The organism is Bacillus sp. 05T21 (genome assembly GCF_056396785.1).
The window spans coordinates 288,358-401,760 of sequence record NZ_JBFTMD010000001.1 but is presented as its reverse complement, the minus strand read 5'-3'; the positions used below and the strand labels follow the sequence as shown (position 1 = coordinate 401,760).

Sequence of the window (113,403 nt, the reverse complement as noted above, 5' to 3'; positions counted from 1 at the left end):
TTTATCATCTTCTCTGCACCATTCCAGTTGGATCGTCTGTGATGGTATAAGGAAACAGCAATTTGAATGAGACCGACTAAGTAATTGTCGCGTTCTCCTCTAGGTTTTAATTTCCAATACTCTTCTAATATTTCATGACATTCAAAATAATCATAGTCTCCGTGAAAATGAATTAAAAATTGTATGTACTCGGTAGGATACATTTTTTTCGCTCCTGTCTAACGGTTATATGTACAGTTTATCATAGAAATATTAACAATAAGCGACTAGGGAAATATCCCTAGTCGCTTTATTGCGTCCTATTAGCAGAAGCAAGCTGCTCCTACAATGATTAGTAAAATGAACAGTACAACAAGTAATGCGAACCCACCGCTAAAACCGCAATCAACGTGACCCATAGTTTTTTGACCTCCTACATTGTTCTTACTACATTGTTATCATATGAAGCGGTGGGCATTATGACATGGGCATAGGTCTATTTTTAATTAAATTTCTTAAAAAGGTTGGATAGAACATGAGTATGCTCTATACTTATGTTGTTATAGAAAAAATGTGGTGGGATGCTTTGTGCAGTATAATTTTAAAGTAGAGGCTTTTGAAGGGCCTTTAGATCTATTGTTACACTTAATACATCGTTACGAAATTGATATATATAATATTCCTGTAGCGGAAATTACAGAGCAATATCTATCTTATGTCCATACGATGAAAGAATTACAATTAGATGTTGCCAGTGAGTATTTAGTAATGGCTGCAACGTTATTGCAAATTAAAAGTAAAATGTTGTTACCGAAACAAGAAGAAGATGTACCTGATAACGGTGAAGACTTTATAGATGACCCTCGTCAAGAATTGATGGAGAGGTTAATTGAATATAAGAAATATAAGCAAGTTGCTACTGAGTTAAAAGAAAGAGAACAAGAAAGAGCACAGCTATATACACGTCCGCCAATTGATTTTACATCATTTCAACAAGAAGAGGAGACAAGCTTACCTCTTGATGTTACGTTATATGATATGTTAGCGGCATTTCAAAAGCTAATGCGTCGTAAAAAAGCAAAGACCCCCGTAACAACGCGAATTACTCGCCAAGAAATACCAATTGCACAGCGAATGACTGATATTCTACAACAGTTAGAAGTAAAAGGCGGTCGTCAAAGCTTTTATGATTTGTTTGCTGATGAAGAACGCGAAATAATGGTTGTAACATTTTTAGCGGTTCTTGAGCTAATGAAAAATCAACAAATCATAATTGAGCAAGAACATAATTTTGATGAAATTTTCGTGTTAAGCTCTAATAAATCCGTATAGAGTTGGTATGTGAAAATGGGATAGAAATATTTTATCTTATGTTAGGTTTTAATGTATCGTTTGGAACGAGAGAAGAAATATTGAACCGAACGCATTTACTGTGATTCGGTTTTTTTATGTGTATTTTTATGGAAAATAGGAGGAAGGAGTTCGTAAAATGGATAGAAAAGAACAAAAAGCGATTATTGAAGGACTTTTATTTGTTGCAGGTGACGAAGGGATTTATCCGGAACAGATAGCTAAAGTTCTGGAAGTTGAAGTGGAAGAAGTAATAAACAGTATAGAGGAAATGCAAAAAGAATGTGAAGGATCGAATCGAGGGCTGCAAATTGTACAATATGCAAAAGTGTATCGTTTTGCAACAAAGAAAGAACATGCTGCATACTATCAAAAATTAATAAATACCCCAACAACGGCTTCACTGTCTCAAGCAGCTCTTGAAACGTTGGCAATCGTTGCGTACCGTCAACCGATTACAAGAACAGAAATGGAAGAGATTCGAGGAGTGAAAACAGATAAGGCATTACAAACGTTAGTTTCACACTTACTTATAAAAGAAACGGGAAGAGCGGAAGGACCAGGGCGCCCTATTTTATACGGAACGACGAAAGAATTTTTAGATACGTTTGGATTGAAAACATTAGATGATTTACCACCTCTTTCGGAAGAAAATGAACAAATGAATGAAGCAGATTTATTCTTTGGTTCTTTACAGGAATTATCAAAATAAAAGCTTAGCATTTTGCTAAGCTTTTTTTGTATATCAATTACAGAGCGTGCCATACTAAATGAAAAAAGGAGACGAGTTATGAAAGGTGTACGGAGTATTCTATTGTTGGTTTCTGTTTTATTATGTTTTTCGTTAAACAGCGCATCGGCTAAAAGATATATGATGTCTATTCATACTGCGTCTTCTATACATATGCATCGGCAACATTTTGGTAAAATGAAAGTGAGTTTTTTAAAAGTTGGACAAGGTGATGCGACACTTATTACATTGCCAAATGGTCAAACGATGTTAATAGATGGGGGCCCTTATGAAGCGGGAGAGGTTATTATTCAAAAACTAATTGAAAAAGGAATTAATCATTTAGATGTGATTGTAAGTACTCATCCTGATATGGACCATATAGGGGGGCTTATTCCAATTGTAGAACAAATGCCGGTTTCACTCGTATTAGATAGTGGAAAAACATATAGTTCATTTACTTATCATACGTATCGGAATAATATTAAAAAAAGGGGCATACCGTTCATTTCAGTGAAGGAAGGACAATATATACCGTTAGATCCACATGTTGCTATACAAGTATTAAACAATGGTAAATCGAAAGACGAGAATAACGAGTCCTCAATTGTGCTAAAGATTCGATATGGAAAAGCGGACTTTTTATTAATGGGTGATGCTGATATACGGACGGAAAATGAAATATTAAAGCAATTTGATGTACATGCAGATGTATTAAAAGTTGGGCATCATGGCTCGTATACTTCAACGAGTGAAACATTCTTAAAAAAAGTAGATCCACAATTCGCTATTCTTTCGTACGGGAGTAGAAATCCGTATGGGCATCCTCATCAAAGTGTAGTAAGACGATTAAAACAGCGTGGTATAATGATATATGGAACAAACAAGCGAACTGTGGAAATAGAAACAGATGGTGAACATATTACTATGGGGGCAAGCGGTCTTATGCCATTACTTAAGTAACTAATTATATAAGAGGTTATTATCCATTTTGGTAAAAATGGATAATATATATTAGAATGAAAAAGAAATCAATTTCCTTTTTTCGCTGAACGAAGAGGAAATTTCATTAGAATGTATAGACAACTACTTGTGTGTATATTAAGATGGAATTAGGCGAATAAGGTAATAATAATAAGTAGGTATTTCATGGGAAAGGGTCGATGAAAATGAAAACGCAAGTTGTCATCAATGCCGAAATTTATACAGGTAAAGAAGTAGTGGAAAACGGATTTATTCGTTACACAGAAACAGTTAAAGAAATTGGTTTGATGGCTCAATATGTATCACAAGAAAATGAAACTGTGTTAGATGTGGTAGGAAAGATTGTGATTCCAGGTATGATTGATGTTCATATTCATGGTGGATACGATATTGATGCGATGGATGCAAATAGCGATGGATTAGTAACTCTTGGTAAAGAAATGTTAAAAGAAGGAGTTACAACTTACTTCCCAACAACAATGACACAAGCTCCAGAAGCGATTGAAGCGGCGCTAAGTGCTGCGAAGGAAGCGAAAGACAAAGGAGCACATTTCGAATATATTCACTTAGAAGGACCATATGTTTCAAAAAAACGTGCGGGTGCACAACCACTTGAACATATTGTTCCTGCGAGTATCGAGCAATTTAAACAATGGCAGGAAGCAAGCGGTAATCTAATTAAATTAGTAACATATGCACCGGAAGAAGAAGGTGCGTTAGAGTTTGAACAGTATCTTGCTGAAACAGGTGTTGTTGGCACAATGGGGCATACAGATGCAATTGATGCACAACTGAAAAACAGAAAAATTACACATGCAACACATTTATACAATCAAATGCGTGGATTACATCATCGTGAACCAGGAGTTGTTGGTCATGTGTTATTAAATCCAGATGTAATGGTTGAAGTAATTACAGATGGTATTCACATTCACCCTGATATGGTGAAATTAGCATATAAATTAAAAGGACCGAAAAAAGTAAGTGTCATTACAGATGCAATGCGTGCAAAAGGTCTTGAAGAAGGATTATATGAGCTTGGCGGACAGCCAGTACATGTAAAAGATGGCAGTGCCCGATTAGAAGATGGAACGTTAGCTGGTAGTATTTTAAAAATGGATCAAGCTTTCCGAAATGTAATTGAATTTACAGGATGTTCAATCGAGGAGGCAGTGTTAATGACATCAGTTAACCAAGCAGAAGAATTTGGATTAAATAATAAAGGCGCGTTAGCGGTAGGTAAAGATGCAGACTTTGTTGTTATGACTGAAGAATTACATGTATATGATACGGTTCGTTTAGGAATTCATATGAAGGAAGGGAAGTAATTAGATGAATATTCTTGTTGTAAAAACTCCAGAAGAATTAGCAGAAGCAGGTTATAAGTTAATTAAAGAGGTTGTAAAATCAAAAGAAAATCCAACTTTAGGAATGGCTACAGGAAGCTCTCCATTAGGTATTTATGCAGAAATGCGAAAAAATAAACTTGATACAAGTCATGCAACCACTGTAAACTTAGATGAGTACGTAAATTTACCACACGAAGATAAAAACAGCTATCATTATTTCATGCAAGAACAGTTGTTTGATCATCTTCCATTTAAACAAACTTATGTACCGAATGGGATGGCAAGTGATTTAGAGGAAGAGTGCAAGCGTTATGAAGGCATTCTAGTAGCTAACCCAGTTGACTTACAGATTCTTGGAATCGGTGAAAACGGTCACATCGGATTTAATGAGCCAGGAACACCATTTAATTCTCCAACTAACATTGTAGAATTAACAGAATCTACACGCCAAGCAAACCTTCGCTTCTTTGAAAATGAAGAAGATGTGCCGACTCATGCGATTACAATGGGAATTGGAAGTATTATGAAAGCGAAACAAATTCTACTTGTTGCTATGGGATCTAAAAAGGCAGAAGCTATTAAAGAATTATTGCAAGGTGAATATAGTGAGGCGTGTCCTGCTACAGTTTTACAACGTCATCCGAATGTAACCGTAATCGCAGATCCAGAAGCTCTATCTTTATGCAGTGAGGCGATTGCTGATGAACATCGACAAGTATTCACCATTTCCGATCTATTATCAGATTCAAGAGTGGGTGAAACAGCTAATTGAGGAAGGCGAATGGAAGCCGGGAGATAAAATTCCATCTGAGAATGAACTTTGTGATAAGTTCGAAGTGAGTCGTATGACAATCAGACAGGCGATTAATAACTTAGTGGAACAAGGTTATTTATACCGGAAACGTGGGATTGGAACGTTCGTCCAACTTCCGAAAGTGGAGCAAAAGTTGCAAGGAATGACGGGATTCACAGAAGATATGATTTCTCGTGGTATGAAACCGAGCAGCCAGTTATTAAGTTTCCGCCTAGTTCCAGCTACTGCTAAAATAGCAGACCGGCTGAGAATACAAGAGGGAGAATCGGTTTATGAAGTGAGGCGTACGCGCTTAGCTGATGACGAACCGATTGCATTTGAGACGACATATTTGTCGCCAACTCTTGTGAAAGATATTAACGAAGAAATATTGCAACAATCTTTATATGAACATTTAGAGAAAAAACTGGGCTTTAAGCTTGTTCGCGCTACTCAATCAATTGAAGCTTCAATTGCAACGGATAATGAAGCTGAACATCTGCATATTCCTAAAAAGGCGCCTGTACTTGTAATGCGCCAATGGTCATATTCAGAAGGTGAGATACCGTTAGAGTATGTGAAATGTATTTATCGTGGGGATCGTTATAAATTTATTACAAACATCGCACGTAACAAATAATATATTTCAGTTTGTAAAGTACAGTGAATTTTAAAGTGTTTAACATGTAAAGAAATAAAAATACGACTCATCCTTATAAGGAGTGAGTCGTATTTTTATTATGAGCAATTACGTGGTTAACAGCATCTTTAACCGTATTTACTACATAGTGAGCGTGCTCTTTTACTGCGTCATCTGCTTGAGACATAGCAAAACTGTGAGGAGTTAAAGAGAACATTGGAATATCATTATAAGAATCCCCTATGCAAGCAATTTCCTCTGGTTGTATTTGAAATTCTTTTAATAAAATAGAAATAGCAGAACCTTTACTAATATTTGGTGGCATTACATCTAAACATTGTTCAGCTGAAATGAAAGTACTAACTTTTCCATGGAATTTTTCATCAATCTTTTTTTGAAGGAGTTGTAAGTTTTCCTTTGTTCCACCGATAGAAATTTTATTTGGAAAAATTGTATCATCGATTTTCTGTAATAAATTTGGTTCTTCAACAGAAGTCATTGCTACTTGTTTTTCGAGTTCATGAATAAAAGGTGTCTTTTCTTCAATATAGTAATTATGCTCATCACTTACATAACGGAAATAAGGGTCTTGATTTGTCATAGCTAGTAAATCAGGAAGAATGCTGGAATCAAAATTTGCGGATAATAGTTGCTTATTTTCATTAGTGTATACAAACACACCGTTTACACTAATACGATGGAAATTTGTATTTACAGCTTTCATTAAGTCTGCGATTTCATTATCAAGTCGTCCAGAAGCGAAGCAAAGAATAACATTTTGCTCAGCAAGACTGCGAAGTGCCGCAACATCCTGTTCATCAATCAGACCTCCATGCTGCATCATTGTACCGTCAATATCACTTACAAACATTTTAATCATGTTGCTATCTCCTTTCTATGTACAGTTGCCCTTACATTATACGCATCATATACAAACATGTCTAAAAAATGAATTTTTATTAAATGGTAGATGTTTTATATTGACGAAAAAGAAGAATGTTCTGTAACATAAAAGTAGGCTATTTAAGTACGAGGGTGGTGTTATATGAGTAATTATCTAGAAATTAAAAAAGTTTTAAATAATAATGTCATCATTGCTAGCCATCCTGAACACGAGGAAGTAGTAGTGATCGGTAAAGGAATCGGATTTGGGAAAAAGGCTGAAGATGTGTTGGAGCAAGAACAAATTGAGAAAATGTTTGTTTTAAAAAATGAACGTGATCGAGAACAATACAAACTTTTAGTACCACATGTGAGTGAAAAGCTAATTGAATTGATGAATGATATTATGTTATACATTCAAGAAAAAGCGGAGTCTCCATTAAATGAACATATTCATATCGCTTTAACAGATCATATTTCTTTTGCAATTAAAAGGCTGAAACAAGGACTTACAATAGATAATCCTTTTTTAGTTGAAACGAAAATGCTATATCCAGAGGAATATAAAATTGCTGAAGGAGTTGTGAAACTTTTAAATTCTCGTTTGCAAATTACATTGCCAGAAGGAGAAGTTGGCTTTATCGCACTCCATATTTATAGCTCGCTTACAAACTCTGATTTATCTTCTGTTAATCAAAATTCTCGTCTTATTGCACAACTTGTGTCTTTAATTGAGACAAGCCTACAAATTACATTAGACCAAGAAAGCATTCATTATTTACGCCTTATTCGCCATTTACAATATGCTATTGAGCGGGTGAAAAAAGGAGAAAAAGTAGAAGAAGCACAGAGTTTTGCTGATTTATTAAAGTTGGAATATCCAGTTTGTTATAATTTGGCGTGGAAACTAGTCAAAGTAATGCAGAAAGAATTACAACTTCCTGTATATGAAGCGGAGAGTATTTATTTAACGATGCATTTACAACGATTAGTGAAAGTAGAACATGTGTAAAAAGACATATATTTTTGTCTAAAATGAAAACGTTAAAAAAAATGATTGAATCGCTTACAATAGTTATGTATAATAACTATTGCAAAGTTATACAAAATTCGACAAACACATTAAGGTAAATAACGAAAACGTTTGCTTTAATTATAGTGAACTTATACGTAATCCTATTTTTGACACGTGTTACTGATTCGATCAGGCATGAGTGGAGAAAAGTTGGGAATGTAAGCTAAAGAAAGGGACATACTACCCTTTGTATAGCTATCGTTCTATCTTTTTTTTCCTCATGCCTTTTTGGCGTTTGTCGAAAAGTATCAATATAGATAAGAGAGGAAGGGTTTCCATGTTTAAGAAGATCTTTGGTGTTCTTCAAAAAGTCGGAAAAGCGCTTATGCTTCCAGTAGCGATTTTACCGGCAGCAGGTATTTTACTTGGATTTGGTAATGCATTTCAAAATCCACAATTAACAAATGTTATCCCTGCTTTAAAAGCAGATTGGTTCGTAATGGTTGCAAAAATTATGGAACAATCTGGCGATATTATTTTCGCTAACCTTGCGCTATTATTCGCAGTTGGGGTAGCGATCGGTTTAGCTGGTGGAGACGGAGTAGCTGGTTTAGCAGCGTTCGTCGGATACTTAATTATGAACAAAACGATGAGTGTGTTCTTAGAAGTAGATAAACTAGTGAAAGTAACAAGCACTGGAACAGACCCAGTAAAAATTGGATTTTCAGATCCAGCATATGCAAACGTATTAGGAATTCCAACGCTGCAAACAGGAGTGTTTGGTGGTATTATCGTCGGGATAGTAGCGGCATATTGTTATAATAAATACTTCAACATTGAATTACCATCATACTTAGGTTTCTTTGCAGGTAAGCGTTTCGTACCAATCGCAACTGCAACATTCTCTTTAGTGGTGGGTATTATCATGTGCTTCATTTGGCCATACATTCAGGGTGGCTTAAATACGTTCTCACATCAAATGATTGATGCAAATAGAACGATAGCAGCATTTATATTCGGTTTAATCGAACGTTCATTAATTCCATTTGGATTACATCATATTTTCTATTCACCGTTCTGGTTCGAATTCGGTCAGTATACAAATGCAGCTGGCGAATTAATCCGTGGTGACCAAAAAATCTTTATGGCACAGTTAAAAGACGGCGTAGAATTAACAGCAGGTACATTTACAACTGGTAAGTATCCGTTCATGATGTTCGGTCTTCCAGCAGCAGCTTTAGCAATGTACCATGAAGCACGTCCAGAAAATAAAAAATTAGCAGCTGGTATTTTAGGATCTGCTGCATTAACATCTTTCTTAACAGGTATTACAGAACCGCTTGAATTTTCATTCTTATTCGTAGCACCAGTATTATTCGGAATTCATGCAGTATTCGCTGGTCTATCATTTATGACAATGCAAATTTTAGGTGTTAAAATTGGTATGACATTCTCTGGTGGTTTAATTGACTTCATATTATTCGGTGTACTACCAGGTCGTACGGCATGGTGGTGGGTAATTATTGTTGGTCTTGTACTAGCAGTTATTTACTACTTCGGATTCCGTTTCGCAATCCGTAAATGGAACTTAAAAACACCTGGTCGTGAAGTAGCGAATGCTAATGAAGGCGCAGGGAAAACAGAAGCAGGAGAACTTCCACGTGAAGTATTAGTAGCACTTGGTGGTAAAGAAAATATTGCTTCGTTAGATGCTTGTATTACTCGTTTACGCGTTCAAGTTAACGAACAAAAAAATGTAAATAAAGACCGCTTAAAAGAGCTTGGAGCAGCCGGTGTACTTGAAGTTGGAAATAACATTCAAGCTATTTTCGGACCGAAATCTGACACATTAAAATCACAAATTCATGATATTATGTCAGGTCGTACACCTCTTGTTGAAAAAGAAGCGCCTGTAAAAGTGGAAGAAGCTCCTCAACAGGTTGATGAAAATGAAACAATCGTTTCACCAATTGAAGGAAAAATCTTACCGATTACAGAAGTACCTGACCAAGTATTCTCAGGGAAAATGATGGGAGATGGATTTGCGATTGAGCCAACAGAAGGAACAGTAGTTTCTCCGGTTAATGGTGAGATTGTAAATGTATTCCCTACAAAACATGCGATTGGTATTCAGTCTGAAGGCGGAAAAGAAATTTTAATCCACTTCGGTATTGATACTGTAAAATTAAATGGTGAAGGCTTTGAAGCGCTTGTAGCACAAGGTGATAAAGTGAAGCAAGGACAACCATTATTAAAAGTAGATCTTGCATTTGTAAAAGAAAATGCACCATCTATTATTACACCAATCGTCTTTACGAATTTACAACAAGGACAACAAGTCGAATTGAAAAAAGATGGAAATGTTAAGAAGGGCGAAAACGCTATTATTGACATTCAGTAGGAATTTGACGCAAAATGTTTATAATTATAATAGGCGATGTGGTTGACCGAACATCGCCTATTATATACAATAGATGATGTAGTACTCACGTCTATACAACTAAAAAAATACTGTATTTGAAGGAGATAAATTATCATGGAAAAAATCTTTAAAGTAACTAGCGACTCAGGAATTCATGCTCGTCCAGCAACTCTACTTGTAAACACTGCAAGCAAATTTGGTTCTGACATTAACTTAGAGTATAACGGAAAAAACGTTAACTTAAAATCAATCATGGGTGTTATGTCTTTAGGAATTCAACAAGGCGCGGAAATTAAGGTCACTGCAAATGGTGATGATGCAGCTCAAGCACTAGCAGCTATCGAAGAAACTATGAAAAACGAAGGATTAGGAGAATAATGACTCTTAACATTCAAGGGATCGCTGCATCAAGTGGGATTGCTATTGCAAAGGCTTTCAGACTTGAGAATCCTGAATTTAACATTGAAAAGAAATCAATTACAGACGAAGCTGCTGAAATTGCACGCTTAGACGCTGCGCTTGAGAAAGCAAAATCTGAACTAGAAGCTATTAAGGACCATGCTTTTGCTGAGCTAGGTGCTGATAAAGCTGCTATCTTTGAAGCACATTTATTAGTATTAAATGATCCAGAATTAGTGAATCCAGTAAAAGATAAAGTAAATGGCGAAAAAGTAAATGCTGAATTTGCAATGGATGAAGTTGCATCAATGTTTATTTCTATGTTTGAAAACATGGATAACGAATATATGAAAGAACGTGCTGCGGATATTCGCGACGTAACAAAACGTGTTCTTGCACATTTACTAGGAATTAACTTCTCAAACCCTGGTACAATTTCTGAAGAAGTAATCATCATTGCTGAAGATTTAACACCATCTGATACAGCTCAGTTAAACCGTAAGTATGCAAAAGGTTTCACAACTGATATCGGTGGACGTACATCTCACTCTGCAATTATGGCTCGTTCTATGGAAATTCCAGCTGTTGTTGGTACGAAAGTTGTTATGGAGAAAATCCAAAACGGCGATATCGTAATCATTGACGGTTTAGATGGAGAAGTAATTGTAAACCCATCTGAAGAAACTCTTCGTTCTTTTGAAGAAAAGAAAGCGAAATTTGAAGAGCAAAAAGTCGTATGGGCAAAATTAAAAGACCAAGCAACTGTAACAAGTGATGGACATCACGTTGAGCTTGTTGCTAATATCGGAACACCAAATGATGTACAAGGTATTATCGATAATGGCGGAGAAGGCGTTGGTTTATACCGTACAGAATTCTTATACATGGGCCGTGACAATCTTCCAACAGAAGAAGAGCAGTTCGAAGCGTATAAAGCAGTTCTTGAAGGTGTAAAAGAAGATCAACCAGTCGTTGTTCGTACACTTGACATCGGTGGAGATAAAGAGCTTCCATACTTACATTTACCAAAAGAAATGAACCCATTCTTAGGATACCGTGCAATTCGCTTATGTCTTGATGAGCAAGATGTGTTCCGTACACAACTTCGTGCATTACTTCGTGCTAGCGTATACGGTAACTTGAAAATTATGTTCCCAATGATTGCAACTCTTGATGAGTTCCGTCAAGCGAAAGCAATCTTATTAGAAGAGAAAGAAAGACTTGTTCAAGCGGGTACAACTGTTTCTGATTCTATTGAAGTTGGTATGATGGTTGAAATTCCAGCTTCAGCGGTATTAGCAGATCAGTTCGCAAAAGAAGTTGATTTCTTCTCTATCGGAACAAATGACTTAATCCAATACACAATGGCTGCAGACCGTATGAACGAACGTGTAGCTTACTTATACCAACCATATAACCCATCTATTTTACGTCTTGTAAAAATGGTTATCGATGCTGCTCATAAAGAAGGCAAATGGGCTGGTATGTGTGGTGAGATGGCGGGAGATTCACTTGCTATCCCATTATTATTAGGCTTAGGTTTAGATGAGTTCAGTATGAGTGCAACATCTATTCTTCCTGCAAGAACACAACTAAGCAAGTTGTCAAAAGCAGAAATGGAAACATTAGCAGAAAAAGCATTAACAATGTCAACTGCTGAAGAAGTTGTTGAATTAGTTAAAAGCATATAATAGTAAAAAAACCTGAGTCGATTCGAAATCGATCTCAGGTTTTTTCTATAAGAAAAGTAAATCTTATTTTGTTACTATAGAGGATAAAGAACAGAATTAGATAGCGACTGCGATAATATCAGTCGGGCATACACGTAAAATGCCAGTAAAAGTATTTTGATTTTGATTGTTCTTATCGTCTTTATTATTATTATTATCTTTGTCGTTATTATTACGAGCTAAAGCAGAGAAAAGAGCAACACCGTTACAGAATCCTTCAAAAATTACATTGCGGAATGATTGATGGCCTCTAATGCTTAAAAGAGAAATTTCTGTTCCAACTGAAATAGTAGCAAGTACGTTACATACAGCAGGTCGGTGTGGTCTAACTTCTTCTCTCTCTTTCTCGCGATGGTCGCGATGGTCACACTCTCTTTCACGATGATGACATTCTCTAAAGTTATCACAGCATCCAAATGATCCAAACATAATCCTCATCACCCCCTTCACACTTATAATCTATGTAAGTTCGGCAGTCGGTGACTGGACAGATAATGGAAATTTTTCTAGGGGATTTTCTCATTTTAAATGACTAGATGGGTATTTAGTATGGAATGATGTTTAAAATAGGGGAAATGTCACAAAAAAATGTAAAGACCACCGAAATGAATGAAATAGGTAGCCTTTACACTTTTTTACTTTTATATAAAACGATGATATATACAGGAAGAGCTAAGAGTAGTGGTGCAATGGATCGTGCAGTATGTTTTTCTGCTTCTAATTGTAACGCTTCTTCTTTAGGGAATTGTAACACTGATATGTTTGCAGCATCGCCAATAAAATATAGCAGTAGTACAGTTACTATGTAACTTAAAAGTGCGATAAAGCTTCCGTATGAACTCAATGAAAATCCCTCTCTTGTTATCTATTTGTTATCATTGTATCACAATTGTAACAAAAATACACGGTTATATTCCGATACTTTAACAAATTTCGACACAAAACGTCATATTTGTTTATGGGGATAGCATGAAAATTACGATTTTTCTATGTATAGGTGTCGCATAATACATTGTAATATTACGGATGTGTGACAGAATATAAAAAAACGAAGGTAATGAAATTACCTTCGTTTTTTTATTATTTTGCCCATTCACTCACTTGTTCTACGCTCATGCGCGGTGCAGGGTGACCTTTTAAAGTTGATTCACCAATTGTAATAAGCATAATTGGTACGTAACGAGATGAAACATTGAATTCTTCCATTAATGCTTGTGGGTTGAAGCCACCAATAGCGCAAGTATCCCAGCCAGTTGCTTTAGCAGCAAGCATAAGTTGCATTGCTGCTAAAGCAGCATTTGAAAAGGCAGCATCTCGTGGGTATTGCTCCCGAGTATATGCAGATTCAATGTTTTTAGCTAAGCGCTCTTTTGCTTCTTCATTCATAAATCCTTGTTCTACAATTGGACCGTAAACAGGTTCAACATTTTTGTAAGCTTCTAAATCACCTAAAATAGCGACTACGGCAGAAGCATCAAGAATTTGTTGTTGGTTATAGGCAATTGGGTGTAATCGTTTTTGTACATCTTTGCCTTGGAAAACAAGGAATTTCCAGTGTTGCAAGTTCCAAGCAGAAGGTGCTTGCGCAGCTGCTTTTAAAATTTCATGTAACTCTGTAGATGAAATTTCTTTTTCAGGGTTGAATGCACGTGTAGATGTGCGTTCATATAAAACGTTAAAAAAGTCATTGTTTGTCATTATATATCCTCCAAATTACATATCAACTTAATATAAAATAAATGTAATATACTCTACTTACATTTTGTAAGTTATTGAATTTAAGAATATAATACCTTTATTTTAATTGTCAAGTTTTAAATAGTAAGGCAGGGCATTCATACAAACGATACAATTCATATAATCATACACTAAAAAAGGAATTTCCAGAGCAGATAAGCGAAGATAACATTCTCAATTAGCTTGTTAATATGAGTTCCTCATAATTCTTTATAAAATGATTGTGAGGAATTCAGTAGAACAAGATATATGAAGTGAGTGAAGACTAGTGATGAACATACTACATTTTTTATTAGAGAATACTGTTTTCCAAAATGTATTACAAGATCTTCAGTTGAATGTCCTTTATATAGAAGATGGATGTACACATCAACAAACGATAGAAAACGTCCATCCAAAATGTATGTTTATAGCAAATAGTTTTGAAGAAGGAGAAATATTGTTTCATAGAACTAGACCACATATTGTAATTATGTATGTAACAGATTTTGCTCAAATAAAATATATAAAGAATATATATGATTCACGGAGTACATTCATTATCATTTGGGATCAACAGATAAACAATGAGTTTGCAGATTTACTACTGTTAGGAATACGTAATATTGTTATAGCACCAGTAACTCCACAAGTGGTACTAGAGGAAGTGAATAAGAGTTTATATCAACTTACTTTAGTGCGGCAAGTAGGTTTACAACAAGAATTGCTTCAAACGATGTTTGATTTTCAAAATGATTTATTATTTATAGTAGAAGATGATGAGATTGTTGATTGTAATACGAATTTTTTACAATTCTTCGGACATGATAATTTATTTACGTATCGTGAACAACATTTAGTGTTTGCAGAACATCTTATTAGAGAGAACGGATATTATTCGACGACTCACGATATAACATGGCTGGATGATACTTTATCAAATGGAAGAAGAATTAAAATGTACAATTATGAAGGAGAAGCATTTACTTTTCTATTACGTGCGACACCATTACCAGAAGACTTATCACGATTTATAGTAAAATGCACAGAGATTACAGAATTAGATGAAATCTATCAAGAGCAAGAAAGATTGGCTATGATAGATTCATTGACAGAAATATATAATCGCTTGAAATTCCAACAAATATTGGAGACAGAGTGGGAGAATGTATTACGTAATGATGAAAAAGTTGCACTTATTTTGTTTGATATAGATAATTTTAAATCAGTAAATGACACATATGGTCATGATTTTGGCGATTTAGCATTAGTACAACTTGCAGATCTTATGAAATCTAAAGTTGAAGATCAACATGTATTTGCAAGATGGGGAGGAGAGGAATTTATAATATTAGTGACAAATACGGTAGAAAAAGAAGCGTTTCAAGTTGCGGAATCATTGCGATTTTTCATTGAAACAAAGCATTTCTCTGGAATTTCGAAATTAACAGCGAGTTTTGGAGTTGCGTTATATGAGCAAGGGATTACAAGAGAAGAGTTAATGCAAAGAGCGGATATTGCGTTATATGAAGCGAAAAAAAATGGAAAAAATCAAGTATGTATATATAGAAAAGAAAAAATGTGATTTTTCGCAACAAATTGTTGCGATTTTTTTTTATTACTTGATAATAGAATATGGGGGACCATTTTAACCGAGAAGCTCCCACTTCAAGTAAGCTCGCAAGAGAGACTAAGTGGTGGGTAGTTCACATGAAGTAATTACGGAGGAACAATATGATAAAAAAAATAATGGTTATGGCTTCACTGTCTGCTGTAGTTTGCGGCGGAGTATACTATTTTCTCTATAGTCCCGATTCAAAGGAACAAGCAGTATTAACAACAAAGGTAACTCCTGCTATTGAGTCAGAGGTACAGGATAATATAGAAGAAGTACAAAAAATTGATTATGCTAGTATATCTCAAAAGTTAGATCAGTATTTAGTAGGAAAGCAATTTAATGGGACAGTTTTGGTGACAGATAAAGAGCATGTTATATTGAATAAAGGATATGGATATGCTGATGTTCAAAATAAAATAGAAAATACGCCTCAAACAAAATATCGTATCGGTTCTATTACGAAAACAGTTGTTGCTACATCCATTCTACAGTTACAAGAACAAGGGAAGTTAAATATCCAAGATAATGTAAATAAATACATTCCTTCATTTCCAGCAGATAAACACATCACGTTATATCACTTATTAACGCATACATCTGGTTTACCGGAAAATGGGAAAGGGAAGGTTAATGTAGCTTCACGTATAAATTTAGTAACTTGGATTGGAAGTCAAAAATTAGAGTTTCCACCAGGAACAGGTTGGAAGTATACGGATTATAATTATATGGTGCTCGCTTATATTATAGAAAATATAACGAAAAAGCCTTTAGGAGACTATGTAAAAGAAAATATATTTACAAAGGCCGAGATGCATGAATCAGGTATGGGAAATATGGTGCCTGGAGATAAAAACTTCACGAAGGGTTATGTGAAGAAAGACCAAGATCTTGTACCAGCACAAAAATTAGGAATGGACTGGTTATATGGATCGGGTGAGATGTATACGACAGTAGGGGATATGAAAAAATTAGATGAAGCGATTATAAATGGGAAGCTTCTTTCTGAACAAAGTATACAAGCGATGTTTACACCTTCACAAGAAAGAAAATATGCATTTAGCTTTTACATATATCCAGATTATTTCCATAACCATGGTGTACTATCTGGTTGGAACACTTTCAATAATTTTAATAAAGAAAAAGGAACTTTTGTTATTTTATTTTCAAATGTGAAAAATAGTATGGATGATGATTTTAATAAAGAGTTCCGAAAGATGGTAAATGATTTATTAGAACAAAGGGGATGAGAAGATGGAGAATAAAAATTTATCAATAGGTTTCATCGGTATTGGTGTAATGGGAAAAAGTATGGTACATCATTTAATGCAAGGCGGTCATAAAGTATATGTATATAATAGAACGAAAGCGAAGGCAGCTTCTTTAGTGCAAGAGGGTGCGACTTGGTGTGATACACCGAAAGCGTTAGTAAAGCAAGTTGATGTTGTTATGACGATGGTTGGTTATCCTCATGATGTAGAAGAAGTGTACTTTGGGGTAGATGGAATTTTAGAACATGCAAATGAAGGTACGATAGCAATTGACTTTACAACATCTACACCAACATTGGCAAAACGTATTAATGAAGTTGCGAAAAGCAAGAATATATATACATTAGATGCACCAGTATCTGGCGGGGACATTGGGGCTAAAGAAGCAAGACTAGCAATTATGGTCGGTGGAGAGAACAGAATATATGATATTTGCTTACCTCTATTTGAAAAACTAGGAACAAATATTCAGTTGCAAGGCCCTGCTGGGAGTGGACAACATACAAAAATGTGCAATCAAATAGCAATTGCTTCTAACATGATAGGAGTATGTGAAGCGGTAGCATATGCGAAAAAGGCTGGACTTAATGCAGATAAAGTATTAGAGAGTATTTCGACAGGAGCAGCAGGTAGCTGGTCATTAAGTAATTTAGCTCCTCGAATGTTAAAAGGAGATTTTGAACCTGGCTTTTATGTAAAGCATTTTATGAAAGATATGAAGATTGCTTTAGATGAAGCTGAAAAATTACAATTACCAGTACCGGGTTTAACCCTAGCGAAGGAATTGTATGAAGAGCTAATCGCAGATGGAAAAGAGAATAGCGGAACACAAGTATTATACAAAAAGTATATAAGGGGGTAAATGGAATGGATCTCCAAAAGTTTGACGAGATGATTGATGCTGTGCAGCGAGCAACTTGTGTACAGATTAATGATAAGCAAAAAGAAGCTTTTAAACAAAAATACGATTTTGGACCAGATTTTGAATATGGAAGAGATGAGAAAGGGCATTATGTTATCCGAAGCTCGAAAAAGATGTTAGAGGAAATGGAGTTTTATTTGGCATTGAAATATGATCGAGATGGAATTGTCCTTTATATGCATGCTGAGATTGAAGGGACATGTCATGTATCCGTTAGCTACAGTGAAGATGCACTTCATTTGCAAGAATTGTTTCAATTTCTAGAAGAAAATAAATAAAAAGTCCTCATTTGAGGACTTTTTATTTATTTAGGCAGGCATAATATTTAAGCTGGATAATTTATAGGCTGGAAGCTCGGCGGCATCGTTCAATTGGGAATGGAATAACTTGTGCAATGTGATTAGGACCAAACTGTTTCGCACGAGCATGGCGTACTATATAAAATGCGCACAGGATAGAAATAGGAATAGCGCCGTACAAACCGAAAAATAAAGCGCTTACACAAGATGCGACAAAACCTAAAACACCAACTTCTAATTCTTCCATAATAGCTCCTAAAATAACAGGAATAGCTCCGCATGAAACCCCTAGTATAAGTGCGATAAGTAAACTCATGATTATCCCCCTCTGCTTGCAATATTCTTTTCCTTCTTATTAGTTGTAGTATATCATACGCAAAACAGAATTTTCAGAAAAAATTCAAAAAAAGTTCAATAAATGTTCAAAAAGTGTTCCGAAATATACTTGATAAAATGGAAGTGTGATTTGAGATATTTGATTTGAATAAACGAAAGGGACAAATTATTTTAGTAAATAAAAAATCAGGCTTACTTCAATGTTATGAAATAAGCCTGTTCCATAGGAGGATGTATATATGTAGAGTGAATAAAAGATTGGAAAAGGGGTTCCAATCTTTTATTCAACTAGCTACCTTAATAAATTGGAATCCAACCTTCTGTTGTAACAAAAATACGAATAGCTACAACTTGGCGATCATCTTGTAAGGTAAAATAATGTCTTGCATTTTCAGGTACAGATATAAGATCACCAGGCTCAAGTTCAACGTCAAAGAATCGATCATCTTTTCCTTCAATAGCGAAGATGCCATGACCGCTGACAATAAAGCGAACTTCATCGTCAGTATGATGGTGTTCTTTTTGGAAATTAATTAATAATTCGTCAAGGTTAGGTGTGCCATTTGAAAGTGAAATTACATCATGAGCTTTATAACCTCGGCGCGCTGAAACATCGGCGATTTCTTTTGAAAACACAGCTAATATTTCAGCCTTGTTTTCATCTGCTAACGAATAATTTTCATTTAAATGAGTAGGAAGCTTAGAGATGTTCCATTTCTCATATAAAACGCCTTCCTCTTGTAGAAATTTAGATACTTCCACTTCATTTTCGATACGAGTATTTACTTCATGAATACGAATTTGCGCCATTAGAAACGCCTCCTTGAATTGATAATAGTTTTATATGAAATTGGAATAAAAACTCATAAGCTTCTAATCTTTTCTTTGCATCAAAGCTATCTCGGCCCCATACGGTAATACCATGGTTACGGATTAATACTGCTCCCGAATCTCCTTGTATATGCTTTCGGAAGTTTTCTCCAAGCGTTGGGATATGGGCATCATTTTCGATAATAGGAATGTTAATCGTTGCACCTTCTTCCCAAATATCGAGAGCTTTAATAATTTCTTGATTTTGAAGGGTGACTGCATCACTATATAAATTTGTGATGACATTATTATCAGTTGTATGAACATGAAGTACACACCCGGCATTCGTAATGTTATAAATATGTGTATGCAATATTGTTTCTGCTGAAGGGCGTAATTCAGTCTCTAATGCGGGAACCCCTAGATGATCTACTAATAGAAAATCATCTGGAGTAGTTTTTGTTTTATCTTTACCACTTGCTGTAATAAGAAAAGTAAGTGGATCATGACTGACTTTTATAGAAATATTTCCACTCGTTGCTGGAAACCAATTCCGAGTTGTTAATTCTTTTTTTATTTCACTTAAGTCATACCATTGACGAAAAAGTTGTTTCATGATTTCACCTCCAACAAATGTTGTAATTCGACTTGAATATCGTGAAATGTGTTAAAGGATGTATAAGCAATATGATTTTCTTCACATTTTGTAATAAGGAAGTCACGGGCGAATACTTTATCTGCTTGTTTTGCTGCTTGTAAGTCAGTAATGGAATCTCCTATCACAATATGAAAATCATCTTTAGAGCTTAGTTTACGAATTAATGATGATTTACAGAGACCGCAACTATGCTGACATTGCTCGTCACAAGGGTGCGGCCATTTAACTTCAACAAATTCTCCTGAAAAGTCAGTTGCATTACAGTAAATTTGCTCTTTTGGAATGATTCCTTGTAAGAGTGGATAGACGAAGAAATCCATTCCACCTGATATAACATAAAAAGAAATGTTATTTTCATTAATAAATTGTATGAATTCATGAAAACCTGTACGGATTTCAGCAGTTTCTTGTAAATACTGAATAATATCATCGTGTAGATTAATAGGTATTAATCGGAATAATTGAGAAACACCTTCTTGAATAGAAAGTTCTTGAGATAAAATTTTTTGCTTTATTTCCTCTGCTTCTGGTGGTGCGAACTTTTCCATAATGGACATAATGTTATCATTATTCGTAATCGTGCCATCGAAATCACAAAACACTTGAATACTCATAATTTCACCTCATGTGAGGGATTTCCCCATATTTGTAATGCGCTATGTAAATTCACTTCATCTACCTCATGGAGTGGTTTATTTTGTAAAGTAGCATCAATTGCAGTACGGAAAGCTTTACCACCGCCCTGCGCCCCATTCGGATGTCCGTGTATCCCACCGCCAGCATTAATAACAACACCTTTGCCAAAATCTCGTAGAATAAAGGGAACGAAACCAGGGTGAATACCAGCAGATGGAACAGCAAAACTTTTCTTGAAAAATGCATCGTCTTCAGTTAAATGTTTTGAAATGTTGAGAGCTTCTTCTTTTTCTAACGCAACACTTCCGTATGGAGATGGGAATAATGAAAAGTCAGCCCCAGCATAGCGAAGTAGCTTTCCAAGTAATAATGGAGACGAGATTCCATATAACTTCGATGCGGAATAAGCACCACTTACAGCAGGGTGTGCCATAATGGGAACTGGGATTTCATCATCTTCTGCAAGTGATTGTAGTACATCTAGTCCGTAAGCAAATACGTTAAATAATAGAATATCAGCCCCAGCTTGCACTGCGCGTTTCGCATTTTCTTTTAAATCAAAAGTTCGTCCTGTTAAATTTACGGCATATAACGTTTTATGTCCGTATGTTTCATATACTGATTGTAAAACTTCTTTTCCAGATACAATGCGTTTCGTAAGTGGTGTTAATGTATTCTCAAATAATATTTCATCATCTTTTACTATATCTACACCACCACTTGCTTGATCGCGTAATTGCGTTTTCAAATACCCAATATTTCGTCCAATCATGCCTTTAAAAATACTCATTAAAAGGGGGCGATCATGCACTTGTAAAAGATTTCGAATACCATCTATCCCGAATTTTGGACCAGGGAAATACTGTTTTAAGTCGTCTGAAAATGTTAAGTCAATTAATTTCACTTCGCCATCAAGTGATAGCTTTCCGAATGTAGTTGTTAAAATCGCTGGTAAATCTGGACTGAAGTTTAATAACGGATATTCGATTTTAATAATCCCGCGCTTTACTTTTTTACGTAAATACAAATTGGTATGTTCTTGTTCAGCTAATTCCTCAACATGGATGACGTTACCTTTATGCTGTTTTAGTTGCTCTTGCAATAAGTGTGGCAAATGAGTCCAAGAGCCAATTGTTAAACCGAGTGCAATTTGCTCGGCCCTTTTTTCTAAGTTATGTGAATCATCATGGATTAAATACGTCGCTATAATTCCGCTCATTGTTATACCCTCCTAGTTAAATAAAAAAACCTCTCAGCTAAGGAGAGGTTTTTTTACAACCAGCTCCTTATCTGTCAGCGTAATGCTGCGAGAATTAGCACCGTGTCTACAATTATGTAGATCGGTTGCCGGGCTTCGTCGGGCTCGTCCCTCCACCTGCTCTTGATAAGAAGTATTTAGAAATGTTTAAATTTTTAAGATAACTGAATTTTGTCAGATATTTTTCATGTTGTCAATGACTTTTTGAAAATTTTTAATTTATCAATTCGATTAATTGCTTCACGTAATCGTTCTTCTGTATGTAAGAGGCCAACACGGACATAGCCTTCACCGTGCTCACCAAATCCAACGCCAGGAGYAACTGCAACGTGTGCTTTTTCTAGTAAAATATTAGAAAATTGCTCAGATGTATAGCCTTCAGGTACAGGGAGCCAAGCAAAGAATGATCCTTTTGGAATATCAACATTCCAACCGATTGCATGACAAGCTTCTATAAGAGCATTTCTGCGAGATTCATAACTATTAACAAGTTCTACTACACAGGATTGCGAACTTAATAGCGCTTCGCGTGCTGCGTCTTGAACTGCACCGAAAATACTAACATACATATGATCTTGCAATAAGTTAATTGTTTCGATGACACTTTCATTCCCTACTGCAAAAGCAATACGCCATCCAGCCATATTGAAAGTTTTTGATAATGTATAAATTTCAATTCCTGCATCTTTGGCGCCATCTGCTTGCAAGAAACTAACAGGCTTTTGACCATCAAATCCGATAGCACCGTAAGCAAAATCATGAACAACTAATATATTATGTTTATTAGCAAAATGAATTGTTGCATCAAAGAAATCTTTTGATGCTGTAGCACCGGTAGGATTATTAGGATAGTTTAAAAACATTAACTTTGCTTTCTTGGCAATAGAGTCATCAATTTTTGTATAATCTGGTAAAAAATTATTTTCTGCAATAAGCGGCATTGTTTCAAAGTGCGCTTTTGCTAAAGCAACTCCGGATAAATAATCTGGATAACCTGGATCTGGAACGAGAATGGTATCGCCAGGGTTTGTAAAACAAAGTGGTAATTCTACTAATCCAGCTTTTCCGCCAAACAAAATAGCAACTTCAGTTTTTGGATTTAATTCTACGCCGTATTCACTTTTATAGAATGTTGCCACGGCTTCTTTTAAGCTTTCATGTCCGCGAAATGGCGGATATTTATGATGAATGGTCTTTTCGGCAGCATCTTGTAAAGCTTTTACGATATGCTGCGGTGTTGGTTGATCTGGATTACCTTGTCCTAGATTAATAACATCGTGACCAGCTGCAACGACTTTGTTAACTTTTGCAACAAGTGAAGCGAAAAATTGTGTTGGCAATGATGTTACTATCTCAGAAGGTTGAAATAATTTCATACTTTCCACCTCTTTTGAAAGTTGTTACAATTCTAGTGACAAATGATATAATCTTTCCAGTATTTTGTAAAGAAAAAATTAAGAATGGGGATGACAAAATGAAAGTCGCATGTATTCAAATGGATATTGCTTTTGGAGATGTAGAAAAAAATATTGAGAGCGCTAAAAATAAAATAAGCGAAGCGATGAAGGAGAAACCAGACGTTGTCGTCTTACCAGAACTATGGACAACGGGATATGATTTAACAAGGCTTTCTGAGATTGCAGATAGGGATGGATTGAAAACGCAAGAAATGTTGAAAGAATGGTCGAAACAATATGGTGTACATATTGTTGGTGGTTCCGTAGCAAAGCAAACAGAGCAAGGTGTTACAAATACGATGTATGTTGTAAGCCGCGAAGGGCAGCAAGTAAATGAATATAGTAAAGTGCATTTATTTCAGCTTATGGATGAACATAAATATTTAGTTGCTGGTAATGAGACAGGTGAATTTACGCTAGATGATGTAAAGTGCGCTGGAACAATTTGTTATGATATTCGTTTTCCGGAGTGGATGCGTGTTCATACAGTTAAAGGTGCAAAAGTTTTATTCGTTGTAGCAGAATGGCCATTAGTTCGTTTGGCACATTGGCGCTTGCTATTACAAGCAAGAGCAGTTGAAAATCAGTGTTACGTTGTAGCATGTAATAGGGCTGGAAAGGATCCGAATAATGAGTTTGCAGGTCATTCTTTAATTGTCGATCCGTGGGGTGAGGTTGTGGTAGAGGCAAATGAAGAGGAATCTATTTTATTTGGAGAGCTTACATTCGAGAAGATTAAAGAGGTACGTAAAGGAATCCCAGTTTTTGCAGATCGCCGTCCAGAATTATATAAATAAAATGTTGACAAGTGATTTTTATTCTTGGTATAGTCTTCATCATAAAGTTAAAAATTCAAAAAAATATGCAACTCTTATCAAGAGCAGGTGGAGGGATTTGGCCCGATGAAGCCCAGCAACCGACCGTAATACCATTGTGAAATGGGGCGTTTATGACGCCAAAAGGCACGGTGCTAATTCCAGCAGAAAGTAAACTTTCTGGCAGATAAGAGGGGAGAAGATAAACTTCAAACCTCTTTCTTTGTGGAAAGGGGTTTTTCTATTTTAGAAAAACCTCTGAATGAAAAGGAGGAGAAGACGATGGGATATTATTCATTAACTGAAACAACAGCTATACAATATGCGAAAGAACACGGTTATTTTGAAAAGAAAGCAAATGTAGTTTGTCATGAAATTGGAGATGGAAATTTAAATTACGTGTTCAAATTAGATGATGGAGAGAAGTCTATTATAATAAAACAAGCACTGCCATATGCGAAAGTAGTTGGTGAGAGCTGGCCACTGTCTATAAAAAGAGCGACGATTGAAAGTAAAGCATTACAAATTTTTGCGAAGTATGTGCCAGATTATGTTCCGGTAGTGTACAGTCATGATGAAGAGTTAGCAGTTACAGTAATAGAAGACTTATCAAGACTAACAATTACAAGAAAAGGATTAATAGATGGAGAAGGATATCCACTTTTATCCCAGCATATCGGTCGTTTTCTAGCACATGTTTTGTTTTATACTTCAGATTTCGGTTTACAGTCAGAAGAGAAAAGGGTACTAGAAGGTACATTTGTAAATCCAGACCTTAGTAAAATTACAGAAGATTTAGTTTTTACGGATCCGTTTGGACATTACGATACGAATGATTATGAGTCAGATTTACAGTCAGTGATTGATGAACTTTGGAGTGACAAAACTTTAAAGCTAAAAGTAGCACAATATAAATATAAGTTTTTAACGAGAAAAGAAGCGCTTATTCATGGTGATTTACATACTGGTAGTATTTTTTCATCACCCTCTGAAACGAAAGTGATTGATCCAGAATTTGCAACGTACGGTCCATTTGGATTTGATATCGGTCAATTTATTGCAAATCTATTATTAAATGCTTTATCTAGAGAAGAAGAAAAGAGAAGTGTACTATTTTTCCATATAGAAAAGACATGGAGTTATTTTGTAGAAAACTTTACGAAGTTATGGATTGGAGAAGGTGTAGAAGCATATACGAAAGAAAAACAATGGTTACCAATTATTTTGCAAAATATCTTTACTGATGCCGTCGGGTTTGCCGGATGTGAACTGATTCGTAGAACAATTGGCTTAGCTCATGCAGCGGATTTAGATGGGATAGCAAATAAAGAAAAAAGAATTCAAGCTAAAAAACAAGCGTTATCCTTAGGTAGAGAACTAATAAAATATGAAGCTAAGTGTGCTGATATTCAACTGTTTCGAACATTATTTCAACAGACAGTTGGAGGCGTAAAAGCATGAGTACAATTATTACTATTCCGAGATCTGTAAGTTGGAAAGGCGATACAATTGCAGTATTAAATCAAACAAAGTTGCCGCATGTCACTGAATACAAAACATTAACGAATGTTGAAGATGTATGGAAAAGTATCATTATGTTAGAAGTACGAGGAGCGCCTGCAATTGGAATTGTAGCTGCGTTTGGTTTGGCGCTTGCGGCAAAGAAATACGATGCTATAAATATCTATGAGTTTCAAAAGAAGTTTAATAGAGATTGTAACTATTTAGGAACATCACGCCCGACAGCAGTCAATTTATTTTGGGCAATCGATCGTATGAGAGAATCTATTCAAGAGATTACTACAATAAAAGAAGCTCAAAAAATATTAGAAGAAGAAGCGCTTCATATTCAGCAAGAGGATGAAATGGTGTGCCGAAGTATTGGAGAACATGCTTTAACATGTTTTAGAGACGGTGATAAAATTTTAACAATTTGTAACGCTGGAAGTATTGCAACTGCTAGATATGGAACAGCATTAGCCCCATTTTATATTGGGAAAGAGAAGGGTGTGCGTTTACATGCGTATGCGTGTGAAACGAGGCCGGTTTTACAAGGTGGTCGTTTAACGACATGGGAATTGAAACAAGCAGACATTGATGTAACGCTTATTACGGATAATACTGCAGCACATGCAATTCGAACGAAAGAAATTAATGCGATTATCGTAGGGGCAGATCGAATCGTTGAAAACGGTGATACTGCTAATAAAATAGGAACATTAAATTTAGCTATATTAGCAAAGTATTTCGGTATCCCATTTTACGTTGCAGCACCGTTATCTACATTTGATACTACGAAACAAACAGGTGCTGAAATTGTCATTGAAGAAAGAGATGAAACAGAAGTTACGAAAATTTTTGGGAAACAAGTGGCGCCACTTGGAACGCCTGTATTTAACCCTGCATTTGATGTAACACCGCATGAATTAATTACGGGGATTATTACTGAGAAAGGTATTTTACGTGGAGATTATAAGCAAGAAATTACATCATTATTTGAAAAAATAAGCTAACTGCTCAGTCGCTATATAAAAAAACGGTGGAAAAGCATGTTTTTAAATGGTCGAGAGGGACTGGCTATGTATAGGAGCGGTAAGTGCCTGTTCCTACCACGCGCAACGTTTTAAAACAAAGAAAGGTAGCAAGGTGTAGGACCACTTATATCTTCATGGTAGCAATCTATATGCTGAAAAATGAAATGTATGGCTGAGTAGTTAAAAAACAAGCTAATAAAAAATAGCTTGTTTTTTATGCCTTAAGTCTTCCTTTCCTCTTATTTATGTAATGAAGGGAGGAGAGAAAGATGGAAGAGTGGATTAGGATGATAGGTAATGTGGGCTTTCCAATTGTTGTAACATTATATTTACTCCATCGGATTGAAAGTAAATTAGACGGAGTGATTGTTGCAATTGAGAAACTCCCTAAACAATTACTAAAGTAGAAAGATCCTCGCGATAAAAAGTAAAATAAAGTTTGCTCGCGAAGAGCAAACTTTATTTTTTTATTGAGCAGTATATCCACCATCGATAACGACAGCTTGACCAGTTATGCCTTTTGCTTTTTCACTTGCTAAAAATATAGCATAATCAGCAATTTCTTGTACTTGTAGCAAACGTTTCTGTGGTATAAGAGGATAAATGACATCTTCTAAAACATTTTCAAGTGGTACATTTCTTGTAGTGGCTAAATCTTGTAATTGATTACGTACAAGGGGAGTATCGACATAACCAGGACAAAGCGCATTAACAGTAATTCCGTGAGTAGCGCCTTCTAAAGCAGCAACTTTTGTTAATCCAATTACGCCATGTTTCGCGCTATTATAGGCAGCTTTTCCAGCGAATCCAACAAGTCCGTTAATCGAAGCAACATTAATAATACGACCATATTTTTGCTTTTTCATAACCGGAAAAGCATGTTTGATGGCGATAAATGGAGCGATTTGCATAATTTTAATAAGAAGCTCGAATTTATCAGTTGGAAAATCTTCAATCGGTGAAACATGTTGCATTCCTGCGTTGTTAATTAATACATCTAATGAGCCGAAGTGAGTAACTGTTTGAGAAATTGCTGCTGTAATTTCTTCTTCAGATGTAACGTCACATTTTAAACCAATGGCTTGATAGCCTTCTTTTTGCAATTGTTCAGCAGCTTCTTTCGCACGTTCTTCAAGACGATCACTAATCACAACTTTAGCACCCTCTTTGGCAAAAGCACTTCCCATTTCATAACCAATACCGCTCGCAGCACCTGTTAAAAAGACAACTCGATTTGTAACCATGATGAAAAACACTCCTTCATAATAAAAGTTCTCTTATTGCTCTATTTAGAGAGGTGATAATAAAATTCCTGCAAACATTTGGAAAAATATTGCTAGCTATCTTGTTTTGCAAAGTAGCGTTTGCTATACTATTTTGTAAAGCAAGATACTTACGCTTATCTATCTTGTAAAACAAGATAGTAGGAGGATTTTAATTATGTCGACAAGTCAAATGCTGAAAGGGATTTTAGAAGGATGCTTACTTGCTATTATTTCTGAAGGTGAAATATACGGTTATGAAATGAGTGAAAGATTAGCGAAGTATGGTTTTACAATGGCGAGTGAGGGAAGTATTTATCCGTTATTAATACGAATGCAAAAGGAAGGATTAATAACAAGTGTAATGAAGGAATCTCCATCTGGCCCAAAGCGAAAATATTATACATTAACAGAAAAAGGCGAGGAAGCACTTAATGAATTTATGGATCGCTGGGAAGCGATGCAAAGTAGTGTAGAGCGTCTACTTGAAGGGAAGGGGAGAAAAAAATAATGTTATCAAATGAAGCGCGAAATTTTTTATTAGATATGAGATTATTTTTAACTGCAAAGAGTGTGAAAGAAAGCGATATTGAAAGCTTTTTAGAAGATGCAGAGTTGCATTTAATAGAAGGTGAGGGTGAAGGGAAAAGTGTAGAAGATATTTTCGGAAGCTCACCGAAAGAATATGCAAATGAACTTGTAAAAGTAATGGAAAGGGATAGACAGGAAAATTGGAAGCAAATTGGGTTTACGGTAATGAATATCGTATCGTTTTGGATTATTGCTTCTATCTTAATAGTGAATAACGGAATTCTACAGATTTCACTTATTCAGTGTATTGGCTATAGTTTTACATTGATCGTAGCTGTAATGGGTCCTAATTTTCTGCTTCGTAAAATGACATTTGTAACAAGTTTTACAAAAACGTGGTTTTCTATGTGGTTTTTAGTCATGATTGCGCCAATGTTTTTATTAGGAGCAGTTACGATATTAGATGTGATATATCCTACAACGATGTTTACGTTGACTCTAGTCCAAAGTTATATATTAGCTGGAGGGATCTTTATCCTCACGGTAGCTATAAATATATATTTTGAAGGATGGTTTAAAAATTTATATTTAATTATTCCGCTTTCTATTATGTTAGTTTTTAAAACGTTCACATCGGAAGATCTCGTGCCAATGTTATTTCAAATTATTTGTTTATACGGAAGTTTGTTTATTTTAATCTTCCTTGAAATTATGATGAAGGCGAATAGAAGAGAAACGGTTAAATAAGGGAGGGATTCTAATGCAAGTTTCTAAAGAAGGGGAAAAGTTTTTAATCGATACGAAAGTGTATTTAATTACGAAGGGAATTAAAGAAGAAGATGTAGATGCTTTTCTAGAGGATGCAGAGCTACATTTAATAGAAGGTGAGAAAAAAGGAAAGACGGTAAGTGATATATTTGGTGATTCGCCAAAAGAATATGCAGAAGAATTAGCGAAAGAGATGGAGAAGGATAAAGGCGGGAGTATAAAGAGTATTCTTGCGATGATAATTGGTATTGGCGGGTATTGGATATTAACTCATATTTTATTTAATAATCCAAATCAGCAATTTACACTAACGAATATACAGTTAATTGGCTATCCTATCGTCTTAATCATTACGATTATTGGAACCATTGTTGCGTTTAGAATGTCTTCTTTTAAAAATAAATTTGTAGAGTTCGGGATTATTTACATAATAGTAATGGTTCCCATTTTATTATTAGTATTATTGATGTTTGTTGATAAATGGTACGGTACACCTATTTTGCAATTGTCGACAATGCAAACATATATATTAGCAGCAAGTATCTTTTTATTACTTTTCGTTGGAGAAGTGTATGTCCTTGGTTGGATGGGTGTTTTGGTGCTAATTGTTCCTTTAGCGATTATGTTTATATTTAAAGGATTAGAAGAAAAAAATGTATTTTGGGGAATTGCAAAGATATTACTTATGTATGGAAGTATATATGGGTTAATGAGATGGTCTTTAAAAATTGAAGAGAGAAAAAGTGTAAACTAGTAGTTTGGAAGGAGGGAATGCGATGCTTTCTCATGAGTCACGAACTTTTTTGGAAAACACAGGAGCCTATTTAAGAGTAAAAGGAATAAGTGAGAAGGATATTAAATTCTTTTTAGAAGATGCAGAACTACATTTAATAGAAGGTGAGAAGAAGGGAAAGACGGTAAGTGATATATTTGGTCATGCTCCAAAAGAATATGCTAATCAACTTGCGGAAGAGATGGATATAGATAGAAAAGGTAATTATAAATTATTACTTTACTTTATTGTAAATTTATTGGCTTTCACGATGATGAAGAGCGTATTCTTTAGTGCAGCCGACCGTCGTTTGTCTTATTCTTTAATTGAGTTAATTGGCTATCCGATTATGATTTTTGTAGGAATTATTGTATTAATATGGGGGATGAGAACGGCATCATTTAAGCGTAAAAGAACTGAATTTTTAATTATGTATATAAGTGGTGCGATATGGTTTTTATTAATTTTTAGTATTGCATTATTAAATAAGTTTTATGGTACAACATTTATTAAGTTTACTAGTACAGAAAGCTTCATTCTTGTTGGTATAGTAGTTCTTTTAGCGGCTGTTACAAATATTAAATTTGGTGGTTGGTTTACTTTGTCGTATTTACTAGTTCCAATTGTATTAGAATATGTATTTGTAATGATAGATGTATCGAGTATTATTGGAATGTATGTACAACAAATAATCCTTTTCATTGTTATTTATATGCTTTTAAAAATTCATATAAAATTAGAAAAAAAAGAAGTATACGAATAAACAAGAGGGGCAGTTATTTATATGTATATGAGGGATTTGATTTCTAGGATCAACTATACTGTTTTCATGAAAAAAATACATGATGACTATTTTAATATTTTATTAGGGGATAAGTCTGAATGTATCTTTTTAAATTAATAGAAAAGTGGCTGCTCTGGATATACAAAAAATTATTTCCAAAGAAATACTATATTTTGATTTTTAGAGGGATTCGTTTTAGGTGTATAGTGTATCCTTTGCAGCCGGTATATCGTTTGTTAATTGGAATAAATTGTTGTAAACAGTAACAAGATCGTTACTGTTTTTTTCTTTGTAATAAAGAACTTTGTAAGGAGAGTTCCTTTTGTTCGTTTGTTAATAAGGAATGAATATGGACGTTTTCAGGACGAGGTACGATAGGATACATAAGATTTGTTGGAGAAGGGTGGTGCTCCGATCCAGTTGGAGAATGAGGATCTGCATGAGTAAGTTTTCCATGAATTCGTCTTGTAAATAAAATATGACCAATTTCGTGAGCGAGGGTGTATATATTTTTCATTGGAGCAGCTGAGTTTGTTAAAACGATGTAACCAGTAAGTTGCTGTTGTTTCGCTAGAGAGTAAGCGCAAGCGATTACTGCGGTTTCTTTGAAATAATCACTACCAATATAACAAATATAAAGGTCGCATTCAGGAGCTTCGTTAACACAAGTTTGAAAAAAGGATGATAATTTTTCCTGACTTTGAATGGAGTTTTTATAACTAATTTCCCGATTAGAAAAACGGAAAAGCTCGTTTAGTACAATTACTTCTTTAATTTGAAATGTAATGGGATGCCAAATTGATTCTGCAACTGCTAAATCTTTTGCAATACGGTCGTCAGAAATATCGGCGCCTGGAGTAATGCAAACACATATATTAACGTATGAATCCATAAGGAACACCTCAAATGAACAAATTCTTCCTATAATATATGTGGGAAAAGATTCTATGTATGGATAAACGCCTTGTTTATCGCACGAATATATATAATACAAGTCGAAAAAATTTCATAGTTCTATAACGTAGTATGGTCTGCTTTTTGATATAGTAAAGAAAAGGGGGAGAATATATGTATACATTAAAAATCGTTTCAGACAGAGAAGCTCTTTATCAATTTGCGAGCTATGTAAGAGTTGTGCAAGGGGTTGAAGATGTATATGTAGAGGTGGGAGAACCTTTATATGAACATCCATTAATGAAGTTTTATGTACATATTACAATTGAAGAAACATATGATCAGCATAAAGCATTGCAAGAAATAGCTAGGTTAGTAGAATTAGGGCGTTTTACATATGTCCATTATCATAATGAGGAAATTGAAGAAGCTTTTGAAGTTGTAAAATACGAAAGCTTTAAGAAATAAAGTGAAACTTTAATCAGTGGGGGTTTTGTTCATCGCCCACTGATTATCAGCCCTCACCAATCGGGCTTTTATGGGCAGCCCGATCCCCACCTAACTTCTTTACTTTCGCTGAATTTTGAGGTAGGGGTCTTACCGCCCGCAAATAACAGGATAACGGTAAAAAAAGGAAGTGGAAGCTTCCTTTTTTATTGAAAATTACAGCAACAAAAGAAAGAGAATTTTGTTATGATAAGGAAGGGTGAGGAAAGGGGAGTTTACATATTGGGGTATATTGAAGAGTTACGCAAAGTAGTTGGTACGAGACCACTTATTTTAGTAGGATCAGCAATTATTATATTAAATGATAATCAAGAAGTATTGCTTCAATATCGTTCAGATACATATGATTGGGGCGTACCTGGTGGGGCAATGGAACTGGGAGAAACGACAGAAGAAACTGCTCGTAGAGAATTATTCGAGGAGACGGGACTAAACGCGAAAATTATGCAATTTCTTGGCGTTCTTTCAGGAAAGGAAGTTTATTTCCGTTATCCAAATGGAGATGAAATTTTTAATGTGATTCATCTGTATCAGGCACATCATGTAAGCGGAGAATTAAAGCTCGATCATGAAGGGTTACAACTTCAATATTTTCCAGTAGATAAGTTACCAAAATTGAATGAAACGACAGAGAAGATATTACAAAAATTCTTATACGCATTGACAGAATAGAAGGTTAATTCCTTCTATTTTTATTATATTAAATATTTTGATTTTTTGGTATGTTTATAGTATGATAATTTTAGACATACAACTTATGGGATTTCACCTAAAAACTTACTAGGGTACATAAGAGAGGGGCAAGTACAAAATGCATAATGTTGTCATTACAGCTGCAGTTCGTTCACCTATTGGAACTTTCGGAGGAGCACTAAAAAATATAACACCAGTAGAATTAGCTGTTCCTGTACTTCAGGAAGCTGTAAAAAGAGGCGGAGTAGAGCCACATGAAGTTGATGAAGTAATTTTAGGTCATTGTATTCAAAGAACTGATGAAGCAAATACAGCAAGAACAGCTGCATTAGCGGCAGGATTTCCTGACACAGTTACTGGTTATACAATTCAACGTCAATGTTCTTCAGGTATGCAAGCAATTATGTCTGCTGCAATGCAAATCCAATTAGGTGTAAGTGATATTGTTGTTGCAGGTGGAGTAGAAGCAATGAGCTCGAGCCCTTATGCATTAAAACAACACCGCTGGGGACAACGTCTACAGCACGGAGAAATTCGTGATACGGTGTGGGAAGTTTTAGAAGATCCGATTCACCATATTATGATGGGTGAAACAGCGGAAAATTTAGTTGAACAATATGAAATTACAAGAGAGGAACAAGATGAAGTTGCGCTTCGTAGTCATACATTAGCGCTGCAAGCGATGGAGTCTGGATACTTTGACGACCAAATTGTTCCTATTACAATAAAAGAACGTAGAAAAGAAGTTGTATTTGCAAAGGATGAACATCCACGTGCAGATATTACAGCTGAAAAATTAGCAGGATTAAAACCAGCTTTCCGTAAAGATGGATCAGTAACTGCAGGGAATTCATCTGGTCTTAATGACGGAAGTGCCGTTTTAGTATTAATGAGTGAAGAAAAGGCGAAAGAAAAAGGCTTACAACCGTTAGCTCGAATTGTTGGATATTCAGTAGCAGGTGTAGATCCGAAAATTATGGGTATTGGACCAGCACCAGCAATTCGCAAAGGGTTAGAAAAAGTAGATTGGTCATTAGAAGATGCAGATTTACTTGAAATTAATGAAGCTTTCGCTGCACAATACCTAGCTGTAGAGAAAGAGTTAGGGTTAGACCGTGAGAAAGTGAATGTAAACGGTAGTGGTGTAGGACTTGGACATCCAATCGGTTGTACAGGAGCTCGTATTACGGTAAGTTTAATTCACGAATTAAAACGACGTGGATTAGAAAAAGGTATTGCCTCTCTATGCGTTGGAGGCGGTATTGGAGTAGCTTTATTTATAGAAGCATTATAAAAAAGAGGCAGCGATTGCTGCCTCTTTTTTTATGACTCAAATAAGTGATGAAATAATCGATCGCGATTTTCAAAGAAAAGTTTCGTCGTTTGGTAATGCTCCGTTTCTTCTAATGTCGATTCGTGAATCCCTTCTTGAGTTAAAGAGTATATAGTAGATTCAGGATAAGCCATTAAAATGGGAGAATGCGTTGCGATAACAAATTGTGAACCTTGTTCAGCTAGTTCGTGCATGCGAATGAGCATTGAAAGTTGTCTCATTGGGGATAAAGCTGCCTCAGGCTCATCTAAAATGTATAAACCTTGTCCTGAAAAACGATTCATAAATAATGAGAAGAAGGATTCGCCGTGTGATTGTTCGTGAAGTGAAACGCCGCCATAAGATTTTATAGCATCTATTTCATCGATATAAGAAGCAACGTTATAAAATGATTCAGCGCGAAGAAAGAAACCGTCTTTTGGTGTATTGAAACTTTTTGAAATTCGAATGTATTCATGTAAAGACGAATGTGAATCGTACGTGTTGAAACGGAAGTTCTTCGTTCCACCTTCTGCATTAAAACCTAAAGCAACTGCAATCGCTTCGAGTAATGTTGATTTACCCGTTCCGTTTTCTCCAATGATGAATGTTACATTCGGATGGAAAAGGAGTGATTGTAATGTTCGTATAGCCGGTAAGCAGTATGGATATGCGGAAAAGCTAGGGATATTTTCTTTTTGTAATGAGACGCTTTTTAAAAAGGGTGTTTCAATCAATATATAAACCTCAATTCATAACGGATTTTGTTTCTAAAAAAGCAGCGAATACAAGTGTAATACAACTTGCTAGTAATATTGTATATTGAAGTGCGCCAAAACCAAGCCCTTCCCAGCTGAAAGTCATTCTCTTCCATATGAAAATGAAAAGAACGCTCATAAAGCCAAAGAGAGCAGGCATATATTTTATAATTTTCAAGTGCTTCCATAGAAAGAAGCCGATGTATGTACTTAAAAACAAGGTAGACAGAACAAGAAAAAATACAAGTGTTAACGACACGTGAACTCCTCCTATTTTCTGAATATTTTATGTGGATTATAACATTTAAACTATCATATTCCAATGTGAAAATAAATATTGCATAGAGATTGTTCATATCGTTATGATAATATGTATTCTATTGGAAATATGAAAAGGAGTTAAAATATGCCGTTTACATTTGCACATCCAGCAGCTGTGCTCCCTTTTGCTAAGAAACATTCTAGTTATATTTCGGTGACGGCTCTTATATTGGGTAGTATGGCACCTGATTTTGAATATTTTTTATATTTTAGGCCATACGGTATTATTGGCCATACATGGGCTGGTTTCTTCTATTTGAATTTACCACTCGTTTTTTTATTAGCATATGCATATCATCGTATTTTAAAAGGACCGTTTATAACACATTTACCTAAGCCTTTTGCTAATTACTATAAATATGTAGTAGATGCGAAGTGGGGGCTATATACTTGGAAGAACTTCTTTGTATTTTGCTATTCTGCTTTATTCGGTATGGTGACGCATGTCGTTTGGGATGCTTTTACTCATAAGACAGGCTATTTTGTTATGAAAATACCGCTGTTACAGCAAGAAGTATATAGTATTCCGATTTATAAATTTTTACAGCATGGGAGTACGTGTTTTGGTCTACTATTACTAATATATGTACTATGGAAATATAGGAGGGAAACTGATCAAGATACTAGTTTAACTTCGGAAAAAAAGAAATATTGGGCTTCATCTATCGTTGTGGCGATCATTATATTTATCGTTCACGCGTTATTAGACCCCTATTTTCATATTTTCCAAATAGGAGGTATAATAGTATCTGGACTGACAAGTTCGTTTTGTGGACTTCTTATTGTTTCTATAGTTTACAAATCAAGGGACTAATTTATATTAATGAATGATAGTGTTAGGAGAAATTAAATGATGAAAGCATGGAAAAGTATTTTTGTTTTATGCAGTTTTCTTCTTATGTTAAGTGGTTGCTTCCAGCAAGAAGAAAAGAAGGCAGAACCTAAAAAGAAAGAATCTATTCCAGAAACAAAAGAGTATGGTGGGCGTGAGCTTAAAAAAGTAGGACAAAAAGTGAAAGAAAAAGGGTGGGGGACATTTGAATTAGAACAGATTCATTCTGTGAATCAGACATTTGAAGTAGCCCCAATGAAAATTCACGTACAAGACGTTAAAGTTATCTCATTATCACAAATGAGCAAAGAGGCAAAAAATACATTGAAAGTGTATACTGCATTAACTCCTGAAGAAGTAAAGCGTAGATTGGGAGATAAAGTGAGTCAAGAAGATGCTGAATTATATGCATCGTTAAGTGGGACAGAGATTAGCGATACGATTCGGTATGTTGAAATTACATATAAGGTAGAGAATAGTGGAGATAAGAACATGCAATTTTTCTCTATGAATGATGTTGCTATAAATGACAAACAACATTTTAATGTAGCGACTCAAAACTTTTTATATGATGAAGATACGCTCGTTGGTACAAAGAGTGTTTCAAGGGAAGATTATAGGCCTGGTGAGACACGAGAAGGAATTATCGGTTTAATACTTGATGATGGAAAAGAAAAAGTAAAGGATATTAAGTTTACGACAGATGATTTAGCAGCAGGAGACACAAATGAAGCTGTTAAAGAACCGCAAACTTTTAATATTTCACTCTCTAAATAAAGTGTCTTTATAATAATTTAAGCAAAAACAGTCAGCATAAAAAGTTATGCTGACTGTTTTTTTAGCTCTTTCACATATGAATCTACACTTTGAAAAGGCACTGTAATTTTAAAAGCATCTTTTTGCTCGTTAAATTGTTTTTCATTATAAGGACCAAATCGTTTATTATGCTTTACATCGATGATCCAATAATGTTCACTTTTTTTATTTGTAATTGCTGCGTCAGGATTATTTGGATCTGATTTTTCCTCAATTTGCTTTGTGATAATGTATTTATCGTCCCAAGCAATTTCTGTAATTTTTGCAGGGATGTATTGTGTAGCATATACAGCATCCTGCGATGGGAAAAGCTCAAATGCATCTCCAGAAGTATGTATGAGTTCATATTCATCGTTAATTGTATAGGTCAAATGGTTTGTATTGCCTGTACAACCTGTTAATAAGAGTGCGGCAAATAGGATTATCCATCTTTTCAATATGGGAACCTCCTTTACAGTGCTGTTGTAACACATTGTACAAGAAAAGTAAGCGAAACGCCAGTTTACAATGTTTTTTAGAAGTGGTACGATGAGACGGGTAAAGAAGGATATGAAGGAGTCGACACAAAATGAAGTTAAAGATGCATCGTCCAGCGCTTGTAATGAATCGCATAGGTGCTTCCCTTATTGACATGTTTTTAATCTCGGTTACGTACGGTGCAGTAGTAGCTATTATTACCGGAAACTATAGTGCTATTTTCAATCGTTTTAATATAAGTTTAGGTGACTATAGATATGACCTTACACTTGTTTTCGTATTAATGGCTATAAATTTTATTGTGTTACCTTTTCTTTGGAACGGTTCTACACTTGGTAAAAAGGTAACAAGAACAAAAATAATCTCGTTAACAAGTGAAAAACTAACGTTACAAACATTAATAATACGATTTTTGGTATTATTATTACCAAGCATATTATTACTTGGAGTTCCATTAATATGCAATGTATATATGATGTTATTCCGCAAAGATAATTGTGGCTTCCATGATTTAATTGCAAAGACGAAAGTGATGAGTCTTGTATAATTAATATTTAGATTATACGTGCTACTAATGAAATAAGACTTTTTATCGTTTGTATATAAAAAGTCTTATTTTTAATTTCGTGAAAAATTTCATCATTATCTTTTTTTTGGAAAATTAGATAAATGGAATTGATATAGGGCGGATATTTCCTATATAATACCCTCCATATTATTGATGGATGTTTAAAGAAGCTGTAGCTAATTCAAACATCCTATTTTCGTTTTAAATAGATTGAAAATTAAGAGAATGGTATAATGGATATAAATAATATCGTTATATAACAAAGGGGGATTTAGAATGACTGGAGGTAGCTTAATATTTTGGGGGATTCTTATTTTTATTGGTTTAACCTTCGATCAATATAATAGTAAGAAAAAAAAGAAACAGAAAAGTAATCGCTTACAAGTTGTGGAGTAAACTTTTCCTGCTTGCGGACTAATATAATAAAAGAGTATACTGAATGACGGTAAGACTTATAGAAGGGGTAATGAAAATGAAGCTTGCAGGGAAAGTTGCTATCGTAACTGGCGGTGGCATCGGTATTGGACGTAATACAGCTCTTTTGTTGGCTAAACAAGGCGCAAAAGTAATTGTGACGGACATTGATCAAGAAAGTGGACAAGCAACAGTGGAGGAAATTACGAATCTAGGCGGAGAAGCACTTTTTGTATCCTATGATATGGAAAAGCAAGGAGATTGGCAACGCGTTATCAGTATTACTTTGAATGCATTTAGTCGCATTGATATGCTTTTTCAAAATGCTGGTTTATATAAAATAGATTCTATTTTTTCTCGCCAACAAGAGAACGATTCCAATGTACTTTGTATTAATGACGTTTGGATAGAGATAAAACAATTAACGTCATCTTTTATGAAACAGCAAGAAGAAGTGGTGCTGAGTGACTTACCGATTTTCGGTATTATTGGCACGAAAGGACAATCATTTCATAAAGTAGAAGCCCTCGTATAATAATGAAAACCGCCCTCAAAATATGTGGACGGTTTTTTTGTGTGTATTTTCAGCCATTCTAATTTCTTATCGTATAAGTAGCAACTATACAGAATACAAGTGATTTCGTACCCACTATTTTTTTGTTTTAATTTGGCACGGGGTAGGAAGAGGATCTGACCGTTTCTATGCATGGCTAGGTTCTCTTTTCTACCTAAAAAAGAAAGTGTTGTATTTGCATGTATACTTAGCGAATACGTTGTTCAGTTTGACTATCAAAGAAATGCGCTTTATTCATATCAAATGCTAGTTTAATTTGATCTCCAGGTGAAAATGCATGTCTTGCATCAACACGTGCTGCAAAATCTTGATCTCCAAGTTTCATATATAAAATGGATTCAGCCCCTAACAACTCTGCAACTTCAATTTTCGTTGTGAAAGTAGTAGATTGTGAAGCTTCTAAAAATAATAGTTCATCATGAATATCTTCTGGACGAATACCTAAAACAATTTCTTTATTTACATAGCCTTGTTCGCGTAATAACTTCATTTTTCCTTCAGATACTTTAAACTTTAGTGAACTGTCTATAACGAAATCGGTTTCAGTTAATTTTCCACGGAAGAAATTCATTGCGGGTGAACCGATAAAACCACCAACGAAAATATTTTCAGGTGTTTCATATACTTCTTTTGGAGTTCCAATTTGTTGGATTTTGCCGTCTTTCATAACAACAAGGCGTGAAGCCATTGTCATTGCCTCAGTTTGATCATGTGTTACATAAATTGTCGTTGTGCCAAGGCGGTGGTGTAATTTAGAAATTTCTGATCGCATTGCAACACGTAGTTTAGCGTCTAAGTTTGATAATGGTTCATCCATTAAGAAGACTTTTGCGTCTCGAACAATTGCTCTACCTAATGCAACACGTTGACGTTGTCCACCTGATAAAGCTTTCGGTTTTCTATCTAAATATTGTTCAAGCCCTAAAATTTGAGCTGCATGTTTCACTCGACGGTCGATTTCATCTTTTGGTATTTTTCGAAGTTTTAATCCAAATGCCATATTATCATACACACTCATATGTGGATAAAGAGCGTAGTTTTGGAAGACCATTGCGATATCTCGATCTTTTGGAGGAACATCGTTCATTAGCTTACCATCAATTGAAAATTCTCCTTTTGAAATATCTTCAAGCCCAGCTACCATTCGTAGTGTTGTAGATTTTCCGCAGCCAGAAGGACCAACGAATACGATAAATTCTTTATCTTGAATGTGTAAATTAAAATCTGTTACGGCTGTTACGTTATTATCATATATTTTATAAATATTTTCTAATTTAAGTTCTGCCATGATATTTCCCCCTAGAAAGTTTATGCAAACGTTTTCTTTGAATTTATTATAAACGAATAGATTCAAAAAAGAAATAAAAACACTATAAAAAAATAAAACGTTTTCATTATTCCTATGAATATATAATAAGTTCCACATGTTTTATTAGAAAAAGAAAATAAATATTGTAAGCGCTATTTTAAATTTGGATAGAATCTGTTATCATTCAGTAATGAAAACGTTTGCGCCTTAAAAAAAGAAAAAAGAATCAATAGTATAGATGAAATGGGGTAGCATAATGGAAAAACAATGGTGGAAAGAAAGTGTAGTATATCAAATTTATCCTCGTAGTTTTATGGATAGTAACGGTGATGGTATAGGTGATCTTCGTGGTATTCTTGCGAAGCTAGATTACTTAAAAGAATTAGGTATTGATGTAATTTGGTTATCACCAGTCTATGAATCTCCAAACGATGATAATGGTTACGATATAAGTGATTATTGTAAAATTATGAATGAGTTCGGAACAATGGAAGATTGGGATGAACTATTACATGAAATGCATAAACGTAATATGAAACTTATGATGGACTTAGTTGTTAATCATACTTCAGATGAACATAATTGGTTTATTGAATCATGTAAATCGAAAGAAAATAAATATAGAGACTATTATATATGGCGTCCTGGAAATGAAGGGAAAGAGCCGAATAACTGGGGAGCAGCATTTAGTGGCTCTGCATGGCAATATGATGAAATGACAGATGAATATTATTTGCATCTGTTTTCTAAAAAACAGCCAGATTTAAACTGGGATAATGAAAAGGTAAGACAAGATGTTTATGACATGATGAAGTTTTGGTTAGAAAAAGGAATTGATGGGTTCCGTATGGATGTTATTAATTTTATTTCTAAAGAAGATGGCCTACCATCTGTTGAAACGGATGAAGAAGGATATGTTTCAGGGCATAAACATTTTATGAACGGTCCGAATATTCATAAGTATTTGCATGAAATGAATGAAGACGTATTGTCTCAGTATGACATTATGACGGTTGGGGAAATGCCTGGTGTAACGACAGAAGAGGCTAAATTGTATACAGGGGAAGCTAGAAAAGAACTGCAAATGGTATTCCAATTTGAACATATGGATTTAGATTCCGGAGAAGGCGGGAAATGGGATGTAAAACCATGCTCACTTCTTACTTTGAAACAAAATTTAACAAAGTGGCAAAAAGCATTAGAACAAACAGGATGGAATAGCCTTTATTGGAATAACCATGACCAGCCTCGCGTTGTATCTCGTTTTGGTAATGATGGAGCTTATCATACTGAATCAGCGAAAATGTTAGCGACAGTACTACATATGATGAAAGGGACACCATATATTTATCAAGGAGAAGAAATCGGAATGACCAATGTTCGGTTTGAATCAATTGATGAATACCGAGATATTGAAACACTAAATATGTATAAAGAAAAAGTTATAGAGCGCGGCGAAGATATAGATAAAGTGATGCAGTCTATATATATAAAGGGCCGAGATAATGCTAGAACTCCGATGCAGTGGGATGATAGAGAACATGCTGGATTCACAACGGGTGAGCCTTGGATTGCGGTAAATCCTAACTACAAAGAGATTAATGTGAAACAGGCGATCCAAGACGAAGAATCAATTTTTTATTACTATAAAAAATTGATTGAGTTACGTAAAAACAATGAAATAGTTGTGTATGGAACATATGATTTAATACTAGAAAATAACCCTTCTATTTTTGCTTATGTAAGAACATATGGAGAAGAAAAGCTTCTGGTGATTGCAAACTTTACTGCAGAGGAATGTGTATTTGAATTGCCTGAGGACATTATTTATAGTGAAGCAGAATTATTAATACACAATTATGATGTAGAAAATGTATTGATAGAAAACATTACATTACGACCGTATGAAGCAATGGTATTTAAATTGAAATAAGAAAAGCCTTATGCCACCCTGGCATAAGGCTTTTACTATTACCATTTTAAAATAGAGAATCCATACGGTGGAAGTGTAACTTGTAATACACTTGCTTCCGCTGAAAATTCTTCGTTTGTATAAATGTTAATTATTTTCTTCCTGGTAATATGAAGAGGGAGTGAAGTTGTAACTTCACTGTTAGTAGGATTTAAAACGAAAAAGATAGTTTCATCTTCATATGTTTTTGTATAAGAAATATAATTATGTTCATCATTTGCCTCAATGAATTGAAAAATACCGTTTCCTCCAAATGCTTTATGTTGTTTCCGTAATGAAATTAATGTTTGTATATGTGTAAATAAAAGAGTATCCTGTTCTTTTTCATCCCATATCATGCATTTGCGACAGCCAGGGTCCATTCCACCATCCATACCGATTTCATCGCCGTAATAAATACAAGGAGAACCGATGAAAGAAAGGTGAAATACATAGAGTAACTTTAACTTATTTTTATCCCCATTACATGTTGCTAAAATTCTAGGTGTGTCATGACTGTCTAATAAATGAAATGCTGCTTCATTTACATTCATAGAGTAGGAATGTAGAGAATCTGTAATTTGTTTCATAAATTCACTTGAATTAATGGACTCGTTAGCAAAGTAAGAAAGTAGAGCGTTTGTAACCGGATAGCTCATTACAGCATCAAATTGATCACCTTGTAGCCATGGGAGTGCATCGTGCCAAATTTCGCCTAAAATATATACTTCAGGATTCAATGCTTTTATTTCACTTCGGAATTCTCTCCAAAAACTGTGATCGACTTCATTTGCTACATCAAGGCGCCAACCATCTATATGGAATTCCCTTACCCAATAACGACCTACTTCAAGTAAATATTCTTTTACATCTGGATGTGCCGTATTTAATTTAGGCATATATGGTGTAAATGCGAAAGTATCATAGTTAGGAAGTGGCTCGGTTATAATTGGAAATTCATGAATATGGAACCAATCTTTATAGGCGGAATTTTCACCTTGTTCCAGCACGTCTTGAAATTTATCAAAGAAGTACCCGCTATGATTAAAAACAGCGTCGAGCATTACTTTTATACCATGTTTATGACACGCCTGAACGAGTTCTTTGAAAGTTTCTTTCGTCCCAAATTGTGGGTCGATTTCCATGTAATCAATTGTGTCATATTTATGATTCGAATGAGCTTTGAAAATAGGAGTGAAATATATTCCGGAAATTCCAAGCTTCACAAGGTAATCAAGGTTTTGAATAATACCAGCAAAATCTCCGCCGAAAAAATTAGTTGGAGTTGGTTCGGTACTTCCCCAAGGTAGGGTGTTTGCCGGATTTAATGTGTTATCCCCGTTAGCGAATCGTTCCGGGAAAATTTGATACCATACTGTGTCTTTAATCCAGGATGGTGCTCTGAAAACGTCTTTTGCATGAATGAATGGAAAGCAGAAAAAGTTACCGACATCGTCATTTGGAATGTTAGAAAAAAATCCTCTTTCTGTATAAATAAGAGTGTCTACGTCGTTTTTTAATTCGAATCCATATCGTAAGCGTTTAAATTTCGGCTCGATTGAAACCGACCAATAATCAAATAAATCAGTAGATCCGGTTTTTTTCATAGGTGTACTCGCAGTAATCCATTTCCCATCTTGCCATTCATACGGATCACCGTAGATGAGGGCGGCGCTGTGAACATCATCTCTTTTTGTGTGTATTCGGATGTGAATTATTTTTTCGTTGTAAGCGTATGCATAATTATCTTTTGGCCTATGATAGATCGCTTCTTTAAGCATATAGAAAATCCCCCTTTAATATCTCTATATATATTGTTACCTAAAATGAAATAATAAAGATTATGTTGCAAACGATTTCCTTTAACATAACTTTAATATTGCTTATAAGAGTAGTATTCATTTTATGTAAAGTCAATGAATAAAGAGTATGAGGAGATTATTTTGAAAATTAATATTTGCAAAATGAATAAAAGAATGTATAATGATAGACAAATAGCGCAAACGTTTTCATAGATTGAGATATTGTTTGCGCTTCTATTAAACCATTCAATGCAAACGTTTTCAACTTCTGGAGTACATAGACAATTTAGGGAGGTTTTTTGGGATGAAGAAAGCATTATCACTATTAACGATTTCAGCATTGTCAATCGGTATGTTATCTGCATGTGGACCGAAAGATTCAGGGAAAAAAGAAGCAAGTAAAGAGAAGAAAGATTATGATCTTCTCGTTTGGGAAGATGATAAAAAAGGTGTTGGTTTAGAACCAGCAGTGAAAAGCTTTGAGGAAAAATATAAAGTAAAAGTTAAAGTTGTTGAAATGCAAATGACAGATCAAGTGAAAAAGTTACGTCTTGATGGACCAGCGGGGACGGGACCAGATGTTGTAACATTGCCACACGATCAAATCGGAAATGCAGTAACAGAAGGCTTACTTTCTGAAGTAAAAGCAGATGATGCTGTGAAGAGTAAATTTACTGACTTATCAATAAAGGCACAAACATACAACGGGAAATTATATGGTTTACCAAAAGCAATTGAAACACCAATTTTTATTTACAATAAAAAATTAATGCAAAAAGCTCCAGAAACGATGGACGAGCTATTTAACTTCTCAAAAGACTTTACGAAGGATGGCAAGTACGGATTTTTAACATTAGGAGATAACTTCTACTTTGCTAACGCGTTTATGGCAGGTATGGGCGGATATGTATTTGGTGAGAAAGACGGAAAGCCAAATGCAAGTGATGTTGGATTAAATAATAGCGGAGCAGTACAAGGGGCTGAATATCTTCAAAAATGGTACAAAGAAAAGTTATTCCCGAAAGGTATTATCGGTGAGTCTGGTGGCCCTGCTGCTGATGGATTATTCAATGAAGGAAAAGCAGCATCTATTATGAACGGACCGTGGGCGTTCCAAGCGATGGAAAAGAACGGAATTGATTATGGTGTTGCTCCAATGCCAAAATTACCAAATGGTCAACCGATGAAAACATTTGTTGGGGTAAAAGGATGGCATGTAACAAGCTTCTCTAAACAAAATGATTTAGCTACAAAATTCACTGAGTGGGTAACAAATGAAGAAAACGCAAAAATTAGATTTGAGAAGACAAAAGAGATTCCTCCAGTAAAATCAGTAATGGAAGATCCAATTATTAAAGATAATGAAGCTGCAAAAGCAGTTGCAACTCAATCAGAAAATGGAATTCCAATGCCGAATATTCCAGAAATGCAAGAAGTATGGAAACCAGCTGGAGACGCGCTTCAGTTAGTTGTTACAGATAAAGAGGCACCAAAATCCGCTCTTGATAGTGCAGTGAAACAAATTAAAGGAAATATTGAGGCAAATCATAGTAAGAAAAAATAAGGTGAAATTCGTGCCTCTACTATAAGAGGCACGAATTCTCTCCCAGAAAAAAGGGGGAAGGAACATGCAAACATCTATGGAACCAGCAAACGGCTTAAAAGGTTCAAAACATAGGAAAATGGCAACCATGTTATCAATCATTCCAGGCATAGGCCAAATGTATAATAAACAATTTGTAAAAGGCCTTATTTTTCTAGTATTAACAGGTTCATTTATTGTAGCATTTGCTGATTTATTAAATATGGGATTATGGGGAATTGTAACACTCGGTACAGAAGTTCCACGTGACCATTCTGTCTTTCTATTAGTAGAAGGAATTTTGGCACTTATCGTCATAGTGTTTGGACTAGGAATATATGGATTTAACTTATATGATGCATACCAAAATGGGAAGAAACGTGATATAGGAACACCATTAAACTCAGTAAAAGAGCAATACCGTAACTTATTAGATCAAGGTTTTCCATATTTAATGGTTTCACCAGGATTTCTATTACTTATCTTTGTAGTTGTATTTCCAATCATTTTTGTAATTTTAATTGGATTTACGAATTATGACTTATATCACTCTCCTCCAGCTAAATTAGTAGATTGGGTGGGCTTTAAAAACTTTATTGATATTTTCACATTACCAATGTGGAGAGAGACATTTTTAAGTGTATTTTCTTGGACTGTCATTTGGACATTTGTTGCAACAACATTACAAGTTGCACTTGGTATTTTCTTAGCAATTATCGTAAATCAGCCTGGTATTAAAGGTAAGGCAATTATTCGAACAATCTTCATTTTACCGTGGGCTGTTCCAGCATTCGTATCTATTCTTGTCTTCTCGGGTATGTTTAATGAAACATTTGGAGCAATTAATAATCAAGTATTAGCTTTATTCGGGATTGAAAAGATTGCTTGGATGACAGATCCGTTTTGGGCGAAGATTGCTTTAATTATGATCCAAACGTGGCTCGGTTTCCCATTCGTCTTTGCAATGACAACAGGTATATTGCAATCGATTCCAGGAGAATTATATGAAGCTGCTACAGTAGATGGAGCAACTGCTTGGCAACAGTTCCGCAAAATTACATTGCCACTTGTTTTATACGCAACAGCACCAATTTTAATTACACAATATACGTTTAACTTTAATAACTTTAGTATCATTTATCTATTTAACGGCGGAGGTCCTGCTGTAGCGGGGCAAGATGCAGGTGGAACGGATATTTTAATTTCATGGATTTATAAGTTAACGATGACTTCAGCGCAGTACGGAAAAGCAGCAGCTCTTACAATGATTTTATCGTTAATCGTTATTACAGTTGCGTTATGGCAATTTAAGAGAACAAAATCATTCCAAGAAGAGGATATGATGTAAATGAATATTAAACGACAAAAGATGTTACGTCTTTCATTAAGTTATTTGGTTATCTTCATAATGTGTGCGATTATTTTCTATCCATTACTATGGATTATTGGTTCATCGTTTAATCCAGGAGATAGTTTGTCTGGTTCTAGCATTATTCCAAAAAATGCTACGTTAGATCATTATCGTAAGCTACTTGATCTTGATTCAAGTAATTACTTACTTTGGTATAAAAATACGTTAAAAGTTAGTGTTATGACGATGATTTTTTCGGTGTTAGCAATTAGCTTTACTGCTTATGCATTTTCGAGATATCGTTTTGTCGGAAGAAAAAATGGTTTATTAACATTTTTAATTCTACAAATGATTCCGAACTTTGCAGCGTTAATCGCACTATATGTATTAGCGCAGTTAACAGGATTAATTGATACACATCTTGCATTAAWTTTAATTTATGTAGGTGGAGCAATTCCAATGAATACTTGGCTTATGAAAGGGTATTTTGATACGATTCCGAAAGAGTTGGATGAGTCAGCCCGCATGGATGGAGCAGGACACTTCCGTATTTTTTGGCAAATCATTATGCCGCTTGCAAAGCCAATCGTAGCGGTTGTAGCATTATTCACTTTCATCGGTCCATTTACAGATTTCATTTTAGCAAGTATTATTTTACGCACGCCGGAAAATTACACTTTAGCAGTTGGATTATATGAAATGGTAGCGAAAAAATTTGGTAATGAATTTACGACGTTTGCAGCGGGTTCAGTATTAATTGCAATCCCGATTTCGATTTTATTCTTATCACTACAAAAATACTTTATTTCTGGTTTAACAGCTGGAGGTACGAAAGGATGAGAAATGGGACATTATGTCCCATTTTTCTTTTCATCTCTCTATAAAAAAATTATAGAGAGATGAAAAGAGATTTGACATCGCATATGAAAAGAAGTGAAATAAATAGTATATTATAGTATAGGAAAAAAGAGCTATATCCCTTACAATACATGGAGAGGGAGAATATGATAAGTTTTGCAAGATAGAATAAATAAATGACAGTTTATGACTTCTCCTATGACTTGCAACGGGTGCAAGATAAAATATATGAAAATGGCAGAGAAGTGAAAGGAGGGGATTTTTATGACAGTTACAATTAAAGATGTGGCGAAGAAGGCGAACGTAGCACCATCAACTGTTTCTCGTGTAATTGCTGATAATCCAAGTATAAGTGAAAAGACAAAGCGCCGTGTTCGAAAAGTAATGAGTGAATTAGGGTATCATCCAAATTTAAATGCAAGAAACCTTGCGAACCAAACGACGAAGACACTTGGTCTTGTTATGCCGAGTTCTGCAAGTAAAGCTTTTCAAAATCCGTTTTTCCCAGAAGTTATAAGAGGAATTAGTTCATTTGCACATGTGGAAGGGTATGCGCTTTATATGTCGACTGGTGAAACGGAAGATGAAATTTTTAATGGTGTTGTAAAAATGGTACAAGGGCGTCAAATCGGTGGTATTATTCTTTTATATTCAAGAGAGAACGATCGGATTATTCAATACTTGCATGACCAAAACTTCCCGTTTGTTTTAATTGGAAAACCATATGATCGAAAAGATGAAATTACATATGTAGATAATGACAATTATACAGCTGCAAGAGAAGTAGCGGAATATTTGATTTCATTAGGCCATAAACAAATCGCATTCATCGGCGGTGGATCAGATTTACTTGTAACGAGAGATCGTTTGGCGGGGATGAGTGATGCTTTGAAACTAGCAGATATTCTATTGCCGAAAGAGTATATTTTACACTTTGATTTTTCAAGAGAGAGTGGTCAACAGGCTGTTGAGGAATTAATGGGACTAAAGCAACCACCGACGGCAATTATGGCAACGGATGATTTAATTGGACTTGGCGTGTTAAGTGCGCTTTCTAAAAAAGGATTTGTTGTACCGAAAGATGTTTCGATTGTAAGCTTTAACAATGCTTTATTATCAGAAATTGCTAGTCCACCACTTTCGACAGTTGATGTGAATATTTATCAATTAGGGTATGAAGCGGCAAAAGCTTTAGTTGATAAGGTGGAGCATTCTGAATCTACTTCAAAATGCATTATTATTCCGCATAAATTATTGAAGCGTCAAACTTGTGATCATTATGCAACAAAAAGCTAAGAGTTTAACTCTTAGCTTTTTTCTTTAGAAAGGCTTCTAAACGGTCACAGCCTTCTTTTAAAGTTTCGATACTGTAAGCATAGGAAAGGCGAAGGTAGCCTTCACCGTATTCGGAAAATGCGGTTCCAGGAACAACGGCTAGCCCAGCTTCTTTTACAAGATCAAGTGCAAAATCAAATGATGAAGATGTTAAATGTCCAACATATGGGAATAAATAAAATGCACCTGTTGGCTTCTCAACCGTTAAACCCATTTGAATGAGTCTATTATACACGTAATCACGGCGTTTTTTGTATTGATAGCGCATCATCTTCGGGGCATCTTTAGCAGCTGTTAAAGCTTCGATTGCAGCATACTGAGCGATTGAAGTAGCACATGTAACATTGTATTGATGAACTTTTAATATGTGTTTTGCTAAATATTCTGGAGCAAATAAAAGTCCGATACGCCAGCCGGTCATAGAATGTGATTTTGATAAGCCGTTAATGACAATCGTCTTATCACGCATTTCTGGGAAATGAGCGATAGATGTGTGTTTTTCTTCATATACAAGTTCACTATAAATTTCATCAGAAAGAACGAAAATATTTTTATCTTTTAAGATAGATACAATATCTTCTAATTCTTCTTTTGATAAGGTAACACCAGTTGGATTAGAAGGATACGGTAAAACGACGCATCTTGTTCGTTCTGTAATTGCATGTTGCAATGCTTCAGCTGTTAAACGAAATCCAGTTTCGCGAACATCTATAAAAATAGGAGTTGCACCACATAGTCGAATAATCGGCTCGTAACCAGGGTAAATAGGAGCAGGTAAAATTACTTCCGTTCCTGGTTCTAAAATAGTTCGGAATGCAACATCGATCGCTTCACTAGCACCGATTGTAACAATGGTTTCGTTTTCAGGTGAATAATGTAAATTGTAGTTGTCCTTTACAAAGTTACAAGCTGCCTTGCGTAATTCTAGTAAACCAGCGTTATGTGTATAGCTTGTATAATTTTCTGTAATGGCCCGTTTAGCTGCTTCTTTTACTAGAGAAGGTGTAGGGAAATCGGGTTGCCCAATTGTTAAAGAGATAAGATTATCATAGTTTTGAATCATATTAGAGAACTGACGGATTCCAGAAATTTGGATGTCCTTCACTCTAGGATTAATGAATTGTTCCATTGTATCTCCCTTTCTTCCGTTTGAAAATTAAGTCCATTTTATCATATTTTCAACTATTACGCTTTGTTTATAAAATTTCCCCCGCTATTTGTGAAAGATAAGAATCGTATCTTAAAATTCAGTGGAAGTAAGAAATTATGTGAGGGTTCAAAGGTCTATAAGAGTATAAGCTGTGTGAGTTAATTAAAGTTTCACTTAAGCATAAACACAAAAAAAGCCGCTGCAAGCGACTTTTTAATAACCGTATTCCCAATCTATTTCATCTTCGTTCCAAAGTACGGAAGATACTTTGCCAAGATGGACAACGGATTCATTTACAGCACATGTACAGTCTTCGTCCCCTGCTTTATGTTGCAATTCTTCGTATACTGATTTTTCAACGTTTTCTAGCACAACCAAATTTTCTTCTTTTAAAACAAGCGTAGTACCCGCCATATTTATCTTCCTCCTACTAAAGTAATGATCACTTATTTGTAAACATAGATAGTATGGATTATATGCTGTATTTTGCGATAGTTGTCCGTCTAGTGAAGTGTTTTTTATTTTCTTTGTAATCCGTATTCATTGTATACTGCACGAAGGAAATTTGGTACAGGGTTTACAATCATTTCGGAAATTTGTAACATTTATTATTAGTTGTTAACAAATAATTAACAAAGATGTTAAGAAAAATCAAAATTTTGAAACAAATAGACTTATAAAATGATATAATCATATCAAAATACATATAGGGGATGAGAGGCTATGGAGCTGATTCGTGATTTAATGATCCAAATTGCCATCATTATTTTACCACTATTTTTATATGAAGCGATTCGTTTAAATCGTTATCAAGGAATGCTTCCGAAGCCTAATCGCTACTTTATTATGTTTTTATCTAGCGTTACACTCGTTCTCTCCATGACATACTCTATTTGTTTTGGTACCGTTTGCGGATACAATTTTCATCCAGTCCCAATTGTTAGTGGTTTTTTATATGGTGGGATTGTTGGGCTCATCCCTGCCATTATTTATGTTGCATATGAATGGATTTTTAAGGGGCTTAGTTGGTTGCCTATGGTAGAAGTTATATTTCTTTCGATAATTCCATTATTTTTGTCAAAGAAATGGTCTCTTTTTTCAAGAGATAAGAAGCTAATATTAGCTTTTATGATTGCATCATTTTATGTTCTTGTTTCATTAGTAGTCGGGATGTTGAATGTCCTTTTAGAAACAGGTTTTACACCGTACATATCTAATCTATATAGTGGGTATATATTTGCATCACTTATTATGGTTATGACAATGGTATTTCAAGTGTATTTGACTGAGTATTTAAACGAAAATGCATTATTGCGTACAGAAATGCAAAAATCAGAAAAACTTAATATTGTAAGTGAGTTAGCTGCAAGTGTCGCACATGAAGTTCGAAACCCTCTCACTGTTGTACGAGGGTTTATTCAATTGTTAGAGAGTACGGAAGACGTAAAAAACAAAGATTATATGCGTCTCGTATTAGCTGAGCTGGATCGTGCTGAACAGATTATTTCAGATTATTTAAATTTAGCAAGGCCTCAAATTGAAAAAAAAGAACATATTTGTTTATCAGCACAATTAATTGAAATGACAACTCTTATGTCATCATTTGCAGCGATGCAGGGCGTTTATTTGCAAGTTGAGATTTCTGAGAGCCTTTATACTATCGGTGATAAGACGAAATTGAAGCAAGCTATTATGAATGTTGTTAAAAACGGTATTGAAGCAATTCAAGGAAACAAAGGGTATTTAAAAGTAACAGCTATTCAAAAAGATGAATTGATAATAATAAGAGTTAAAGATAGTGGTGTTGGAATGACAAAAGAACAGTTAGTAAGGCTTGGACAACCGTATTATTCTTTAAAAGAAAAAGGAACAGGATTAGGCCTTATGGTAACATTTAGTATTTTACAAGCGCATAATGGTACATTGGAATATAAAAGTGAAAGCGGAAAAGGAACTGAAGCTATTATTATATTGCCAGCTGTACGATATAAGGAATAAAAGTTACCGATAGAAGGTAACTTTTTATTTTATCGTGCATTAGAAAAAGATACAAAAGTTCATTCATTTATTTTTTCTTGTTTTGTTCGAACGAATAAACTTTTAAATGATTGAAAGAAGCTTTGCTCTTTTGAGGCGGCGACTAATCTTTTTGTTTCTTGAATTTCACGAATAACTTGCATAAGTTGTGTATCACGGTTGCTGTCTTTATTGTAAATTTGATTGACAAGTTTATTCATTTTTTCTTCTTGTTTGGATTCTCGCTTATACATATGATTCATTAATAAGTCCATCTTTTCTTTTTGGAGTGCATCTGTTTGAGCGGCGTGAACAACTAGATCTTGTAACATTTTTTCTTGTGAGCCTTCTTTTACATAAACTTGTTGCATTAGTTCATCTAATTTCTCGTCTTTTAAACGATTTTGTGTAATGAGAGTAGAGTTTTGATGAATAATTGCTTCATTTAATTGAGCAAGCATTTCAAGTTTTAGCATGAACTCCTCAAAGTTACGCCCATCTTCTTTTGGTTGCACTTCTTGTTTATCTTGAATAACAGGTACAGGTGGGGCTTCTTTTTCTTTTAAAATAATAGGTATTGTTTCTGAAATGTCCTCTTGTAATGTAGCAGCTCTTTCATGTATAGATTTCAATAGTTTTAAATCATCCAATTTATAAATACGAGCATCAGCTGTTTTTGAAATGATATAACCGTGTTCCTCTAAGAGTTGGCTATATTTTCGGACTATATGTTTTGGGATACCTGTTTTATTTGTAACATCTTTCGTTTTATAAATAGCTTCCATGATAGTTCCTCCCCAAAAAGTATCGTATATATCATTTCAACCTTTTATGAGGACTTCCTTTGAAAAAGAATGTCGGAAGGTTATTAGTTTTCTACAGCATTAGTGAAAAGATGAAGAAAAATGAATGTTTTTGGCGGAATGGAGAGGAAGAGCTAAAATAATGTCTGAAAACATACATAGAAGAAGTTTGTTATAATAACTGAGGAAAAGAAATTGGTAGGAACACGGAGGTACACATGAAGCAATTTAAAGGTATTATCATTTCAATTATTGCAATTCTTTCTCTTTTGGTAGCGGTATATGAAGTACTTGTGCCAGAGGAGACAAGTACTAAAAAAACAACTACGTATGATCAAATTCTAGAGTTCCCGAAAGAACGATATCCAGAGACCGGGAAACATATAACGGATGCTATAAAAGAAGGACATTCGGAAATGTGTACAATTGATCGTAATGGTGCAGCGGATAGAAGGAAATTATCGTTAGCGCCATATCCGACGAAGAAAGGTTATGATCGTGATGAATGGCCGATGGCGATGTGTAAGGAAGGCGGAAAAGGAGCTCATATTGAATATATAAGTCCAGCAGATAACCGCGGTGCAGGTTCTTGGGTAGGGAATAAGCTAGACAAATATCCAGATGGTACGCGTGTGAAATTTGAAGTGAAATAGTAATTGGCATACATTTCATAGTGGAGGAGAGGGATAGTTATGGAATTAACAATTTCATATTCGCAATTAATGATAATGAACTATGATGGTCAGCAGCCTTATGTAGATTGGACTCCTGAAGATTTTGAAAGAGGCTATGCTGAGGTGGATGGAGCTATTATTTTTGAAGCAATCTCTGACTATACTTGTGAAGTGGAAGTTACTTGTGGAAATCATATTGAGAAAGAAGAAGTGGTTAGAACGATATCAGTTCCTTTCACAGTGAAGAATGAAGAAGTATATATAACAAGTATTCTTTCTAATAAATATCATATTCCTATTCCGAATGGGGAATATATGATAGTCTTGCAGGCAACTCCTCTTGAAGAGCCATCAGACGATGAATTGTATAAAGTACAATACGACTTCTATTTTGAGAGTGTAGAATAAAAAAACGTGTTATCCTTTTTGAAGGATAACACGTTTTTTTATTATGCGTTTGTTTTTAGGAGAGAACGAGCGTCTTTTGCTGCCTGAACCATGTGCTCTAAAGCAGGTATAACTTCCTCAGTTCTTCGTGTTTTTAAACCACAGTCTGGATTAATCCAGAAATATTTAGGGTCACATACTTGTAAAGATTGTTCTACGATTGTGAACATTTCATCTTTACTTGGGACACGTGGGCTATGAATATCATATACCCCTAGACCAATTCCTTTTTCATATGTTGTATGCTTTAATGTATTAATAAATTCTCCATGACTTCTTGATGTTTCGATAGAAATAACATCTGCGTCTAACGCTCGGATTGCATCTACAATATCTTCGAAGTTACTATAACACATATGAGTATGAATTTGTGTTTCATTTTCTACAGAAGATGTTGCTAAAAGGAAAGATTGAACTGCCCATGTAATGTATGCATCCCAATCTTTTTCTTTTAACGGCATACCTTCACGAAGTGCAGGTTCATCGACTTGGATTACTCTAATTCCGGAAGATTCAAGTAATTCAATTTCATGACGAAGTGCTAATGCAATTTGATATGAAACTTCTTTTCTTGAAATATCATTTCGAACGAATGACCAATTTAAAATAGTGACAGGTCCAGTTAGCATACCTTTTACTACTTTCTCTGTTAAGCTTTGTGCATATACAGTTTCTTTAATAGTCATTCCACTTATAAAGGCAACATCACCATAAATAACAGGTGGTTTTACGCAACGAGAACCGTATGATTGTACCCATCCGTTTTTAGTAAAGGAGAAACCAGCAAGTCTTTCTCCAAAATATTCCACCATGTCGGTTCTTTCGAATTCACCATGTACTAGTACATCAAGACCAATATCTTCTTGGTAACGAATCCACTTTGCAGTTTCTTTTTCAATGAATTGATTATATTGTTCATTTGTAATATCGCCGTTACGCCACTGTTTACGTGTTTGACGAACTTCAGATGTTTGCGGGAAGCTACCAATAGTTGTTGTTGGTAACAACGGTAATTGTAAAGCTACTTGCTGTAGTTCATATCGTTTTTCAAATGGAAGAGGACGTGAGAAATCATCTTCTTTAAGTGATGTACGTGCCACTTTTACATCTTCACGATTACGTGCAGCTGATGAGCGGATTGCATGATGTGCATTACGATATGTTGTTAAATCGCTACTGATGCTTTCTACACCTTTAGTAAGAGCAGAATGGATAAGGACTAGTTCTTCTAATTTTTGATTAGCAAATGCAAGTGCATCAAATAATTCACTTGTTAAGTGCGTTTCTTCCGTTTTATCAATTGGAGTATGCAATAAGCTACAAGAAGGTTGAACAATTAAACCTTTTGCTGTGATTTGATTTTGTAATGTTGTAAATAAAGAAAGTACATCATCAAGATCAGCTCTCCAAATGTTACGGCCATCTATACAACCGATAGCTAAAATTTTATCAGCTGGGAATCCGTATTTTGAAATAGCATTTACATTACCTTCTTTGCCATGAACAAAGTCTAATCCAATACCAGAAACAGGGAATGCAATAATTTCTTCATAGTTCTCTTCTACACTATCAAAATATGTTTGTAGAAGAAGATTAGCATTTGGAACCTCTTTATGAATAGCTTCGTAAAGTTCTTTCGCTTGATTAATTTCATCTTTTGTTAAAGATGCGAAGATTGGTTCGTCAACTTGAATAATTTGTGCTCCAGCTGCGTGTAATTCAGAGAATAATTGTACATAAGGTGCAACTAGCTCTTTTAAAATAGTGGCAAATTGCTCTTCGTTATAACCTTTTGCTAGTTTTAGGAATGTATAAGGGCCTAAAATAACTGGTTTTCCATCAACGCCTAACTCTTTTTTCGCTTCTTCATATAAACGAAGAGGACGATTGTCTTTTAAAGAGATTTGTAATCCTTCTTCATATTCAGGAACAATGTAATGATAGTTTGTGTTAAACCATTTTGTCATTTCAGAAGCAACGTGATCTTTAGAGCCGCGTGCCATTGCAAAATATACATCGAGGTAAGAGGTAAACTCTGAAAAACGTGACGGGATGAATCCTAACATGTAGGCCGTATCCAGAACGTGGTCATAATATGTAAAATCGCCAACTGGAATTAATTCAATTCCCTTTTCTTGCTGTACTTTGACGTGTTGAAGGCGAATTTCTTTCATTGTCGTTGAAAATTGTTCTTCATCAATTTTATTGGACCAAAAAGCTTCCAATGTTTTTTTCCACTCTCGTTGTAGTCCGATACGTGGATAACCTAAGTTACTTGTTTGAATTGCCATTTTAAATTCCTCCCTAATTGAAAGTAAGCATTTCCGTTTACTCGGAAATACCTATAACAAAAAGCATAAAGGCATAGAAAAATAAGCCTTCCTTTTTGTTCTTAACACCTCATCATCATCCGTGAGTCTATCAGTGTTGTTAAAATAGGCAGGTATCCTGACTTATGCTTCATATAATTTCTTTCACCTTCCCGTTTTCACAGTGGCACAAAAAAGAAATCTCAGCATTTACAGTGGCGGGACCGTGTTGGAGTTTCACCAAACTTCCCTTTTAAACACGAAGTGAAATATTCGTGTACCTATTTTCCTTTTGAAAGGAATTTAACAAGCGATATGATATTGAAACAAATTCTAACACAATTTTCGGAATTTTGTCCACTGTTTTAAAATAAGAAAATTCTAAAGTTTTTTATTTCTTTTTATTCGGAAAATTAAGTTTTTTAATGTTTATTTATTATTAAAATGAGGGTGTTTTGAGTTGCGAGGAATAATTATAGTGTTAAGTTTTTCTAGAAGAGGAGGCACCTCTTTTAGAAAAACTTAATCATTATCTACACCTATTTCTGAAAGACGACCTGCAGTTGCATCTTGTAAGAGTGTGTTTAGCCAACGTAATTCAACATTAATATGCTCAATGACGCTTTGTAGAATATATAGTTGAGCACGAGGAACTAGTTGTTTATTATGATCGTATATCGTTTGCATTGTATGTAAATATAGCATTGTATCATCTCTCTTTTTTTTCAAAATAGGAGCTAGAGCTTGTTCGTCGCTAAAGTGAGCGAAAGAGAGCGCTGAATAAATAGGTTTATATATTTGGTTTTTCGCTTCAAATTGTTTTAATAATAAGGTGTGGAAAAGGGCTTTTCCTTCCCCTGTTATATGGAAGATTGTTTTATCTGGTCTATTCGTATCTCTAACAATATTGGTAACGCTAATCGCACCTTGTTTTTCTAATTGCTCGAAGGCGTAGTATAGCGATCCCTTGGCATATTTAATATAACAATCCATTTGTCTTTCTTTCATTATGTGCTGCACTTCATAGGGATGTTTATCTCCTTCGAGTAACAAGCCGAGAATGACTAACTTCATGCTCATGCTGTCTCAACTCCTGTATATAGAAACTTTATATATATTATAAACGGTATATCCTCTTTCATAAAGGGATATACCGTTTTGTTTTTCTATATTAGCTTACTTGTTTTTGTTTTTGCTTTGTTTTTGGTCCTGTTAAAAGACGTTCATTTCCCATAAGTAAAATACAAATTATACTTAGCGTAGCTGGGATAAGTGCCCAGAAAAATGTATTAGCAATAGATGTTGCAAGAGCCTCTTTAATTCCGCTCAGTACTTCAGGAGGTAGCTTTTCAGTAGCGTTTGGTGATAATAAAAAGCTTGTGTCTCCACCTTTAGGAGCCATTTTTTCTAGTTCAGGAGGGAAGACTGCTTTTAATTTATCAGTGAAAACATGATTTTGAATCGTACCGAAAATCGTGACGCCAAGGGTCATTCCAAGTGAACGGAAGAATGAGTTCGTGGATGTAGCAGAACCGCGATCTCTCATTTCTAGTTTGTGGATAGATGCCATACTTAAAACTGAGAAGGAGAATCCAACTCCAAGTCCAGCAAGCACCATAAACATTGTTACGAGTGTACGAGGTGTTTCCATAGTTAAAGTACTTAGTAAATAAATACCAAGAACGAAGAAAACCCCAGATACTGTCATGATGTTACGATAACTTGTTCGTGAAGCTAATTGTCCACCAGTTTGACTTCCGATTACAGATCCTACCATCATAGGTGTCAAAATTAATCCAGCATTTGAGGCTGAACCACCGAGAACACCTTGAACGAAGATTGGAATATAAACTGTACAGATGATAAAAGCTGCGCCATAGAAAAAGGCAACACCTTGGCTAGCTGCAAATAAAGGTTTTTTAAATAAATGGAAAGAAATAATAGGCTCGGTTGCGTTTCTTTCTACGAAGAAGAAAATAATAAGCAGAATAACAACAGTTGAAAATAAACCAATAATCACATTAGAGTCCCATGCATATTCTTTACCACCAAGTTCTAAAGCAAACATTAAGCAAACGATACTAATGACAAGCGTAATAGCACCAGCCCAGTCAATTTTTTGTTTTCGATATTCTAGAGACTCGCTATAGTATTTAGTAATGAAGAAGAAGGAAATAAGTCCTAACGGAATATTAATATAGAAGACCCAGTGCCAACTTATATAATCTGTAATGTAAGCACCTAATAAAGGTCCGAAAACACTAGATGTTCCGAAAACAGCACCAAATAGTCCGGTCATTTTTCCTCGTTTTTCAGGCGGGAATATATCATACATAATTGTAAATGCGATAGGCATAAGAGCGCCGCCACCAATTCCTTGAATGGCTCTATAAATACTTAGTTGTTCAATACTTGATGCTGTCCCGCAAAGTGCAGAACCAAATAAGAAGAGAATTAATCCGCCAATAAAAAAGCGTTTCCGTCCGTACATATCAGACAGCTTACCGAAAATAGGCATTCCGGCCATTGTTGCTACCATGTAGGCGGATGTGACCCAAACGAATTTGTCGAACCCTCCTAAGTCTCCGACAATCGTTGCCATCGCAGTTGCGACGATTGTGTTATCCATTGCTGCCATTAGAATACCAAGTAGTAAACCAGCAACAACAAATTTTGTTTTACTTGAATCGTTTTTTGATAGTTGTGCTTCCAAAAGTAGCCCTCCTTTAATAAAAATTAAACTAACTTAAGCTTTTTAGTACAATGCATAAAAAAACTTTATGTACAGTTTGTATCGTTCCTCTTCATTTTATAAAAAATTGCACTGACATGATATAAAGGATGGAAATCATAAATTATATTATAGTCAAATTTGACTAAAAGGCAAATGTTTTCTACCGCCAAATTATTTTATCCCGCTTTAACTGCCCGTTAAAGCCCGATTGGTGAAAGCTAATAATCAGTGGGGGATGGACAAAACCCCCACTGATTAAAGTTTCACTTTATTATATTGACCAAAAGAGAGAGGTAAGACTTTATTTTGTTATGTAGTCAAGGAAGGAAATTGTAAAAAAATATTTAATAAAGTATAACCTGTGTCAACCTATTAAAAATGGTTTTTTCTTTATATTGTCGAATAGGATAAAAGGAAAAGAAAAATTTAATATGGTTTGTAACAAGCTAAATATTTTTTCTAAGTGTAGTTTATTGCATCGAGAGGCAGAATACAGTTGTATAGATGATATATCTGGAATGAGGTGAATATATTATGAAAATATGGAAACGAATTTCGGATCAAGGAAGGTATTCTATACCGTTACAGCCGGTTTTGTGGATTGATGGTTCTAAAAAGGACACGGAAGCATCCGATGTAGCAGTCACATTGCAAATCCGTAGTATGTATAAAGAAAAATTTTCGTATGAGATGATCTATGATGTTAATGACATACTAATTATTCGACTTGAAGTTGAAAATAAAGGCGTTGAAATGATTTCGCGAGTAGTTGTAAGTCATATGATTCGTGATTATTTCGCGTATATCCCAAACTCTTTAAAAGCAGATAAGGGAATAAGTGAGTTTTTATTTCAGCTTGTAAGGTGGCGAATCGATAATTTATCACCGAATGAAAAGGTAGAATTAATTTGTCAAATAAAAGCAAATAAAGATAAAGCTCCTCCCAATTCATTATTTCAGGCTACATATACATTTCAATATAAAGGTGTATCATATGGACCGCTACAAACAAATGAAGTGGTTGTCAGAAAATGATAAGAAGGAACCTGTGCGAAAGGTTCCTTCTTTAATGAAGATTGTGCTTCTTGAGTAATTTCTTTTGTTCCACTCCCTTTTTTCCAATATAGTTATTTTTGTATCCAAAATATAGAATGAATAGAAATGAAATAACATTTACTATAGCGTCAATTTGATCGTTTGTAATGAAGTTTATTCCGAAAGAGTTAAATAGTAATTTTAATGATAATAAAAAGCCAGCTAGTAAGCGCATAATATCTAATAGATTTTCTTTTTGAGGCATATAGGTCACTCCTTCCTAAAAACGATATATAGTATATATATGAAATGAAATAGAAAAGGTATACAAGCTTAAGTAGAAATGTACATTAAATATGTACATTTTTTATTTTATAGAAAAACATTATTGTTATAGAAATATATATTGGTATAAAAGGGGGAGAGTATGAAACATAAAGGGAAAATTAGTGGATTATTACTTGGGAACACAGTTGCGGTTACAGAATGGATTGCACTTCAGGATGTAATTGCTAAGCTAGATTCGAGATCATTTTTAACCGTCTTTATTATTTATATATTGCAAATGATACTAAGCTATTATTTTGGACATTGGTACGATAAAAGAACGAATACGCGTGTAAATATTGAAGTAGGAGGAATGACGAATAACGATTTTGTCGTTGATTTTTTTGGAAAAGTAGCTGCTTTATCAGAAAGAGATTCTCGTAATATTACAGTGTATATTCTTTCCGTAAAAGAATGGGATGTATTAAAAGACACAGTGCAAGAAAAAAAGTTAGATGAGCTAGTCCAAAGAGTAGAACGTACAATTGTAAAGACAGTTCGAAAAGGCGATGTAGTTACGAGGTGGGATGAAAATAAATATGTTATCGTAGCTGTTGATAATGGCTATGAAAAGTCAACAATAACAAGTAGATTAATCAAAAATATTCAAAATGAAATAGCGAATGATTTATTAAGTGTCACACTATTATTTGGGGCTGCAAGTTATCCTATAGAAGGGAAAACTTTTGAAGATTTGTTTAGAAAGGCACAAAATCAATTGTATAATTATAGAAACTTGCAAAGTCATGAATGAAACTTTGATTTGAAGAAGTATGATATAAAGATTTTTTTGTAACATTTTTTTGTCTTTTGTTACAAGAAAACTTTTTTTTGTAACAAAAGTCTTTAAAAATATATGAAATCAGCATATAATTGTGTGTGGATGTGTCAATGCATTTTGCACAATGTTTTCAGTTTAAAAGTGTAGAGGAAAACATGCTCTACACTTTTCCTTTTTAAGAAATTAAAAGAATCTTTGTAAGAGTTGCGAGGTCCCCTTTGCACTATGTAAAATGGACAAAGAGGTTATTTGATAGAAAGTGAGAAAGGGAATGATAGACGTGAGAGGTCAACGATCATCTTTTATCAGGTGAAACATTATAGTGTTTCTTGCAGTAGGTAAGATTAAGGTAAATACCTTTATGTTTTAAGACATTACATAATTTCAAGTGCGAAAATTGTACAAGCAGTATAAATAATTATTGATGATCTTCGTAAAAAAGATGCGAGCGTGAAATAGATAAAGAAGTTACATGTTTTTCATGGGATTTTTGGCACGATGGTCGTTTATTAATAGGAGGAAAAGATGTTGAAATATAATAAATTAGCAATTGTAACTGCATTATCAATGACTTTACTAGCTGGTTGTTTCGGCCCAAAACCAGAAGAGGAGCTATATGTTGCATTTGAAAATGCTGCCAAGCAAGAAAAAACAATGTTTGAAGATGCGAAAAAATTAGAGTCATTAGAGAAAGAGGGGCAAGTATTATATAATCAAATTGTCCAAGAAGGAAAAGATAATAATCAGGCTGTTAAGGATAAGCTTGATCAAGCGGTGAAAAATACAGCTGAGCGAGAAAAAGTTCTTATTAAAGAAAAAGAGGCGTTAAATAAAGCGCAAGAAGAAGTGAAGTCAGCTGATAAGTATGTGAAGAAAATTGAAGATAATAAATTAAAAGACCAGGCGGATAAAGTAAAGAGTACTTATGAGAAACGACATGATTCATTCCAAAAGATGTACGATAGCTATAATAAATCTTTAAAGCAAGAAAAAGAATTATATACAATGCTACAAGATAAAGGTACAAAATTAAAAGATATTAGCGAGAAAGTAAAGTTAGTAAACCAAGCATATAAAGATATTGAGACAGAAAAAGATAAGTTTAATGAATATACGAAATCATATAATACAGAAAAAGTTGCATTCTATAAACAAGCGAATATTAAAATTAAGGAAGATAAAAAATAAAACAGTTTGGCCTAATATGGGCCAAACTGTTTTATTTTTTTGTATAGGTACGGCTATACCATGGAACTGCTTCGCTTAATTTTTTTTCTTGTTTTAATGCTTCAGGACCAATATAATCTTGAAGTGTTTTTTTTGCTATTGTTAAAGATAAGGTTGTTTTCGGATTTCGATAGGAGGATTCAAGGTGACCAAGATGCGGTAGGGTGCGAAAATCATCTTTCGTAGGAGGGATATGGAAAAAATAATCACCTAAACGTATAAGAACATCGGATTGTTGTTGACTAAAACGTGGATTTCTAGAAAAATGTAATCCTTCTTTGATAGCCTTTTTTTCAGTAATTAAGCGTTCTAAAGCAGTCTTTTTTAACCAATATAAGTACTTAGGGTTAGTTGCAGCTTTAGCATGACGATTCACAACGAAAATAGATTGAGCTAGTCTATTAATAGAATGTTGATTATGTAATTGAGATTGGGGTTGTGAAGGTTTCATATTGAATCTCCTTTCAATTTTTCCTTATTATAGCATAAATAAAATGGGTTTTTATTATATGCAAAAAGTAATTGTATATATTTTCAATATTAAAGCAATATTGTTATAAAAAACAACTATTTTGTATAATAGTGATAGAATATGTTTCAGAAATTTGATAATGAAAGAGTGAGAAGTTTGAAAGAAATATTAAAACTACAATATGCCATTATAGACATTGGTTCTAATACAATGCGCTTAGTTATTTATGAAAAACAAAGCGGGGGTTTTTATAAAGAGATTGAAAATACGAAAGTGGTCGCTAGGTTAAGAAATTATTTAGTAAATGGTGTATTAAGTGAAGAAGGAATAGAAGTATTATTACAAACATTATTTCAATTTCAAGAAAGTACACGATTCCATAAGCTGCATCATGTACTTTGTGTTGCAACGGCAACAATTAGACAGGCTAAGAATCAAGAGGAAATTAAAAAACTTGTTGAAGGGCAAACAGATTTTACTCTTAGAGTTTTATCAGAATATGAAGAAGCACGTTACGGTTATTTAGCAGTTATGAATTCCACTTCATTTTCAGAAGGAATTACAGTTGATATTGGTGGGGGGAGTACAGAAGTTACATACTTTCGAAATAGAGAAATTTTAGAATACTATAGCTTTCCTTTTGGAGCACTTTCTTTAAAGCAACAATTTATTCAAGATGATATTCCTACTACAGAGGAGTTAGATGAGATTAGAAGGTATTTATGGTATCAATTCCGAACGCTACCATGGTTAATTGATAAAAAATTGCCTCTTATCGCAATTGGGGGTAGTGCGAGGAACATGGCGAAAATCCACCAAAATTTAATTTGTTATCCTATAGCTGGATTACACTTATACAAAATGAAAGAAGACGATATTAAAAATGTAAAAGATGAATTAAAACAATTATCATTCATAGACCTTCAAAAATTAGAAGGGTTAGCAAAAGATCGAGCAGACACAATTATCCCAGCGGTCGAAGTATTTCATATGCTTGTTAACGTTATAGAGGCATCGGCTTTTGTATTGAGTAAAAAAGGATTAAGAGAAGGTGTTTTCTATGAAGAATTAACGAAAGATTTGGGGATCTCATATTATCCGAACGTAGTAGAAGAGAGTTTACATTTATTGTCATATGAATACGAATTAGACATGGGATTTGTCATTCAACTTATTAAACAAGGAACATTAATCTGCAAACAACTTGAAGGAGCTGGACTCATTTCTATGTCAGCGAAAGACTGGAGAATATTCCATCAAGCAGCGAAAGTATTTAATATTGGAAAATATATAGATGAAGAAGCGAGCCGCTTACATACATTTTACTTACTAGCGAACAAAACAATTGATGGTATGATGCATAAAGATCGAGTTAGATTAGCGCTTATAGCTTCTTATAAATCAAAAATGTTATTTAAACAACATTTGGCACTGTTTGAAGGATGGTTTGATAAAAGTGAACAAAAGAAAATTCGATTATTAGGGGCTGTATTACAATTTTCGGCTGCTTTAAATATACGACAAAGATCGCTTGTTGAAACAATATATATAACGGAAAGTAAAGAAGGTTTAACATTCAGGATTTTATGTGAAGAATCGGCATTGGCGGAAAAAGTTCAAGCGGAAAAACAAAAAAAACAACTTGAAAGAGTATTAAAAACGAATATTAACTTAGTATTCGAATTGAAATGTTAGGTTGTACGGATGTCTTTACAAAAAATTAACACTTTGGAATATTGTAATTTGATAAAATAAAAGTAATTAAATTATATTAAAAAAGTTTCAAAGGGAAGTGTGAAGCGAATGGAATTACTAAAGGGGAATTTAGTAAATTTAAATGATACAGCGTATTATAATAATCGTGAATTAAGCTGGCTAGCATTTAATGAACGTGTACTACAAGAAGCGCAAGATGAAAATAATCCACTATTAGAAAGACTAAAGTTTATTAGTATTTTTAGTTCGAATTTAGATGAATTTTTTATGGTGCGCGTAGCAGGTTTGAAAGATCAAGTAAGTGCGGGATTTAATCAGCCAGAAAATAAAGCAGGTTTAACACCAAAGAAACAGTTAAATAAGATTGCGATAAAATCGCATGAGTTGATGACTGTGCAGTATGAAACGTTTAAAAATTATGTATTGCCAGCGCTTGAACTAGAGGGGATTGAGCGTTTAACATTCCATGATTTGACGAAAGAGCAAAGGGAATTTATCGAGGAGTATTTTGATGAACAAATATTTCCGGTTTTAACCCCTGTATCTATTGATGCGTATCGTCCATTTCCAATGTTATTAAATAAAAGTTTGAATTTAGCTACTATTTTATATGATGAGCAACAGGCTGAGGAAGAAAATCGTACGAAGTTAGGAATTGTACAAGTGCCTTCATTACTGGAGCGTTTCATATTTTTACCGAGTGAAGGGCAAAAACATAAATTTATTTTATTAGAAGATGTAATTAGTGGTTTTACTCATAAACTATTCACAGGATATAACGTATCACCTGTTACTCGTTTCCGTATTACACGTAATGCGGATTTAACGATCCATGAAGAAGGTGCACGCGATTTATTAAAAGTAATTGAAAAAGAATTGAAAAAGCGTAAGTGGGGAGCTGCCGTTCGTTTAGAAGTTGGTAAAGAACACATTGATGAAAGAGTGTTAGCGTTATTGTATGATGTGTTAGAAGTAAAAGATGAAGATGTGTACATGATGGATGGACCGTTAGATTTAACATGTTTATTCTCCTTATATAAAAAATTAGCGCCTTTATATGAACATCTAGTATATCCGGCTCTTATTCCTCAACCTCCTCAAGATTTAGGTGATGAGGAAGATGTATTTGAAAAAGCGATAGAACATGATATTTTATTACACCATCCCTTTGAGTCGTTTCAGCCAGTCGTTGATTTTGTCCGTGATGCGGCAGATGACTCGAATGTACTTGCGATCAAACAAACATTATATCGTGTAAGTGGAGATTCTCCAATAATTCAGGCGCTGAAGGTAGCAGCTGAAAAAGGAAAACAAGTGACGGTATTGGTTGAGTTAAAGGCAAGGTTTGATGAAGAGAATAATGTTCATTGGGCTAAAGAATTGGAACAGGCCGGATGTCACGTTATTTACGGAGTAAGTCACTTGAAAACGCATAGTAAAATTACGTTAGTTGTAAGAAGAAGAAACGGAAAAATTGAAAGGTTTGTACATCTTGGAACCGGAAATTATAATGATGCAACAGCGAAGTTGTATACCGATTTTGGATATATTACATCGCGAAAAGACTTTGGTGTAGATGCAACAAATTTCTTTAATTATTTGAGTGGTTATACAAAAAAACCGCATTTTCATCATTTATCTGTTGCTCCGTTTGATATAAGAGAGCAGTTTATGGAGTTAATAGATGAGGAAATCCGTTATCATAGACAATATGGAAATGGATATATTATCGCTAAAATGAATTCGTTAACAGATAAACCGTTAATAAAAAAAATGTATGAAGCATCACAAGCTGGGGTAAGGGTAGAGCTCATCGTTAGAGGGACATGTTGTTTAAGACCTGGGATTCCGAATGTAAGTGAAAATATTCGTGTAGTTAGTGTTGTTGGAAGATATTTAGAACATAGTCGTATTTATTATTTCCATCATAATGGAGATGAAAAAATATATTTATCTTCAGCTGATTTGATGACGCGAAATATGGAAAAACGAGTAGAAATATCTTTCCCAATTTTAGATATTGAAATGAAAGCGAGAATAAAGGCAATTTTACAGCTGGTTTTAGCTGATAATGTGAAAACACGTGAACAAAATAAAGATGGTGACTATTATTATATAATTAATAGTAGTATAGAAGAAATTGATAGCCAAGTGAATTTATTTAAGATGGCGTATCAAAATACAGACGCTGAATAGTGTGAAAAAAGTAAAAACCTCTTATTGAATTTAAGAGGTTTTTACTTTTTTTCTCTACTCATATATTCTCAAAATGGAAGGATGAGTAGAGAGAATAGTTTTTATTATAGGCGTGTGATGAGTCGGTTCGTTGAGAGAAAAACGTTAGAAGAATGGTTGGTTTAAATTAATAATAGTATGGTTGTTGACAAGGCCCTCCGTAACAAGGAAAAGGTGCTGGTGGTGGGAAAGGCGGTGGATAAGGCGGATAAAACGGTCTAGGCCCGAAAGCTAATGCTCCGCCTAGCAATCCTCCAGCAATTCCAGCTAGAAATGGAACACCGAAAAATGGAAAGAAGCGTGAGTCGCCTGCTGGGCCAAAAGGTGCTGAACGAACTGGGATCGGTTGATAATATGGATACATGAACAAACCTCCTTTACTGGACTCATTTTTATCATATGGTGGACCAAGCGTGGATGAGCGCGTACAAGGAAGGATATGTAAGGAAATAGGCGAATTGTTACGAATGTTGTAGGATGAAGAGTGTAATTTCAGGTTTTGACATAAAGCGGAATGGGACACGTGTTCTTCCAATACCTCGATTGACATAGAGAGTCAAACCTTGAATGCTATAGAAACCTTCAATGTATTCTTTTGCAAGCGACGGGGTAATAATAGCACCTAAAAAAGGAATTTGTACTTGTCCGCCATGGCTATGACCAGAAAGTTGAAGATTGATTGGATATGTAGCGATTTGTGGCGCGATATCTGGTTCGTGAACGAGAACAATTGTATAAATATTTTGTTTTGCATGTTGTAAAGTTTCCGCTATTTTTGGTTTACCCAGTAGCATATCATCGAGTCCGAAAATAGAAATTTCACTATTATCCAGTAAACGAATTCGCTTTTCGCTATTTTGCAAAAGTTCAAATCCAGATTCGCGCATGATGTGATCATAGTATTCAGTTCCATATCCGCCATGGTCGTGGTTACCATAAATAGAAAATTTACCGAAGGGTGCCTGTATATTCTTTAAAATGGATGCAACAAAAGAAGCCTCGGTATATGTTTGGTAATCATCAATGAGATCACCAGTAAAAAGGACAATATCTGGCTTTTCAGCATTAATCTTGGAAACGATTTGAGATAAATGTTGGAGAGAGAAATAGTATCCTAGATGTAAATCGCTAAATTGAAGGATCTTCATACCATGAAAACCTTTTGGTATGAGCGGTGATTTAAGTGTGTGTTGCGTAAAAGAAAGCAAATAGGGCTCTATATATTTAGCATAATAATAGCCGATACTTGCGGTTATAAATGAATATAGACAAGTGCGTATTCCAGATTTCAAAAAATTTCTTCTTGTAATTTTCTTCATATACAGGTTACTCAAATCTCCCTTCAGTTTTTTAAAATATATTTTAAATACTAAAAAGGTAGTATAGATTACGAAAAAAATGAACGAAAAGAAACCCCTTTACGTTAAAATATCAGAAAAATTGAAAAATATAAAGATTTCTATCAAATAAAGTGATAAAATGAATGTGTATTCATTTTTTTGGAGGGGATGTATGTGAAAGAGAAGGTAGTTATTATAACAGGTGGATCAAGTGGAATGGGAAAAGGGATGGCGATTCGTTTTGCGAAAGAAGGGGCACGTGTTGTTATTACAGGGCGTACAAAAGAAAAGCTAGAAGAAGCAAAGTTAGAAATTGAACAGTTTCCAGGGCAAGTATTATCTGTACAAATGGATGTACGAAATACTGATGATATTCAAAAAATGATTGAACATATTGATGAGAAGTTTGGAAGAATTGATATTTTAATAAATAATGCAGCTGGAAACTTTATTTGTCCAGCAGAGGACTTATCTGTGAATGGCTGGAATTCGGTAATTAATATTGTATTAAATGGTACATTTTATTGTAGTCAGGCTATTGGGAAATATTGGATTGAAAAAGGTATAAAAGGAAATATTATTAACATGGTGGCAACATATGCATGGGATGCAGGCCCAGGGGTTATCCATTCGGCAGCAGCTAAAGCTGGTGTATTAGCGATGACAAAAACTCTTGCTGTTGAGTGGGGACGTAAATATGGAATACGAGTTAACGCTATCGCACCAGGACCAATTGAACGTACAGGTGGTGCCGATAAATTATGGATTTCAGAAGAAATGGCTAAGCGTACATTGCAAAGTGTTCCACTTGGTAGAATGGGTACACCAGAAGAAATTGCGGGTCTAGCTTATTATTTATGTTCAGATGAAGCTGCATACATAAATGGAACTTGTATGACAATGGATGGTGGCCAGCATTTGCATCAATATCCATTTTAAAAGGGATGAAAAAACGAATGATGTATTCATTTCTTTGTGGTAAAATATGACGAAATTGTGACACTTAAAAGAAATGTGTTTACAAGAGGGGATATATACGTTATATTTAAGACCTCTTTTTTCTTCATAGTAGAATTGCTAATTCCCCTTAGCATTTTACCCCTCTAATCCCTTCAGGAAAACTGAAGGGATTTTTTATTATTTTTCCGTAAATATCGTGTTATAATTTTTGAAAAGTAAAGGGAGGGAAGCACGTTGATAGATGCATTAGATGTAATGAGTAACTTGGATAAAGTCCTTCCTTATTATCAAGCTATTTTTAGTGCTGATGAGCATACAGTAATTGGATATGAAGTTGTAGGACGTATTCAAACAGAAGAGGGCATACAAAGTTTAGCATTTTTCTTCCATGATGATTCTATTCCGAGTGAGTTCCAACTTGAAGCGGATAACATCATCGTAGAAAAAGCGTTAAATAGGTATTTAGAAACGGATCAAAAATTATTATTATTTATACATCGGAATGCTAATGTATTAATGAATGATGAAGATGAAAGTTTACTTCAACTTTTGCTGATGTATGAAGAACAAGGTTTGAACTTACAACGCATTGTTCTGGAAATAACAGAACATGAATGTAAAGAAGATATAGAACAATTTAATCATTTACTCATGTATTATCGTACATATGGTATTCAAATTTCGATTAATAAAGTCGGAACGGGTACAAGTAATTTAGAGCGTATTAGCGTGTTAGCACCGGATATTTTAAAAGTAGATTTAACAAATTTAAGGCAAACTGCACTTTTACAATCTTATCAAGATATTTTATATTCCTTATCTTTACTTGCTAGAAGAATTGGTGCGACATTGTTATATGAAGAAATTGWTGCTTTTTATCAACTACAATATGCTTGGAAAAACGGTGGTAGATATTATCAAGGTAATTATTTGAAAGAATGTTTACCTGATTTTATTGAAACGAATGTTTTAAAAGAGCGACTTGGTAATGAATGTCATCAATTTATTCTGCATGAGAAGAAGAAGTTGCAAAAAATTTATAATTTAACAGAGATGTTACGTGATCGAATTGGTGATGTTCTGTCAAAACAAAAAAAGAATGAAGATATAAATGATTGGTTATTACAATTTAGCCAAAGCATATCACAATATAGTTTTCGGATATTTATTTGTAATGAAGATGGTTTTCAACAATCGGGTAATGTTATGAAAAAAGATGGTGGATGGATCATTATGCCAGAGTATTATATGAAGAACTGGAGCTGGCGCCCGTATTTTCTAGAAAATATAATGAAAATGCGTTTTGAGAATAAGGCAAGACTTTCAGATTTATATGCTGATATCGAAACTGGTGAAATGGTACGAACATTTTCATTCCCGATTGATGATGAAAACTTTTTATTTATAGATTTATCGTACGAATATTTATATGAAGAAGATGTTTTATTTTAATGCACGAAGAGATTCGTGTATTTTTTTGTTTGTTTTTATCATAAATTGGTAATAGTGAAAATGATGATGAAAATGCTGTCTATCGTTGTAAAGATTTTACGAACGAAATCATCCCTTTCTTTGCATAATCATTGTTACAATGAATACTACAAAGACAAGCTCTTTTAAAAGGAAGGTGAAAAAATGAAGAAATATGGAATATGGTTTGTTCTATTTATATGTGTTGCCTTTCTAGTTGGCTATAGTGTCACAACTGTTTTAGGAAAAGAAGAAGTGAAGGTGGATCGGAAAGAAGTGTTTACAACGATACAAAAAGGTTATGAGACGCAATTTTCAATCCGCGGGAAGCAAATACCTATGAATAAGATGATAGAGACGTTATCACCATATTTTACAAATAATTTCCTTCAAGTTTTTACAGATGAAAACAGTAGAAATGAAAAACAAAGTGGTGAATATTTACTTCCAGCAAAAGAAGCTCCGTTTTCTTTTAATTCAGAAACAAAAATGTCTTATGATGAAGAACATAAAAATTTATATGTCTATGAGCGGACAAAGAGTGGACAATATCAAATTGTGACATTGCAAAAGGATAATGGAAAATGGAAATTAGCAGGGTATCATGAAAGTCAGGAACTGTTGACTGAAATAAAAAGGTTACAACAATTATGAGAATAGGAATAGGTGTCGCCTATTCCTATTCTATACCGAGTAGCTGTTGTAATTTTTCAATTTGAAAACCTGCCACAACTTCTTCGTCAATTACAACTGTTGGAGTTGAATAGGATTCATAGTCATATAAAAGACGATTGCGTGCAGCAGCGTCTTTTTTTATGTCAAATTCTTCATATACAACGTTATTATGTTTTAAAAATTCTTTTACAATGGTACAAGGTGGACAATCAGGTTGTGTATAAACCTCAATTTTTTTCATTGTAATTCCTCCCTTTTTCTGTTGTTTATTATATTCTGCCAGTATAAAAAGCGCAATAAAGAAGTAAAAAGATGCTCTTTCATCTTTTTACTTCTTATTTCGACAAATTTTAGTTGAGTTTCTTGCCAAGAACCTTTATCCTAGATTGTGGAACGTTTTTTCTGTTATGACGGATAGAATGAGTATAGCTGTAAAACCTATTGGTAGGAAGATCAGAGAAAGGAGAGATTTCATGTCTCTACTCCAAGGAATTTTAACTCGACTTGTTAGTCTACAAGAACAAGCTGAAAGCGGTGAAGTAGCACAACGCTATTTTGAAGTGAACGGTGAGCGCAAATGTAGCGTGAAATTTTTCGATAAAAGTGAAATGTATGAGTTAGAAGTGTATCAACAAGGTGAAAAACCTCAAGTGTATCAATTCGATAACATCGATATGGTTGCAATTGAGATTTACGATATCATTTCTTGATACATATAAAAAAGGTACTGCCAAATGGCGGTACCTTTTTTAGTTATATTAATTAATGGGCTATATAGGTAGTAGAAGTTGTAATTTAAGTCACGATTAAATAAAAGAGTTTTTACAAATGTATATGTATAGGAATTTTTTATTTTTCCTACAATGATAGTAAATATTAATAGGAGGTGCAAAGGATGGAACGCTTACCGATTGTTATTTGTCCTAATTGTCACAGTCATGCTGAAATTAATCACGTATTAACCGCCCAGTCTAATCAAAATGTAATTTATACATGTAGGTTTTGTAATTATGTAATTCGAAATATTGAAACGAATAAAGGGTAGTAAGTTATAATTTTTGTTTTTGTCCCATACAATGAGAATACGAAAAGTCTGTCTAATTGAAAGGACGTGACTATGTGGACGGTGAGTATACATTTTATAATGTTTCAGAGAGACATTTGAATTTTGATATGGTATTTAACCGTATTTGTAGTTTCATTGAAAAGGATCCGCGAAATTTATATCGATTATCTATTGGGACAGACTCACAAGCGCATCAAAAGGATACGAGGTTTATTACAGCGATACATATTCATCGTGTTGGAAAAGGAGCATGGGGATGTTTGCATCATAAATCAGTGAAAAATAAGCCAGCAACGTTGCGAGAGAAAATATATTTAGAAACACAGTTTAGTCAAGAAATCGCCTATCTATTTACTCCCAATCATATACAAGCGATATGGGATTTATTGCACCCATACGCTCAAGATGGAGCAGGATTCATAATGGAAATTCATTTAGATATCGGGAATGATGGTTTAACAAAAGAATTTATTTTAGATATGACGATGAAAATTCAAGCAATGGGATTAACAGCAAAAATTAAACCAGATGCTTATGCGGCATTTAGTTACGCAAACAGATATACAAAATAATGTGAAATGATGTCTATATATTCGCAGTCGTTAAGTGTTTCTAACAAAAACTGAATATTACATCTGTTAAATAGACTGAAAAATTTATATAATGAGAGTGATGATGCGAGTGCAAGGAGAGGAGCATATGGAAAAGGAATTTGTTTTAACAAGAGAAGAAGAAAATTTATTGTTGGATATTCTGTTTCAGCAAAATTACGCGAGCGAAATTTTAGCGGTGGAGCTTACAGACATTGAGAATGGTTTAAAACAGACAGATGTGACGCAATATAAAAAAATCACAAGATTGTTTTACCGATTAAAAAATAAAGGGTATTAAGCACTACCGGAATGGTAGTCTTTTTTTTATGTTATATGCTAAAATAGTTATGTATTTTTATTTTTATTAGAAGAATGTCAGGACAAAATAATAATATGAAAACGCTATCATAAAATGTGAATAGGATCGGAGAATATTAGCAGGAAAAAGGGAAAATGGGGGATGTAACATGATTAGTATTCCGAAAGACGAGTTTCAACAAATTCTTGTGAAGGATTTAATGATTTCATCAGATAAAGTAGCACATGTACAAATAGGGAATGGTCTAGAACATGCTTTACTCGTTCTTGTGAAATCTGGATATTCGGCGATTCCTGTTTTAGACCCTATGTATAAACTACATGGGTTAATTAGTACTGCTATGATTTTAGATGGTATTTTAGGATTAGAGCGCATTGAGTTTGAAAGGCTTGAGAATATGAAAGTGGAACAAGTGATGAAGGAAGAGATTCCAGTTCTTATGTTAGAAGATTCTTTTGCAAAAGCTTTAGAAATGACAATTGATCATCCTTTTATTTGCGCTGTCAATGAAGAAGGTTACTTCGAGGGTATTTTAACACGGCGGGCTATTTTAAAATTGTTGAATAAAAAAGTGAGACAGCATAATCGATAACGTAGGGAAAGTGACTTCACAGAAAAGGCGAAGTCACTTTTTTTCGTGCATATCAGTTGTGTATGTATTATATTTAAAAAGACATAAAGCATAAGAAAAGTTTGAACTAACAAACCGTTCTAATGTATAAAAGTATGCAATTAAATTAAGGATGAAATGCTTATTAAAATTAGGTGTATGGAAGCTAAGGAAAGAGGGAGAAAGTTGCAAATTGATGATTTTCAAATGATGGTTGTGTTAGCTCAGGAATCAAATATGAGAAAAGCGGCGGAACGTTTATTTGTTTCCCAACCTGCGCTTAGTCAACGATTACAATCTATGGAGAAACAATGGGGAATGAAATTTTTTATTCGTTCACAAAAAGGATTAACAATTACACCTGAAGGGGAAAAAGTTGCAAATTATGCAAAAGAAATGTTACAACGGGAAGAGGGTATTAAAAGTGAACTGGCTCTTTTTAGAACCGAAACATACGGTACGTTAAAAATAGCTGTTGCATCAGTCATTGGGCAATATTGGCTTCCACCTGTTTTGAAAAAATTTGTGCATAAGTATCCTTCTGTGAAGATATCTCTGTTTACTGGCTGGAGTAGTGAAGTGCAAAAGCAATTTTATGAAGGAGACGTTCATGTTGCTATACTGAGAGGATCACAAGAATACAAAGGGCAGAAACAACAATTATTTGAAGATGAATTATATTTAGTCGATAAAGAAATAAAAGATATTTCGATGTTAAAAGAGACAAATAGACCATTTATTCAATTTAAAAGTGATTCGACCTACTATGGACAAATACAAAATTGGTGGTATGGATTATTTTCAAATCCACCTAAGCGAACGATTGTAGTTGACCAAATTGAAACGTGCAAACAGCTTGTTTTAAATGGAATAGGTTATGCTCTTTTACCTTCGACTGTTTTAAAAGAAGTGCAGGAAAATATGTATAAAACACCTGTTCAATTAACGAGAGAAACATGGTTATTGACGAGTGACTCGGCAAGGCAGTTGAAGCAAGTACAAGCATTTTTAGAAATTATAGAAGAAATTCAAATGGAAAAATAAGATTATTGTCTTGCTACTGGCTCTATCGTTTGGTAGAGTAACATTATAAATGGATTTAGGAGGCAACAAGAATGAAAATGATGGACGCTAACGAAATTATTTCGTTTATTCAAAACAGTGAAAAGAAAACTCCTGTAAAGGTATACATAAAAGGGGATCTAAAAGAGGTAACATTCCCTGAAACAGTACAAGCATTTGTAAATAAAAAATCTGGTGTATTATTCGGAGAATGGTCTGAAATTAAGACAATTCTTGATGAAAATAACAAGCACATTGTTGACTATGTAGTTGAGAATGACCGTCGTAATTCTGCAATTCCAATGCTTGATTTAAAAGGTATTAAAGCTCGTATTGAGCCAGGCGCGATTATTCGTGACCATGTAGAAATTGGTGACAACGCTGTTATCATGATGAATGCAACAATTAACATCGGTGCTGTAATTGGTGAAGGTACTATGATCGACATGAATGCAGTGCTTGGTGGACGTGCAACAGTTGGTAAGAACTGTCACGTAGGTGCAGGTGCTGTACTTGCCGGTGTTATTGAGCCACCTTCTGCAAAACCAGTTATCGTTGAAGATGATGTTGTAATTGGTGCAAATGTAGTTGTTCTAGAAGGCGTTACAGTAGGTAAAGGTGCAGTTGTAGCAGCAGGAGCTGTTGTAACAGAAGATGTGCCTCCATATACAGTTGTTGCGGGGACTCCGGCACGTGTAATTAAAGAAATTGATGAGAAGACAAAAGCAAAAACTGAAATTAAACAAGAGCTTCGTCAATTAAACCCAGAGAAATAAAAAATAAAAAGCGTAAGAGCATGAATGTGCTCTTACGCTTTTTATAGATAGAGGTGCAAAAATGACAGTAAGCAAATTTGTCCAAGTTCGTAGAGATTTACATAAAATTCCGGAGATCGGATTTAAAGAGTGGAAAACACAACAGTATATTTTAGATTATATAGGAACGCTTCCTAATGAATATTTGGAAGTGAAAACATGGAAAACAGGTGTAATTGTTAAAGTAAATGGAAAAAATCCAGAAAAAATAATAGGTTATCGTGCAGATATAGACGGTCTACCAATTACAGAGGAAACTGGATATGAATTCTCTTCTGTCCATGAAGGAATGATGCATGCATGTGGACATGATTTGCATGCAACAATCGGTTTAGGACTTCTAACAGCGGCTGTAAGCGAAAGAATAGATGATGATCTTGTGTTTATATTCCAACCAGCTGAAGAAGGTCCAGGTGGTGCACTTCCTATGTTAGAAAGCGATGAGTTAAAAGAATGGAAGCCGAATATGATTCTTGGACTTCATATTGCGCCTGAATACTCTGTGGGAACAATTGCGACAAAAGAAGGTTTATTATTTGCGAATACATCAGAGCTATACGTTGATTTAAAAGGAAAAGGTGGACATGCTGCATATCCGCATACAGCAAATGATATGATTGTTGCAGCGAGTCATCTCGTTACACAACTTCAATCAGTTATTAGTCGTAATGTGAACCCTCTTGACAGTGCGGTAATTACAATTGGGAAAATTACAGGTGGTACAGTTCAAAACATTATCGCAGAAAAGTCTCGTTTAGAAGGAACAATTCGAACGCTATCAGTGGAATCAATGAAACGTGTTAAAAGCCGAATTGAGGCAATTGTTGCGGGAATAGAAGCTTCTTTTCAATGTGAAGCTGTTATTGACTACGGAGCGATGTATCATCAAGTGTATAACCATGAGGAGCTAACGAGAGAGTTTATGCAATTTACACGTGAACAAACGACTATGGACGTAATTACGTGTACGGAGGCAATGACAGGTGAAGACTTTGGTTATATGCTTCGAGAGATACCTGGATTTATGTTTTGGCTTGGAGTAAATTCAGAATATGGTTTACATCATGCGAAATTAAAACCAGACGAAGAGGTTATTGAGAAAGCAATTGTATTTTTAAATCAATATGTGAAGTGGAAGGGAAATAGAAAGTGAACTTACTCGCTAATTGTGCAATAGTTTAGAGTGGGGACTTCTTAGTTCAGAGACGAAAACATCTTTCGTATTCGTTAGTGTTAGACATCTTCATACAAATGAGTAAAGTTAAATTTGACGTCTTAATAATGAGCAGGGGTTTTTTAGCCACTGCTCATTATTAATTATTGCTAATAGGGAAGATAATTATTTAACTACCCTATATATGTTTACTTTTAGTATGAAAAGTGTGTAAAATCAATGTGATACATAGAAAAAAGGGTGGGGAATTACGTGCAAATTAGCAGTGCGATTTTATGTTTCGTCTTATATGCATATGTTATTATTGCGGCGGTTTATTTTGGGATAAGTTTTTACGCCTATCGTTTAGCAAATAATAGTGAATATGAAGAAACATACAAATGGGTGAAAAGATATTTGTCACCTGTACTAGAAATTATGAATGGATTTGTTCTTTTTTTATTTATTGGATTAATTGCTTTCTCAACGAGTTTAGTAGGGAATAAGACTACGTTATTTGTACTAGGTATCATTATTTTTATGCTATTAGGAATTCGGATTGGTAATACGGTGTTTTGGAACGAAAGAAAAATAGATGGTTGGACAGGGATGTTTATTCCATGTATGTTAGCTGCAATTGTGACGAATATAGAACATGAATATTATCAATTACATTTTTGGCTTATCATTGTTTTAACAATCCTCTCTGTTTTGTATATAAGTACTGTCGTGCTAACATACATCGCAAATGAAAAAGGAGATGCAAAAGGTGCGCACTTCTTTAGAGGGCGTGCATTATTATGGAGTGTGCCGACGATGGCAGTTATAGGAATTATTGCGATATTAGTAAATGGATATCAATTTACTAATTGGCAATTGTTTTTAGAAACTTGGTGGATCTTCATTGTTTCGCTTGTAGCTTTTTTAGGCGCAACACATTATTTATTCCATCAACATCATTACATATTGGCACTGTTATTCGCATTTACACAACTTTTATTTGCTTTTTTCGGACAAGAAACGCTATTGTTCGTTTTTGAAACATTTAGTTCATTTGGAAATATATTTGTATTTGGTATGTTAATTTTCGGTATCGCGTTTTATTTACAACAGTATTTTTATATGCAAAAACAAAAATAAGAAGTATATACAGGTTTTTGTAGCGAATTTAAAGTATGTTACAATAAAAGTACATAGTATTTGATGTTATTGGAGGAATTCCTGTGGGCGAAAAAGAGAAAGAATTTGCTGTTATTGGGCTTGGCCGTTTTGGTGGAAGTATTTGCCGTGAATTAGCTCAATTAGGTATGGAAGTAATGGCAATTGACTCAGATGAGGATAAAATTAATGAGTTTGCAAATATAGCTTCGCATGCTGTAATTGCAGATTCAACAGATGAGATGGTATTAAAAAGTCTTGGTATTCGTAATTTTGATCATGTAGTCGTTGCTATTGGAGATAATTTGAATTCAAGTATTTTAACAACGTTAATTTTGAAAGAATTAGGTGTGAAAAATATTACTGTAAAAGCTCAAAATGACTATCATGAAAAAGTGTTAAGTAAAATAGGGGCAGATCATATTGTGCATCCAGAACGAGATATGGGAAAAAGGATTGCTAATAATATCGCATCAAGTAATGTGTTAGATTACCTAGAGCTTTCAGATGAGCATAGTATTGTAGAGATTATCGCAAATAAAAAAATTGATGGGCACTCTTTAATTGAATTAGATATTCGTGCGAAGTTTGGTTTGAACATTGTAGCAATTAAACGTGGAAAAGAAGTTATCGTATCTCCTCGAGCTACAGAAAACGTTCAGGCGGGAGATATATTAATTGTAATTGGTCATGACGATGAAGTAGATCGTTTTAAGCATTTTTTAAGATAAGAGAAAAGGACAATGCCGAGGAGGCATTGTCCTTTTTCTTATATTTCCATAATGATTGGTAAAATCATTGGACGACGTTTCGTTTTTTCGTATAGGAATGGTGCTAATGTGTCTGTAATCTCATTTTTAATTTCAGACCATTGTGTTGTTTTTCGCTCCATTACTTTTTCTAAATGTGTTGTAATTAATGTTTGAGCATCGTTGATTAAATCGCTGCTTTCACGCATATAAACGAAACCACGCGAGATGATATCAGGTCCTGCTGCAACTTTAAATTCTTTCATATCAATGCTTACAACTACAATAACAAGTCCTTCTTCAGAAAGAATGCGACGATCACGTAATACGATATTACCGATATCTCCAATACCATTTCCATCGATATAGACAGAGCCAGATGGGATTTTTCCAGCTACACTTGCTTCATCAGAACGTAAAGCAAGAACATCTCCATTATCCATAATGAAACAATTTTCTTCTGGAATACCACAATCATTCGCTAATTTCATATGCATACGTTGCATACGATATTCACCATGAATTGGCATGAAATATTTCGGCTTAATAAGACGTAGCATTAACTTTTGTTCTTCTTGTCCACCGTGTCCACTCGTATGAATATTTGAGAGTTTACCATGGATTACATCAGCACCAGCGCGGTACAACATGTTAATTGTACGACTTACACTAATTGTATTGCCTGGGATTGGTGAAGAAGAGAAAACAACTGTATCGCCAGGGATAATTTGAATTTGACGATGTGTACCATTGGCAATACGTGAAAGTGCTGCCATCGGCTCCCCTTGACTACCTGTACATAACATAACAACTTTATTAGCTGGTAGGCGGTTTAGCTGAGCTGTGTCTATGAATGTATCCTTTGGACACCGGATATAACCAAGGTTTTGTCCGATTTCAATAGCCGCTTCCATACTTCGACCGAATACAGCTACTTTACGATTGTTTTCAACAGCAGCCTCAACAACTTGTTGTAAGCGATGGATATTCGATGCAAAGGTTGCGAATATAATACGACCGTCTACTTTGCGGAATATATCTTGAATACTATCACCAACGCGGCGCTCAGACATCGTAAAGTTTGGCACTTCACTGTTTGTACTATCAGATAAGAGACAAAGTACACCGTCTTTTCCGATTTCGGCCATTTTTGTTAAATCTGCTGGCTCACCTACTGGTGTGAAATCAAATTTGAAATCACCTGTATGAACGACTTGTCCTTGAGGTGTTTTCACAACAACTCCGTATGAATCCGGAATACTGTGAGTTGTACGGAAGAAGGAAACAGATGTCTTTTTAAATTTAATAACATCATCTTCTTGAATTTCATAAAGTTTTGCTTTACGAAGTAATCCGTGCTCTTCTAATTTGTTTTTTATTAGGGCAATTGCTAATTTTCCGCCGTAAATTGGAATGTTTACTTGACGTAATAGATAGGGAATTCCACCGATATGATCTTCGTGACCATGTGTAATGAATAACCCTTTAATTTTATCTTCGTTTCGCACAAAATAAGTGTAATCTGGTATTACATAATCGATCCCTAGGAGTTCGTCTTCTGGAAATTTAATTCCAGCATCAATTATAATAATTTCATCTTGAAATTGAACAGCATATGTATTTTTACCGATTTCACCAAGACCACCGAGGGCAAAAACGGCAGCTTGATCATTTTTTAGGAATTTCATATGACTATACGATCTCCGCTAATATTAAATCAGCGTTTTGTTTTTCATATTCAAGATGAGCACCAGTAACAGACTGAACGAACTCGATATTATATGCGAACTTATTTAATTTTTTACGAACATCCTTTTGAGACGTAGCCTCTAAATATAAAACTTTTGTATTTTCACGTACTGGGACCTCAGTTAATTTTTCTTGATAAAATACTTTAAAAATCATTGGGAAAACCTCTCCTTGTCTATGTTTTGCATTATCTGTTACTTATTATAAAGCAAACAGTCATGATTTTCATGTTTTTTCGAATGAGAATGAAGAAAAAGCCCGAAATGGGCACAATTTAAGCGATTGTCTTCTTACGGACTAAATCGTTTAAATAACGCTTGAGCTTTTTCTTCAGCTTCTTCAGCATGATTACTCCTTCCTTTCCTTATTTTAAACATGCATATTACTAATGATAACTCCGTCTCTCATACAAGAAAGAAGATTAGAAGTGAATAGTGAATCTTTTTCTTTTTAGTATAGTGTAAGTTATCTTGTAGTAACGATTAGTAGCCGTTAGTTATAGATATAGTATGAGGAAGAATAGAAAAGAAAATTCATCCGAACAAGTATCCACATTTTTTCACTAATAGTATATGCACATTTCATAAATAAGGTCAGAAAGTGAACGCTTTCTTCACAGATGTTTAATATGTTATACTTTTTTTTGAAATTTGAAAAGTGATAATCAAAATAGGAATATAGAGTGCCAGAAAGGATTTTGACAAATGAATGATAAAATTGTCTTTTTTGATATTGATGGAACATTATTAGATCATGATAAGAAAATTCCGCAATCTACAAGAGATGCAGTAAGAGATTTACAAGAAAAAGGTGTGCATGTAGCGATTGCGACAGGGCGTGCGCCATTTATGTTTGAAGATATTCGTGAGGAACTCAATATACATAATTATGTTAGTTTTAACGGGCAGTATGTTGTATTTGAGGATGAGGTATTATTTAATAATCCATTACATCCGGATGCTCTACATAAGTTTACTCAGTTTGYAAAACAAGAAGGATATCCACTTGTATATCTTGACCATCAAGAAATGAGAGCGTCAGTGGAATATCATGATTATGTAAAAGAAGGTTTTGGAAGCTTACAATTCGAGCATCCGGCATATGAACCTGATTTTTATGAGAAACGCGATATTTATCAAACACTTCTTTTTTGTGAAGTAAACGAAGAAGAAAAGTTTATTCATCATTATCCAGATTTTCATTTTATACGCTGGCATGCATATTCAATGGATATTATTCCTAATGGTGGTTCTAAGGCAAAAGGGATTGAGAAGTTTATTGAGAAAATAGGATTTAATCGTGAACAAGTATATGCATTTGGGGACGGATTAAATGATTTAGAAATGATTGAAGCAGTAGGAACGGGCATTGTGATGGGGAATGGTCATGAGGATTTGAAAAAACTTGCTAATTATGTGACAAAAGATGTTAATGAAGACGGTATTTATCACGGATTAAAGTGGGCTGGCTTGTTATAAGTAAGTGTGGAACCCATTTCATATAATAAAAAGGCGGAAGGTTAACTTCCGCCTTTTTACTATTAGCGCTCGAGAGGTTTTGAATCATCGGGAGCCACAAATGGATTGTCTTTATTAATATGGTCATAGAACATAACACCGTTTAAATGGTCGATTTCATGTTGGAATACAATTGCTGGTAAACCTTTTAATCGCAGTTTTACGTCTTCACCGTTAATCGTTGTTGCCTTTACTGTAATTCTCGTGTAACGAGGGACATAACCAGGTACTTCACGGTCTACAGATAGACAGCCTTCACCATTTTGTAAATATGTACGTTCAACAGAATGACTAATGATTTTTGGGTTAAATAATGCGTAGCTATATAACGTATCGTTCGTATCAGTTACATGAACCGCAATCATTTTCTTTGAAATACCGATTTGCGGAGCCGCTAATCCGATTCCGGGGCGTAAATTATATTTTTCAGCCATTTCAGGGTCCTGGCTATTTATTACAAATTCAATCATTTCTTTAAGAGTATTTGTATCTTCCTCGCTAGCAGGTAAGAAGACCTCTTCTGCGACGTCGCGCAAAATAGGATTTCCTTCACGAATTACCTCATTCATTGTAAGCATATGTAATCTCTCCTTTCTCCTTTAGTCTACCAAAGGAGATAAAAAAAGTCATCGGCAAGTAAGGAAGAGCTACTTGGAAACAAATCTTCTACAGATAAGTTATGTAATAAAAAGAAAAGACGGCAAAGCCGTCTGTTTCTTTCCATAGTTGTTTCATTTTACATTAATTAGCGAATGCAAGCAGCACCAACGATAATTAAAAGGATAAACAACACAACGATTAAGGCGAAGCCGCTTCCAGATCCGCCACAAGAACCGCCATAACCGTAGGAAGGATATGAACAAGTTGTTGGATAGCAATATGAGTATCCGTACATGAGATGACCTCCTTTATCATTTCCCGCTAATACTGCGGTTACTATAATGTATGGAGGAATGATCAGAAATGTATAGGTATTTACCTATAAAAGGAAGAAGTGTTTGTATAATTTTCTTGAGAAGAGAGAAAAACTAAGGAGAATTAAATCGTTTACATATTATTCTAAGAGAAAAAATAAGTTAAAAAGGGAATAATATAACAGCAGGTTATTGCTTACTAATACAGATGTGAAAAATAAAAACACGTTTGTGTAGAGGAAACCGGCATATTATTTATAAAAAAACGTATTCAAAGTAATTGACATCGTAATTAGAATAGTTGTAAACTAAAAAACGTGATCAAGATTGTATTAATATGTTTTTGAAAAAACATTAGTACAGATTGTTAGGTACACAAAATTATTCTCAACCGACAAACAAATTTGTTGGTTTACATTGTTGCGCTTTCAGTCTAGCTAATAGATAGTGAAAGCGTTTCAGAATATGGTTCAAGAGAGGAAGAGGTGAACGGAATGGGTACTAAAACAAAAAAGACCCTATTTAATGTTGATGAGCAAATGAAAGCTATCGCAGCTCAATTTGAAACATTACAAATTTTAAATGAAAAAGGCGAAGTTGTGAATGAAGCAGCTATGCCTGAATTATCTGATGATCAATTAAAAGAATTAATGCGCCGTATGGTGTATACTCGCGTACTAGATCAACGTTCTATTTCTTTAAACCGTCAAGGACGTTTAGGTTTCTACGCACCAACTGCTGGACAAGAGGCTTCTCAATTAGCAAGTCATTTCGCACTTGAAGCAGAAGATTTCATCTTACCAGGATATCGTGACGTTCCACAATTAGTGTGGCACGGTCTACCATTATACCAAGCATTCTTATTCTCTCGTGGACATTTCATGGGTAACCAAATGCCTGAGAATGTAAATGCACTTGCTCCACAAATCATTATCGGTGCGCAAATCATCCAAACTGCTGGTGTTGCGTTAGGTATGAAATTACGTGGTAAAAAATCTGTTGCAATTACTTACACTGGTGACGGTGGTGCTTCACAAGGTGACTTCTACGAAGGTATGAACTTTGCGGGTGCATTCAAAGCTCCAGCAATCTTCGTTGTACAAAACAACCGTTATGCAATCTCTACACCAGTAGAAAAGCAATCTGCAGCTAAAACTGTAGCACAAAAAGCAGTAGCAGCAGGTATTTACGGAATTCAAGTAGACGGTATGGATCCATTAGCTGTATACGCAGCAACTGCTTTCGCTCGTGAGCGCGCAGTAAATGGCGAAGGTCCTACTTTAATCGAGACTTTAACATTCCGTTATGGTCCACATACAATGGCTGGTGATGACCCAACTCGTTACCGTACAAAAGATATCGAAAACGAATGGGAACAAAAAGATCCAATCGTACGCTTCCGTGCATTCTTAGAAAACAAAGGCCTATGGTCTCAAGAAGTTGAAGAGAAAGTTATCGAAGAAGCAAAAGAAGATATCAAACAAGCAATTGCTAAGGCTGACCAAGCTCCAAAACAAAAAGTTACTGATTTAATGGAAATCATGTACGAAAAAATGCCTTACAACTTAGCTGAACAATATGAAATTTACAAAGAAAAGGAGTCGAAGTAAGCCATGGCTCAAATGACAATGATTCAAGCAATCACTGATGCTTTACGCGTTGAAATGAAAAATGATCCTAACGTACTTGTGTTTGGTGAAGACGTTGGTGTAAACGGCGGAGTATTCCGTGCTACTGAAGGTTTACAAGCTGAATTCGGTGAAGATCGTGTAATGGATACTCCACTTGCAGAGTCTGGTATTGGTGGACTTGCAGTTGGACTTGCACTTGAAGGCTTCCGTCCAGTTCCAGAAATCCAATTCTTCGGTTTCATTTATGAAGTAATGGATTCAGTTTCTGGTCAATTAGCTCGTATGCGTTACCGTTCTGGTGGACGTTGGACTGCTCCAGTAACAATTCGTTCTCCATTCGGTGGTGGTGTTCATACTCCTGAACTACATGCTGATAGCTTAGAAGGATTAGTGGCACAACAACCTGGTCTAAAAGTTGTTATTCCATCTACTCCATACGATGCAAAAGGTCTTTTAATCTCTGCGATTCGTGACAACGATCCAGTTATCTACTTAGAGCATATGAAATTGTACCGTTCATTCCGTCAAGATGTACCAGAAGGTGATTACACAATTGATTTAGGCAAAGCTGACATCAAACGTGAAGGTACAGATGTATCTGTTATCGCTTATGGTGCTATGGTTCATGCTGCATTAAAAGCTGCTGAAGAACTTGAAAAAGAAGGTATCTCTTTAGAGGTTGTTGACTTACGTACAGTTCAACCATTAGATATCGAAACAATCATCGCTTCTGTTGAAAAAACAGGCCGCGTAGTTGTAGTTCAAGAAGCTCAAAAACAAGCTGGTATTGCAGCTAACGTTGTAGCGGAAATTAACGACCGTGCAATCTTAAACTTAGAAGCTCCAGTTGTACGTGTTGCAGCTGCTGATACAGTATTCCCATTCTCTCAAGCTGAGAGCGTATGGTTACCAAACCATAAAGATATTGTTGAAGCTGTTAACAAAGTAATGAACTTCTAATTTTTAGTTTTTCATGTGCAAAAGAAATCAGCACATGCTGGTTTCTTTTGCACATATTCCATAATAATGAAATGAATCAGGGGGCTGAATTCCGTGGCATTTGAATTTAAACTACCAGATATCGGTGAAGGTATCCACGAAGGTGAAATCGTAAAATGGTTTATTAAACCAGGCGATGAAGTAAATGAAGACGATGTACTTCTTGAAGTACAAAATGATAAAGCAGTAGTAGAAATCCCTTCTCCTGTTAAAGGTAAAGTACTTGAAGTACTTGTAGAAGAAGGAACAGTTGCAATTGTAGGAGATACATTAATTAAATTTGATGCTCCTGGATACGAAAACCTTAAATTTAAAGGTGACGATCATGATGAAGCTCCAAAAGCTGAAGAAGCAGCAGTAGAAGCTCCAGCAGCGGAAACTACTCCAGCAGCAACTGCAGAAGTAGTAAATGAGCGTGTAATCGCTATGCCATCTGTTCGTAAATATGCTCGTGAAAAAGGTGTAGATATTCATAAAGTAGCTGGTTCTGGTAAGAACGGCCGTGTTGTGAAAACTGACATCGAGGCATTTGCAAATGGTGGACAAACTGTAGCAGCAACTGAGGCTCCAGCAGCAGTAGAAGCTACTCCAGCAGCAGCGAAAGAAGAAGCACCAAAAGCACAACCAATCCCAGCTGGTGAATATCCAGAAACTCGTGAGAAAATGAGTGGTATCCGTAAAGCGATTGCGAAAGCAATGGTTAACTCTAAGCATACAGCTCCTCACGTAACATTAATGGATGAAGTAGATGTAACAGAACTTGTTGCTCACCGTAAGAAGTTCAAAGCTGTTGCAGCTGACAAAGGTATTAAATTAACTTACCTTCCATACGTTGTAAAAGCTTTAACATCTGCATTACGTGAATTCCCAATGTTGAATACTGCTTTAGACGATGCTTCTCAAGAAATCGTTCATAAACATTACTTCAACATCGGTATCGCAGCTGATACAGACAAAGGTCTATTAGTACCAGTTGTTAAAGATACAGATCGTAAATCTATCTTTACTATCTCTAACGAGATCAATGAACTTGCTGGTAAAGCACGTGATGGTCGTTTAGCTCCAACTGAAATGAAAGGTGCTTCTTGCACAATTACAAACATTGGTTCTGCAGGTGGACAATGGTTCACTCCAGTTATCAATCACCCAGAAGTAGCAATCCTTGGTATCGGCCGTATCGCTGAGAAACCAGTTGTGAAAAACGGTGAAATCGTTGCAGCTCCAGTATTAGCATTATCTCTAAGCTTTGACCATCGTTTAATTGACGGCGCAACTGCTCAAAAAGCATTAAACCAAATTAAACGTCTATTGAATGACCCACAATTATTAGTAATGGAGGCGTAATAACAATGGTAGTAGGAGATTTCCCAATTGAATTAGATACAGTCGTTGTTGGTGCAGGTCCTGGTGGATACGTTGCGGCAATTCGTGCAGCACAATTAGGTCAAAAGGTAGCGATTATTGAAAAATCTAACCTTGGTGGCGTATGCTTAAACGTTGGATGTATTCCTTCAAAAGCGTTAATCAATGCAGGTCATCGTTATGAGAATGCAATGCATTCTGATGACATGGGTATCACTGCAGAGAACGTAAAAGTTGACTTTACAAAAGTTCAAGAATGGAAAAACGGCGTAGTTAAGAAATTAACTGGCGGTGTTGAAGGCCTTCTTAAAGGTAACAAAGTTGAAATCATTCGCGGTGAAGCTTACTTCGTAGATGCTAACACATTACGCGTAATGACTGAAGATGCAGCACAAACTTATACGTTTAAAAATGCTGTTCTTGCAACTGGTTCTACACCAATCGAAATTCCAGGATTCAAATACTCTAAACGTGTTATCAACTCTACAGGCGCTTTAAGCTTACCTGAAATTCCTAAAAAACTTGTTGTAATCGGCGGCGGTTACATCGGTATGGAATTAGGTACTGCATATGCTAACTTCGGTACAGAAGTTACTGTAGTAGAAGCTGGCGACGAAATCTTAGCTGGTTTCGAAAAAGCTATGAGCTCTGTTGTTAAACGTGCTCTACAGAAAAAAGGTAACGTAAATATCCATACAAAAGCTATGGCTAAAGGCGTTGAAGAAACAGAAACTGGCGTAAAAGTTAGCTTTGAAGTTAACGGTGAAATCCAAACTGTAGAAGCAGATTACGTATTAGTAACTGTAGGTCGTCGTCCAAACACTCAAGAAATCGGTCTTGAGCAAGTTGGAATTAAAATGACTGACCGTGGCATTATCGAAATTGATGAGCAATGCCGTACAAATATTTCAAACATCTATGCAATCGGTGATATCGTTCCTGGACCACCATTAGCTCACAAAGCTTCTTACGAAGGTAAAGTAGCTGTTGAAGTAATTAGTGGCCATGCATCAGCAATCGATTACATCGGAATTCCTGCAGTATGCTTCACTGATCCAGAATTAGCATCTGTTGGTTACACTAAGAAACAAGCTGAAGAAGCAGGAATGACAGTAGCTGTATCTAAGTTCCCATTCGCTGCAAATGGTCGTGCGTTATCATTAAACAGCACTGAAGGTTTCTTACAACTTGTAACGCGTAAAGAAGATGGTCTTCTTGTAGGTGCACAAGTTGCAGGTGCAGGTGCTTCTGATATTATCTCTGAGATTGGTTTAGCTATCGAAGCTGGAATGACAGCTGAAGATATCGCTCAAACAATCCATGCTCACCCAACATTAGGTGAAATCACAATGGAAGCAGCTGAAGTTGCTCTTGGAATGCCAATTCACATTGTAAAATAATTTAAGTAATGTAAATACCCCATCTCTTATTTAAAGAGATGGGGTATTTTTATTTTCATGAAATGACTTGCAAGGTCTTTATATGTACTTGTCGAATGAATATATAATACTTTAAATGAACCGTTAGCATATATGCCGTTATATAATATGTAATTGATTCAAACTTAATCCCATATATTAATAAAATAGAGCATGTCAAAGGAGAAGGTTCCATGAGAATATTACATGTTATATTTTATCATTTTCTATTATGGAGTGGTTTTTCCATTGTATTAACATTATCGAATGGTGATAAGTTTCATTATAAAGTAATTCTCTTTTTCGTATTTCTTTATTTGGCATATGTGATTGCATGTTTTGTATTACACGTAAGAAAGCAGGCGTTATTCCTTACGTGTTCAAATTGCATACTTTTTTTAATCATATTCTCTATTTTTTAAATTAACGTTTATAGAAATACATTGTTCTTCCATTAAATAGTTGTAACTCTCCTTCTAATTTCTTCGCTAGAAAACGGCTAAATTCATTTGCTTTTCCTTTATCACCAAATGTTGCTGTAGTAGGCAAAGAAACCTGAATAAAAGATTGTTCCTTTTCTATTCCAATCCCAACATAAATAGAATCATATCGATCGTGACTCGATTGGAGTTTTAATGTTGTTGCTGATGTATCTAATATTTCATAAGGAAAAGCTGTATTTGTATAAGCATAATTAATTTGATCACCAGTCTTGGAAGTAACGGTTTTATAGTTATGAAAAAGGTGTTTAACATCTTCTATTGAAACAGATTGTTGATTGGATTTAGGTACAAGTGTGATAAAGGCGTGTTGCATACAAATTCCCCCTTAACTTAGTAGAATAATATCATTCTACATCCTACTGAATTTTTTGACAATTAAAAGGAGTATTACTTTTTTTGTTTAATATATTAATGAGTAGGAAGTGTTATTTAGAAAGGTGGAAACTCATGTTTGAAAAATTGTATGATGAGCATGAAAGTGTGAAGGTACGATTTTTAGGATTTATGACGCATGATACACGTTATGATTTTGGAGTTATTTATACAAATATGTTTTTTGGAAAGCCACTTATTGTTTGTATGCAAACAGGGAGATCTACTTTGCTTGGGAGAGATGATGTAGAAAATGTTCCATATATACAGGAAACTTTTAAGTTAGGATCGGAAGAGGAGGCGGAGGAGTTAGCTCAGTTTTTTAAATTTCTTGTTCCGTCTACTTCTTTGCATGCGGAGTATGAAGAATAATTAACAAGAAACAGTCGTACGTATGAGATATGGCTGTTTTTTTGTGTTAATATCGCATACTAATTTAATTTTAAAATATTTAATGTGTTATACTAAAAACCTATTGACGTAAAAAGTATAACATATTAAAATGAAGACAGAAAGTTAAGCGGTTACAAAAGTTTTTGGGATTATAAACTTAGGGGGAAATGAAAAATGGGAACAATCGTATGTCAAGATTGTGAAGGTACAATTGCACACTTCGAGGATGAGAAAGTAACGGTACTTTACGGGAAATGTGGATCTTGCGGATGTGATCACACAGAACATACAAAAGCCCAATAATTGATAGGAAATTGACAGCTAAAAGTTTTTAGGACCATAAACTTAGGGGGAAATGAAAAATGGGAACAATCGTATGTCAAGTTTGCGAAGGAACAATCGGACATTTTGAGGATGAGAAAACGACAGTACTTTATGGGAAATGTGGTTCCAATTGTGACTGTGCTAGTAGAGACAATGCGAAAGCTTAATCATATATAAGTAGATTATTCTTAAAACTCAGGGGGAAATGAAGATGGGAACAATCGTATGCCAAGTTTGTGAAGGAACAATCGCACATTTTGAAGATGAAAAATCAACAATACTTTATGGGAAATGTGGATCTCATTGCGAATGTGACCATAAAGAACATACAAAAGCTTAATAATTAAGAAAAAACGCCCACACATGTAGGCGTTTTTTTAATAGATTGTAGTTGTATGTCCGACTGTTGCAACGATTGCATCATCTCTAATAGGAATAAATCCTATTGATGTTTGTGGCGTGTTAGGAGGGGCGTATTGACTCATCATACGGCTATCAATACGAGTAATAAAATCGGTTAAATAAGCTGAAATAAAAGCATAAGGAATCCTTCGTTCATTTAATGAATAAATAACTTCCTCTTTCGTTTTTACGCCTACGCCATGTCCGTAAAAAAAGAAGTTTCCTAGATAGATTGTATTTTCTCCTTGCCACTCAATCGTAGCTGGATTAACTTGTGGGTTTTTAAAGTAAACGAGGTCACCTGGAACGATATCGCCACTCGTTTTTGTTATGAGCTTTAAGTCGCGATCGTAGTCCCATGTATAAAGTAAGAGGTTTGCGAATAGACGGTTGAAAGTTTTTTCCTCATATAATGATAGTAATGCTTTGTAAAAAATGATAATCATTGCGGTGGCACATTCAGTTCCATATAGTTTTCCGTTTTTAAAAATATCTTGGATGGCAATGGAAGGGGCTATGTTTGGGAGTAGTTGAAATCCGCCAAGTGATGTTCTTTCCCAAAACTGAGGGTTGCAAAAAGATTGTTGAAACGTACGAAACTGAAATCCACTTTGAAAAAGTTCTAGCGCGGAAGTAATAATATTAACTCGTAAATTAAGATCAAAGCTGAGTTCATCGGCTGTTCGGAAGGAATAAACTTCTTGATTTCCCGCCATTATGGATAAAATCTGTTGTTTTTCAGCTGCAAATGGCTCATATTCATTTGTGATATAAGGGTGTACAATAGAACGGCCTATCACAATCATAATGGTATCCCCACCTATACGTTACAGATTTCGCGATACGGGAAAGCCTATATTGGACTTTAGACATAGGATGAAAGTATCGCTTTTTCATAGAAAAACATTTATCCCGCTATTTGCGGGCAGTAAGAATTCCACCTCAAAATTCGGCTGGAGCCCTGCTACCCGTAAACGCCCGATTGGTGAAGGCTAATAATCAGTGGGGATGAACAAAACCCCACTGATTATTAGCCTTCACTTTATATTTTGGTAGACTTTAACTACAGACAAGTACAAGTCTTTAAAACGCCAATGTGTTCTTTGAAAAAAGATAGCATAGGGAGTTCGATAGCCGAATTCAAGCTATCGGTAAAATGATATGTGTCGTCAAGAACAAGACGCTAAAACACCTGAACACGAATCTGTACGGTATGGTATAGTACCGTAGCTCACGAACCTATACGATCTGTTGTGAGAGTGGTGATGGCACACCGCAATCTTGCACGTCAGCGATACCAGAAATGGACTTCGCCTTAGGTAGCAAGAATCCCACTGATGTTAGTCAGCTTGCCCCATTAGGGTGGGAATGTCAAATTCTTTAGTATCGTATGAAAAAAAGAGAAAAAAGGTGAAAGAAAAGCCTATCAACTGATAGGCTTGTACTCTTTAATAACACGTAATGTTTGTAATGTCATATCTTCAGGACCTTGTACAGGTAACCCAGCTTCTAAATTTTTAAGAATATACTCTAAGTTATCTTGTGTAATAATTTCCCCCGGAGTAAAGATTGGAATCCCTGGCGGATAAACCATAACAAAATCAGCTATAATACGACCTGCTGCGTTTTCAAATGGAATGACTTCTGTTTCTGAATAAAAAGCATCTCTAGGAGAAAGTGCTAGCACAGGTATTTCAGGTATTTCTACTTGTACTTGAACACCTTTGTCTGCTCTATTTCTATATGTTGCTGCTAAATCTTGTAATGCTGTAATAAGTGTATCTGTTTCACTTTCTGTATCTCCAAATGTGATAAGACAAAGTATGTTATATAAATCAGAGAGTTCTACTTCAATGTTGTAATGTTCTCTAAGCCATACTTCAGCCTGATGGCCTGTAATACCTAAATCTTTTACAGATACAATTATCTTTGTAGGATCATAGTTAAAAGTAGCATCTGTTCCTAGCATTTCTTTTCCAGGACAATAAAGATGCTCAATAACATTTATAGCATCACGAACATGCTCAGCTAATTGTATTGTTTGTCCTATGAGAGCTGTTCCTTCTGTAGCAAGACGTTTTCTAGCAACATCAAGGGATGCTAACAAAATGTAAGAAGTTGATGTAGTCGTAAGCATGCTAATAATGGATTGGACATGCTTTACGTTCACAAGACCTTCTTTTACATTAAGAATAGAGCTTTGGGTTAAAGACCCACCTAATTTGTGAACACTTGTTGCTGCCATATCTGCACCTGCTTGCATAGCTGATATTGGTAGTTCATCATGAAAATGGATATGAACACCGTGAGCCTCATCAACAAGTACAGGAATATCGTAAGAATGAGCTAATTCTACAATCTGCTCTAAATCTGCAGCAAACCCAAAATATGTTGGATTTATAACAAGTAAGCCTTTCGCATCTGAGTGCTCTTCAAGAGCCTTTTTGACAGATTGAATTGTGATCCCATGTGAAATACCGAGCTTCGGATCAATCTCAGGATGCATGAAAATTGGTTTTGCACCTGAGAAAATAATAGCGGACATTACTGATTTATGCACATTCCGTGGCACGAGGATTTTATCCCCAGGACCGCACACGCTCATCACCATTGTCATAATTGCACCACTTGTACCTTGAATAGAAAAGAACGTATGATCTGCACCGAAAGCAGCGGCTGCTAAATCCTGTGCTTCTTTAATCATACCTTTTGGATGATGTAAATCATCGAGCGGCGCAATATTAATTAAATCAATTGCTAATGCATTATGCCCAATAAATTCGCGAAATGTAGGATCCATGCCCTGTCCTTTTTTATGACCAGGAATATGGAATTGAACTGGATTTCGCTTACTGTGCTCAACTAAAGCGGTAAACAATGGTGTTTCGTATTGGGACAATCTATACACCCCTTCTTCTTCGTAATATTTATTAGAGTTTGTTTTATATGATTTCATCTCATTCTAAAAGGAAATTAAGATGACAAACTTTTAGAACTTGACTTGTTTTTCTGCCATTCGCAAAATCCTTTTTGGGGATGGTAGTCTCACTTTATTCTCTATAAAACAAAAGCATTATATCACCAATAATTATAGATGTATAGAAAAATCGCATTTTCAAGGTGAGTATGTTTAATAGTTATATTTTAAATACTGCAAAGAGGAAGACAATTCCATTGAAATGGATAAATGGTGTATAATGCAGAGTGGTTATAGTGAAGAATAAAAGGCTGTCTTAAAGGTAGCATAATGGAAAAAGAAAGAATACTGAATGAGGTGCAAAAATGGAATATCAATATCCACTTGATTACAATTGGTCAAATGAAGAAATGGTAGCAGTTGTAAAGTTTTATGAAGCGATTGAAAAGGTATACGAAAAAGGAGTTTTGAGAGAAGATTTGATGGAATTATATCGTCGTTTTAAAGAGATTGTGCCATCGAAGGCAGCGGAGAAAAAAATTGATAAAGAATTTCAAGAAGTAAGTGGATATTCTATATATCGTACGATTCAAAAAGCAAAGGAAGTAGCAGAAAAAAAGATTGTTAAAATGTAAAAATATTTTGAAAAATAAAATATGAAGTGCTATAATGTGATAACAACTAAAAACGGACAATATAAATTGTCCGTTTTCTACTATCGATTACAAAGTGCATATAAAGGAAGGAGTGGTTGCATCGTAGATTCAATCTTAGCAAGGAATTGTTCGTTGGTCATTGCTGAAAACTCCTCTGGTGATATATGAATACCGACTAATAACTCTGCTTTTTTCACAGTAGCTAAACGTTCAATCATCTTTTGTAAGTCTTCCGTTTCAAGCGTTTTATGTAGTTTTACACCTGGTTTAGTATGGTCAATGGACCAAACGAAGTCATTTGGAATATTTGTTTTTAAATCATTTAAATGTTCTAAGAAGGCGTGAGCCGTCTCCACTTTTTGTGGACACTCATAGATTAAACCAAAGTATATGAAGGCGTGAGTACCCCATAAACCAATTTGAAAGTGTGGTAACATTTTATATCCACGTTTATTTGTTGAAAAAGCAACCCAAGTATCGTTTGGTGGATTGACTTTGCGGCGTGCATGTTTTGCTACATGGTAGAAAAAGTTTTCATCAGTTTGTTGTGATAAATATTCTGCAAATTGTTCCCCTAAAGCTTCTAGCTTAGGATGAATATTCGTTTTAATTGCGCTCATTCGTTCTTCAAGACCATCAACAGTAAAGACTTCAAAATCAGTTGATGTGAATGTTTGTAGTGTCATGATTGTTCCTCCAACTCCTATTTTGTTTTAATTTTAGCATAGCTTGTACTATTCATAAAAAAAACATCACAAAAAAATTTAAATAAAAAAATATAATTTTGTTGCATAGATGATTTATCCAACATAGTATAGTATAAAACAAAAAATCAGAAAATTGAATCAATTCTAGTCCGAGGGCAGACGAATATTGGGAGGAGGCAAAAAAAATGAGACAGGTGATTAATGCGTTAAAGAGAACAGATGCTGAAAAGAGAATTCCGGTGCTACGTTTGGAGCTAGATTATGAATTAGCAACTTTATATGATGCGATGATGGATAACGACAAACAGAAAAAAGAAGAGTGCGTACAAAAATTAGAAGTGTTAAGACTTGAAATGATCCGTTTAGAAGCGTAATAATAGTATATGTATAAATAATTAGTTGGTGCGAACCTTATAAAGGGTTCGTTTTTTCTGTGAACAGTATAGATCGGAGTGTTTAAACATGCAAGAAGTATGGAAAGACATCGATACACACGCGAAACAGTGGATTCGAGAAGCTGGAGAACATTTAATGGCGTCACTGAAAAAAACACTTATTATAGAAACAAAGTCAAATGCAGCTGATCTAGTAACAAATATGGATCGAGAAACGGAGCAGTTTTTAATTGGGAAAATTAAAGAAACATTCCCACATCATAATATTTTAGGAGAAGAAGGCTACGGAGATGAGATTACCTCTTCTAATGGGGTTGTTTGGTTAATTGATCCAATTGACGGCACGATGAACTTTGTTCATCAAAAAAGAAATTTCGCAATCTCAATCGGGATTTATGAGAACGGTATCGGAAAGATTGGTCTTATTTATGATCCAGTTCATGACGAACTATATCATGCGGTAAAGGGAGAAGGGGCTTTTTGCAATGATTTAGCTATTCCCATGTTGGAAAAAGGAACGGTAGAGCATGGAGTTATAGCTTTGAATGCGATATGGCTTACTGATAATCCATTGCTTAATATGGAAAAAATGATGATGCTCGTTAAGAAGGCGAGAGGTACGAGGTCATATGGTTGTGCAGCGTTAGAAATGGTATATGTTGCAACCGGAAGATTAGATGCATATGTGACACCGCGCTTATCACCATGGGACTTTGGCGGGGGACAGATTATTGTAGAAGAAGTTGGCGGCAAAGTGACAACGTTCTTGGGAACGCCTCTTTCTATTGTAGAGAAAAGCAGTGTGTTAGTTGCAAAACCAGGAGTATACGAAGAATTATTACCATTTGTATCGCAATAATGAAAAAAAGTAAGAGGCATAAAGAAGCTTCTTACTTTTTAATGTTATTGCGATTTACGCATTTTTCTTTTTGTTACAAAACCGTATCCAACTGTAACAAATGTGCCGATAATGCAAATAATAATGCCGATGGGACTATTTTCAGCAACCATAATTCCGATACCAATTAAGAAGATAACACCGATAATTGCTGTTAATAAAAAGCGATATTGAATGTGTTCCATTTCTTCACCCTCCAATCTTATTTTACTTTCACAAAAGTAAGAATACAACTATATTTTCATTCTTGATTTTATTTTGATTGCCATTGTATCCCCTTCGCTCTTATAATAGAGAAGGATTAAAAAGACATTAGGAGTTGGACATGTTGAAAAAACGACAAGATTTACGAAATATAGCAATTATTGCCCACGTTGACCATGGTAAAACAACACTTGTTGACCAGTTATTACGTCAAGCGGGGACGTTCCGTGCGAATGAACATATTGAAGAACGCGCAATGGACTCAAATGATCTAGAAAGAGAACGTGGTATTACAATTTTAGCGAAGAATACTGCGATTCACTATGAAGATAAAAGAATTAACATTTTAGATACACCTGGTCACGCTGACTTTGGTGGAGAAGTAGAACGTATCATGAAAATGGTTGATGGTGTTCTACTTGTTGTTGATGCATATGAAGGCTGTATGCCACAAACACGATTTGTTTTAAAGAAAGCTCTTGAGCAAAACTTAACTCCAATCGTTGTTGTAAACAAAATTGACCGTGACTTCGCTCGCCCTGATGAAGTAGTTGATGAAGTAGTCGACTTATTCATCGAACTTGGTGCAAACGAAGATCAATTAGAGTTCCCAGTTGTATTTGCATCAGCAATGAACGGAACAGCAAGCTTAGATTCAAATCCAGCAAATCAAGAAGAGAATATGAAATCATTGTTTGACACAATTATTGAACATATTCCAGCACCAATTGATAACAGCGAAGAGCCACTTCAATTCCAAGTAGCACTTCTTGATTACAATGACTATGTTGGTCGTATCGGGGTTGGACGCATATTCCGTGGTACAATGAAAGTAGGACAACAAGTTGCATTAATGAAAGTTGACGGAAGTGTAAAACAATTCCGTGTAACTAAATTATTTGGTTACATTGGATTAAAACGTCAAGAAATTGAAGAAGCAAAAGCTGGAGATTTAGTAGCTGTTTCAGGTATGGAAGACATTAACGTAGGTGAAACGGTATGTCCGGTTGAGCATGAAGAGGCTTTACCATTATTACGTATTGATGAGCCAACACTACAAATGACATTCCTTGTAAATAATAGCCCGTTTGCAGGTCGTGAAGGTAAATTCATTACTTCTCGTAAAATTGAAGAGCGTCTTCGTTCACAATTAGAGACAGATGTAAGTTTACGTGTAGATAATACAGATTCTCCTGATGCATGGATCGTATCTGGACGCGGAGAGTTACATTTATCTATCTTAATTGAAAACATGCGTCGTGAAGGTTATGAACTACAAGTATCTAAGCCAGAAGTAATTATTAAAGATGTTGATGGCGTAAGAAGCGAGCCTGTAGAGCGCGTACAAATCGATGTGCCTGAAGAATACACTGGTTCTATTATGGAATCAATGGGCGCACGTAAAGGTGAAATGTTAGATATGGTGAATAATGGAAATGGTCAAGTTCGCCTTACTTTCATGGTTCCGGCACGTGGTTTAATTGGTTACACAACAGAATTCCTAACATTAACTCGTGGTTACGGTATTTTAAACCATACATTTGATTGCTACCAACCAGTACATGCTGGACAAGTGGGTGGACGTCGCCAAGGTGTTCTAGTTTCACTTGACACAGGAAAAGCATCACAATATGGTATTATGCAAGTTGAAGATCGCGGTGTAATCTTCGTTGAACCAGGTACAGAAGTATATGCTGGTATGATCGTTGGAGAACATACACGTGAGAATGATTTAACAGTTAACGTTGTAAAAATGAAACAACAAACTAACATTCGTTCTGCGACGAAAGATCAAACTTCATCAATGAAAAAACCACGCTTAATGACTTTAGAAGAGTCATTAGAGTACTTAAACGATGATGAGTTCTGTGAAGTAACTCCAGAATCAATTCGTCTACGTAAAAAGATTCTTGATAAGAGTGAGCGCGAAAGAGCTGCTAAGAAAAAGAAATCTGTTGAAGCATAAAATAATAGAACAGCTACCTTTTATAAAGGTAGCTGTTTTTTTGTTTTTTGTTTATTTTTTTAGAATATTTACTCTTTTTTGTGGACAGTATTTTTTTTGCGAGTTACTCTTGTATTAAGTACATAAAGAGAATTTGTTTCATGAGAAGGGGTGAAAGATAGTGTTAGAAAGAATGTCATTTTTCGCGAAACTTTGTAAAGTTGATGAAAATCCAGAGTTAGGGATGTGGTTGCTTTATGGAACAATAATTTTATTAAGTGCACTTGTATATAATTTAGGATTTGCAAGGAAGCTATCGGTACTAAAAAATATAGTGATATATATTTCTTTAGCAATTGGATGCACGGTATTAACTTTTTTTGCAGTTTTTTTACCCGTTGGAGAGGGGCTCGTTGTAGCGGCAATTGTACTTGGAATTTATAGACTGCGTTTACGTCAAGCTAAACAACAAAAAACAGGGTGAAAGAAGGAGGGGCTTTCATGCGCTCAGTACAAGATGCATTATATAATTGGTTAACAATTAAAACGGTTGCGGAAGCACGTCCAGATGATAGAGCTGCACAAGAAACGTATGTATTATTTCAAAATATGATATATGAAGAGCATAAATTACGAAATGTAGAAGTTGAAAAGAACGAGGAAATGTATTTGATTACATATGAAATTGATGGAGAAATAAGGTGTGCAAGATTTCCGGTAGAAGCCATTGATTGTTTTTTGGATCAGATGAATCGTGAACCAGAAAAATACAAATAAGTCCTTATCTATATGATTAAGGACTTATTTCCGGTTTACCAATCGTCTTCTACTTTTTTATCACGATATAATCGGAAATTACCACTCGCATGGCGTTCCGTAGTACGCTCTGCAATTCGTTCCGTACATTCCATGCACATATATGTATGAATAGGGCGATTACGCAGTTTTTTTGCCATAGGATTTTCGTCATCTAACATATCTTTTTTATCACAAATCATACATTTGACTCTCATTTCGTCACCTCAATACGAATTCTATCAGTATAAGTATATCATGGAAGTATAATGTTTTTGAATAATAGCGGGAAAAAATAATATTTTCGCAATTCGAAAAATAGGTTATGATAAGGATATATAAATAATATTTGGAGGTGGAAATATGGCGAATGTAGTTGAGCCTACATTGACAGGTGATTTAGTACAATCTTTGCGTAAAGAGTGTATCGTTATGATAGCAACAACAGATTTCGAAAAACAAATTCCTAACGTAAGTGCTATTTCTTGGGTATATGCAGTGAGTGAAACTAGTATTCGATTTGCGGTAGATCAACGCTCACGTATTGTGGGGAATATACGGCATAGTGCAGGGGTTGTATTGACTATAATGGCGAATGAATCCGTATTTTCCATAAGTGGTGAAAGTGAAATTTTAACAGATAGAATGGAAGGGATTCCTCTAAAATTAACGGTAGTAGAAGTGAATGTACAAGAAGTTCGTGATGTTATGTTTTATGGTGCGAAACTTGCTACTGAACCAACATATGAAAAAACATATGATCTTCGAGCTGCTAAAAAGCTTGATAACCAAGTATTAGTAGGAATGAAAGAATTATAAAGAAGATGAATAGGAACATCGTTCATAAACTTTTACAAGTGAGTATTGTGATTTAATGTGAAAAATTATAATAAAAAGTAATATATTGAATAGAAATGAATAAAAAATAAAGAAAAGGTTTAATTTCTATGAATTTCGATTCTACCTCGTTTTTACGGTACATATAATTATAACAATGGTTCGTCCATATTTTATGGATGAAACCCTTGTTCTACAAATTTAAAAGTGGAGTCAGGGGGTAACAGGTTGGATAAAATTTATGTGTTAGATACGAATGTACTTTTGCAGGATCCTTTATCTATTTTTTCATTTGCAACAAATGAAGTAGTGATTCCAGCAGTTGTATTAGAAGAGGTTGATTCGAAAAAACGTTATATGGATGAAGTAGGACGAAATGCTCGCTATGTATCTAAGTTAATCGACAAATTTCGCGAAATAGGAAAGCTGCATGAAAGTATTCCGTTAGAAAACGGCGGTACATTTCGTATTGAATTAAATCATCGCTCATTTGTTCAACTGCAAGATATTTTTGTAGAAAAAACAAATGATAATCGAATTTTAGCGGTAGCGAAAAACCTCTCTTTAGAAGAACAAGAAAAAGAGGACGGGAAATCAGTTATTTTAGTAAGTAAAGATGTACTCGTAAGGGTAAAAGCTGATGCAATCGGATTGCAGGCCGAAGATTATTTAAGTGACCGAGTAATCGAAGTGGAAAATATATATTCAGGATTTTTAGAAGGGTATATATCAAAAGAACAGTTAGATTATTTTTATGAAAAAGGTGAACTACCTTTATCTGAAATCGCAAATCATCCTTTTTATCCAAATCAGTTTGTTGTAATGAAAGATGCACTAGGGGGTTCTAGTTCTGCACTTGGGATTGTGGATCATTTAGGTAAGAAGGTAAAAAAACTTATTTTTCACAATGAACAAGTGTGGGGGATACGCCCACGAAACGTGCAGCAAATTATGGGATTAGAATTGCTACTTCGGGAAGATATTCCACTTGTAACGTTAACAGGAAAAGCAGGTACAGGAAAAACGTTACTTGCATTAGCTTCGGGACTAATGCAAACGGAAGATTTAGGTTTATATAAAAAACTACTTGTCGCGAGACCAATTGTACCGGTAGGAAAAGATATAGGTTATTTACCAGGAGAGAAAGAGGAAAAATTAAGACCGTGGATGCAGCCGATTTTTGATAATCTAGAGTATTTATTCAACACGAAAAAGCCTGGGGAGCTAGATGCTATTTTAGCTGGGATGGGTTCGATTGAAGTAGAAGCACTTACCTATATACGCGGGAGAAGTATTCCAGACCAGTTCATTATAATTGACGAGGCACAAAATTTAACGAAGCATGAAGTGAAGACGATATTAACAAGGGTAGGCGAAAAAAGTAAGATTGTATTAATGGGGGATCCTCAGCAAATTGATCATCCGTATTTAGATGAATATAATAACGGTTTAACATATGTCGTAGAGAAGTTTAAAGAACAACGTATTAGTGGTCATGTAAAGTTTGTTAAAGGAGAGCGTTCTAATTTAGCACAACTAGCAGCGGATTTATTATAAAAAGGAGTGAGCTTAAGCTCACTCCTTTTTTGCCTTTTAATTATACAATTTAAATGATTGTAAATTTACGGATGTTAAGAATCGGATTTTGTCTATTAGATCCATCATGGAAATATAGATGAACAGGCCCGTCTTCTCGTAATGGTTTACCTTCTTTTGAAAAACCGAGAATAGCTTTATGGRCTGTTTCTAACGGAAGTGTAATTGTATTGTCTGTGGTTTCAATTTCGACATGAGTAGCATCTTCTAAAATTTCAGCATTTTTTAGAAATGGATGAAGTGGTATGCCAAATGTCCCGTTGATAAGCTGTTCTTTTTTATATTTCTTTACACTTTGTTGTATTGGCGGGAAGGCAGCACCATCACGGATTTCGCGATCCCAATGCTCTGAAGTATGTTTTAAGTATGTTTCTAATTCGGATGAGTCTTCTCTAGTTTCATCAAAGTAAGTTGTCAAATCTATTTTTCGATCATCGAAAATCCATACAGTTGGATCGATAGTGATTGGAAAACGAACTTTTCCATTAATAAATAAAATTTCGCTCATTGTTGTTCCCCCATTTGTGTTATACTCCCACTTTTCAGTATAATAGTATTAGGCACTGTTGTCACAAAAAATGTTTCTATTGCAATTTATTAAAACTATCGCTAATATTAATAGATATGAGAGAGTAGGACGGAAACGGAGGGAATCAATTTGGCGTCTGAGACAGTATCAAATCATCAGGAAAAGGCACTAGCCCTTCTACAAGCGGATGCAGAGAAGATTTTAAGACTTATTAAGGTACAAATGGACAATCTTACAATGCCGCAATGTCCATTATATGAAGAAGTTTTAGACACACAAATGTTTGGACTATCCCGCGAGGTCGATTTTGCGGTTCGCCTTGGTCTTATTGGAGAAGAACAAGGGAAAGCAATGTTAGGAGAGCTCGAACGTGAGTTGTCTGCACTTCATGAAGCATTTACAAACAAACAACAATAACGGGTTCAAATAAGGGGGCTCAAACTGAAATAGTTTGGGCTTTTTATTTGTATAATAAAGAAGGAAGAACCTATATACATATGGAATACAACAATAATTAAATTGAAACAGAAAGAGGAAATGAAATGAAAAAAGTATGGAAATCGATGGATTATTCCTTATTACTTCCTCTTGTTATCTTATGTGTGCTGGGAGTTATAATGGTATATAGTTCTAGTTCCATTGTTGCGATTTCGAGGTTTGATAAACCAGCAAATTTCTTTTTTAAAAGACAATTAATGACTTTGGCTGCTGGGACAATCATATTAATAATTATCGCTACTATCCCATATAAAGTGTGGAGGAAACGAATTTTTTTATTGGGGAGTTATGGTATTAGCATTGCATTATTAGCGGCAGCTGCATTTTTCACTAAGACAGTAAACGGCGCAAATGGATGGATATTTGGAATACAGCCTGCAGAATTTGTGAAGATAACTGTTATCCTCGTATTGGCTCATTTTTTTGCGAAAAGGCAAGAAACGAATACGCCTGTTTTGAAAGGATCGGGACCGGTACTTTTTGGTGTTGGTTTAATCATGGTTTTAATTTTAAAGCAAAATGATTTAGGTACCGATTTGTTAATTGCAGGAACAGTAGGAATTATGTTTCTTTGTTCGGGAGTGCGGATTAATTTATGGATTAAACGAATTGTTTTAACTTCTATAGTATGGGTTCCGGCACTATATATTCTCGGTAATTATGCATTAAATCCATATCAAAAGGCACGGTTTTCAGTTTTTCTTGATCCATTTAACGATCCTCAAAATGATGGGTTCCAATTAATAAATTCTTTTATTGGAATTGCTTCAGGAGGGCTAAATGGTAGAGGGTTAGGGAACAGTGTGCAAAAATATGGATACTTACCAGAACCGCAAACAGATTTTATTATGGCAATTATATCTGAGGAGCTTGGTTTTATAGGTGTAGCTGTCATTTTAATCTGTTTGTTACTTATTATTGTTCGAGCATTTAGGATTGCACAAAAGTGCAAAGATCCGTTTGGAAGTTTAATAGCAATTGGAATTGCAAGTTTGTTTGGAGTTCAAACTTTTATAAATGTTGGTGGTATGTCTGGGTTAATACCGCTTACAGGGGTACCATTACCGTTTGTAAGTTATGGTGGTAGTTCTTTATTGGCTAATTTACTTGCAATGGGTATACTGTTAAATATTGCTAGTTATGTAAAACGACAAGAGAAACAACAAAACGAATTGACTAATGAAATAGAACAAGGTGGACCGCATCTTGTTGTTGTAAAATAAAAAACGCATTGAGCTCTAGAGTTCAATGTGTTTTTTATTTTTTTAGGTTTTAAATGTGATACAATATTAATTCTCTTGAAACAAAAAGTATATTACATTTAAGTTAATGTGATATACAATATTGTTGTTAGAAAAGGAAGAGGTATGCTATACTATTTTTGTGAAACAAATTGAACAGAAAACTTATCATTTGTTGAAAAATAAGGTATGATGGATAAAAATAAAGTGAAGCTTTCTAAGTATAATATAATGTAGAAAGTGAAGAACTTCACGCTCTGTAGAGTGTGTATGTATTTTATCTCTAGAGTGGTAGGAAAATAGAGGGGGAAAATCATGACAAAGCTGCAACGTATTCAAAAAGTATTGGTAGCTAACCGTGGAGAGATAGCAATTCGTGTGTTCCGAGCATGTTCAGAACTTGGACTAAACACAGTTGCGATCTATTCTAAAGAGGATAGCGGTTCTTATCATCGCTATAAAGCCGATGAGTCCTATTTAGTTGGGGAAGGGAAAAAGCCAATTGATGCTTATCTAGATATTGAAGGCATTATTGAGATTGCGAAAAGTAATCATGTAGATGCAATCCACCCTGGATATGGTTTCTTGTCAGAAAATATTCAATTTGCAAAACGTTGTGAAGAAGAAGAGATTATCTTTATCGGTCCAAAAAGTAAGCATTTAGACATGTTTGGAGATAAAGTTAAAGCAAGAACACAAGCGCAGCTAGCACAAATTCCAATTATTCCTGGTAGTGATGGTCCAGTAAATTCAATAGAAGAAGTTGAAGAGTTTGCTGAAAAGTATGATTACCCGATTATTATTAAAGCATCCCTTGGTGGCGGCGGTCGCGGTATGCGTATTGTACGTGCTAGTGAAGAATTAAGAGAATCGTATAATCGCGCGAAATCAGAAGCAAAAGCAGCCTTTGGTAATGATGAAGTGTACGTTGAAAAATTCGTTGAAAAACCTAAACATATAGAAGTACAAATTTTAGCAGATGAAGAAGGTAATGTTGTTCATTTGTATGAGCGTGATTGCTCTGTACAACGACGCCATCAAAAAGTAGTTGAAATTGCACCGAGCGTGTCGCTTTCAGATGATTTGCGTCAGCGTATTTGTGATGCTGCAGTAAAGTTAACGAAAAATGTAAATTATTTAAATGCTGGAACGGTAGAATTCCTTGTAAAAGGTGATGAGTTTTACTTCATTGAAGTAAACCCACGTGTTCAAGTTGAACATACGATTACAGAGATGATTACAGGAGTGGATATCGTTCAATCGCAAATTTTAATAGCTGATGGACATGCATTACATAGCAAAATGGTAGGTGTTCCTAAGCAAGAGGAAGTGGTTGTGCATGGATTTGCAATCCAATCTCGTGTAACGACTGAAGACCCACTAAATAATTTCATGCCGGATACAGGGAAAATTATGGCGTACCGATCAGGCGGTGGTTTTGGTGTTCGTCTTGATACAGGTAATAGTTTCCAAGGTGCAGTTATTACACCGTACTACGATTCTTTACTTGTAAAAGTTACTACTTGGGCACTTACTTTTGAACAAGCCGCTGCAAAAATGGAACGTAACTTAAAAGAATTCCGTATTCGTGGTATTAAAACAAATATTCCATTCTTAGAGAATGTAGTAAAACATAGAAACTTCTTATCGGGAGAGTATGATACTTCATTTATTGACGCGTCACCTGAACTATTCTTGTTCCCGAAACGTAAAGACCGCGGAACAAAAATGTTAAATTATATTGGTACAGTAACAGTAAATGGCTTCCCAGGAGTAGGGAAAAAAGAGAAACCAATTTTCCCAGATGCTCGTATACCAAATGTGATACACTCAGAGCCAATGCAAAATGGAACGAAACAAATTTTGGATGAGCGTGGAGCGGATGGATTAGTAAAGTGGGTACAAGATCAAAAGCGTGTACTTTTAACTGATACAACATTCCGTGATGCACATCAGTCATTACTTGCAACTCGTGTTCGTACAAAAGATTTACATCACATTGCAGAGCCGACAGCGAGAATGTTACCAAACTTATTCTCAGCGGAAATGTGGGGCGGTGCAACGTTTGATGTTGCATATCGTTTCTTGAAAGAAGATCCATGGGAACGATTACTAGATCTTCGTGAAAAAATGCCAAACGTTTTATTCCAAATGTTACTTCGCTCTTCAAACGCAGTAGGTTACAAAAACTATCCAGATAATTTAATTCAAAAATTTGTGGAATGTTCTGCTCAAGCTGGAATTGATGTGTTCCGTATTTTTGATAGCTTAAACTGGGTAGAAGGCATGAGAGTTGCAATTGATGCTGTACGAGATACTGGTAAAATTGCAGAAGCGACAATGTGTTACACAGGAGATATTCATGACCCGTTACGTAGTAAATACGATTTAAATTATTATAAAAACTTAGCAAAAGAGTTGGAAGCATCAGGAGCTCACATTTTAGGAATTAAAGATATGGCGGGCTTACTAAAGCCAAACGCAGCATATGATTTAGTTTCAGCATTAAAAGAGACGGTGTCGATTCCAATTCACCTGCACACACACGATACGAGCGGAAATGGTATTTTAACGTATACAAAGGCAATTGAAGCAGGTGTTGATATTGTCGATGTAGCGGTGAGTTCAATGGCTGGTCAAACGTCACAACCAAGTGCGAATACACTATACTATGCGTTGGGTGGAAACGAAAGACAGCCAGATGTTAATATAGACTCATTAGAAAAACTATCTCATTATTGGGAAGATGTACGTAAATACTATGCTCCATTTGAAAGTGGTATGAATGCTCCTCACACAGAGGTATATATGCATGAAATGCCGGGTGGACAGTATAGTAATCTTCAACAACAAGCAATAGCAGTTGGCTTAGGAGATCGCTTTGATGAAGTTAAAGTGATGTATCGCCGTGTTAATGATATGTTTGGCGATATTGTAAAAGTAACACCATCATCTAAAGTTGTCGGTGATATGGCATTATTTATGGTTCAAAATCACCTAACAGAACAAGATATTTTAGAACGTGGACATGCTATGGACTTCCCAGGATCTGTTGTTGAAATGTTCTCTGGAGATTTAGGACAACCATATGGTGGTTTCCCGAAAGAATTACAAAAAATTATTTTAAAAGGGAAAGAGCCATTAACAGTAAGACCGGGTGAATTATTAGAACCAGTAGATTTCGATGCTTTAAAAGAAGAGTTATTCCACAAACTTGGACGCGAAGTAACAATTTTTGATGTAGTCGCATATGCATTGTATCCAAAAGTATTTATGGACTACGAAAAAGTTGCTGGGATTTATGGAAATGTATCTGTGCTTGATACACCGACATTCTTCTATGGTATGAGACTTGGTGAAGAAATTGATGTGGAAATCGAGCAAGGTAAAACATTGATGGTTAAACTAGTTTCCATTGGGGAGCCACAGCCAGATGGAAATCGTGTGCTTTACCTGGAGTTTAATGGACAACCGCGTGAAATCGTAGTGAAAGATGAAAGCGTGAAATCAACTGTTGCACAGCGTGTGAAGGGGAATCGTGAAAATCCAAATCATATTAGCGCAACGATGCCGGGAACTGTTATTAAAGTAGTTGTAAAAGAAGGCGATGAAGTGAAAAAAGGTGATTCCATGGCAATTACAGAAGCTATGAAAATGGAAACGACGGTTCAAGCGCCATTTAGTGGTAAAGTGAAAAAAGTATATGTAAATGATGGGGATGCAATTCAAACGGGAGATTTACTCATTGAATTAGATCATTAAAATAAAGAAAAAGAGCTGTGCGAAAGCAGCTCTTTTTTGTGTGTAAATAATACCTTGCCGAATTGGCAAGGTATTAAAGTTTTACTTTATTTTGTTTGCTTAGAAGTTGATTCAGTTTCTTTTGCATTGACTGTACTTCTTGTACCTATCATAACTAAATAGCATAGTACAGCAAACAGGCAAGAAATGAAGAGCGAATGTAATAATGCCATTGCTAAACTAGCACTTGTAAATACGACTAAAATCCCTACTATAGCTTGAAGTGTAACAAGGATAAATGAAATAATCCATCCCCAGTATACTACACGCTGCTGCTTGTAATGGCGAATAGCGATAATCATCGCATATAGTATCCAAGCGAAAATTAACATCGCTGCAACTCTATGCCCCATTTGAACCCACTCATGTAGTTGAGTGGGTATAGGTCTATTTTTGCTACATAAAGGGAAGTCTGGACAGGCTAAGGTAGCTCGTTCGTGACGTACTAAAGCTCCTGTGTAGACAACGATATAACTGTAAATTGTTACACCATAAATATGAAATTTCATTTTTTTGTCCATAATAAGTGAACGTGCATCAAATTTCTGATCAATTTCAAAAATAAGACACGTTAACAAGATGACAGAAGCAAATGAAATTAAGGAAATACCGAAATGAATAGCTAATACAGCAGGCATTTGACCCCAAACAACCGCCGCCGCCCCCATTAATGCTTGTGCAACTAAAAATACGAAGGATAAAATTGCTAACGTCTTTGTTTCGCGCACATGTTTATAATATTTCCAGGACAAGATACAAAGAAGAGTAACAAGGATTCCTGCTGATCCAGATGTTAAGCGGTGACTTAGCTCAATAATAGTCTCCATTGATAAATTAGATGGAACAAATTCACCGTTACAAAGAGGCCATGATTTGCCGCATCCTTGGCCTGAACCCGTTTTTGTAACTAAAGCGCCTCCTAGTAAAACTACTAATAAATCGAGACTTGTAATGACTGCTAACCATTTAATAAAGCGTTGCAATCTCTTTCACCATCTTTCTGCTATGAAGTTATTGCGAAATATTTTCATTCCATTATGTATAGAATAAAACGTGCTACAGTCCTATGATATATAAAAAATAATAAAATAGCAAAGAAATGGAGGGCGAGGACAACGTACGTATTATAAAGAAAAAAATGGGATTTAAAATACATATTTTAGGAGGAATTCGGGCTATTTTGAAAAGAAATGGGGAGAATACATGCTAAATATGACAAAATAGTTTATTATAGAAGATAACATCATGTTATGATAAGGATAAATTAGAATAAAGTTTTTTAATGTTCGACACAAAAAGTTCATGTTTTCTTCACAAAATGTTCGGGAAATGTGATTTAATATATTGGAGTATGGGCGTAGATTAGTAGTAGAATGAGTTAACAATATTTCTACTGTAATAATATTGCTATATAGAAGCGGAATATTTCACATGAAATATATGCTTAGAAAGATGATAGGTTTAAGAGGGGGTTAAAGTGATGAACCATGCAACAAGTGAGCTGCATGATGAGTCAGCTGTTTCAATTGTACCGGAAACAACTCGGTTACAAGATTTATCAGCGCTCGTTAAAATGGGGATTGTAAACTCAAATACACTTACTGTATTTACAGGATTTTGGTTGGCTTTACATTTTAATGGATTGAGTGTTATGGACAATCTAGATAAGCTATTTTTCACAATCGTTGGTTCTGCATTAATTATGGCAGGGGTATGTTGTTTAAATAACTACATTGACCGAGATATCGATCCATTAATGGAAAGAACAAAAAACCGTCCAACGGTAACAGGTAAATATAAACCTGGCTTTGCACTTGCATTTGGACTTGTAATTTTACTTCTTGGCTTTGCATTTTTATTACTTACTACACCGATGGCAGTGTTAATCTCATTTATTGGTGCCTTCACATATGTTGTTTTATATACGTTATGGACGAAGAGAAAATATACGTTAAATACTGTTGTAGGTAGTATATCAGGAGCAGTTCCACCTTTAATTGGATGGGCGGCAATTGATCCGTCTTTAAATCATCCAATTGCTTGGATGTTATTTTTAATTATGTTTATTTGGCAAATCCCACATTTCCTCGCATTAGCGATGAAGCGTGTTGATGAATATCGAAATGCAGGAATCCCAATGCTTCCTGTTGTACAGGGATTTGATATTACGAAACGTCAGATTATGATTTGGACAGTATGTTTATTACCACTACCATTTTATATGAGTGGGCTTGGAATAACATTCATGGTAATTGCAACATTGCTTAACATCGGATGGATCGCATTAGGGCTTTATGGCTTCCGTAAGCAAGATGACATCAAATGGTCCGTAAAAATGTTTGTTTATTCCTTGAATTACTTAACAATCTTATTTGTGTCAATGATTGTAGTTACATTCTTCTAAGACAACGACATGATTGGATTTCTTTACGTTGAGATTTACTTTACTTAACTATAAAGTACAATCTAATTCACAAAGAAAGTGGGGGTTGTTTGTATGAAGAAACAGTGGCGACTGCTTTCGTTCGTTTCACTGCTGGCTTTACTGTTAGGGGGATGCGGTAAAGCTTTTCAGTCTACTTTAATTCCGCAAGGGGAAGTAGCAAAAATGCAATATGATTTGCTCTTACTAGCGAGTGCAATCATGGTAGGAGTAGTACTTGTAGTTACTATTATTTTCTTATATGTAATTGTGCGTTTCCGACAAAAAAAGGGTGAGGAAGATTATATTCCAGAGCAAGTTGAAGGAAATCACAAACTAGAAATTATATGGACAGTCATTCCGATTATTCTTTTGTTAATCTTGGCTGTTCCGACTGTTACATATACATTCAAGCTTGCTGATGTAAGTGCGATGGAGAAAAAGAATATTGATAAAGATACTATCGTTGTTGATGTAACAGCGAATCTTTATTGGTGGGAATTTTCTTATAAATCAGAAAAAATAGTAACTTCTCAAGATTTAGTTATCCCCACAGGTAAGAAAGTGTATTTGAATTTGAAGGGTGCCGATATTAAACATTCGTTTTGGGTTCCATCTTTAGCTGGGAAAATGGATACAAATACAGATAATGTAAACAAAATGTGGTTAAAGGCAGATAAATCGGGCACTTATAATGGTTTTTGTACAGAATTTTGTGGCCCATCACATTCTTTAATGCAGTTCAAAGTGAAAGCTCTGGATGAAAGCGAGTACAAAAAGTGGCTTGCTGACATGAAGAAGATTGATGGAAAAAAAGAAGTAGCTTCTACAAAGGCGCAAGAGGGTCAAGAAATATTTAATAAAAGCTGTATTGGTTGTCATGCAGTTGGATCAAATGATAGTAGACCACCTTCTGCTCGTATCGCACCGAACTTAGCAAACTTTGCAGATCGCGATATGGTTGCTGGTATTGCCGAAAATAATGAAGAGAACTTAAAAAAATGGCTCAAAGATCCTGAAAATATGAAACCAGGTAATAAAATGACTGGTAAATATGGCAACTTAACGGATGATCAAATTAATGCATTAAATGCATATTTACAAACGTTAAAGATTGAAAAATAAAGAGGGATCATTTGCGAAGGGGAGGTTGAAAACGTGAGTTCTGTAGCAAAAAAACAGGGGATGGGTGCTGTCATATGGGATTATTTAACGACAGTAGACCATAAAAAGATTGCCATTCTCTATTTAATTGCAGGTGGATTGTTTTTTGTAATAGGTGGAATAGAAGCACTATTTATTCGCCTGCAGTTAGCGATTCCTAACAATGCTTTTCTTGTTGGGGATGCTTATAATCAAGTATTAACGATGCACGGTACAACAATGATTTTCCTCGCAGCTATGCCACTCGTGTTTGCATTTATGAACGCCGCTGTACCACTTCAAATTGGAGCACGTGATGTGGCGTTCCCGTTTTTGAATTCGCTCGGATTTTGGTTATTTTTCTTTGGTGGATTATTTTTAAATTTAAGTTGGTTTTTAGGAGGAGCGCCTGATGCAGGGTGGACATCATATGCATCTTTAGCTTTAGCCTCTAAAGGACATGGTGTTGATTTTTATGTACTCGGCTTGCAAATATCAGGTATTGGTACATTAATTGGAGGTATTAACTTCCTTGTTACAATTATTAATATGCGCGCGCCAGGGATGACGTACATGCGCATGCCGATGTTTACATGGACAACATTTGTAACATCTTCACTTATTTTATTTGCATTTCCACCATTAACTGTAGGATTAGGACTTTTAATGTTAGATCGTTTATTTGGCACAAGTTTCTTTAATCCGGCACTAGGTGGGAACACGATTATATGGGAGCATTTATTCTGGATCTTCGGTCATCCGGAAGTATACATTCTTATACTCCCAGCTTTCGGAATATTCTCAGAAATCTTCGCCACATTTTCGAAAAAACGATTATTCGGTTATTCTTCTATGGTGTTCGCGACAGTATTAATAGGGTTTTTAGGATTTATGGTATGGGCGCATCATATGTTTACTGTTGGTCTTGGGCCTGTTGCAAATGCTATCTTCTCGGTTGCAACAATGGCGATTGCAGTTCCAACGGGTATTAAAATATTTAACTGGCTCTTTACAATGTGGGGTGGAAGTATTAGGTTTACAACACCAATGATGTGGGCGGTAGCTTTTATTCCATCCTTCGTTATGGGTGGAGTTACAGGTGTTATGCTTGCTTCTGCACCAGCTGATTATCAGTTTCATGATAATTATTTCGTAGTAGCACACTTTCATTATGTAATTGTTGGTGGTGTTGTATTTGGTTTACTTGCAGGTGCGCATTATTATTGGCCACTTATGTTTAATAAAGTATTAAATGAAACGTTAGGAAAGATAACATTTTGGTTATTCTTTATCGGTTTCCATTTAACGTTCTTTATTCAGCATTTCCTAGGTCTAATCGGTATGCCGCGTCGTTACTACACATATCTAGAGGGGCAAGGATTGGAAATGGGGAATATGATTAGTTCTATTGGAGCAGTGTTTATGGCTCTTGGAACGATTGTTCTTTTATTCAATGTAATAAAAACAACGGTATCAAAAGAGAAGGCTGGTCGTGATCCGTGGGATGGACGTACATTAGAGTGGACAATGCCAGCACCTACACCGGAATATAATTTCAAACAGTTACCATTTGTTCGTGGATTAGATCCGTTTTGGATTGAAAAGCGTGAGGGTAATAAAGAGATGACAGCAGCGGAACCGGTCGGTGATATTCATATGCCAAATTCTTCATTTTCACCGTTTATTATTTCTCTAGGTCTATTTATAGCTGCTTTTGGTGCGATGTATATGCAGGGTGGCAAAGATAAATTTTGGTTATTAGTAGCGATTATCGGTTTAATCATTACGTTTGGTACAATGTTCCTTCGTTCAGTAATTGATGATCATGGATATCATATTCATAAGGAAGATTTAGATGATAAGGGGGGCAAGGCGTAATGCATGTAGATGAGAAATTAACGAATGAAACATTTCCAGCAGAGCCTGAAAAAGCAACCCTTGAGGGGAAAAATAAGTTTGTTGGTTTTTGGTTATTTCTTGGAGGCGAAACAGTGTTGTTCGCTTCCTTATTTGGCACATATTTAGCGTTAAAGAACTCTACAAATGGTGGACCAACATCTCAAGAGATGTTTCAAATGCCACTCGTTTTCATTATGACGATGCTTTTGTTAACAAGTAGTTTAACGAGTGTATACGCAATGTATCATATGAAAAATTTTAACTTTAAGAAAATGCAACTTTGGTTACTTATAACAGTGTTGCTTGGCTTAGGATTTTTGGGGTTTGAAATATATGAGTTTTATCATTATACGCATGAATTTAAGCATA

General features: G+C 35.1%; 123 protein-coding genes, 1 pseudogene and 3 riboswitches (2 of these 127 cut by a window edge). Of the genes and pseudogenes, 82 read left to right on the top strand and 42 right to left on the bottom strand.

What is annotated here, in order from left to right; genetic code table 11:
• Both AC1DKZ_RS02045 and AC1DKZ_RS02040 read right to left on the bottom strand, forming a co-directional pair.
• Positions 1 to 203, bottom strand: the 5' end (the start) of a protein-coding gene (locus AC1DKZ_RS02045) for a DUF309 domain-containing protein (protein ID WP_404510609.1). It extends 316 nt beyond the left edge of the window; the window shows 203 of its 519 coding nt (coding positions 1-203); it begins with the start codon at positions 201 to 203; its stop codon lies beyond the left edge, outside the window.
• A gap of 99 nt (positions 204 to 302) precedes the next feature.
• On the bottom strand, positions 303 to 398 hold the full coding sequence (locus tag AC1DKZ_RS02040; RefSeq protein ID WP_000510194.1) for a YjcZ family sporulation protein: 96 nt from the start codon (positions 396 to 398) through the stop codon (positions 303 to 305).
• Positions 399 to 567: 169 nt separating this feature from the next.
• Between AC1DKZ_RS02040 and AC1DKZ_RS02035 the strand changes: the two genes are divergently transcribed.
• From AC1DKZ_RS02035 to phnF, 6 genes are all read left to right on the top strand, one after another.
• Entirely contained in the window at positions 568 to 1,311 is a 744-nt protein-coding gene (locus AC1DKZ_RS02035; RefSeq protein ID WP_002088436.1) for a segregation/condensation protein A, read from the top strand.
• 157 nt (positions 1,312 to 1,468) lie between these two features.
• Positions 1,469 to 2,041, top strand: a complete 573-nt coding sequence (scpB, locus tag AC1DKZ_RS02030; protein ID WP_002088435.1) for an SMC-Scp complex subunit ScpB — start codon at positions 1,469 to 1,471, stop codon at positions 2,039 to 2,041.
• 78 nt (positions 2,042 to 2,119) lie between these two features.
• Positions 2,120 to 3,022, top strand: a complete 903-nt coding sequence (locus tag AC1DKZ_RS02025) for a ComEC/Rec2 family competence protein (protein ID WP_113937144.1) — start codon at positions 2,120 to 2,122, stop codon at positions 3,020 to 3,022.
• A gap of 206 nt (positions 3,023 to 3,228) precedes the next feature.
• Positions 3,229 to 4,371 carry an N-acetylglucosamine-6-phosphate deacetylase gene (gene nagA / locus AC1DKZ_RS02020; RefSeq protein ID WP_476995719.1) on the top strand — a complete coding sequence of 381 codons (1,143 nt, stop codon included), beginning with the start codon at positions 3,229 to 3,231 and terminating at the stop codon, positions 4,369 to 4,371.
• A gap of 4 nt (positions 4,372 to 4,375) precedes the next feature.
• The gene (gene nagB / locus AC1DKZ_RS02015; RefSeq protein ID WP_002033913.1) at positions 4,376 to 5,164 is read left to right on the top strand and encodes a glucosamine-6-phosphate deaminase; all 789 of its coding nucleotides are present in this window, start codon (positions 4,376 to 4,378) and stop codon (positions 5,162 to 5,164) included.
• Complete coding sequence (phnF, locus tag AC1DKZ_RS02010; RefSeq protein WP_277958602.1) at positions 5,094 to 5,825, top strand: phosphonate metabolism transcriptional regulator PhnF; 732 nt, start codon at positions 5,094 to 5,096, stop codon at positions 5,823 to 5,825. Before nagB ends, phnF begins: the two co-directional genes overlap by 71 nt.
• 73 nt (positions 5,826 to 5,898) lie before the next feature.
• Here the strand turns inward: phnF and AC1DKZ_RS02005 are convergent, their stop codons facing one another.
• Complete coding sequence (locus AC1DKZ_RS02005) at positions 5,899 to 6,705, bottom strand: Cof-type HAD-IIB family hydrolase (protein WP_002088430.1); 807 nt, start codon at positions 6,703 to 6,705, stop codon at positions 5,899 to 5,901.
• A 165-nt stretch (positions 6,706 to 6,870) separates the two neighbouring features.
• On the opposite strand from AC1DKZ_RS02005, the gene glcT reads away from it, so the two are divergent.
• The 4 genes from glcT to ptsP all read left to right on the top strand — a co-directional run bounded on the left by glcT (position 6,871) and on the right by ptsP (position 12,234).
• The gene (gene glcT / locus AC1DKZ_RS02000; protein ID WP_002088428.1) at positions 6,871 to 7,719 is read left to right on the top strand and encodes a glucose PTS transporter transcription antiterminator GlcT; all 849 of its coding nucleotides are present in this window, start codon (positions 6,871 to 6,873) and stop codon (positions 7,717 to 7,719) included.
• Between the two features lie 340 nt (positions 7,720 to 8,059).
• Complete coding sequence (gene ptsG, locus AC1DKZ_RS01995; RefSeq protein ID WP_476995585.1) at positions 8,060 to 10,123, top strand: PTS glucose transporter subunit IIABC; 2,064 nt, start codon at positions 8,060 to 8,062, stop codon at positions 10,121 to 10,123.
• 135 nt (positions 10,124 to 10,258) lie between these two features.
• A complete protein-coding gene (ptsH, locus tag AC1DKZ_RS01990; RefSeq protein ID WP_002033915.1) occupies positions 10,259 to 10,522 on the top strand; it encodes a phosphocarrier protein HPr in 264 nt (87 codons plus the stop codon).
• Complete coding sequence (gene ptsP, locus AC1DKZ_RS01985; RefSeq protein ID WP_002066976.1) at positions 10,522 to 12,234, top strand: phosphoenolpyruvate--protein phosphotransferase; 1,713 nt, start codon at positions 10,522 to 10,524, stop codon at positions 12,232 to 12,234. The genes ptsH and ptsP overlap by 1 nt, the downstream gene beginning before the upstream one ends.
• 96 nt (positions 12,235 to 12,330) lie before the next feature.
• Here ptsP and AC1DKZ_RS01980 read toward each other — a convergent pair whose 3' ends face one another.
• The 3 genes from AC1DKZ_RS01980 to AC1DKZ_RS01970 form a co-directional block, all read right to left on the bottom strand.
• Positions 12,331 to 12,702, bottom strand: a complete 372-nt coding sequence (locus tag AC1DKZ_RS01980) for a DUF3915 domain-containing protein (protein WP_002088426.1) — start codon at positions 12,700 to 12,702, stop codon at positions 12,331 to 12,333.
• Between the two features lie 196 nt (positions 12,703 to 12,898).
• Complete coding sequence (locus tag AC1DKZ_RS01975) at positions 12,899 to 13,117, bottom strand: hypothetical protein (protein ID WP_002088422.1); 219 nt, start codon at positions 13,115 to 13,117, stop codon at positions 12,899 to 12,901.
• A 236-nt stretch (positions 13,118 to 13,353) separates the two neighbouring features.
• Positions 13,354 to 13,971, bottom strand: coding sequence for a nitroreductase family protein (locus AC1DKZ_RS01970; protein WP_476995584.1), 618 nt, complete (start codon positions 13,969 to 13,971; stop codon positions 13,354 to 13,356).
• A gap of 310 nt (positions 13,972 to 14,281) precedes the next feature.
• Here AC1DKZ_RS01970 and AC1DKZ_RS01965 point away from each other — a divergent pair, with 310 nt between their 5' ends.
• The 4 genes from AC1DKZ_RS01965 to AC1DKZ_RS01950 all read left to right on the top strand — a co-directional run bounded on the left by AC1DKZ_RS01965 (position 14,282) and on the right by AC1DKZ_RS01950 (position 18,075).
• A complete protein-coding gene (locus AC1DKZ_RS01965) occupies positions 14,282 to 15,574 on the top strand; it encodes a GGDEF domain-containing protein (RefSeq protein WP_113937149.1) in 1,293 nt (430 codons plus the stop codon).
• A 149-nt stretch (positions 15,575 to 15,723) separates the two neighbouring features.
• Complete coding sequence (locus tag AC1DKZ_RS01960) at positions 15,724 to 16,854, top strand: serine hydrolase domain-containing protein (protein ID WP_219303469.1); 1,131 nt, start codon at positions 15,724 to 15,726, stop codon at positions 16,852 to 16,854.
• Positions 16,855 to 16,858: 4 nt separating this feature from the next.
• A complete protein-coding gene (locus tag AC1DKZ_RS01955; RefSeq protein ID WP_002138169.1) occupies positions 16,859 to 17,737 on the top strand; it encodes an NAD(P)-dependent oxidoreductase in 879 nt (292 codons plus the stop codon).
• 5 nt (positions 17,738 to 17,742) lie between these two features.
• Positions 17,743 to 18,075, top strand: a complete 333-nt coding sequence (locus AC1DKZ_RS01950) for a DUF3909 family protein (protein ID WP_002014892.1) — start codon at positions 17,743 to 17,745, stop codon at positions 18,073 to 18,075.
• A 61-nt stretch (positions 18,076 to 18,136) separates the two neighbouring features.
• Here AC1DKZ_RS01950 and AC1DKZ_RS01945 read toward each other — a convergent pair whose 3' ends face one another.
• The 6 genes from AC1DKZ_RS01945 to AC1DKZ_RS01920 form a co-directional block, all read right to left on the bottom strand.
• Entirely contained in the window at positions 18,137 to 18,412 is a 276-nt protein-coding gene (locus AC1DKZ_RS01945; protein ID WP_002165122.1) for a hypothetical protein, read from the bottom strand.
• Between the two features lie 317 nt (positions 18,413 to 18,729).
• Positions 18,730 to 19,242 carry a 1,2-dihydroxy-3-keto-5-methylthiopentene dioxygenase gene (locus AC1DKZ_RS01940; protein ID WP_476995583.1) on the bottom strand — a complete coding sequence of 171 codons (513 nt, stop codon included), beginning with the start codon at positions 19,240 to 19,242 and terminating at the stop codon, positions 18,730 to 18,732.
• Positions 19,220 to 19,858 carry a methylthioribulose 1-phosphate dehydratase gene (locus AC1DKZ_RS01935; protein ID WP_476995582.1) on the bottom strand — a complete coding sequence of 213 codons (639 nt, stop codon included), beginning with the start codon at positions 19,856 to 19,858 and terminating at the stop codon, positions 19,220 to 19,222. The genes AC1DKZ_RS01940 and AC1DKZ_RS01935 overlap by 23 nt, the downstream gene beginning before the upstream one ends.
• A complete protein-coding gene (locus tag AC1DKZ_RS01930; protein ID WP_242246988.1) occupies positions 19,855 to 20,514 on the bottom strand; it encodes a 2-hydroxy-3-keto-5-methylthiopentenyl-1-phosphate phosphatase in 660 nt (219 codons plus the stop codon). The genes AC1DKZ_RS01935 and AC1DKZ_RS01930 overlap by 4 nt, the downstream gene beginning before the upstream one ends.
• Positions 20,511 to 21,755 (bottom strand): 2,3-diketo-5-methylthiopentyl-1-phosphate enolase, encoded by a 1,245-nt coding sequence (gene mtnW / locus AC1DKZ_RS01925; protein ID WP_431181647.1) that lies wholly within the window; start codon positions 21,753 to 21,755, stop codon positions 20,511 to 20,513. The genes AC1DKZ_RS01930 and mtnW overlap by 4 nt, the downstream gene beginning before the upstream one ends.
• A gap of 64 nt (positions 21,756 to 21,819) precedes the next feature.
• Positions 21,820 to 21,927, bottom strand: a riboswitch (SAM riboswitch).
• Between the two features lie 52 nt (positions 21,928 to 21,979).
• Entirely contained in the window at positions 21,980 to 23,170 is a 1,191-nt protein-coding gene (locus tag AC1DKZ_RS01920; RefSeq protein WP_476995581.1) for an aminotransferase class I/II-fold pyridoxal phosphate-dependent enzyme, read from the bottom strand.
• Positions 23,171 to 23,184: 14 nt separating this feature from the next.
• Here AC1DKZ_RS01920 and AC1DKZ_RS01915 point away from each other — a divergent pair, with 14 nt between their 5' ends.
• The 4 genes from AC1DKZ_RS01915 to AC1DKZ_RS01900 all read left to right on the top strand — a co-directional run bounded on the left by AC1DKZ_RS01915 (position 23,185) and on the right by AC1DKZ_RS01900 (position 27,007).
• Positions 23,185 to 24,048 carry a carbon-nitrogen family hydrolase gene (locus AC1DKZ_RS01915; protein ID WP_476995718.1) on the top strand — a complete coding sequence of 288 codons (864 nt, stop codon included), beginning with the start codon at positions 23,185 to 23,187 and terminating at the stop codon, positions 24,046 to 24,048.
• A 71-nt stretch (positions 24,049 to 24,119) separates the two neighbouring features.
• Positions 24,120 to 24,260: riboswitch (SAM riboswitch) on the top strand.
• Between the two features lie 88 nt (positions 24,261 to 24,348).
• Complete coding sequence (gene mtnK / locus AC1DKZ_RS01910) at positions 24,349 to 25,527, top strand: S-methyl-5-thioribose kinase (protein WP_219303465.1); 1,179 nt, start codon at positions 24,349 to 24,351, stop codon at positions 25,525 to 25,527.
• Positions 25,524 to 26,579, top strand: a complete 1,056-nt coding sequence (gene mtnA, locus AC1DKZ_RS01905; RefSeq protein WP_219303464.1) for an S-methyl-5-thioribose-1-phosphate isomerase — start codon at positions 25,524 to 25,526, stop codon at positions 26,577 to 26,579. Before mtnK ends, mtnA begins: the two co-directional genes overlap by 4 nt.
• Before the next feature lie 290 nt (positions 26,580 to 26,869).
• Positions 26,870 to 27,007, top strand: coding sequence for a YvrJ family protein (locus AC1DKZ_RS01900; protein ID WP_000393342.1), 138 nt, complete (start codon positions 26,870 to 26,872; stop codon positions 27,005 to 27,007).
• 60 nt (positions 27,008 to 27,067) lie between these two features.
• On the opposite strand, the gene AC1DKZ_RS01895 is transcribed toward AC1DKZ_RS01900, so the two are convergent.
• The gene (locus AC1DKZ_RS01895) at positions 27,068 to 27,844 is read right to left on the bottom strand and encodes a 3-hydroxybutyrate dehydrogenase (RefSeq protein ID WP_476995580.1); all 777 of its coding nucleotides are present in this window, start codon (positions 27,842 to 27,844) and stop codon (positions 27,068 to 27,070) included.
• Between the two features lie 196 nt (positions 27,845 to 28,040).
• Here AC1DKZ_RS01895 and AC1DKZ_RS01890 point away from each other — a divergent pair, with 196 nt between their 5' ends.
• The 5 genes and pseudogenes from AC1DKZ_RS01890 (at position 28,041) to AC1DKZ_RS01870 (ending at position 30,976) form a co-directional block, all read left to right on the top strand.
• The gene (locus tag AC1DKZ_RS01890) at positions 28,041 to 28,373 is read left to right on the top strand and encodes a PadR family transcriptional regulator (protein WP_002033935.1); all 333 of its coding nucleotides are present in this window, start codon (positions 28,041 to 28,043) and stop codon (positions 28,371 to 28,373) included.
• Positions 28,373 to 29,140: a DUF1129 domain-containing protein gene (locus AC1DKZ_RS01885; RefSeq protein WP_242307822.1), complete on the top strand. Its 768-nt coding sequence runs from the start codon at positions 28,373 to 28,375 to the stop codon at positions 29,138 to 29,140. The genes AC1DKZ_RS01890 and AC1DKZ_RS01885 overlap by 1 nt, the downstream gene beginning before the upstream one ends.
• 13 nt (positions 29,141 to 29,153) lie before the next feature.
• Entirely contained in the window at positions 29,154 to 29,915 is a 762-nt protein-coding gene (locus AC1DKZ_RS01880) for a DUF1129 domain-containing protein (RefSeq protein WP_219303461.1), read from the top strand.
• Between the two features lie 22 nt (positions 29,916 to 29,937).
• Entirely contained in the window at positions 29,938 to 30,696 is a 759-nt protein-coding gene (locus AC1DKZ_RS01875; RefSeq protein WP_219303460.1) for a DUF1129 domain-containing protein, read from the top strand.
• A gap of 21 nt (positions 30,697 to 30,717) precedes the next feature.
• Positions 30,718 to 30,976, top strand: a pseudogene (locus AC1DKZ_RS01870) (DNA-binding protein).
• A gap of 15 nt (positions 30,977 to 30,991) precedes the next feature.
• Here AC1DKZ_RS01870 and AC1DKZ_RS01865 read toward each other — a convergent pair.
• Positions 30,992 to 31,609 (bottom strand): ImmA/IrrE family metallo-endopeptidase, encoded by a 618-nt coding sequence (locus tag AC1DKZ_RS01865; protein ID WP_113937160.1) that lies wholly within the window; start codon positions 31,607 to 31,609, stop codon positions 30,992 to 30,994.
• 176 nt (positions 31,610 to 31,785) lie between these two features.
• On the opposite strand from AC1DKZ_RS01865, the gene AC1DKZ_RS01860 reads away from it, so the two are divergent.
• From AC1DKZ_RS01860 to AC1DKZ_RS01850, 3 genes are all read left to right on the top strand, one after another.
• The gene (locus AC1DKZ_RS01860; protein WP_002088390.1) at positions 31,786 to 32,079 is read left to right on the top strand and encodes a DUF3928 family protein; all 294 of its coding nucleotides are present in this window, start codon (positions 31,786 to 31,788) and stop codon (positions 32,077 to 32,079) included.
• Positions 32,080 to 32,340: 261 nt separating this feature from the next.
• Positions 32,341 to 32,790, top strand: a complete 450-nt coding sequence (locus AC1DKZ_RS01855) for an NUDIX hydrolase (protein ID WP_033708394.1) — start codon at positions 32,341 to 32,343, stop codon at positions 32,788 to 32,790.
• Between the two features lie 139 nt (positions 32,791 to 32,929).
• Positions 32,930 to 34,105 (top strand): acetyl-CoA C-acetyltransferase, encoded by a 1,176-nt coding sequence (locus AC1DKZ_RS01850; RefSeq protein WP_002128911.1) that lies wholly within the window; start codon positions 32,930 to 32,932, stop codon positions 34,103 to 34,105.
• Between the two features lie 29 nt (positions 34,106 to 34,134).
• Here AC1DKZ_RS01850 and AC1DKZ_RS01845 read toward each other — a convergent pair whose 3' ends face one another.
• Together AC1DKZ_RS01845 and AC1DKZ_RS01840 are read right to left on the bottom strand one after the other, a co-directional pair.
• On the bottom strand, positions 34,135 to 34,860 hold the full coding sequence (locus AC1DKZ_RS01845) for an AAA family ATPase (RefSeq protein WP_002190550.1): 726 nt from the start codon (positions 34,858 to 34,860) through the stop codon (positions 34,135 to 34,137).
• Between the two features lie 10 nt (positions 34,861 to 34,870).
• Complete coding sequence (locus AC1DKZ_RS01840) at positions 34,871 to 35,140, bottom strand: hypothetical protein (protein WP_242246960.1); 270 nt, start codon at positions 35,138 to 35,140, stop codon at positions 34,871 to 34,873.
• Positions 35,141 to 35,287: 147 nt separating this feature from the next.
• Here AC1DKZ_RS01840 and AC1DKZ_RS01835 point away from each other — a divergent pair, with 147 nt between their 5' ends.
• Positions 35,288 to 36,016 carry a DUF4184 family protein gene (locus tag AC1DKZ_RS01835; RefSeq protein WP_476995579.1) on the top strand — a complete coding sequence of 243 codons (729 nt, stop codon included), beginning with the start codon at positions 35,288 to 35,290 and terminating at the stop codon, positions 36,014 to 36,016.
• 36 nt (positions 36,017 to 36,052) lie between these two features.
• A complete protein-coding gene (locus AC1DKZ_RS01830; RefSeq protein WP_002066932.1) occupies positions 36,053 to 36,811 on the top strand; it encodes a hypothetical protein in 759 nt (252 codons plus the stop codon).
• A 44-nt stretch (positions 36,812 to 36,855) separates the two neighbouring features.
• On the opposite strand, the gene AC1DKZ_RS01825 is transcribed toward AC1DKZ_RS01830, so the two are convergent.
• On the bottom strand, positions 36,856 to 37,287 hold the full coding sequence (locus tag AC1DKZ_RS01825) for a DUF3997 domain-containing protein (RefSeq protein WP_002033805.1): 432 nt from the start codon (positions 37,285 to 37,287) through the stop codon (positions 36,856 to 36,858).
• A 131-nt stretch (positions 37,288 to 37,418) separates the two neighbouring features.
• Between AC1DKZ_RS01825 and AC1DKZ_RS01820 the strand changes: the two genes are divergently transcribed.
• The 3 genes from AC1DKZ_RS01820 to AC1DKZ_RS01810 all read left to right on the top strand — a co-directional run bounded on the left by AC1DKZ_RS01820 (position 37,419) and on the right by AC1DKZ_RS01810 (position 38,844).
• Positions 37,419 to 37,874: an RDD family protein gene (locus AC1DKZ_RS01820; RefSeq protein ID WP_002014800.1), complete on the top strand. Its 456-nt coding sequence runs from the start codon at positions 37,419 to 37,421 to the stop codon at positions 37,872 to 37,874.
• A 297-nt stretch (positions 37,875 to 38,171) separates the two neighbouring features.
• Positions 38,172 to 38,291 carry a hypothetical protein gene (locus tag AC1DKZ_RS01815; RefSeq protein WP_002138151.1) on the top strand — a complete coding sequence of 40 codons (120 nt, stop codon included), beginning with the start codon at positions 38,172 to 38,174 and terminating at the stop codon, positions 38,289 to 38,291.
• A 43-nt stretch (positions 38,292 to 38,334) separates the two neighbouring features.
• Complete coding sequence (locus AC1DKZ_RS01810; protein WP_476995578.1) at positions 38,335 to 38,844, top strand: SDR family NAD(P)-dependent oxidoreductase; 510 nt, start codon at positions 38,335 to 38,337, stop codon at positions 38,842 to 38,844.
• Positions 38,845 to 39,070: 226 nt separating this feature from the next.
• Here the strand turns inward: AC1DKZ_RS01810 and AC1DKZ_RS01805 are convergent, their stop codons facing one another.
• Complete coding sequence (locus AC1DKZ_RS01805; protein ID WP_113937162.1) at positions 39,071 to 40,171, bottom strand: ABC transporter ATP-binding protein; 1,101 nt, start codon at positions 40,169 to 40,171, stop codon at positions 39,071 to 39,073.
• Positions 40,172 to 40,448: 277 nt separating this feature from the next.
• On the opposite strand from AC1DKZ_RS01805, the gene malL reads away from it, so the two are divergent.
• Positions 40,449 to 42,125, top strand: a complete 1,677-nt coding sequence (gene malL / locus AC1DKZ_RS01800) for an oligo-1,6-glucosidase (protein ID WP_431181638.1) — start codon at positions 40,449 to 40,451, stop codon at positions 42,123 to 42,125.
• A 38-nt stretch (positions 42,126 to 42,163) separates the two neighbouring features.
• On the opposite strand, the gene AC1DKZ_RS01795 is transcribed toward malL, so the two are convergent.
• A complete protein-coding gene (locus AC1DKZ_RS01795; RefSeq protein WP_242307832.1) occupies positions 42,164 to 43,924 on the bottom strand; it encodes an alpha-glycosidase in 1,761 nt (586 codons plus the stop codon).
• 325 nt (positions 43,925 to 44,249) lie between these two features.
• Between AC1DKZ_RS01795 and AC1DKZ_RS01790 the strand changes: the two genes are divergently transcribed.
• The 4 genes from AC1DKZ_RS01790 to malR all read left to right on the top strand — a co-directional run bounded on the left by AC1DKZ_RS01790 (position 44,250) and on the right by malR (position 49,032).
• Positions 44,250 to 45,509 carry an extracellular solute-binding protein gene (locus AC1DKZ_RS01790; protein ID WP_113937165.1) on the top strand — a complete coding sequence of 420 codons (1,260 nt, stop codon included), beginning with the start codon at positions 44,250 to 44,252 and terminating at the stop codon, positions 45,507 to 45,509.
• A gap of 64 nt (positions 45,510 to 45,573) precedes the next feature.
• Entirely contained in the window at positions 45,574 to 46,875 is a 1,302-nt protein-coding gene (gene malC, locus AC1DKZ_RS01785) for a maltosaccharide ABC transporter permease MalC (protein WP_113937166.1), read from the top strand.
• Positions 46,876 to 47,718 carry a maltosaccharide ABC transporter permease MalD gene (gene malD, locus AC1DKZ_RS01780; RefSeq protein WP_476995577.1) on the top strand — a complete coding sequence of 281 codons (843 nt, stop codon included), beginning with the start codon at positions 46,876 to 46,878 and terminating at the stop codon, positions 47,716 to 47,718.
• Between the two features lie 282 nt (positions 47,719 to 48,000).
• Complete coding sequence (gene malR, locus AC1DKZ_RS01775) at positions 48,001 to 49,032, top strand: maltose operon transcriptional repressor MalR (RefSeq protein WP_002014809.1); 1,032 nt, start codon at positions 48,001 to 48,003, stop codon at positions 49,030 to 49,032.
• A 4-nt stretch (positions 49,033 to 49,036) separates the two neighbouring features.
• Here the strand turns inward: malR and AC1DKZ_RS01770 are convergent, their stop codons facing one another.
• On the bottom strand, positions 49,037 to 50,200 hold the full coding sequence (locus tag AC1DKZ_RS01770; RefSeq protein ID WP_219303456.1) for an aminotransferase A: 1,164 nt from the start codon (positions 50,198 to 50,200) through the stop codon (positions 49,037 to 49,039).
• A 234-nt stretch (positions 50,201 to 50,434) separates the two neighbouring features.
• Positions 50,435 to 50,635, bottom strand: coding sequence for a hypothetical protein (locus AC1DKZ_RS01765; protein WP_000929276.1), 201 nt, complete (start codon positions 50,633 to 50,635; stop codon positions 50,435 to 50,437).
• Positions 50,636 to 50,944: 309 nt separating this feature from the next.
• Here AC1DKZ_RS01765 and AC1DKZ_RS01760 point away from each other — a divergent pair, with 309 nt between their 5' ends.
• Positions 50,945 to 52,219: a sensor histidine kinase gene (locus AC1DKZ_RS01760; RefSeq protein WP_002014814.1), complete on the top strand. Its 1,275-nt coding sequence runs from the start codon at positions 50,945 to 50,947 to the stop codon at positions 52,217 to 52,219.
• A 59-nt stretch (positions 52,220 to 52,278) separates the two neighbouring features.
• Here AC1DKZ_RS01760 and AC1DKZ_RS01755 read toward each other — a convergent pair whose 3' ends face one another.
• Positions 52,279 to 53,022 (bottom strand): DUF3967 domain-containing protein, encoded by a 744-nt coding sequence (locus AC1DKZ_RS01755; protein ID WP_002014816.1) that lies wholly within the window; start codon positions 53,020 to 53,022, stop codon positions 52,279 to 52,281.
• A 236-nt stretch (positions 53,023 to 53,258) separates the two neighbouring features.
• Between AC1DKZ_RS01755 and nucA the strand changes: the two genes are divergently transcribed.
• Positions 53,259 to 53,693 (top strand): DNA-entry nuclease, encoded by a 435-nt coding sequence (gene nucA / locus AC1DKZ_RS01750; RefSeq protein WP_002014817.1) that lies wholly within the window; start codon positions 53,259 to 53,261, stop codon positions 53,691 to 53,693.
• Between the two features lie 39 nt (positions 53,694 to 53,732).
• A complete protein-coding gene (gene comJ / locus AC1DKZ_RS01745; protein WP_002088359.1) occupies positions 53,733 to 54,122 on the top strand; it encodes a competence protein ComJ in 390 nt (129 codons plus the stop codon).
• A 41-nt stretch (positions 54,123 to 54,163) separates the two neighbouring features.
• Here the strand turns inward: comJ and metE are convergent, their stop codons facing one another.
• The 3 genes from metE to AC1DKZ_RS01730 all read right to left on the bottom strand — a co-directional run bounded on the left by metE (position 54,164) and on the right by AC1DKZ_RS01730 (position 59,183).
• Positions 54,164 to 56,452, bottom strand: coding sequence for a 5-methyltetrahydropteroyltriglutamate--homocysteine S-methyltransferase (gene metE / locus AC1DKZ_RS01740; RefSeq protein WP_002088358.1), 2,289 nt, complete (start codon positions 56,450 to 56,452; stop codon positions 54,164 to 54,166).
• 130 nt (positions 56,453 to 56,582) lie between these two features.
• Positions 56,583 to 56,770: riboswitch (cobalamin riboswitch) on the bottom strand.
• 222 nt (positions 56,771 to 56,992) lie between these two features.
• Positions 56,993 to 57,550: a PadR family transcriptional regulator gene (locus AC1DKZ_RS01735; RefSeq protein ID WP_002165135.1), complete on the bottom strand. Its 558-nt coding sequence runs from the start codon at positions 57,548 to 57,550 to the stop codon at positions 56,993 to 56,995.
• Positions 57,551 to 57,641: 91 nt separating this feature from the next.
• Positions 57,642 to 59,183, bottom strand: coding sequence for an MDR family MFS transporter (locus tag AC1DKZ_RS01730; RefSeq protein ID WP_002014821.1), 1,542 nt, complete (start codon positions 59,181 to 59,183; stop codon positions 57,642 to 57,644).
• Positions 59,184 to 59,738: 555 nt separating this feature from the next.
• On the opposite strand from AC1DKZ_RS01730, the gene AC1DKZ_RS01725 reads away from it, so the two are divergent.
• Positions 59,739 to 60,239, top strand: a complete 501-nt coding sequence (locus AC1DKZ_RS01725) for a hypothetical protein (protein ID WP_002033821.1) — start codon at positions 59,739 to 59,741, stop codon at positions 60,237 to 60,239.
• A 31-nt stretch (positions 60,240 to 60,270) separates the two neighbouring features.
• Here AC1DKZ_RS01725 and AC1DKZ_RS01720 read toward each other — a convergent pair whose 3' ends face one another.
• Positions 60,271 to 60,504, bottom strand: coding sequence for a phage holin (locus AC1DKZ_RS01720; RefSeq protein ID WP_002014824.1), 234 nt, complete (start codon positions 60,502 to 60,504; stop codon positions 60,271 to 60,273).
• Positions 60,505 to 60,666: 162 nt separating this feature from the next.
• On the opposite strand from AC1DKZ_RS01720, the gene AC1DKZ_RS01715 reads away from it, so the two are divergent.
• Positions 60,667 to 61,320, top strand: coding sequence for a diguanylate cyclase domain-containing protein (locus AC1DKZ_RS01715; RefSeq protein WP_002033822.1), 654 nt, complete (start codon positions 60,667 to 60,669; stop codon positions 61,318 to 61,320).
• Positions 61,321 to 61,872: 552 nt separating this feature from the next.
• Positions 61,873 to 62,535, top strand: coding sequence for a YkyA family protein (locus AC1DKZ_RS01710; RefSeq protein ID WP_427283659.1), 663 nt, complete (start codon positions 61,873 to 61,875; stop codon positions 62,533 to 62,535).
• 31 nt (positions 62,536 to 62,566) lie between these two features.
• Here the strand turns inward: AC1DKZ_RS01710 and AC1DKZ_RS01705 are convergent, their stop codons facing one another.
• Positions 62,567 to 63,025 carry a YkyB family protein gene (locus AC1DKZ_RS01705; RefSeq protein WP_002066920.1) on the bottom strand — a complete coding sequence of 153 codons (459 nt, stop codon included), beginning with the start codon at positions 63,023 to 63,025 and terminating at the stop codon, positions 62,567 to 62,569.
• A 141-nt stretch (positions 63,026 to 63,166) separates the two neighbouring features.
• On the opposite strand from AC1DKZ_RS01705, the gene ppx reads away from it, so the two are divergent.
• Positions 63,167 to 64,741, top strand: coding sequence for an exopolyphosphatase (gene ppx, locus AC1DKZ_RS01700; RefSeq protein WP_476995576.1), 1,575 nt, complete (start codon positions 63,167 to 63,169; stop codon positions 64,739 to 64,741).
• 108 nt (positions 64,742 to 64,849) lie between these two features.
• The gene (locus tag AC1DKZ_RS01695; RefSeq protein ID WP_002014829.1) at positions 64,850 to 66,958 is read left to right on the top strand and encodes a polyphosphate kinase; all 2,109 of its coding nucleotides are present in this window, start codon (positions 64,850 to 64,852) and stop codon (positions 66,956 to 66,958) included.
• Positions 66,959 to 67,124: 166 nt separating this feature from the next.
• Here AC1DKZ_RS01695 and AC1DKZ_RS01690 read toward each other — a convergent pair whose 3' ends face one another.
• The gene (locus AC1DKZ_RS01690; protein WP_002014830.1) at positions 67,125 to 67,361 is read right to left on the bottom strand and encodes a hypothetical protein; all 237 of its coding nucleotides are present in this window, start codon (positions 67,359 to 67,361) and stop codon (positions 67,125 to 67,127) included.
• 97 nt (positions 67,362 to 67,458) lie between these two features.
• On the bottom strand, positions 67,459 to 68,316 hold the full coding sequence (locus AC1DKZ_RS01685) for a metallophosphoesterase (RefSeq protein ID WP_476995575.1): 858 nt from the start codon (positions 68,314 to 68,316) through the stop codon (positions 67,459 to 67,461).
• Positions 68,317 to 68,511: 195 nt separating this feature from the next.
• Between AC1DKZ_RS01685 and fadH the strand changes: the two genes are divergently transcribed.
• The 3 genes from fadH to AC1DKZ_RS01670 all read left to right on the top strand — a co-directional run bounded on the left by fadH (position 68,512) and on the right by AC1DKZ_RS01670 (position 71,421).
• Positions 68,512 to 69,276 (top strand): 2,4-dienoyl-CoA reductase, encoded by a 765-nt coding sequence (gene fadH, locus AC1DKZ_RS01680; protein WP_002128892.1) that lies wholly within the window; start codon positions 68,512 to 68,514, stop codon positions 69,274 to 69,276.
• Positions 69,277 to 69,531: 255 nt separating this feature from the next.
• Entirely contained in the window at positions 69,532 to 70,749 is a 1,218-nt protein-coding gene (locus AC1DKZ_RS01675; protein WP_476995574.1) for an EAL domain-containing protein, read from the top strand.
• A 183-nt stretch (positions 70,750 to 70,932) separates the two neighbouring features.
• Positions 70,933 to 71,421: a DUF3993 domain-containing protein gene (locus AC1DKZ_RS01670; RefSeq protein WP_002014834.1), complete on the top strand. Its 489-nt coding sequence runs from the start codon at positions 70,933 to 70,935 to the stop codon at positions 71,419 to 71,421.
• Positions 71,422 to 71,446: 25 nt separating this feature from the next.
• On the opposite strand, the gene AC1DKZ_RS01665 is transcribed toward AC1DKZ_RS01670, so the two are convergent.
• Positions 71,447 to 71,683 carry a glutaredoxin domain-containing protein gene (locus AC1DKZ_RS01665; protein ID WP_002014835.1) on the bottom strand — a complete coding sequence of 79 codons (237 nt, stop codon included), beginning with the start codon at positions 71,681 to 71,683 and terminating at the stop codon, positions 71,447 to 71,449.
• 232 nt (positions 71,684 to 71,915) lie between these two features.
• Here AC1DKZ_RS01665 and AC1DKZ_RS01660 point away from each other — a divergent pair, with 232 nt between their 5' ends.
• The 10 genes from AC1DKZ_RS01660 to AC1DKZ_RS01615 all read left to right on the top strand — a co-directional run bounded on the left by AC1DKZ_RS01660 (position 71,916) and on the right by AC1DKZ_RS01615 (position 78,949).
• A complete protein-coding gene (locus AC1DKZ_RS01660; RefSeq protein WP_000055151.1) occupies positions 71,916 to 72,152 on the top strand; it encodes a YkuJ family protein in 237 nt (78 codons plus the stop codon).
• Between the two features lie 185 nt (positions 72,153 to 72,337).
• Positions 72,338 to 72,487 (top strand): hypothetical protein, encoded by a 150-nt coding sequence (locus tag AC1DKZ_RS01655; protein ID WP_002033828.1) that lies wholly within the window; start codon positions 72,338 to 72,340, stop codon positions 72,485 to 72,487.
• A 74-nt stretch (positions 72,488 to 72,561) separates the two neighbouring features.
• Positions 72,562 to 73,080, top strand: coding sequence for a ribonuclease H-like YkuK family protein (locus AC1DKZ_RS01650; RefSeq protein WP_002088343.1), 519 nt, complete (start codon positions 72,562 to 72,564; stop codon positions 73,078 to 73,080).
• 127 nt (positions 73,081 to 73,207) lie between these two features.
• Complete coding sequence (gene abbA / locus AC1DKZ_RS01645; protein ID WP_002145987.1) at positions 73,208 to 73,399, top strand: antirepressor AbbA; 192 nt, start codon at positions 73,208 to 73,210, stop codon at positions 73,397 to 73,399.
• Between the two features lie 169 nt (positions 73,400 to 73,568).
• The gene (gene cbpB / locus AC1DKZ_RS01640; RefSeq protein ID WP_002066926.1) at positions 73,569 to 74,012 is read left to right on the top strand and encodes a cyclic-di-AMP-binding protein CbpB; all 444 of its coding nucleotides are present in this window, start codon (positions 73,569 to 73,571) and stop codon (positions 74,010 to 74,012) included.
• A 177-nt stretch (positions 74,013 to 74,189) separates the two neighbouring features.
• Positions 74,190 to 75,074 carry a LysR family transcriptional regulator gene (locus AC1DKZ_RS01635; RefSeq protein WP_002014840.1) on the top strand — a complete coding sequence of 295 codons (885 nt, stop codon included), beginning with the start codon at positions 74,190 to 74,192 and terminating at the stop codon, positions 75,072 to 75,074.
• Between the two features lie 71 nt (positions 75,075 to 75,145).
• The gene (gene dapD, locus AC1DKZ_RS01630; protein ID WP_002014841.1) at positions 75,146 to 75,868 is read left to right on the top strand and encodes a 2,3,4,5-tetrahydropyridine-2,6-dicarboxylate N-acetyltransferase; all 723 of its coding nucleotides are present in this window, start codon (positions 75,146 to 75,148) and stop codon (positions 75,866 to 75,868) included.
• A 61-nt stretch (positions 75,869 to 75,929) separates the two neighbouring features.
• The gene (locus AC1DKZ_RS01625) at positions 75,930 to 77,060 is read left to right on the top strand and encodes an N-acetyldiaminopimelate deacetylase (protein ID WP_002033831.1); all 1,131 of its coding nucleotides are present in this window, start codon (positions 75,930 to 75,932) and stop codon (positions 77,058 to 77,060) included.
• Between the two features lie 273 nt (positions 77,061 to 77,333).
• Positions 77,334 to 78,200 (top strand): hypothetical protein, encoded by an 867-nt coding sequence (locus AC1DKZ_RS01620; protein WP_002014843.1) that lies wholly within the window; start codon positions 77,334 to 77,336, stop codon positions 78,198 to 78,200.
• Between the two features lie 83 nt (positions 78,201 to 78,283).
• Complete coding sequence (locus AC1DKZ_RS01615) at positions 78,284 to 78,949, top strand: potassium channel family protein (protein ID WP_000504033.1); 666 nt, start codon at positions 78,284 to 78,286, stop codon at positions 78,947 to 78,949.
• 38 nt (positions 78,950 to 78,987) lie between these two features.
• Here the strand turns inward: AC1DKZ_RS01615 and rnjA are convergent, their stop codons facing one another.
• Together rnjA and AC1DKZ_RS01605 are read right to left on the bottom strand one after the other, a co-directional pair.
• Positions 78,988 to 80,655: a ribonuclease J1 gene (gene rnjA, locus AC1DKZ_RS01610; protein WP_002033834.1), complete on the bottom strand. Its 1,668-nt coding sequence runs from the start codon at positions 80,653 to 80,655 to the stop codon at positions 78,988 to 78,990.
• A 4-nt stretch (positions 80,656 to 80,659) separates the two neighbouring features.
• Entirely contained in the window at positions 80,660 to 80,872 is a 213-nt protein-coding gene (locus tag AC1DKZ_RS01605) for a DNA-dependent RNA polymerase subunit epsilon (RefSeq protein WP_000576436.1), read from the bottom strand.
• A gap of 548 nt (positions 80,873 to 81,420) precedes the next feature.
• Here AC1DKZ_RS01605 and AC1DKZ_RS01600 point away from each other — a divergent pair.
• The gene (locus AC1DKZ_RS01600; protein ID WP_476995573.1) at positions 81,421 to 82,194 is read left to right on the top strand and encodes a Cof-type HAD-IIB family hydrolase; all 774 of its coding nucleotides are present in this window, start codon (positions 81,421 to 81,423) and stop codon (positions 82,192 to 82,194) included.
• Between the two features lie 62 nt (positions 82,195 to 82,256).
• On the opposite strand, the gene def is transcribed toward AC1DKZ_RS01600, so the two are convergent.
• Together def and AC1DKZ_RS01590 are read right to left on the bottom strand one after the other, a co-directional pair.
• Positions 82,257 to 82,811, bottom strand: coding sequence for a peptide deformylase (gene def / locus AC1DKZ_RS01595; protein ID WP_242307860.1), 555 nt, complete (start codon positions 82,809 to 82,811; stop codon positions 82,257 to 82,259).
• Positions 82,812 to 82,978: 167 nt separating this feature from the next.
• Positions 82,979 to 83,128 carry a YjcZ family sporulation protein gene (locus AC1DKZ_RS01590; protein ID WP_002014847.1) on the bottom strand — a complete coding sequence of 50 codons (150 nt, stop codon included), beginning with the start codon at positions 83,126 to 83,128 and terminating at the stop codon, positions 82,979 to 82,981.
• A 513-nt stretch (positions 83,129 to 83,641) separates the two neighbouring features.
• On the opposite strand from AC1DKZ_RS01590, the gene pdhA reads away from it, so the two are divergent.
• From pdhA to AC1DKZ_RS01565, 5 genes are all read left to right on the top strand, one after another.
• Entirely contained in the window at positions 83,642 to 84,757 is a 1,116-nt protein-coding gene (pdhA, locus tag AC1DKZ_RS01585) for a pyruvate dehydrogenase E1 component subunit alpha (protein ID WP_000536893.1), read from the top strand.
• A 3-nt stretch (positions 84,758 to 84,760) separates the two neighbouring features.
• Positions 84,761 to 85,738: a pyruvate dehydrogenase complex E1 component subunit beta gene (pdhB, locus tag AC1DKZ_RS01580; RefSeq protein WP_000068162.1), complete on the top strand. Its 978-nt coding sequence runs from the start codon at positions 84,761 to 84,763 to the stop codon at positions 85,736 to 85,738.
• Positions 85,739 to 85,831: 93 nt separating this feature from the next.
• Positions 85,832 to 87,121, top strand: coding sequence for a pyruvate dehydrogenase complex dihydrolipoyllysine-residue acetyltransferase (gene pdhC / locus AC1DKZ_RS01575; protein ID WP_113937181.1), 1,290 nt, complete (start codon positions 85,832 to 85,834; stop codon positions 87,119 to 87,121).
• A 5-nt stretch (positions 87,122 to 87,126) separates the two neighbouring features.
• Positions 87,127 to 88,539, top strand: a complete 1,413-nt coding sequence (lpdA, locus tag AC1DKZ_RS01570) for a dihydrolipoyl dehydrogenase (protein WP_242307863.1) — start codon at positions 87,127 to 87,129, stop codon at positions 88,537 to 88,539.
• A 212-nt stretch (positions 88,540 to 88,751) separates the two neighbouring features.
• On the top strand, positions 88,752 to 88,979 hold the full coding sequence (locus AC1DKZ_RS01565; protein ID WP_002088334.1) for a hypothetical protein: 228 nt from the start codon (positions 88,752 to 88,754) through the stop codon (positions 88,977 to 88,979).
• 1 nt (position 88,980) lies between these two features.
• Here the strand turns inward: AC1DKZ_RS01565 and AC1DKZ_RS01560 are convergent, their stop codons facing one another.
• Entirely contained in the window at positions 88,981 to 89,373 is a 393-nt protein-coding gene (locus tag AC1DKZ_RS01560; RefSeq protein WP_002014853.1) for a DUF1885 family protein, read from the bottom strand.
• Positions 89,374 to 89,507: 134 nt separating this feature from the next.
• Between AC1DKZ_RS01560 and AC1DKZ_RS01555 the strand changes: the two genes are divergently transcribed.
• The 4 genes from AC1DKZ_RS01555 (at position 89,508) to AC1DKZ_RS01540 (ending at position 90,489) form a co-directional block, all read left to right on the top strand.
• Entirely contained in the window at positions 89,508 to 89,804 is a 297-nt protein-coding gene (locus AC1DKZ_RS01555; RefSeq protein ID WP_000462037.1) for a DUF3055 domain-containing protein, read from the top strand.
• Positions 89,805 to 89,999: 195 nt separating this feature from the next.
• Entirely contained in the window at positions 90,000 to 90,128 is a 129-nt protein-coding gene (locus AC1DKZ_RS01550; RefSeq protein ID WP_000536778.1) for a GapA-binding peptide SR1P, read from the top strand.
• Between the two features lie 59 nt (positions 90,129 to 90,187).
• Positions 90,188 to 90,316: a GapA-binding peptide SR1P gene (locus AC1DKZ_RS01545; protein WP_002033839.1), complete on the top strand. Its 129-nt coding sequence runs from the start codon at positions 90,188 to 90,190 to the stop codon at positions 90,314 to 90,316.
• 44 nt (positions 90,317 to 90,360) lie between these two features.
• Entirely contained in the window at positions 90,361 to 90,489 is a 129-nt protein-coding gene (locus tag AC1DKZ_RS01540) for a GapA-binding peptide SR1P (protein ID WP_476995572.1), read from the top strand.
• Between the two features lie 37 nt (positions 90,490 to 90,526).
• Here the strand turns inward: AC1DKZ_RS01540 and AC1DKZ_RS01535 are convergent, their stop codons facing one another.
• Both AC1DKZ_RS01535 and speA read right to left on the bottom strand, forming a co-directional pair.
• Entirely contained in the window at positions 90,527 to 91,357 is an 831-nt protein-coding gene (locus tag AC1DKZ_RS01535) for a protein-glutamine gamma-glutamyltransferase (protein ID WP_404510595.1), read from the bottom strand.
• A gap of 620 nt (positions 91,358 to 91,977) precedes the next feature.
• Positions 91,978 to 93,450: an arginine decarboxylase gene (gene speA / locus AC1DKZ_RS01530; protein ID WP_219303444.1), complete on the bottom strand. Its 1,473-nt coding sequence runs from the start codon at positions 93,448 to 93,450 to the stop codon at positions 91,978 to 91,980.
• Positions 93,451 to 93,833: 383 nt separating this feature from the next.
• Between speA and AC1DKZ_RS01525 the strand changes: the two genes are divergently transcribed.
• On the top strand, positions 93,834 to 94,103 hold the full coding sequence (locus AC1DKZ_RS01525) for a UPF0223 family protein (RefSeq protein ID WP_002066915.1): 270 nt from the start codon (positions 93,834 to 93,836) through the stop codon (positions 94,101 to 94,103).
• Between the two features lie 80 nt (positions 94,104 to 94,183).
• Here AC1DKZ_RS01525 and AC1DKZ_RS01520 read toward each other — a convergent pair whose 3' ends face one another.
• Positions 94,184 to 94,810, bottom strand: a complete 627-nt coding sequence (locus tag AC1DKZ_RS01520; RefSeq protein WP_002014864.1) for a YktB family protein — start codon at positions 94,808 to 94,810, stop codon at positions 94,184 to 94,186.
• A 206-nt stretch (positions 94,811 to 95,016) separates the two neighbouring features.
• Here AC1DKZ_RS01520 and AC1DKZ_RS01515 point away from each other — a divergent pair, with 206 nt between their 5' ends.
• The gene (locus tag AC1DKZ_RS01515) at positions 95,017 to 95,205 is read left to right on the top strand and encodes a hypothetical protein (protein WP_002121995.1); all 189 of its coding nucleotides are present in this window, start codon (positions 95,017 to 95,019) and stop codon (positions 95,203 to 95,205) included.
• Between the two features lie 88 nt (positions 95,206 to 95,293).
• The gene (locus AC1DKZ_RS01510; protein ID WP_002138115.1) at positions 95,294 to 96,085 is read left to right on the top strand and encodes an inositol monophosphatase family protein; all 792 of its coding nucleotides are present in this window, start codon (positions 95,294 to 95,296) and stop codon (positions 96,083 to 96,085) included.
• Positions 96,086 to 96,129: 44 nt separating this feature from the next.
• Here the strand turns inward: AC1DKZ_RS01510 and AC1DKZ_RS01505 are convergent, their stop codons facing one another.
• Positions 96,130 to 96,309, bottom strand: coding sequence for a DUF5325 family protein (locus tag AC1DKZ_RS01505; RefSeq protein ID WP_000400129.1), 180 nt, complete (start codon positions 96,307 to 96,309; stop codon positions 96,130 to 96,132).
• Positions 96,310 to 96,449: 140 nt separating this feature from the next.
• Here AC1DKZ_RS01505 and typA point away from each other — a divergent pair, with 140 nt between their 5' ends.
• The 3 genes from typA to AC1DKZ_RS01490 all read left to right on the top strand — a co-directional run bounded on the left by typA (position 96,450) and on the right by AC1DKZ_RS01490 (position 99,050).
• Positions 96,450 to 98,294 (top strand): translational GTPase TypA, encoded by a 1,845-nt coding sequence (typA, locus tag AC1DKZ_RS01500; protein WP_002066916.1) that lies wholly within the window; start codon positions 96,450 to 96,452, stop codon positions 98,292 to 98,294.
• A gap of 160 nt (positions 98,295 to 98,454) precedes the next feature.
• On the top strand, positions 98,455 to 98,757 hold the full coding sequence (locus AC1DKZ_RS01495; RefSeq protein ID WP_002014795.1) for a YlaH-like family protein: 303 nt from the start codon (positions 98,455 to 98,457) through the stop codon (positions 98,755 to 98,757).
• A 17-nt stretch (positions 98,758 to 98,774) separates the two neighbouring features.
• Positions 98,775 to 99,050 (top strand): hypothetical protein, encoded by a 276-nt coding sequence (locus AC1DKZ_RS01490; RefSeq protein WP_002014793.1) that lies wholly within the window; start codon positions 98,775 to 98,777, stop codon positions 99,048 to 99,050.
• A 35-nt stretch (positions 99,051 to 99,085) separates the two neighbouring features.
• Here AC1DKZ_RS01490 and AC1DKZ_RS01485 read toward each other — a convergent pair whose 3' ends face one another.
• Entirely contained in the window at positions 99,086 to 99,286 is a 201-nt protein-coding gene (locus tag AC1DKZ_RS01485; protein ID WP_002088318.1) for a YlaI family protein, read from the bottom strand.
• A gap of 145 nt (positions 99,287 to 99,431) precedes the next feature.
• On the opposite strand from AC1DKZ_RS01485, the gene AC1DKZ_RS01480 reads away from it, so the two are divergent.
• Positions 99,432 to 99,887, top strand: coding sequence for a PNPOx family protein (locus AC1DKZ_RS01480; RefSeq protein ID WP_002014791.1), 456 nt, complete (start codon positions 99,432 to 99,434; stop codon positions 99,885 to 99,887).
• Between the two features lie 246 nt (positions 99,888 to 100,133).
• Positions 100,134 to 101,462, top strand: a complete 1,329-nt coding sequence (locus AC1DKZ_RS01475; protein ID WP_002088317.1) for a PhoH family protein — start codon at positions 100,134 to 100,136, stop codon at positions 101,460 to 101,462.
• A gap of 49 nt (positions 101,463 to 101,511) precedes the next feature.
• On the opposite strand, the gene AC1DKZ_RS01470 is transcribed toward AC1DKZ_RS01475, so the two are convergent.
• Entirely contained in the window at positions 101,512 to 102,009 is a 498-nt protein-coding gene (locus AC1DKZ_RS01470; RefSeq protein ID WP_476995571.1) for a peptidyl-prolyl cis-trans isomerase, read from the bottom strand.
• Between the two features lie 150 nt (positions 102,010 to 102,159).
• On the opposite strand from AC1DKZ_RS01470, the gene AC1DKZ_RS01465 reads away from it, so the two are divergent.
• The 3 genes from AC1DKZ_RS01465 (at position 102,160) to pyc (ending at position 107,531) form a co-directional block, all read left to right on the top strand.
• Complete coding sequence (locus AC1DKZ_RS01465; RefSeq protein ID WP_002088314.1) at positions 102,160 to 102,447, top strand: Fpa/YlaN family protein; 288 nt, start codon at positions 102,160 to 102,162, stop codon at positions 102,445 to 102,447.
• A gap of 125 nt (positions 102,448 to 102,572) precedes the next feature.
• Positions 102,573 to 103,751 (top strand): FtsW/RodA/SpoVE family cell cycle protein, encoded by a 1,179-nt coding sequence (locus AC1DKZ_RS01460; protein ID WP_113937187.1) that lies wholly within the window; start codon positions 102,573 to 102,575, stop codon positions 103,749 to 103,751.
• A 333-nt stretch (positions 103,752 to 104,084) separates the two neighbouring features.
• Positions 104,085 to 107,531 carry a pyruvate carboxylase gene (gene pyc / locus AC1DKZ_RS01455; protein ID WP_476995570.1) on the top strand — a complete coding sequence of 1,149 codons (3,447 nt, stop codon included), beginning with the start codon at positions 104,085 to 104,087 and terminating at the stop codon, positions 107,529 to 107,531.
• An 86-nt stretch (positions 107,532 to 107,617) separates the two neighbouring features.
• On the opposite strand, the gene ctaA is transcribed toward pyc, so the two are convergent.
• Positions 107,618 to 108,553: a heme A synthase gene (ctaA, locus tag AC1DKZ_RS01450; RefSeq protein WP_476995569.1), complete on the bottom strand. Its 936-nt coding sequence runs from the start codon at positions 108,551 to 108,553 to the stop codon at positions 107,618 to 107,620.
• 497 nt (positions 108,554 to 109,050) lie between these two features.
• Here ctaA and cyoE point away from each other — a divergent pair, with 497 nt between their 5' ends.
• The 4 genes from cyoE to ctaE all read left to right on the top strand — a co-directional run.
• Positions 109,051 to 109,974 (top strand): heme o synthase, encoded by a 924-nt coding sequence (gene cyoE / locus AC1DKZ_RS01445; protein ID WP_002066903.1) that lies wholly within the window; start codon positions 109,051 to 109,053, stop codon positions 109,972 to 109,974.
• Between the two features lie 93 nt (positions 109,975 to 110,067).
• Entirely contained in the window at positions 110,068 to 111,117 is a 1,050-nt protein-coding gene (gene coxB, locus AC1DKZ_RS01440) for a cytochrome c oxidase subunit II (RefSeq protein ID WP_002088304.1), read from the top strand.
• Between the two features lie 60 nt (positions 111,118 to 111,177).
• Positions 111,178 to 113,013, top strand: a complete 1,836-nt coding sequence (gene ctaD / locus AC1DKZ_RS01435) for a cytochrome c oxidase subunit I (RefSeq protein WP_181777920.1) — start codon at positions 111,178 to 111,180, stop codon at positions 113,011 to 113,013.
• A protein-coding gene (gene ctaE / locus AC1DKZ_RS01430) for a cytochrome c oxidase subunit III (protein WP_002121963.1) crosses the window boundary here: on the top strand, positions 113,013 to 113,403 show its 5' portion. It continues 233 nt past the right edge of the window; 391 of the gene's 624 nt are visible here — the first part of the coding sequence; the start codon lies at positions 113,013 to 113,015; its stop codon lies beyond the right edge, outside the window. The genes ctaD and ctaE overlap by 1 nt, the downstream gene beginning before the upstream one ends.

What these genes read in the sequence shown, in the direction of transcription:
- pdhB (WP_000068162.1), top strand. Translation starts at nt 84,761, where the DNA reads ATGGCTCAAATGACAATGATTCAAGCAATCACTGATGCTTTACGCGTT.
- malC (WP_113937166.1), top strand. Translation starts at nt 45,574, where the DNA reads ATGCAAACATCTATGGAACCAGCAAACGGCTTAAAAGGTTCAAAACAT.
- AC1DKZ_RS01725 (WP_002033821.1), top strand. Translation starts at nt 59,739, where the DNA reads ATGAAAATATGGAAACGAATTTCGGATCAAGGAAGGTATTCTATACCG.
- AC1DKZ_RS01705 (WP_002066920.1), bottom strand. Translation starts at nt 63,025, where the DNA reads ATGAAACCTTCACAACCCCAATCTCAATTACATAATCAACATTCTATT.
- AC1DKZ_RS01660 (WP_000055151.1), top strand. Translation starts at nt 71,916, where the DNA reads ATGTCTCTACTCCAAGGAATTTTAACTCGACTTGTTAGTCTACAAGAA.
- AC1DKZ_RS01935 (WP_476995582.1), bottom strand. Translation starts at nt 19,858, where the DNA reads ATGAAACAACTTTTTCGTCAATGGTATGACTTAAGTGAAATAAAAAAA.
- nagA (WP_476995719.1), top strand. Translation starts at nt 3,229, where the DNA reads ATGAAAACGCAAGTTGTCATCAATGCCGAAATTTATACAGGTAAAGAA.
- ptsG (WP_476995585.1), top strand. Translation starts at nt 8,060, where the DNA reads ATGTTTAAGAAGATCTTTGGTGTTCTTCAAAAAGTCGGAAAAGCGCTT.
- AC1DKZ_RS01830 (WP_002066932.1), top strand. Translation starts at nt 36,053, where the DNA reads ATGATGAAAGCATGGAAAAGTATTTTTGTTTTATGCAGTTTTCTTCTT.
- def (WP_242307860.1), bottom strand. Translation starts at nt 82,811, where the DNA reads ATGCTTACAATGAATGAGGTAATTCGTGAAGGAAATCCTATTTTGCGC.
- AC1DKZ_RS02005 (WP_002088430.1), bottom strand. Translation starts at nt 6,705, where the DNA reads ATGATTAAAATGTTTGTAAGTGATATTGACGGTACAATGATGCAGCAT.
- AC1DKZ_RS01505 (WP_000400129.1), bottom strand. Translation starts at nt 96,309, where the DNA reads ATGGAACACATTCAATATCGCTTTTTATTAACAGCAATTATCGGTGTT.
- AC1DKZ_RS01735 (WP_002165135.1), bottom strand. Translation starts at nt 57,550, where the DNA reads ATGAGCATGAAGTTAGTCATTCTCGGCTTGTTACTCGAAGGAGATAAA.
- scpB (WP_002088435.1), top strand. Translation starts at nt 1,469, where the DNA reads ATGGATAGAAAAGAACAAAAAGCGATTATTGAAGGACTTTTATTTGTT.
- coxB (WP_002088304.1), top strand. Translation starts at nt 110,068, where the DNA reads ATGAAGAAACAGTGGCGACTGCTTTCGTTCGTTTCACTGCTGGCTTTA.
- AC1DKZ_RS01865 (WP_113937160.1), bottom strand. Translation starts at nt 31,609, where the DNA reads ATGGATTCATACGTTAATATATGTGTTTGCATTACTCCAGGCGCCGAT.
- AC1DKZ_RS01960 (WP_219303469.1), top strand. Translation starts at nt 15,724, where the DNA reads ATGATAAAAAAAATAATGGTTATGGCTTCACTGTCTGCTGTAGTTTGC.
- AC1DKZ_RS01665 (WP_002014835.1), bottom strand. Translation starts at nt 71,683, where the DNA reads ATGAAAAAAATTGAGGTTTATACACAACCTGATTGTCCACCTTGTACC.
- metE (WP_002088358.1), bottom strand. Translation starts at nt 56,452, where the DNA reads ATGGCAATTCAAACAAGTAACTTAGGTTATCCACGTATCGGACTACAA.
- mtnA (WP_219303464.1), top strand. Translation starts at nt 25,524, where the DNA reads ATGAGTACAATTATTACTATTCCGAGATCTGTAAGTTGGAAAGGCGAT.
- AC1DKZ_RS01490 (WP_002014793.1), top strand. Translation starts at nt 98,775, where the DNA reads ATGCGCTCAGTACAAGATGCATTATATAATTGGTTAACAATTAAAACG.
- AC1DKZ_RS01770 (WP_219303456.1), bottom strand. Translation starts at nt 50,200, where the DNA reads ATGGAACAATTCATTAATCCTAGAGTGAAGGACATCCAAATTTCTGGA.
- AC1DKZ_RS01515 (WP_002121995.1), top strand. Translation starts at nt 95,017, where the DNA reads ATGAGACAGGTGATTAATGCGTTAAAGAGAACAGATGCTGAAAAGAGA.
- AC1DKZ_RS01480 (WP_002014791.1), top strand. Translation starts at nt 99,432, where the DNA reads ATGGCGAATGTAGTTGAGCCTACATTGACAGGTGATTTAGTACAATCT.
- AC1DKZ_RS01715 (WP_002033822.1), top strand. Translation starts at nt 60,667, where the DNA reads ATGAAACATAAAGGGAAAATTAGTGGATTATTACTTGGGAACACAGTT.
- AC1DKZ_RS01795 (WP_242307832.1), bottom strand. Translation starts at nt 43,924, where the DNA reads ATGCTTAAAGAAGCGATCTATCATAGGCCAAAAGATAATTATGCATAC.
- ptsH (WP_002033915.1), top strand. Translation starts at nt 10,259, where the DNA reads ATGGAAAAAATCTTTAAAGTAACTAGCGACTCAGGAATTCATGCTCGT.
- AC1DKZ_RS01670 (WP_002014834.1), top strand. Translation starts at nt 70,933, where the DNA reads ATGAAGAAATATGGAATATGGTTTGTTCTATTTATATGTGTTGCCTTT.
- AC1DKZ_RS01950 (WP_002014892.1), top strand. Translation starts at nt 17,743, where the DNA reads ATGGATCTCCAAAAGTTTGACGAGATGATTGATGCTGTGCAGCGAGCA.
- AC1DKZ_RS01955 (WP_002138169.1), top strand. Translation starts at nt 16,859, where the DNA reads ATGGAGAATAAAAATTTATCAATAGGTTTCATCGGTATTGGTGTAATG.
- AC1DKZ_RS01885 (WP_242307822.1), top strand. Translation starts at nt 28,373, where the DNA reads ATGTTATCAAATGAAGCGCGAAATTTTTTATTAGATATGAGATTATTT.
- AC1DKZ_RS01565 (WP_002088334.1), top strand. Translation starts at nt 88,752, where the DNA reads ATGAGAATATTACATGTTATATTTTATCATTTTCTATTATGGAGTGGT.
- mtnK (WP_219303465.1), top strand. Translation starts at nt 24,349, where the DNA reads ATGGGATATTATTCATTAACTGAAACAACAGCTATACAATATGCGAAA.
- AC1DKZ_RS01560 (WP_002014853.1), bottom strand. Translation starts at nt 89,373, where the DNA reads ATGCAACACGCCTTTATCACACTTGTACCTAAATCCAATCAACAATCT.
- AC1DKZ_RS01755 (WP_002014816.1), bottom strand. Translation starts at nt 53,022, where the DNA reads ATGGAAGCTATTTATAAAACGAAAGATGTTACAAATAAAACAGGTATC.
- typA (WP_002066916.1), top strand. Translation starts at nt 96,450, where the DNA reads ATGTTGAAAAAACGACAAGATTTACGAAATATAGCAATTATTGCCCAC.
- AC1DKZ_RS01525 (WP_002066915.1), top strand. Translation starts at nt 93,834, where the DNA reads ATGGAATATCAATATCCACTTGATTACAATTGGTCAAATGAAGAAATG.
- AC1DKZ_RS01510 (WP_002138115.1), top strand. Translation starts at nt 95,294, where the DNA reads ATGCAAGAAGTATGGAAAGACATCGATACACACGCGAAACAGTGGATT.
- AC1DKZ_RS01965 (WP_113937149.1), top strand. Translation starts at nt 14,282, where the DNA reads ATGAACATACTACATTTTTTATTAGAGAATACTGTTTTCCAAAATGTA.
- AC1DKZ_RS01790 (WP_113937165.1), top strand. Translation starts at nt 44,250, where the DNA reads ATGAAGAAAGCATTATCACTATTAACGATTTCAGCATTGTCAATCGGT.
- AC1DKZ_RS01520 (WP_002014864.1), bottom strand. Translation starts at nt 94,810, where the DNA reads ATGACACTACAAACATTCACATCAACTGATTTTGAAGTCTTTACTGTT.
- phnF (WP_277958602.1), top strand. Translation starts at nt 5,094, where the DNA reads ATGAACATCGACAAGTATTCACCATTTCCGATCTATTATCAGATTCAA.
- AC1DKZ_RS02040 (WP_000510194.1), bottom strand. Translation starts at nt 398, where the DNA reads ATGGGTCACGTTGATTGCGGTTTTAGCGGTGGGTTCGCATTACTTGTT.
- malR (WP_002014809.1), top strand. Translation starts at nt 48,001, where the DNA reads ATGACAGTTACAATTAAAGATGTGGCGAAGAAGGCGAACGTAGCACCA.
- AC1DKZ_RS01945 (WP_002165122.1), bottom strand. Translation starts at nt 18,412, where the DNA reads ATGAGTTTACTTATCGCACTTATACTAGGGGTTTCATGCGGAGCTATT.
- AC1DKZ_RS01635 (WP_002014840.1), top strand. Translation starts at nt 74,190, where the DNA reads ATGGAAGCTAAGGAAAGAGGGAGAAAGTTGCAAATTGATGATTTTCAA.
- AC1DKZ_RS01545 (WP_002033839.1), top strand. Translation starts at nt 90,188, where the DNA reads ATGGGAACAATCGTATGTCAAGTTTGCGAAGGAACAATCGGACATTTT.
- AC1DKZ_RS01720 (WP_002014824.1), bottom strand. Translation starts at nt 60,504, where the DNA reads ATGCCTCAAAAAGAAAATCTATTAGATATTATGCGCTTACTAGCTGGC.
- AC1DKZ_RS01850 (WP_002128911.1), top strand. Translation starts at nt 32,930, where the DNA reads ATGCATAATGTTGTCATTACAGCTGCAGTTCGTTCACCTATTGGAACT.
- rnjA (WP_002033834.1), bottom strand. Translation starts at nt 80,655, where the DNA reads ATGAAATTCCTAAAAAATGATCAAGCTGCCGTTTTTGCCCTCGGTGGT.
- mtnW (WP_431181647.1), bottom strand. Translation starts at nt 21,755, where the DNA reads ATGAGCGGAATTATAGCGACGTATTTAATCCATGATGATTCACATAAC.
- AC1DKZ_RS01625 (WP_002033831.1), top strand. Translation starts at nt 75,930, where the DNA reads ATGACAGTAAGCAAATTTGTCCAAGTTCGTAGAGATTTACATAAAATT.
- AC1DKZ_RS01460 (WP_113937187.1), top strand. Translation starts at nt 102,573, where the DNA reads ATGAAAAAAGTATGGAAATCGATGGATTATTCCTTATTACTTCCTCTT.
- AC1DKZ_RS01710 (WP_427283659.1), top strand. Translation starts at nt 61,873, where the DNA reads ATGTTGAAATATAATAAATTAGCAATTGTAACTGCATTATCAATGACT.
- AC1DKZ_RS01835 (WP_476995579.1), top strand. Translation starts at nt 35,288, where the DNA reads ATGCCGTTTACATTTGCACATCCAGCAGCTGTGCTCCCTTTTGCTAAG.
- AC1DKZ_RS01805 (WP_113937162.1), bottom strand. Translation starts at nt 40,171, where the DNA reads ATGGCAGAACTTAAATTAGAAAATATTTATAAAATATATGATAATAAC.
- AC1DKZ_RS01900 (WP_000393342.1), top strand. Translation starts at nt 26,870, where the DNA reads ATGGAAGAGTGGATTAGGATGATAGGTAATGTGGGCTTTCCAATTGTT.
- ptsP (WP_002066976.1), top strand. Translation starts at nt 10,522, where the DNA reads ATGACTCTTAACATTCAAGGGATCGCTGCATCAAGTGGGATTGCTATT.
- AC1DKZ_RS01860 (WP_002088390.1), top strand. Translation starts at nt 31,786, where the DNA reads ATGTATACATTAAAAATCGTTTCAGACAGAGAAGCTCTTTATCAATTT.
- AC1DKZ_RS01485 (WP_002088318.1), bottom strand. Translation starts at nt 99,286, where the DNA reads ATGAGAGTCAAATGTATGATTTGTGATAAAAAAGATATGTTAGATGAC.
- ctaD (WP_181777920.1), top strand. Translation starts at nt 111,178, where the DNA reads ATGGGTGCTGTCATATGGGATTATTTAACGACAGTAGACCATAAAAAG.
- AC1DKZ_RS01535 (WP_404510595.1), bottom strand. Translation starts at nt 91,357, where the DNA reads ATGATTGTGATAGGCCGTTCTATTGTACACCCTTATATCACAAATGAA.
- AC1DKZ_RS01760 (WP_002014814.1), top strand. Translation starts at nt 50,945, where the DNA reads ATGGAGCTGATTCGTGATTTAATGATCCAAATTGCCATCATTATTTTA.
- AC1DKZ_RS01690 (WP_002014830.1), bottom strand. Translation starts at nt 67,361, where the DNA reads ATGTATCCATATTATCAACCGATCCCAGTTCGTTCAGCACCTTTTGGC.
- AC1DKZ_RS01815 (WP_002138151.1), top strand. Translation starts at nt 38,172, where the DNA reads ATGACTGGAGGTAGCTTAATATTTTGGGGGATTCTTATTTTTATTGGT.
- AC1DKZ_RS01880 (WP_219303461.1), top strand. Translation starts at nt 29,154, where the DNA reads ATGCAAGTTTCTAAAGAAGGGGAAAAGTTTTTAATCGATACGAAAGTG.
- AC1DKZ_RS01540 (WP_476995572.1), top strand. Translation starts at nt 90,361, where the DNA reads ATGGGAACAATCGTATGCCAAGTTTGTGAAGGAACAATCGCACATTTT.
- comJ (WP_002088359.1), top strand. Translation starts at nt 53,733, where the DNA reads ATGGAATTAACAATTTCATATTCGCAATTAATGATAATGAACTATGAT.
- AC1DKZ_RS01590 (WP_002014847.1), bottom strand. Translation starts at nt 83,128, where the DNA reads ATGTACGGATACTCATATTGCTATCCAACAACTTGTTCATATCCTTCC.
- AC1DKZ_RS01655 (WP_002033828.1), top strand. Translation starts at nt 72,338, where the DNA reads ATGGAACGCTTACCGATTGTTATTTGTCCTAATTGTCACAGTCATGCT.
- AC1DKZ_RS01685 (WP_476995575.1), bottom strand. Translation starts at nt 68,316, where the DNA reads ATGAAGAAAATTACAAGAAGAAATTTTTTGAAATCTGGAATACGCACT.
- lpdA (WP_242307863.1), top strand. Translation starts at nt 87,127, where the DNA reads ATGGTAGTAGGAGATTTCCCAATTGAATTAGATACAGTCGTTGTTGGT.
- AC1DKZ_RS01765 (WP_000929276.1), bottom strand. Translation starts at nt 50,635, where the DNA reads ATGGCGGGTACTACGCTTGTTTTAAAAGAAGAAAATTTGGTTGTGCTA.
- nucA (WP_002014817.1), top strand. Translation starts at nt 53,259, where the DNA reads ATGAAGCAATTTAAAGGTATTATCATTTCAATTATTGCAATTCTTTCT.
- AC1DKZ_RS01980 (WP_002088426.1), bottom strand. Translation starts at nt 12,702, where the DNA reads ATGTTTGGATCATTTGGATGCTGTGATAACTTTAGAGAATGTCATCAT.
- AC1DKZ_RS01930 (WP_242246988.1), bottom strand. Translation starts at nt 20,514, where the DNA reads ATGAGTATTCAAGTGTTTTGTGATTTCGATGGCACGATTACGAATAAT.
- AC1DKZ_RS01895 (WP_476995580.1), bottom strand. Translation starts at nt 27,844, where the DNA reads ATGGTTACAAATCGAGTTGTCTTTTTAACAGGTGCTGCGAGCGGTATT.
- AC1DKZ_RS01695 (WP_002014829.1), top strand. Translation starts at nt 64,850, where the DNA reads ATGGAATTACTAAAGGGGAATTTAGTAAATTTAAATGATACAGCGTAT.
- AC1DKZ_RS01875 (WP_219303460.1), top strand. Translation starts at nt 29,938, where the DNA reads ATGCTTTCTCATGAGTCACGAACTTTTTTGGAAAACACAGGAGCCTAT.
- AC1DKZ_RS01820 (WP_002014800.1), top strand. Translation starts at nt 37,419, where the DNA reads ATGAAGTTAAAGATGCATCGTCCAGCGCTTGTAATGAATCGCATAGGT.
- AC1DKZ_RS01555 (WP_000462037.1), top strand. Translation starts at nt 89,508, where the DNA reads ATGTTTGAAAAATTGTATGATGAGCATGAAAGTGTGAAGGTACGATTT.
- AC1DKZ_RS01550 (WP_000536778.1), top strand. Translation starts at nt 90,000, where the DNA reads ATGGGAACAATCGTATGTCAAGATTGTGAAGGTACAATTGCACACTTC.
- abbA (WP_002145987.1), top strand. Translation starts at nt 73,208, where the DNA reads ATGGAAAAGGAATTTGTTTTAACAAGAGAAGAAGAAAATTTATTGTTG.
- AC1DKZ_RS01810 (WP_476995578.1), top strand. Translation starts at nt 38,335, where the DNA reads ATGACGGTAAGACTTATAGAAGGGGTAATGAAAATGAAGCTTGCAGGG.
- pyc (WP_476995570.1), top strand. Translation starts at nt 104,085, where the DNA reads ATGACAAAGCTGCAACGTATTCAAAAAGTATTGGTAGCTAACCGTGGA.
- AC1DKZ_RS01970 (WP_476995584.1), bottom strand. Translation starts at nt 13,971, where the DNA reads ATGACAAACAATGACTTTTTTAACGTTTTATATGAACGCACATCTACA.
- nagB (WP_002033913.1), top strand. Translation starts at nt 4,376, where the DNA reads ATGAATATTCTTGTTGTAAAAACTCCAGAAGAATTAGCAGAAGCAGGT.
- ppx (WP_476995576.1), top strand. Translation starts at nt 63,167, where the DNA reads ATGTTTCAGAAATTTGATAATGAAAGAGTGAGAAGTTTGAAAGAAATA.
- AC1DKZ_RS01890 (WP_002033935.1), top strand. Translation starts at nt 28,041, where the DNA reads ATGTCGACAAGTCAAATGCTGAAAGGGATTTTAGAAGGATGCTTACTT.
- pdhA (WP_000536893.1), top strand. Translation starts at nt 83,642, where the DNA reads ATGGGTACTAAAACAAAAAAGACCCTATTTAATGTTGATGAGCAAATG.
- cyoE (WP_002066903.1), top strand. Translation starts at nt 109,051, where the DNA reads ATGAACCATGCAACAAGTGAGCTGCATGATGAGTCAGCTGTTTCAATT.
- dapD (WP_002014841.1), top strand. Translation starts at nt 75,146, where the DNA reads ATGAAAATGATGGACGCTAACGAAATTATTTCGTTTATTCAAAACAGT.
- malL (WP_431181638.1), top strand. Translation starts at nt 40,449, where the DNA reads ATGGAAAAACAATGGTGGAAAGAAAGTGTAGTATATCAAATTTATCCT.
- AC1DKZ_RS01940 (WP_476995583.1), bottom strand. Translation starts at nt 19,242, where the DNA reads ATGGCGCAAATTCGTATTCATGAAGTAAATACTCGTATCGAAAATGAA.
- cbpB (WP_002066926.1), top strand. Translation starts at nt 73,569, where the DNA reads ATGATTAGTATTCCGAAAGACGAGTTTCAACAAATTCTTGTGAAGGAT.
- AC1DKZ_RS01605 (WP_000576436.1), bottom strand. Translation starts at nt 80,872, where the DNA reads ATGATTTTTAAAGTATTTTATCAAGAAAAATTAACTGAGGTCCCAGTA.
- glcT (WP_002088428.1), top strand. Translation starts at nt 6,871, where the DNA reads ATGAGTAATTATCTAGAAATTAAAAAAGTTTTAAATAATAATGTCATC.
- AC1DKZ_RS02025 (WP_113937144.1), top strand. Translation starts at nt 2,120, where the DNA reads ATGAAAGGTGTACGGAGTATTCTATTGTTGGTTTCTGTTTTATTATGT.